At 51.1% G+C, this 87,730-nt stretch carries 87 protein-coding genes and 2 tRNA genes; 40 read left to right on the top strand and 49 right to left on the bottom strand.

From position 1 onward, the window contains the following. Positions 1-93: 93 nt before the first annotated feature. From E6Q52_RS01825 to E6Q52_RS01790, 8 genes are all read left to right on the top strand, one after another. Positions 94-810, top strand: a complete 717-nt coding sequence (locus E6Q52_RS01825) for a sulfite exporter TauE/SafE family protein (RefSeq protein ID WP_292817777.1) — start codon at positions 94-96, stop codon at positions 808-810. Positions 811-898: 88 nt separating this feature from the next. Next, positions 899-1,738 carry a DNA ligase gene (locus tag E6Q52_RS01820; protein WP_292817775.1) on the top strand — a complete coding sequence of 280 codons (840 nt, stop codon included), beginning with the start codon at positions 899-901 and terminating at the stop codon, positions 1,736-1,738. Positions 1,739-1,752: 14 nt separating this feature from the next. Next, entirely contained in the window at positions 1,753-2,172 is a 420-nt protein-coding gene (locus E6Q52_RS01815; RefSeq protein WP_292817773.1) for a hypothetical protein, read from the top strand. 803 nt (positions 2,173-2,975) lie between these two features. Further along, the gene (gene hrpA / locus E6Q52_RS01810; protein ID WP_292817780.1) at positions 2,976-6,986 is read left to right on the top strand and encodes an ATP-dependent RNA helicase HrpA; all 4,011 of its coding nucleotides are present in this window, start codon (positions 2,976-2,978) and stop codon (positions 6,984-6,986) included. 34 nt (positions 6,987-7,020) lie between these two features. Then, a complete protein-coding gene (locus tag E6Q52_RS01805; protein WP_292817771.1) occupies positions 7,021-7,932 on the top strand; it encodes a hypothetical protein in 912 nt (303 codons plus the stop codon). Between the two features lie 15 nt (positions 7,933-7,947). Then, a complete protein-coding gene (locus tag E6Q52_RS01800; RefSeq protein ID WP_292817770.1) occupies positions 7,948-9,459 on the top strand; it encodes a DUF4118 domain-containing protein in 1,512 nt (503 codons plus the stop codon). Next, complete coding sequence (locus tag E6Q52_RS01795; protein WP_292817768.1) at positions 9,456-10,130, top strand: response regulator transcription factor; 675 nt, start codon at positions 9,456-9,458, stop codon at positions 10,128-10,130. Before E6Q52_RS01800 ends, E6Q52_RS01795 begins: the two co-directional genes overlap by 4 nt. 77 nt (positions 10,131-10,207) lie before the next feature. Next, positions 10,208-12,088, top strand: a complete 1,881-nt coding sequence (locus E6Q52_RS01790; RefSeq protein ID WP_292817766.1) for a potassium transporter Kup — start codon at positions 10,208-10,210, stop codon at positions 12,086-12,088. Positions 12,089-12,162: 74 nt separating this feature from the next. On the opposite strand, the gene E6Q52_RS01785 is transcribed toward E6Q52_RS01790, so the two are convergent. From E6Q52_RS01785 to E6Q52_RS01755, 7 genes are all read right to left on the bottom strand, one after another. Continuing rightward, positions 12,163-12,480: a hypothetical protein gene (locus E6Q52_RS01785; RefSeq protein ID WP_292817764.1), complete on the bottom strand. Its 318-nt coding sequence runs from the start codon at positions 12,478-12,480 to the stop codon at positions 12,163-12,165. Positions 12,481-12,638: 158 nt separating this feature from the next. Continuing rightward, positions 12,639-13,166: a TIGR00645 family protein gene (locus E6Q52_RS01780; RefSeq protein ID WP_292817762.1), complete on the bottom strand. Its 528-nt coding sequence runs from the start codon at positions 13,164-13,166 to the stop codon at positions 12,639-12,641. 23 nt (positions 13,167-13,189) lie between these two features. Next, positions 13,190-14,227: a GTP-binding protein gene (locus E6Q52_RS01775; protein ID WP_292817760.1), complete on the bottom strand. Its 1,038-nt coding sequence runs from the start codon at positions 14,225-14,227 to the stop codon at positions 13,190-13,192. 474 nt (positions 14,228-14,701) lie between these two features. Then, positions 14,702-15,712 carry an FRG domain-containing protein gene (locus E6Q52_RS01770; protein WP_292817758.1) on the bottom strand — a complete coding sequence of 337 codons (1,011 nt, stop codon included), beginning with the start codon at positions 15,710-15,712 and terminating at the stop codon, positions 14,702-14,704. A 68-nt stretch (positions 15,713-15,780) separates the two neighbouring features. Continuing rightward, entirely contained in the window at positions 15,781-16,185 is a 405-nt protein-coding gene (locus tag E6Q52_RS01765) for a type II toxin-antitoxin system VapC family toxin (RefSeq protein ID WP_292817756.1), read from the bottom strand. Beyond that, positions 16,182-16,454 (bottom strand): antitoxin, encoded by a 273-nt coding sequence (locus tag E6Q52_RS01760; RefSeq protein ID WP_292817754.1) that lies wholly within the window; start codon positions 16,452-16,454, stop codon positions 16,182-16,184. Before E6Q52_RS01760 ends, E6Q52_RS01765 begins: the two co-directional genes overlap by 4 nt. Before the next feature lie 85 nt (positions 16,455-16,539). Beyond that, a complete protein-coding gene (locus E6Q52_RS01755) occupies positions 16,540-17,043 on the bottom strand; it encodes a MarR family transcriptional regulator (RefSeq protein WP_292817752.1) in 504 nt (167 codons plus the stop codon). A gap of 107 nt (positions 17,044-17,150) precedes the next feature. On the opposite strand from E6Q52_RS01755, the gene E6Q52_RS01750 reads away from it, so the two are divergent. The 5 genes from E6Q52_RS01750 (at position 17,151) to E6Q52_RS01730 (ending at position 20,295) form a co-directional block, all read left to right on the top strand. Beyond that, positions 17,151-18,326 carry an MFS transporter gene (locus tag E6Q52_RS01750; RefSeq protein ID WP_292817778.1) on the top strand — a complete coding sequence of 392 codons (1,176 nt, stop codon included), beginning with the start codon at positions 17,151-17,153 and terminating at the stop codon, positions 18,324-18,326. Positions 18,327-18,451: 125 nt separating this feature from the next. Further along, entirely contained in the window at positions 18,452-18,712 is a 261-nt protein-coding gene (locus tag E6Q52_RS01745; RefSeq protein WP_292817751.1) for a YlcI/YnfO family protein, read from the top strand. After that, a complete protein-coding gene (locus E6Q52_RS01740) occupies positions 18,712-19,008 on the top strand; it encodes a type II toxin-antitoxin system RelE/ParE family toxin (protein ID WP_292817750.1) in 297 nt (98 codons plus the stop codon). The genes E6Q52_RS01745 and E6Q52_RS01740 overlap by 1 nt, the downstream gene beginning before the upstream one ends. 127 nt (positions 19,009-19,135) lie before the next feature. Further along, positions 19,136-19,303, top strand: a complete 168-nt coding sequence (locus tag E6Q52_RS01735; RefSeq protein WP_292817748.1) for a TIGR02450 family Trp-rich protein — start codon at positions 19,136-19,138, stop codon at positions 19,301-19,303. Beyond that, positions 19,300-20,295 (top strand): FAD-dependent oxidoreductase, encoded by a 996-nt coding sequence (locus E6Q52_RS01730; protein WP_292817746.1) that lies wholly within the window; start codon positions 19,300-19,302, stop codon positions 20,293-20,295. Before E6Q52_RS01735 ends, E6Q52_RS01730 begins: the two co-directional genes overlap by 4 nt. A gap of 6 nt (positions 20,296-20,301) precedes the next feature. On the opposite strand, the gene E6Q52_RS01725 is transcribed toward E6Q52_RS01730, so the two are convergent. From E6Q52_RS01725 to E6Q52_RS01675, 11 genes are all read right to left on the bottom strand, one after another. Then, on the bottom strand, positions 20,302-22,557 hold the full coding sequence (locus E6Q52_RS01725; RefSeq protein WP_292817745.1) for an EAL domain-containing protein: 2,256 nt from the start codon (positions 22,555-22,557) through the stop codon (positions 20,302-20,304). An 82-nt stretch (positions 22,558-22,639) separates the two neighbouring features. Further along, the gene (locus E6Q52_RS01720; protein WP_292817743.1) at positions 22,640-23,845 is read right to left on the bottom strand and encodes a cation:proton antiporter; all 1,206 of its coding nucleotides are present in this window, start codon (positions 23,843-23,845) and stop codon (positions 22,640-22,642) included. A gap of 196 nt (positions 23,846-24,041) precedes the next feature. Further along, on the bottom strand, positions 24,042-25,613 hold the full coding sequence (locus E6Q52_RS01715; RefSeq protein WP_292817741.1) for a diguanylate cyclase: 1,572 nt from the start codon (positions 25,611-25,613) through the stop codon (positions 24,042-24,044). Between the two features lie 165 nt (positions 25,614-25,778). Next, positions 25,779-26,027, bottom strand: coding sequence for a hypothetical protein (locus E6Q52_RS01710; RefSeq protein ID WP_292817739.1), 249 nt, complete (start codon positions 26,025-26,027; stop codon positions 25,779-25,781). A 48-nt stretch (positions 26,028-26,075) separates the two neighbouring features. Next, positions 26,076-26,573, bottom strand: a complete 498-nt coding sequence (gene lysM / locus E6Q52_RS01705) for a peptidoglycan-binding protein LysM (RefSeq protein WP_292817738.1) — start codon at positions 26,571-26,573, stop codon at positions 26,076-26,078. Between the two features lie 93 nt (positions 26,574-26,666). Next, complete coding sequence (locus tag E6Q52_RS01700; RefSeq protein ID WP_292817736.1) at positions 26,667-27,257, bottom strand: ABC-type transport auxiliary lipoprotein family protein; 591 nt, start codon at positions 27,255-27,257, stop codon at positions 26,667-26,669. A 12-nt stretch (positions 27,258-27,269) separates the two neighbouring features. Beyond that, on the bottom strand, positions 27,270-28,943 hold the full coding sequence (gene pqiB, locus E6Q52_RS01695; RefSeq protein ID WP_292817734.1) for an intermembrane transport protein PqiB: 1,674 nt from the start codon (positions 28,941-28,943) through the stop codon (positions 27,270-27,272). Then, positions 28,936-30,222: a paraquat-inducible protein A gene (locus E6Q52_RS01690; RefSeq protein WP_292817732.1), complete on the bottom strand. Its 1,287-nt coding sequence runs from the start codon at positions 30,220-30,222 to the stop codon at positions 28,936-28,938. The genes pqiB and E6Q52_RS01690 overlap by 8 nt, the downstream gene beginning before the upstream one ends. Positions 30,223-30,367: 145 nt before the next feature. Continuing rightward, on the bottom strand, positions 30,368-30,502 hold the full coding sequence (locus E6Q52_RS01685) for a DUF2474 domain-containing protein (protein WP_292817730.1): 135 nt from the start codon (positions 30,500-30,502) through the stop codon (positions 30,368-30,370). Next, positions 30,502-31,503, bottom strand: coding sequence for a cytochrome d ubiquinol oxidase subunit II (gene cydB, locus E6Q52_RS01680; protein ID WP_292817728.1), 1,002 nt, complete (start codon positions 31,501-31,503; stop codon positions 30,502-30,504). The genes E6Q52_RS01685 and cydB overlap by 1 nt, the downstream gene beginning before the upstream one ends. Before the next feature lie 11 nt (positions 31,504-31,514). After that, positions 31,515-32,945 (bottom strand): cytochrome ubiquinol oxidase subunit I, encoded by a 1,431-nt coding sequence (locus tag E6Q52_RS01675; RefSeq protein ID WP_292817726.1) that lies wholly within the window; start codon positions 32,943-32,945, stop codon positions 31,515-31,517. Between the two features lie 294 nt (positions 32,946-33,239). Between E6Q52_RS01675 and E6Q52_RS01670 the strand changes: the two genes are divergently transcribed. Both E6Q52_RS01670 and E6Q52_RS01665 read left to right on the top strand, forming a co-directional pair. Then, entirely contained in the window at positions 33,240-33,542 is a 303-nt protein-coding gene (locus E6Q52_RS01670; protein ID WP_292817724.1) for a helix-turn-helix transcriptional regulator, read from the top strand. After that, a complete protein-coding gene (locus E6Q52_RS01665) occupies positions 33,532-34,773 on the top strand; it encodes a type II toxin-antitoxin system HipA family toxin (protein ID WP_292817723.1) in 1,242 nt (413 codons plus the stop codon). The genes E6Q52_RS01670 and E6Q52_RS01665 overlap by 11 nt, the downstream gene beginning before the upstream one ends. Before the next feature lie 120 nt (positions 34,774-34,893). Here E6Q52_RS01665 and E6Q52_RS01660 read toward each other — a convergent pair. Continuing rightward, positions 34,894-34,969 (bottom strand) — tRNA-Asn (locus E6Q52_RS01660). A gap of 221 nt (positions 34,970-35,190) precedes the next feature. Here E6Q52_RS01660 and E6Q52_RS01655 point away from each other — a divergent pair. Beyond that, positions 35,191-35,730, top strand: coding sequence for a hypothetical protein (locus E6Q52_RS01655; RefSeq protein ID WP_292817721.1), 540 nt, complete (start codon positions 35,191-35,193; stop codon positions 35,728-35,730). A gap of 63 nt (positions 35,731-35,793) precedes the next feature. Here the strand turns inward: E6Q52_RS01655 and E6Q52_RS01650 are convergent, their stop codons facing one another. Then, positions 35,794-37,005, bottom strand: coding sequence for a pyridoxal phosphate-dependent aminotransferase (locus E6Q52_RS01650; RefSeq protein ID WP_292817719.1), 1,212 nt, complete (start codon positions 37,003-37,005; stop codon positions 35,794-35,796). 140 nt (positions 37,006-37,145) lie between these two features. Next, positions 37,146-38,162: a trypsin-like peptidase domain-containing protein gene (locus E6Q52_RS01645; protein WP_292817717.1), complete on the bottom strand. Its 1,017-nt coding sequence runs from the start codon at positions 38,160-38,162 to the stop codon at positions 37,146-37,148. A 159-nt stretch (positions 38,163-38,321) separates the two neighbouring features. Here E6Q52_RS01645 and uvrB point away from each other — a divergent pair, with 159 nt between their 5' ends. From uvrB to E6Q52_RS01625, 4 genes are read left to right on the top strand one after another with little or no spacing between them, the layout of a single operon-like run. Next, complete coding sequence (uvrB, locus tag E6Q52_RS01640; RefSeq protein ID WP_292817715.1) at positions 38,322-40,355, top strand: excinuclease ABC subunit UvrB; 2,034 nt, start codon at positions 38,322-38,324, stop codon at positions 40,353-40,355. After that, positions 40,352-40,618: a SemiSWEET transporter gene (locus E6Q52_RS01635; RefSeq protein ID WP_292817713.1), complete on the top strand. Its 267-nt coding sequence runs from the start codon at positions 40,352-40,354 to the stop codon at positions 40,616-40,618. Before uvrB ends, E6Q52_RS01635 begins: the two co-directional genes overlap by 4 nt. 45 nt (positions 40,619-40,663) lie before the next feature. Continuing rightward, entirely contained in the window at positions 40,664-41,533 is an 870-nt protein-coding gene (gene galU / locus E6Q52_RS01630) for a UTP--glucose-1-phosphate uridylyltransferase GalU (protein ID WP_292817711.1), read from the top strand. Positions 41,534-41,538: 5 nt separating this feature from the next. Further along, on the top strand, positions 41,539-42,090 hold the full coding sequence (locus E6Q52_RS01625; protein WP_292817709.1) for a hypoxanthine-guanine phosphoribosyltransferase: 552 nt from the start codon (positions 41,539-41,541) through the stop codon (positions 42,088-42,090). 41 nt (positions 42,091-42,131) lie between these two features. Here the strand turns inward: E6Q52_RS01625 and E6Q52_RS01620 are convergent. The 10 genes from E6Q52_RS01620 to guaB all read right to left on the bottom strand — a co-directional run bounded on the left by E6Q52_RS01620 (position 42,132) and on the right by guaB (position 52,284). Then, positions 42,132-42,222 (bottom strand) — tRNA-Ser (locus tag E6Q52_RS01620). A 158-nt stretch (positions 42,223-42,380) separates the two neighbouring features. Beyond that, complete coding sequence (locus E6Q52_RS01615; RefSeq protein ID WP_292817707.1) at positions 42,381-43,760, bottom strand: ATP-binding protein; 1,380 nt, start codon at positions 43,758-43,760, stop codon at positions 42,381-42,383. Between the two features lie 27 nt (positions 43,761-43,787). Then, positions 43,788-44,555: a response regulator transcription factor gene (locus E6Q52_RS01610; RefSeq protein ID WP_292817705.1), complete on the bottom strand. Its 768-nt coding sequence runs from the start codon at positions 44,553-44,555 to the stop codon at positions 43,788-43,790. 99 nt (positions 44,556-44,654) lie between these two features. Further along, on the bottom strand, positions 44,655-45,113 hold the full coding sequence (locus E6Q52_RS01605) for a Spy/CpxP family protein refolding chaperone (protein WP_292817703.1): 459 nt from the start codon (positions 45,111-45,113) through the stop codon (positions 44,655-44,657). A 129-nt stretch (positions 45,114-45,242) separates the two neighbouring features. Next, positions 45,243-46,838, bottom strand: a complete 1,596-nt coding sequence (locus E6Q52_RS01600; RefSeq protein ID WP_292817701.1) for an ABC-F family ATPase — start codon at positions 46,836-46,838, stop codon at positions 45,243-45,245. 84 nt (positions 46,839-46,922) lie between these two features. Then, positions 46,923-47,525 (bottom strand): nitroreductase family protein, encoded by a 603-nt coding sequence (locus E6Q52_RS01595; protein WP_292817699.1) that lies wholly within the window; start codon positions 47,523-47,525, stop codon positions 46,923-46,925. An 8-nt stretch (positions 47,526-47,533) separates the two neighbouring features. After that, complete coding sequence (locus E6Q52_RS01590; RefSeq protein ID WP_292817697.1) at positions 47,534-48,031, bottom strand: GreA/GreB family elongation factor; 498 nt, start codon at positions 48,029-48,031, stop codon at positions 47,534-47,536. Positions 48,032-48,048: 17 nt separating this feature from the next. Then, positions 48,049-49,068 carry a tryptophan--tRNA ligase gene (gene trpS, locus E6Q52_RS01585; protein ID WP_292817695.1) on the bottom strand — a complete coding sequence of 340 codons (1,020 nt, stop codon included), beginning with the start codon at positions 49,066-49,068 and terminating at the stop codon, positions 48,049-48,051. 45 nt (positions 49,069-49,113) lie between these two features. Then, entirely contained in the window at positions 49,114-50,721 is a 1,608-nt protein-coding gene (gene guaA / locus E6Q52_RS01580; protein ID WP_292817693.1) for a glutamine-hydrolyzing GMP synthase, read from the bottom strand. 102 nt (positions 50,722-50,823) lie between these two features. Next, entirely contained in the window at positions 50,824-52,284 is a 1,461-nt protein-coding gene (guaB, locus tag E6Q52_RS01575; protein WP_292817691.1) for an IMP dehydrogenase, read from the bottom strand. A 141-nt stretch (positions 52,285-52,425) separates the two neighbouring features. On the opposite strand from guaB, the gene E6Q52_RS01570 reads away from it, so the two are divergent. Next, positions 52,426-52,899: a DUF4124 domain-containing protein gene (locus tag E6Q52_RS01570; protein ID WP_292817689.1), complete on the top strand. Its 474-nt coding sequence runs from the start codon at positions 52,426-52,428 to the stop codon at positions 52,897-52,899. A gap of 33 nt (positions 52,900-52,932) precedes the next feature. Here E6Q52_RS01570 and E6Q52_RS01565 read toward each other — a convergent pair whose 3' ends face one another. Next, positions 52,933-53,235, bottom strand: coding sequence for an RnfH family protein (locus E6Q52_RS01565; protein WP_292817687.1), 303 nt, complete (start codon positions 53,233-53,235; stop codon positions 52,933-52,935). Positions 53,236-53,240: 5 nt separating this feature from the next. Beyond that, on the bottom strand, positions 53,241-53,675 hold the full coding sequence (locus E6Q52_RS01560; protein ID WP_292817685.1) for a type II toxin-antitoxin system RatA family toxin: 435 nt from the start codon (positions 53,673-53,675) through the stop codon (positions 53,241-53,243). Between the two features lie 83 nt (positions 53,676-53,758). Between E6Q52_RS01560 and smpB the strand changes: the two genes are divergently transcribed. The 3 genes from smpB (at position 53,759) to E6Q52_RS01545 (ending at position 55,069) form a co-directional block, all read left to right on the top strand. Beyond that, positions 53,759-54,214, top strand: coding sequence for an SsrA-binding protein SmpB (gene smpB / locus E6Q52_RS01555; RefSeq protein WP_292817683.1), 456 nt, complete (start codon positions 53,759-53,761; stop codon positions 54,212-54,214). Between the two features lie 236 nt (positions 54,215-54,450). Next, a complete protein-coding gene (locus E6Q52_RS01550) occupies positions 54,451-54,669 on the top strand; it encodes a hypothetical protein (RefSeq protein WP_292817681.1) in 219 nt (72 codons plus the stop codon). Positions 54,670-54,868: 199 nt separating this feature from the next. Beyond that, entirely contained in the window at positions 54,869-55,069 is a 201-nt protein-coding gene (locus E6Q52_RS01545) for a hypothetical protein (protein WP_292817679.1), read from the top strand. A 58-nt stretch (positions 55,070-55,127) separates the two neighbouring features. Here E6Q52_RS01545 and E6Q52_RS01540 read toward each other — a convergent pair whose 3' ends face one another. Continuing rightward, the gene (locus tag E6Q52_RS01540) at positions 55,128-55,991 is read right to left on the bottom strand and encodes an NAD(P)H-hydrate dehydratase (RefSeq protein WP_292817677.1); all 864 of its coding nucleotides are present in this window, start codon (positions 55,989-55,991) and stop codon (positions 55,128-55,130) included. Between the two features lie 132 nt (positions 55,992-56,123). Between E6Q52_RS01540 and E6Q52_RS01535 the strand changes: the two genes are divergently transcribed. From E6Q52_RS01535 to ftsB, 4 genes are all read left to right on the top strand, one after another. Beyond that, complete coding sequence (locus tag E6Q52_RS01535; RefSeq protein ID WP_292817675.1) at positions 56,124-57,758, top strand: CTP synthase; 1,635 nt, start codon at positions 56,124-56,126, stop codon at positions 57,756-57,758. Positions 57,759-57,767: 9 nt separating this feature from the next. Then, positions 57,768-58,607: a 3-deoxy-8-phosphooctulonate synthase gene (kdsA, locus tag E6Q52_RS01530; protein WP_292817673.1), complete on the top strand. Its 840-nt coding sequence runs from the start codon at positions 57,768-57,770 to the stop codon at positions 58,605-58,607. Between the two features lie 129 nt (positions 58,608-58,736). Beyond that, complete coding sequence (gene eno / locus E6Q52_RS01525; protein WP_292817671.1) at positions 58,737-60,023, top strand: phosphopyruvate hydratase; 1,287 nt, start codon at positions 58,737-58,739, stop codon at positions 60,021-60,023. 32 nt (positions 60,024-60,055) lie between these two features. Next, the gene (gene ftsB, locus E6Q52_RS01520; RefSeq protein WP_292817669.1) at positions 60,056-60,466 is read left to right on the top strand and encodes a cell division protein FtsB; all 411 of its coding nucleotides are present in this window, start codon (positions 60,056-60,058) and stop codon (positions 60,464-60,466) included. Between the two features lie 52 nt (positions 60,467-60,518). On the opposite strand, the gene E6Q52_RS01515 is transcribed toward ftsB, so the two are convergent. After that, the gene (locus E6Q52_RS01515; protein ID WP_292817667.1) at positions 60,519-61,523 is read right to left on the bottom strand and encodes a folate-binding protein; all 1,005 of its coding nucleotides are present in this window, start codon (positions 61,521-61,523) and stop codon (positions 60,519-60,521) included. A gap of 56 nt (positions 61,524-61,579) precedes the next feature. Between E6Q52_RS01515 and E6Q52_RS01510 the strand changes: the two genes are divergently transcribed. Beyond that, a complete protein-coding gene (locus E6Q52_RS01510; protein ID WP_292817665.1) occupies positions 61,580-62,080 on the top strand; it encodes a hypothetical protein in 501 nt (166 codons plus the stop codon). A gap of 9 nt (positions 62,081-62,089) precedes the next feature. On the opposite strand, the gene E6Q52_RS01505 is transcribed toward E6Q52_RS01510, so the two are convergent. Genes E6Q52_RS01505 through E6Q52_RS01480 form a run of 6 tightly spaced genes read right to left on the bottom strand, consistent with a single transcriptional unit; the run spans position 62,090 to position 67,571 of the window. Continuing rightward, positions 62,090-63,121: a vWA domain-containing protein gene (locus tag E6Q52_RS01505; RefSeq protein ID WP_292817662.1), complete on the bottom strand. Its 1,032-nt coding sequence runs from the start codon at positions 63,119-63,121 to the stop codon at positions 62,090-62,092. A gap of 52 nt (positions 63,122-63,173) precedes the next feature. Then, entirely contained in the window at positions 63,174-63,713 is a 540-nt protein-coding gene (locus tag E6Q52_RS01500) for a hypothetical protein (protein WP_292817661.1), read from the bottom strand. Beyond that, positions 63,698-64,684, bottom strand: a complete 987-nt coding sequence (locus E6Q52_RS01495; protein ID WP_292817659.1) for a vWA domain-containing protein — start codon at positions 64,682-64,684, stop codon at positions 63,698-63,700. Before E6Q52_RS01495 ends, E6Q52_RS01500 begins: the two co-directional genes overlap by 16 nt. Continuing rightward, positions 64,684-65,664 carry a hypothetical protein gene (locus E6Q52_RS01490; protein ID WP_292817657.1) on the bottom strand — a complete coding sequence of 327 codons (981 nt, stop codon included), beginning with the start codon at positions 65,662-65,664 and terminating at the stop codon, positions 64,684-64,686. Before E6Q52_RS01490 ends, E6Q52_RS01495 begins: the two co-directional genes overlap by 1 nt. Positions 65,665-65,676: 12 nt before the next feature. Beyond that, the gene (locus E6Q52_RS01485; protein ID WP_292817655.1) at positions 65,677-66,534 is read right to left on the bottom strand and encodes a DUF58 domain-containing protein; all 858 of its coding nucleotides are present in this window, start codon (positions 66,532-66,534) and stop codon (positions 65,677-65,679) included. A 20-nt stretch (positions 66,535-66,554) separates the two neighbouring features. Continuing rightward, complete coding sequence (locus E6Q52_RS01480; RefSeq protein WP_292817653.1) at positions 66,555-67,571, bottom strand: MoxR family ATPase; 1,017 nt, start codon at positions 67,569-67,571, stop codon at positions 66,555-66,557. A gap of 268 nt (positions 67,572-67,839) precedes the next feature. On the opposite strand from E6Q52_RS01480, the gene fabA reads away from it, so the two are divergent. Beyond that, positions 67,840-68,355, top strand: coding sequence for a 3-hydroxyacyl-[acyl-carrier-protein] dehydratase FabA (gene fabA, locus E6Q52_RS01475; protein ID WP_024929930.1), 516 nt, complete (start codon positions 67,840-67,842; stop codon positions 68,353-68,355). Positions 68,356-68,391: 36 nt separating this feature from the next. Next, positions 68,392-69,618, top strand: coding sequence for a beta-ketoacyl-ACP synthase I (fabB, locus tag E6Q52_RS01470; protein WP_292817651.1), 1,227 nt, complete (start codon positions 68,392-68,394; stop codon positions 69,616-69,618). A gap of 79 nt (positions 69,619-69,697) precedes the next feature. Here fabB and E6Q52_RS01465 read toward each other — a convergent pair whose 3' ends face one another. Next, positions 69,698-70,192: a type II secretion system protein gene (locus tag E6Q52_RS01465; RefSeq protein ID WP_292817649.1), complete on the bottom strand. Its 495-nt coding sequence runs from the start codon at positions 70,190-70,192 to the stop codon at positions 69,698-69,700. A 79-nt stretch (positions 70,193-70,271) separates the two neighbouring features. Between E6Q52_RS01465 and E6Q52_RS01460 the strand changes: the two genes are divergently transcribed. After that, positions 70,272-70,817 carry a DUF1439 domain-containing protein gene (locus E6Q52_RS01460; protein WP_292817647.1) on the top strand — a complete coding sequence of 182 codons (546 nt, stop codon included), beginning with the start codon at positions 70,272-70,274 and terminating at the stop codon, positions 70,815-70,817. Between the two features lie 8 nt (positions 70,818-70,825). Here the strand turns inward: E6Q52_RS01460 and E6Q52_RS01455 are convergent, their stop codons facing one another. Further along, the gene (locus E6Q52_RS01455) at positions 70,826-71,218 is read right to left on the bottom strand and encodes an MTH938/NDUFAF3 family protein (RefSeq protein ID WP_292817645.1); all 393 of its coding nucleotides are present in this window, start codon (positions 71,216-71,218) and stop codon (positions 70,826-70,828) included. 173 nt (positions 71,219-71,391) lie between these two features. On the opposite strand from E6Q52_RS01455, the gene E6Q52_RS01450 reads away from it, so the two are divergent. From E6Q52_RS01450 to E6Q52_RS01430, 5 genes are all read left to right on the top strand, one after another. After that, on the top strand, positions 71,392-72,618 hold the full coding sequence (locus tag E6Q52_RS01450; protein WP_292817643.1) for a pyridoxal phosphate-dependent aminotransferase: 1,227 nt from the start codon (positions 71,392-71,394) through the stop codon (positions 72,616-72,618). A 55-nt stretch (positions 72,619-72,673) separates the two neighbouring features. Continuing rightward, positions 72,674-73,987 (top strand): homoserine dehydrogenase, encoded by a 1,314-nt coding sequence (locus E6Q52_RS01445; RefSeq protein WP_292817641.1) that lies wholly within the window; start codon positions 72,674-72,676, stop codon positions 73,985-73,987. A gap of 21 nt (positions 73,988-74,008) precedes the next feature. Next, positions 74,009-75,442, top strand: a complete 1,434-nt coding sequence (gene thrC / locus E6Q52_RS01440) for a threonine synthase (RefSeq protein ID WP_292817639.1) — start codon at positions 74,009-74,011, stop codon at positions 75,440-75,442. Positions 75,443-75,462: 20 nt separating this feature from the next. After that, complete coding sequence (locus E6Q52_RS01435; RefSeq protein ID WP_292817637.1) at positions 75,463-76,257, top strand: thymidylate synthase; 795 nt, start codon at positions 75,463-75,465, stop codon at positions 76,255-76,257. Between the two features lie 177 nt (positions 76,258-76,434). Next, on the top strand, positions 76,435-76,962 hold the full coding sequence (locus E6Q52_RS01430) for a PepSY domain-containing protein (RefSeq protein ID WP_292817635.1): 528 nt from the start codon (positions 76,435-76,437) through the stop codon (positions 76,960-76,962). Between the two features lie 370 nt (positions 76,963-77,332). On the opposite strand, the gene E6Q52_RS01425 is transcribed toward E6Q52_RS01430, so the two are convergent. Then, the gene (locus E6Q52_RS01425; protein ID WP_292817633.1) at positions 77,333-78,442 is read right to left on the bottom strand and encodes a GntR family transcriptional regulator; all 1,110 of its coding nucleotides are present in this window, start codon (positions 78,440-78,442) and stop codon (positions 77,333-77,335) included. 362 nt (positions 78,443-78,804) lie between these two features. Between E6Q52_RS01425 and E6Q52_RS01420 the strand changes: the two genes are divergently transcribed. Further along, positions 78,805-80,676, top strand: a complete 1,872-nt coding sequence (locus E6Q52_RS01420) for a PQQ-dependent dehydrogenase, methanol/ethanol family (RefSeq protein ID WP_292817631.1) — start codon at positions 78,805-78,807, stop codon at positions 80,674-80,676. Between the two features lie 110 nt (positions 80,677-80,786). Here the strand turns inward: E6Q52_RS01420 and rsgA are convergent, their stop codons facing one another. From rsgA to E6Q52_RS01405, 3 genes are read right to left on the bottom strand one after another with little or no spacing between them, the layout of a single operon-like run. After that, positions 80,787-81,662 (bottom strand): ribosome small subunit-dependent GTPase A, encoded by an 876-nt coding sequence (gene rsgA, locus E6Q52_RS01415; RefSeq protein WP_292817629.1) that lies wholly within the window; start codon positions 81,660-81,662, stop codon positions 80,787-80,789. 1 nt (position 81,663) lies between these two features. Continuing rightward, a complete protein-coding gene (locus E6Q52_RS01410; RefSeq protein ID WP_292817627.1) occupies positions 81,664-81,963 on the bottom strand; it encodes a cytochrome c in 300 nt (99 codons plus the stop codon). Continuing rightward, a complete protein-coding gene (locus E6Q52_RS01405; protein ID WP_292817625.1) occupies positions 81,960-83,207 on the bottom strand; it encodes a M48 family metallopeptidase in 1,248 nt (415 codons plus the stop codon). The genes E6Q52_RS01410 and E6Q52_RS01405 overlap by 4 nt, the downstream gene beginning before the upstream one ends. Positions 83,208-83,308: 101 nt before the next feature. Here E6Q52_RS01405 and orn point away from each other — a divergent pair, with 101 nt between their 5' ends. Next, positions 83,309-83,893 (top strand): oligoribonuclease, encoded by a 585-nt coding sequence (gene orn / locus E6Q52_RS01400; protein WP_292817623.1) that lies wholly within the window; start codon positions 83,309-83,311, stop codon positions 83,891-83,893. Positions 83,894-84,040: 147 nt separating this feature from the next. On the opposite strand, the gene glgA is transcribed toward orn, so the two are convergent. Then, the gene (gene glgA, locus E6Q52_RS01395) at positions 84,041-85,492 is read right to left on the bottom strand and encodes a glycogen synthase GlgA (protein ID WP_292817621.1); all 1,452 of its coding nucleotides are present in this window, start codon (positions 85,490-85,492) and stop codon (positions 84,041-84,043) included. Positions 85,493-85,581: 89 nt separating this feature from the next. Between glgA and crcB the strand changes: the two genes are divergently transcribed. Then, positions 85,582-85,959: a fluoride efflux transporter CrcB gene (gene crcB, locus E6Q52_RS01390; RefSeq protein WP_292817619.1), complete on the top strand. Its 378-nt coding sequence runs from the start codon at positions 85,582-85,584 to the stop codon at positions 85,957-85,959. 71 nt (positions 85,960-86,030) lie between these two features. Here crcB and E6Q52_RS01385 read toward each other — a convergent pair. Continuing rightward, the coding region (locus tag E6Q52_RS01385; RefSeq protein WP_292817617.1) for a ribonuclease E/G at positions 86,031-87,730 on the bottom strand (1,700 nt) is incomplete at its 5' end.

Raw genomic sequence — 87,730 nt, 5'->3', positions numbered from 1 at the left:
TATTTTGTGCGTGCCATCGCCATGGTGTTTGACCGCTATTTGCAGCACGATGCCAATCGTGCAAGGTTTTCCAAAATCCTTTAAACTCTCGGCATGTTAGCCAGCTTACTCCTGACCGCCTTTGTCATGGGGCTGGCAGGCGGCCCGCATTGCATAGCCATGTGTGGTGCGGCTTGCGGCGCCATGCAGTCTTCAGTCACCACCACCAGCCAGTTCCGTTCGATTCCGTTACGCGTCATCAAGACCATTCCCTGGAGCTTTTACCTGGGGCGAATGCTGGGTTACGGCATTTTGGGCGCGATTGCAGCAGAAACCTTGCGTGGCCTGGCCTGGTTATCCAACCAGAGCCATGTGTTCCAGCCTTTGTGGACGTTCTCACACACCCTGATTTTTGCCTGGGGCGTGTTATTGCTGGTCACCGGGCAACAGCCACAATGGGCCGTACAGAGGGCGCAACAAGTGTGGGTCTGGATCAAACAGCGCACCCAGCATGCCAAACTTGGCTTTCTATTCACCGGCATGATCTGGGCCTTGTTGCCATGCGGCTTACTCTACTCCGCCGTCATGTTGGCCTCACTGCAATCGCAGTGGTTACAAGGCGCATTGGTCATGATGGCATTCGCCTGTGGGTCCGCCACCGTGCTGGCGCTGGCGCCCATCCTCTGGCGTAGCAGCCAGCAAGCCATGCCGGGCTGGTTTAAAGAATCAACCGGCATGCGCCTGAGCGGCGTATTGCTGATTGCGCTCAGTGTGGTCGCCTTGTGGATGGACGTCATGCATCACGACAAATTGTGGTGCCAACTGCTCTAGCCACTGTCTCTCCGACAATAATCGTTGCTTTTATCACTAGCATTCTGTAATTTTAAATTGTTAATTTATTTTAACAATTGGAGGCGTCATGCTAGCGCGAGCAAAGTTCTACCTGTTTGTTTTCCTGTCCTTGCTGGTTGCACACAGTTACGCCCAAGCCCCAGCCATTTTGCTGGCGCAGATTTATCATGACGATATTCAGGTGCAGGATTATCTGGTCAGCGAAAAGCTGGATGGCATGCGTGCCCTCTGGGATGGACAGCAACTCACCAGCCGCCAAGGCCATCCTATTCATGCCCCGGCCTGGTTTACGCAAGCGTTTCCAGCAACACCCTTGGATGGCGAGCTATGGCTAGGTCGCGGCCAATTTGAAACACTGTTATCCACCGTCAGGCAAACACGGCCCAATGATGCTGCCTGGCGACAAGTCGCCTATTATGTGTTTGAGTTACCAGATGCCAAAGGTGATTTCTCACAGCGTGCGCAGCAGATTATCCAGATCGTCAAACAAGCGCGCAGCCCTTATCTCAAAAGCTTGCCACAATTCAGGGTCAAAGACAGGCAAGCACTTAAACGCACTCTGGCGCAAATTGTGGCCAAGCGTGGCGAAGGTCTAATGCTGCATCGCGCCGATGCACCATACCTGACGGGCCGCAGCCAGGTCTTGCTCAAACTCAAACCACAACTCGATGCAGAAGCCAAAGTGATCGCCCATGTGCCTGGCAAAGGCAAATACCAAGGTAAAATGGGCGCGTTATTAGTAGAAACGCCGACTGGCATCCAGTTTAAATTGGGCACCGGATTCAGTGACGCCGAGCGCGCGCATCCACCGCCAATCGGCTGCCAAGTCACTTATACTTATCGTGATGTCACCAACACGGGCAAACCAAAATTTGCCAGTTTTTTGCGCATCCGCCCGTCTGAATAGATAAAGGAAAACATATGAAGTGGTTCGCAGGACTCTTAAGTTGCTGGATAGCAGCCAACGCCTACGCGCTGGATTTAAGCGGTGTCTACGCCTGCACCGGCGACGATGTGAACGAAGGCAAATATACCGGCACCGTCACCATGAAACTGCGCCCAGAGCATAGCAAAGGCGCCGATGCCAGTTACGACTTCCAGCTCGAAGTGCCTGACTACGGCATCTACAAAGGTCACGCCGCGGCGCATGGCATGCATGCGGCCATGCACTTTGCCTTGCCAGCGGAGAATGGCGAATATGGCGGCAAAACGCATGATTATGGCACTGGCATTGCTGAGTTCAAGAAAAATGTCAAAGGGCAATTAAGCTTCAGGAAGTTTTATTTTGAACCAGGGTTTAAGGGCGGGAATACTGGGGTGGAGGAGTGTGTTAGAAAGTGATTCTTTCATTTTCTAGTTAGATATTGACACGCTATTTAGACGTATGCCTGGAGTCCAGGCAGAGTTGTTGTCTTGGCTAATGGTTATTTTGGATTGATCGGTTTCTTTTCGCCTTTTGGGCGAGTTACTTTTCTTTGCTTGCCCAAAGAATAAGTAACCAAAAGAAATGCACCCCAGCTTCCGCTTATTCCCTGTGCTACTCGGCTTGACGGGCGGTCATCGAAACTCGCCCTAGTGTCTTGCACAAAACGCAAGCCACCGCGGAACTCGAACAGCCGATGACCGAATACTCCCGCTAATCCTGCGTTGCTCGGCGCGGCAGATGGGGACCCCGAACACCATGCGACTGCCACCGAAAGCCAATTGAAGAAAAAGAATCTGGTTTTTAAACCATCCAAACTGTGGTTCAGCTACTTAAATGAGAAGAATCCCATTCATCACGCTGAGTAGCGGAGACGAAGTGGGGGTAGTCGGCCATCGGCTGTTTGAGCTCCGCAACAAGCCACGTTTTGTGTGGCTTGTCAGGGCGAGTTTCGATGGACGCCCACTTTGTTGAGCAACGCAAGGGAGCCTTTAGGCCGTGATGGCTGGGTGTCGTCCTCTTTGGTTACTTTCTGGGGGACAAGCACCAGAAAGTGACTCGCCGAGAGGCGAAAAACAATGCATGAAACAGAGAAAATTCAGCCACTCGTAAGCTACCATGCTGCATCCCTGTTGGTATGCCATGTTAAAATCTCCACCCTATGACCGCCGTCTCGCCAATCCAACTCATCAGCCAACTTGAAAAACAACTTTCCCAGTGTATGCTGGCTGACCGCTTTCCGCTTAAGCGTCGCTTGCAACAGCTTAAAGAGGCGTTAAAACAGAATAAACCTGCCGATAAATCTCTGCTGGAGGTTGCGCATAAAGTGCAGGCTTCGCAGCAGCGTTTGCAAGCCCGGCTGGTGGCATTACCTAAGCCTGAATATCCGCCAGAGTTGCCAGTGAGTGGCAAAAAAGATGAGATTGCGGCGGCGATTGCCAAGCATCAGGTGGTGATTGTGTGTGGTGAAACCGGCTCGGGTAAAACCACGCAATTGCCTAAAATTTGCCTGGAGCTTGGTCGCGGTGTCGGTGGCTTGATTGGCCATACCCAGCCGCGCCGGATTGCGGCGCGCTCGGTGGCTTCTCGTATTGCGCAGGAGCTTAAAAGTCCGCTGGGTGAAGCGGTGGGCTACAAGGTGCGCTTTAACGATAAGTTGTCCGAGAGTAGTTACGTCAAGCTGATGACGGACGGCATTTTGCTGGCGGAGACGCAGAGCGACAAGTTTCTCAATGGCTATGACACCATTATTATCGATGAGGCGCACGAGCGCAGCCTGAATATTGATTTCCTGTTAGGCTATCTCAAGCAGTTGCTGCCCAAGCGGCCGGATTTGAAGATCATCGTCACCTCGGCGACGATTGACGCGGATCGATTCTCTCACCATTTCAATGGCGCGCCGGTGATTGAGGTCAGTGGCCGTACATATCCTGTTGAAATCCGTTACCGGCCGCTGGGCAACAAAACCACCATGGTGGCGGTGGAGGTGCCGATTGATGATGGCTTGGACGACATCGACCGTTTGGCGCAGGACCTGATGGGCATTAAGCGCAAGCCGCCGCGCACTGAAACGCGCTGGCTGGAAGAGGATGACGAAGAAGAAGTGATGGAAGATGCCATCCTCGATACCGCAGAAGATTTGTTGCGGTTGGGCGATGGCGATATTCTGGTGTTTTTGCCGGGTGAGCGTGAAATCCGCGACACGGCTGATCATTTGCGTAAATACCAGGGCCGCTCGCCTAAGTTGAACTCGATTGAGATTTTGCCGCTGTTTGCACGGCTGAGCATAGAAGACCAGCAAAAGATTTTCCGCCCCAGCGGCCAGCGCCGTATTGTGCTGGCGACCAACGTGGCCGAGACGTCATTGACGGTGCCTGGCATTAAATATGTGATTGATGCTGGCCTGGCGCGCGTGAATCGTTACAGCCCACGCGCCAAGGTGGAACAGTTGCAGATTGAAAAAATCTCACAAGCAGCCGCCAAGCAGCGAGCAGGGCGTTGTGGCCGGGTGTCTAACGGCATTTGCGTGCGCTTGTACTCTGAAGAAGATTTTAACCAGCGTCCGGCGTTTACCGACCCTGAAATTTTGCGTAGCTCACTGGCCAGCGTGATTTTGCGCATGGCCGATTTGCGCCTGGGCGATGTGACCGAGTTCCCGTTTATTGAGGCGCCGTCGTCACGCCTGATTAGCGATGGCTATCAGTTGCTGCAAGAGTTGGGCGCAGTGACCGAGCGACGCGAGATCACCGAGCTGGGGCGGCAGATGGCACGTTTGCCGCTGGACCCACGTGTGGCGCGCATGATTATTGCGGCAAAAAAAGAAGGCTGTTTGCGTGAAATTCTCATTATTGCCAGCGTGTTGAGCATGCAGGACCCACGCGAACGGCCCATGGATAAACGCGAAGCGGCGGACAGCGCGCATGCCAAGTTTAAGGCCGATGACTCCGACTTTATGAGTTATCTCAAGCTGTGGGAGTGGTACGAGCAGACCCTTAAAACCAAAAAGTCTAACCGTGACTTGCTGAACCAATGCCATCAAAACTTTTTGTCTTTCTTGCGCCTGAAAGAGTGGCGCGAGTTGCATGCGCAGTTGCTCGATATGGTCGAGGAGATGGACTTTAAGCGCAGCGATAAAGAGGCCAGCTACGAGCAGGTGCACCGCGCGTTGTTGTCTGGCTTGCTGGGTAATATTGGTTTTAAAGACGGCGACAGCGAAACCTATGCTGGCGCGCGCGGCATTCGTTTTACCATCGCGCCGGGCTCTGCACTGAAGAAAAACCGCCCCAAGTGGGTGATGGCGGCCGAGCTGGTGGATACGACCAAGTTGTATGCCCGAGTAGTCGCAAAAATTGACCCGGACTGGATAGAGCCGATTGCCAATGAGGGTGGCAGCCGTGACCTCACGCAGAGTGACTATACCGACCCGCGTTGGGATAGAAAAACCGCGCAGGTGGTAGCTTGGGAGCGTGTGAGTTTGTATGGCCTGACCATTGTGCCTAAGCGCCGGGTGCATTACGGGCCGATTAACCCGACCGAATCACGTGAGATTTTTATCCGTGAAGCACTTGCTAACATGGAGTTCGATACGCGTGCACCATTTTTTGAAGCTAATCGCCGCTTAATCGCCGACGTTGAGGCATTGGAACATAAGGCGCGCCGCCAGGACGTGCTGGTGGATGAATACCAGTTATTTGTGTTTTACGACAAAGTGGTGCCGCCCATTGCTGAGCCTGGTCAACAAACGCCTTATCGCATTTATAACGGCGCTGCCTTTGAAAAGTGGCGGCAGGATGCGGAAAAGAGTAACCCCAAGGTGTTATATCTGACGCGCGAGTCGCTGATGCGTCACGGTGCCAGTGCCATTACCGAGGTACAGTTTCCTGAGCAAATGACCATAGACGGCGAAACCGTCCCGCTCAAATACCGCTTTGAACCCGGCCATGTGCTGGATGGCGTGACGGCGACCATTCCGCTGGCATTGCTCAATCAACTGGATGCGACGGTGACGGAGTGGCTGGTGCCTGGCATGGTGCGCGACAAAGTCACCGCGCTGATTAAAGCCTTGCCTAAAACGCTGCGCCGCGTGTGTGTGCCGGTGCCGGAGTTTGTGACTGGCTTTCTCGAAGAGAAAAATGCGCAGCAGTCATTGTTGCAGGCCTTGGCTGAGTTTATTCAGCACAAAACCGGCTTGAAATTAAAGCCAGAAGAATTCGACCTGGCGGGCCTGGATCCGCATCACTTGATGAATTTTAGCGTGGTGGATGAAAAAGGCCGCGAGTTGGGCATGGGCCGCGATTGGCATCTGCTTAAAAAACAATTGGGCTCTGCGGCACAGCTCACATTTAGAACCGGCTCGCCCGGCATTGAAAAGTCTGGCCTCAAGCAATGGGATTTTGGTGACTTGCCGCAAACCCTGACCTTTAGCAAAGATCGCCGCCAGCTCACCGGTTACCCCGGGCTGGAGGACTCGATAGATAGCGTGGCAGTGAAGCTGTTTGATACGGTAGAAGAGGCAGCGGCCTCGCATCGCAAAGGCGTGTGCCGCTTAATGCGCTTTGAGCTTAAAGAGCAAATCAAGCAGTTAGAAAAAGGCTTGCCGGGCTTTAACCAGTACGCTTTGCTGTTGCGAGCCATCATGAACCCTGACCAATTGCGAGAAGATATGCTGCAAGCGATTGCCGACCGTGCCTTTATTGCCGAGGATGAGTTGCCGCGCACCAATGCCGCGTTTATGCAGCTGAAAGCGCGTGCCCGCACACGCTTGCCTGCAGTGACCGAGGCGTTGACGCGGCAGGCGCAACTGATCGCTAATGAGTATCAAATACTGCTGGCCGCGTTGCAAAAAATGACGCCGGTGACGCAAAAAATCAAACGCGAATGTGAGCAGCAGTTGCAAGGCATGCTTTACCACGGCTTTTTTAGCCAAACACCATGGGAACAATTGCCGCATCTGCCGCGCTACCTCAAGGCGATTAAAATGCGCATTGATAAATATCCAACCAGCATAGAACGTGATGGCCGCCACGCCCAGGCGCTGGCGCAACTGGAGCAACGCTGGCAGCAAAAAATGGATCAATTACGCAAAGCACACTTGCCTGTAACCAACCCGTTACAAGACTTTGCGTGGCAGTTACAAGAGTTGCGTGTATCATTATTTGCGCAGGAATTAAGAACCCCTTATCCTGTCTCAATCAAGCGTCTTGAAAAAATCTGGTTAGAAATACAATCGTGATACTGCCTCTGCTCATTTGTGAATAATTCTGTTCATGCAGCCTTCTCCTTTTGAACCCTTTAGTACGCCAAACTGGCTAAAACCTAAGCAACCTGACCGTGTGTTGCGTATTCCAGCACGCCTGGCGTGGGCGATTTTGCTGTCGCTGGTGTTTCATGCGATTCTGTTCTGGGGATTTTTACTCGACTTGCTCAAGCCACTTGAAGAACCAGCGCAAGAGCCATTAAATATTGTGCTGGACTTAGGCTTGCCTGTGCCTAAAACACCGCAAGTGTCGCCCCCCCCAGAAACGCCACCACCACCGCCGGTGCCGCAACCAAAACCCAAGCTAAAACCAAAGGCTGAGCCGACCTTACCCAAAAAAGTGATTCAGTCACAACGGCCTGATAGTCCGTTCAAAATGCCTGAGCCTAAGCCGCAAAATCGCCCCGAGCCGACGCCGCCTGTGCCGCCACCGCCAGTGGAAGATTTTTCTAATTTTATTAAGCGTAAGCAGTCAGATCGCAACTCTGATGAAATGGCGGCCAAGCAGATTAATGATGCTGCGGCTGCCGCTGAGCGTGGCCCCTCAGAAGACGAGCGCCGTACCAAAAACATCATGAACAACCTCAAGTTTGGTACCAATGGGTTGTTCCAGATTCGTCGCATGGACCCCTATAACGCGACCTTTAGCTTTAAAGGCTGGGTCAATGACTATACCTCGGCCAATACGCAGTATTACGAAGTCGAGGCGCGCAATGGCGAGGATATCCGCCTGGTGATGATGCGCCGGATGATTGCGATTATCCGTGAGCATTACAACGGTGATTTTGACTGGATCTCTAATCGTCTCGGTCGCACCATTTCACTGTCAGCGCGGCCAGCAGACAATGCCTTCCTGGAAGACTTTATGATGAAAGAGTTTTTTGGGCCCAATTATAAAAACCTGGATGTATACGGGCGTTAGTCTTAGCGATACGTGATGACAGGCAACTTTGATCACCGCGCTTTATCAACCTCGCCGTACTGGCAAGTTGGTCTGGTATTAGTGGTCGGCCTGGCGTTGGTGACCAGCCTCGGCTTATATTATTTCGCGGCACTGGGGGTCACCGTGATCACCTTGCTGTATATGCTATGTGTGTTGTGGGCCGCCTATTTCCTGCGCTTTGCTGATGCCTTGTTCACTGCTGTCATCGCTGTTCTGCTGATCAATTTCTGTTTTATTGAACCCCGTTATACCTTTGGCATTGCCAGCCTGCAGTCGTGGGTGGTGTTGATTGTATTCGCCATCCTCGCCATCACCGTCAACCAGGCGATGCAGCAACTCAAGCAGCAGCGCCAACAAGCACAACAGGCGGCCTTACAATCATCTTTTTTTCAATCTTTGGCCGAGTTGCTGTCGATACAAAACAGCATAGAGGGCTTGCTGGAGGCAGCCTGCCAGCATGTACACACGGTATTTGGTTGGCAAGTTGGCGTAGTGCAACTGCCTGATTCTGGTGGACTGACATGGCTTGCAGGGACGCCAGTGGCCTCGCTGCAAGCCTCCAGCGTGCAATGGGCGCAAGACTATCAACGTGCGATAGGCGCGGGCACCGCAGACTGGCCAGAACTAGGCGCTTGCCTGCTACCGTTTGGCGCTGGGCAAAGCGAAGTCCTGGTAGTCGTTGGTCACGCCAGCGCAGATCTGCACTTTTTACGCTTGCTCACGCATCAATGTGCGCAGGCGACGATTAAATTGCGTCAGCAAATCGCGTTGGCGCAAGCCGCGCGTGATGCCAGTGAGGCCGATTTTAAAAAGACCCTACTCACCGCGTTGTCGCACGATATGCGCACGCCGCTAACCGCGATTCTTGGCGCCGCCAATGTGCTGGCCGACGGCGACATTGCGCTGGCGCCTGCACAGGCTACGCAACTGTTACAAAGCATACAGGCCGAGGCGAGCTACTTGACCCAGGCCACAGAAAATATCCTGACTCTGGTCAAGCTGGAGGCGGGCAGCAGTAGCTTGCATCTGGATTGGGCGTCGCCGCAAGAAATTATGCAGCATGTGGCGCAACGGTATTTGCAGCGTACGCCTGCGGTACGGTTACAGATGACGTTGCCTGAACTTGGTGCGCAAGAAGTCCTGTTTAAAGCCGACGCCGTGCTGGTGGCACATGCGCTGGCCAATCTGATTGATAACGCCTTGCAGTGGCGCGAGCAAGGCAGCACGATTGAACTTGCGCTGTCGCTGGAGGCATCGTCATTAGGGTTGTCTGTGCGCAATCACGGCCCGGGCTTCCCGCCGGGGTTTGCTATCTCCGCATTTGAGTCAGGCAAGCCTGCCGCCGCGGGTGTGCGTGGCTTTGGGCTAGGGTTATCCATTGTGCAGACAGTGATGCAACTGCATGGCGGGCAAATAGAGATTGGCAGCAGCGCCGACCAGCGCACAGAAGTGCGCCTGCTGTTGCCGTTTGTTTATGCGGCAGACTTAATCAAGGCCGATACATGAGCCAGCAGGTGACCCTATTATTGGTAGAAGACGACCCCGGCGTATATCAGTTTTTATTACCCGCGTTGTCGGCGCACGGCTACCGCGTGCAACATGCGCGTGATCTGGCGCAGGCGCGCGAGGCCAATGGTTTTGCCATGGTGATTCTCGATTTAGGCTTGCCAGACGGGCAGGGTGAGCAGTTTATTCCGCATTTACGTGGATTTTCTGATGTGCCTATTTTAGTGCTTTCTGCGCGTCAGGACGAGCTGGATAAAGTGCATTGCCTGAACCTCGGCGCTGACGATTACTTAATGAAACCGTTTGGCTTGCAAGAGCTGTTGGCCAGGATACAAGTCGCTTTGCGCCGCACCGCCATCATGCAGATGCGTGACCACGTTTATCAACATCAGTCACTGGTGATTAACCGCGCTACGGGCATGGTCAGCAAGCAGGGCGCAATCTTGCATCTGAGCCCGATTGAGCATGCCTTGCTAATGTTGCTGGCCAGCAAGCCCGGCACCATTTTTACCCATAGCCAGTTGTTGGCGCAGGTGTGGGGGCCAGACTATATCGACGATACACATTACTTGCGCATCCATATTGGCCGCTTGCGCGCCAAGCTCGAAGATCAGCCATCCAGCCCGCAAACCTTACTCACCGAACTCGGTATCGGTTATCGTCTCGCCTAGCCTTTAAATCGTTGTTTATGCGATTGATATACCCTTAGTCGCACACTGCCGCCATCAATCAACCACAAGGGGATGTGATGGACAATCTTTCCATACGAAAAAGCAGTTTGGCGGCATTAGCACTCGGGGCGATCGGCGTCGTCTACGGTGATATCGGCACCAGCCCGCTGTATACCATACAAGTGATTTTTAGCGAGAGCACTGGCGTACCGCTCAATCAGGCCAATATCCTTGGCGCGATCTCGTCTATTTTCTGGCTGCTGATGTTTGTGGTCACGTTTAAATATGTGCTGTTGGTGCTACGTGCGCATAATAAAGGCGAGGGCGGTGTCATGGCTCTGCTGGCGCTCGCGGTCTCTAGTTTGCGCCCACAAGACAAGCGTACCAGTTGGTTGCTACTCTTAGGCGTGCTCGGCGCCGCCTTGTTTTATGGCGATAGCGTGCTCACGCCCGCGATTTCGGTGCTGTCTGCGGTAGAGGGCTTGCAAGTCGCTTCGCCCGCGCTGGCGGCGCAAGTCTTGCCGATTACTATCGCTATCCTCATTGGCCTGTTCTGGTTTCAGCGCCATGGTACGCATGCCGTCGGCCGTTTTTTTGGCCCGATTGTGATTATCTGGTTTTTGGCACTGGCCACCATCGGCGTGCATCAAATTGCACAAGCGCCAGAAGTGTTGCAAGCGCTGCATCCGCAATATGCCTGGCAGTTCTTGCAAGCGCGCGGCGCTGCAGTGTTTATCGCCATTGGCGCAATTTTACTGGCGGTGACCGGCGCCGAGGCATTGTATGCAGACATGGGCCATTTTGGCCGTCCGGCGATACAAATGGCCTGGCTGGGACTGGTGTTTCCCTGCCTGACTTTAAACTACCTGGGGCAGGGCGCCTTGTTGCTGCAACACCCTGAGGCGGTCAGCAATCCGTTTTATTTGTCTTTTCCGCAACCATTATTAATCCCGGCTGTGATTTTGGCTACACTGGCGACCATTATTGCCTCGCAAGCGGTGATTTCCGGCGCATTTTCCATGACGCGGCAGGCGATTCAATTAGGCTTTTTGCCACGCATGCGCATCATCCATACCTCCGCCAGTGAGTCCGGCCAGATTTATATCCCGGCGGTGAATTGGGCGCTGTTGCTAGCCGTGATTATCGTCTGTCTGGCGTTCCAAAGTTCGTCAGCGCTGGCCTCAGCGTATGGTATTGCCGTCACCGGCACCATGCTCATTACCACCATTTTGTTGTTTGTCGTCATGCGTCATCGCTGGCAGTTCCCGGCCTGGTTGGCCTGGCTACTCACCGGGGCATTAGGCGTGGTCGATACAATTTTGCTCAGTTCCGCCTCGATGAAATTTTTGCAGGGTGGCTGGTTTCCCATCGCCCTCAGTGTCCTGCTGATTGTGCTGATGACCACCTGGAAAAAAGGCCGTTACACGCTATTGAATAGCATTGCCGACAACGACCCCAAGCTGGAACCGTTAATCGCCACGCTAGCCAGCAGTTCATTACCACACGTGCCCAGAACGGCGGTGTATATGGTGTCTAACCTCGACACCGTGCCGCAGGCTTTGATGCATAACCTCAAGCACAACCAGGTGCTGCATCAGCGCAATCTGTTAGTGAATGTATCATTTGAAGACGTGCCGTTTATGAATACCGCCGAGCGCGTGACCGCCAAGCGTCTGGCCGATGGCTTCTGGCAAGTGCAATTGCGCTACGGCTTCTTGCAGCATGCCGATGTGCCGCAAGCCTTGCTGCAACTCAATCTGGATGGCGAAACGCTGGATCCGTTTACCAACTCCTACTTTTTAAGCCGCGATATTATTGTGCCGGATGTGGGGGGCGCCATGCCGCGCTGGCGTGATCAACTGTTTTCAGTCATGTCACGCAATGCCAGCAGCGCCGTGGAGTACTTTAATATCCCGGCCAATAGCGTGATCGAGTTAGGTAGCCGCGTACAGCTTTAATCAGTCTATTGCAGCCACCTTTGCGTGGTGGCTGCGACTAAAAAAAGCCCCAGTGATGGGGCTTTTTGGTTGTTTTAAGTTTTGTGGCTGCGGGTCGCAGGCTGTTCATGTAGCAATTTATACACCTGCTCAATTTCCTTTTGTTCTGCCGTGTCCAGCACACCGTCCTGATTAGCATCCATATGCTCAAAGGTTTTTTTCTGGTGCGTCGTGTCGCCTTGCAAATACTCCAGCAATGAAATCACACCATCCGTATTTTCATCCAGATAACTGATGCTGTAATTCGCTGGCATGTTGTGGCAATCCGGCATCGCAGCGTGTTCATCGGCATGTGATTGTTGATACAGCGAAGGCAGCAAAAAAATCATAAAAGTAAATACTGGTATTTTCATATTAAATCACCCCATTATCTCATCCCAAGTACGTAGCTGATATGATTATCGCGATAGCTAACAGGTTCCGCGCGAAGCAGGCTCTTTGCAAGATTTAATCTCTGCTGACGACAACAAAAAAACCGCACCAGGCGGGTTTTTGTCACAACTTGAATCTGCTAGTGGTCGCTGCTGCCATGCCCGGCAATTTTGTCCATCCATGCAAACAGCACGCCGGTGATGATAAACGTCAGGTGGATGCCGACCAGCCAGGCCATTTGCTCGGTGCTAAAACTGGCGGTGCCTGAGCTTTGGTGCACAAACGCTTTGAGCAGGTCAATGGCAGAAATCGCCACAATTGAACCGATCAATTTGAGTTTCAAGCCAGAGTAATCGACTTTACCCATCCACTCTGGGCGGTCTTCGCTGTCGGCAGTGTCGATGCGTGAGACAAAGTTTTCATAACCGCTAAAAATCACCATAATCAGCAAGTTACCCACCAGCGTGATATCGACCAGCGCCAGTAATGAGAGCACGGTTTCCTGCTCAGAAAAACTCGCCAGGTGTGCAGCAATATGAATAAACTCCTGGCCAAACTTCACCAGCAAAATCACCAACCCGCCGACCAGACCGAGATACATCGGCGCCATCAGCCAACGGCTTTTAAAAATTAGGCCTTCTAAAATTTTTTCCAACCAATTCGTCATTTCAACTCCAGTAAAACGTTTTCTTAAAATTGCGTCAGCATTGTGCGCACAGCTTCCTCATCAATCCCCTTGCCGATAATCACAATACGGCTAATCGGCTCTTCTTCATCCCAACCTTCAAGTAAGGTCGGCGGGTAGGGCGTAAAGTGCACTGCATGTATCGCTAGCGGCGCAGGCGCATCTTCCACATGCAAAATGCCCTTTAAACGCAGCAGCTTTTCCCCATGTGTTTGGCACAACTTGAGGATCACGCCTTTAAAGTCAGCCCACGCCATTGGTTTAGGCAAATACACCGTAAACGTATTCACATCATCATGCGCAGGCGCTTTAGGCAGCGTGCCTTTTTTAGCTGCGCTAAACCCACTCGCGGGCGCACGCAACCAGCGCTGCGGGTTGGCCTGCTTGTTCGCAAAATCAAACAAGCCTACATCAATAATCTGCATCGGGTCTATCTCGCCATGCAACACAAACTGCTGCGTCGCATTCGGGTTGATCTCACTCAGCTTCGACTGCAAAGCCTCAATCTGCTCAGGGGTTGCCGTGTCGCGCTTGGTAATCAGCAACACATCCGCCACAGCAGCTTGTTTTAAGGCTTCTTTTTGCTCGGCAATTTGCTGCAAACCATACGCTGCATCTATCGTCACCACCACCGCGTCCAGGCGATACACCGATTCAATCACCGGCTCATTCATCAGGTTAGCCAAAATCGGGCCAGGGTCCGCCATGCCCGTGGTTTCAATCACCAGGCGGTTAAATTCCGGCACCGCCTGCAAACTGCGTTTGAAGAACAAATCGCGCATGGTGTCAGCCAGCTCGTTTTTGAGCGAGCAGCACAAACACCCAGAACTCAACAACACCGTGTTATCGGCAATATGCTCACTCTCAATCGTTTGCGAAATTTGGCTATTGGCAAAAATCTGGTCCAAGCCTGCTTCACCGAGCTCATTTATGATCACGGCGGTGTCTTTCATCGCAGGGTTATGCAGAAGCTTGTTGAGCAGGGTGGTTTTACCGCTGCCTAAAAAGCCCGTGAGCAGGGTGACTGGGATGCGTTTGTCCATAATGCCTGAGTTTTAAAATGTGAGGATTATTCTAACCGTAAAGCGGAAAACTGCCTTTAGTTGTTTTCATTTATATGGTGGCTGGGGTGAAAATCACAAGAATCTTTAGGAATAAAAAAGCCTCAAAATTTTTTGAGGCTTTTGGATGATGGATTGAGCTTACCAATTTTACTTTTGAAACTTAATTTTACTCTGGCCCAACTCTGCCAACTCTTTAAAAATGTCGCAATGCAAGACCTGACCCCGTCGCTTCTCTATTTATAACTGAAAAGGTGAAAGTATTCTAACCCGAATGGCTAAAAGCGCATTTAAGTGTTTCTACTTATATGGCGGTGCGGGGTTGAATCACAAGGGTCGTAACAATAAAAATCCTCAATTGCTTGAGGCTATTCGAGTTTTGGTTTGGCCACAGCATGATAAAGCTAAGTGCTGGAGTTTTAGACTCTTTCTTGCCTAAGGAACATACAAGATGATTTAGTGGTTGGTATCGCCATCTATTGGAATTGCTATGCGGCGAATAGCACTAGCTCTGGCTTTAACGTCTTGCAACATTTTTTTGCGCCATTCAATATCTGTAAGAAGTAAAGATACCTTCTCATCCGTCAGTAGTCTTCTGTAGCTATTTAGAGTTGTGATCTTAGTCAGTTCTTTACGTATTGCTTTTAAGTGGCTTATCTTAACTCCATGAGGATCTTGGGTAAACGACTCCAATGCATTTTCAATAAGATCAGCAGGGATCTCGCGGCAAGCAAGGATTTCCGAAGCAACGTCTGCTAGTGGGTCAGGTGGAAACAACTTTTCACCTCCAGAAAACATCTCAAGGAAGTATTCACCGATATGTTTGTCGTGATGAAACTGCATCATCGTGACATCGGGCCAGCCATCAAAAGCATGACATAACGGAAGCTCAGTAACCCAAGCACACTGTTCTGTCGGTCTTGGCAAAGCCTGCGGACCTAGTGGAAAATACATACTAATATCTAAGGGGTTTACTCGATAGATGATTCCCGTTCCTGAAGTGATTGGTTGCCACCCGTTTTTAGTTTCGTAGCAAGTAGCGAAGAAAGCGCTAACATTGAAATCATCCGTAAGATCGAGATATCCAGTTGGGATGCCGTAGTGTTGTGCAAGTGCAATTCGATCAAGTTCTAGTTTTTGATTAGCTGCATGAGATGTAATTGGGTGATGATCAAGCTCTTGGGAGAACCACCAGGATTGAGCAAGTCTAAGTACAATTTTAGCTTGATCAGAAATAGCATATTTCCATAATTCGCCTGTATTCTCGGATGACATTCCTCTTGAGATAGAAGGTAACATCGGCAAGTAGCGCTTATTTTGCCCACGATACAAATTTTGTATGGCAAACGGGGTTGCTCCTCCGTGATCACCTTCAGAGTACCAATACCAGCTTTGCTCTCGTCTGGATCTATGATCAACAAAGTCTTTCGAGATTTGAAGGAGTATTGATGCAGGTACTATTTGCATGGGTTATTCCGACTTGGGATATTTGGAAATAATAATTGGGGTCAGAGTAAAATTAAAACCTTCATCAGCTATCTCTCCAGCCAGTTTTCAACCTTGAGGCCGCGAATACGGCTAAATTCTCGCAAGTTATCCGTTACCAGCGTAACTCCTAGAGTATAAGCTTGTGCAGCAATCAGTAAATCGTTCATGCCGATGGTTTGGCCTGTTGCTTCAAGTTCTGCGCGGATGCGTCCATACTCGGTATCCACTGGCGTTTCTAGTGGTAGTACCGGAATGGTGGAGAGTAGATTTTCCACCTTTTCAGAAAGTTTGGGTGATCCCTTTTTTGCGCAGCCATAACGCAGCTCGGCGGCAACGATAATGCTGGTAAAGATATCCTTGGCTTCGACTTTCTCAATATGGCGTGCCGCATTCCCAGACGGGTTGCGAATCAGGTCGCTGATGATGTTTGTGTCGAGCAAGTAGCCACTCAAAATATGTCCTCCGGTTTGGCGGGCATATCTTCAATATCCGGGAACTGATCTTCTGGTGCAAGGGGAGGCTCTTGACGCCATTGCGCGAGTAGTTCGACGAGGTTACTGGGGCGTGGCACTGGCTCAATAATCAGCTTGTTGCCTTCACGGTGAATTAATACGCGATCACCCGGTAGCTCAAACTCAACAGGAATGCGCACGGCCTGGCTGCGGTTGTTGCGAAACAGCTTTGCTTCTCTATGAGGGGCGGTTTTGGATAAACTTGACATGTCAGGTGCTCCTTTTTGCATATACATTAAGTATATGCCATATTTTGCGTGCGTCAACCTTGCAGAATAAATTGCCTATGATTAATCAATCAATCGCCTCGAGTACTGAGAGAAACGTCACCAAATCTTCGTCTAATTGCTTGCGCGCTTCGGCAGGCAGCAAGGCGAGCATAGCTTGCTCATTGGCAATATGTGCTTCTACCGCTTGATTAATCAGGTTCAACCCAGCTTCAGTCAACTGCACAGGCATACTGCGCATATCCGCATCGCTTTTAACTCGCTCTACCCAGCCCACTTTTTCCAGGCGTTGCAATCGATGTGTCATTGTGCCTGAGGTGACCATGAGTGATGAATACAGCGCAGTGGGTGCCAGGCAGTAGGGGTGGCCTGCGCGTCTTAGTGTGGCAAGCACATCGAACTCCCAACTGCTCATGCCAAACTGTTCAAAAGTTTGGTCTAGCTTGCGCCTGATCAGCATTTCGCAGCGTGCCAGTCGGCCTATCAGCCCCATCGGACTTGGGTCAAGGTCGGGCCGCTCACGGCGCCATTGGTCCATGATGTCATCGACCGCATCGTTTTTTCTTGTCATGTGTGCTCCTGATTTTGTCTTGACTTCAAGATAAACTAACCATACTCTGAAACTATCTTGAAGTTAAGATAACTCTCATATTAACCTAACTGGTGGAGATGTATGTGATGAATGTAGGACGCTTGTGGCTGACGGTGGCGATTCTGTTGGTGGCGATTAATTTGCGCCCGGCGATGGCAGCGCTTGGGCCGTTGCTGGATTTAATTGAGCATGCAACCGGACTGGATGCAACAGGTGCTGGTTTGTTGACGACGCTGCCGGTTTTCTTAATGGGTGTGTTTGCCTTATTGGCGCGGTTTTTGCGCAAGACGCTGGGTGAAGTAAATGGCGTTACCTTCGGCGTTGTGTTGATTATGCTGGCCTGTATTAGCCGCGCGTATTGGGGCTCGTCTATCGGTTTGCTGGCAAGTGCTGCGGTCGTTGGTCTCGGTATTGCGCTGGTGCAGGCGTTGTTGCCTGGGTTTATAAAAGGGCAGTTTGGCGCAACTACTGGGCGAGTGATGGGTTTTTATGCCACGGCAATTATGGGTGGCGCCGCAATCGCCGCCGCGAGTGCGGCCAGGTTAAATAAATCACTCGGCTGGCAATACACACTGGCGGTGTGGGCATTGCCAGCCTTGCTGGCTTTGATTGGCTGGAAAGCCTCGACAACGGGGCGTGAGCTTGCAGTTGCGCCTGCTAGCCAGCAAGCACCTATGCATTTTTGGCGCTATCGCAGGGCGTGGTCACTCATGGTGTTTTTTGGCCTAAGCACGGGCGTTTACACGCTGATTCTGGCCTGGTTGCCGCCGTTTTATATTGAGCTGGGACAGAGCCGCCAGTTGGCGGGCGACCTGCTGGCTGGGCTAACGCTGACAGAAGTGATTGCCGGGATGCTGGTGGTCAGTTTGGTGGGCAAATATCCTGATCGGCGGCCTTTATTGTTGGTGGCGTTGGGCTGCACACTATTGGGGTTAGCCATCATGATTATGTCACCCGTTAGTCTGGCATTGGCTGCGATAGTGCTACTCGGCCTGGGCGTGGGCGCGTTGTTTCCGTTATCTTTAATTTTGGCGATGGATCATCTGGAGCAGCCGGCATTTGCCGGTGACCTGGCGGCCTTTGTGCAAGGCGGTGGCTATATGATTGCGAGCCTGATGCCGTTTTTGGCAGGCTGGGTGAAACGTGAATTTACGAATTTGTCATTGGCTTGGGTAGGCGTATTTGTCACGGTATTTGCCATCACTTTATTGGCATTCAAATTTTCCCCTGCAAGCTATCGCAAGGCGTTCTCTGATAAATAGTGCCGATTGAGCCGCTGTGCATCAGCTGATTTGCATTAGTAGGTCAGATTTTCTAAAACAACGTTGCAATCATGCGTGGGCTTCATTAAGATTGTATTACAAATGAATTACACGCGAGGTGCTTGATGAAAACTGCGACGATTCCGGCTTTGCGGGTGGAGCCACAATTGCGCGATGCCGTTGAAGGCGTTTTGGCTGAGGGTGAAACACTTTCAAGTTTTATGGAAGAAGCGCTCAAAGCCAATATTACCCGCAGGCAGCACCAGCAGGCGTTTATTGCACGTGGTTTAGAATCTGCCGCCATTGCCAGGCAAAACCAGGAGTATTACAGTGCAGAAAGTGTCTTGGATGAGTTGCAAGCCATGCTGGATGCGGCAAATCCCTGATGTACCGTATCCGCTTTACAAAAGAGGCGCGTGAAGATTTAAAGCGCTTGTATTCCTTTTTACTAAGTAAAGATCGGCGGGCCGCCAGTCAGGCCTTAACCGCCATTCACCAGGCCATTGAAGCCATTAAATTTTTTCCTTACACCTGTCGCAAAGCCTTGGGCGATAACCCTTTTGTGCGGGAGATGGTGATTCATTTCGGCGCGTATGGTTATGTGGCTTTGTTTGAGATTGAACCGGGTGATGTGATTACAATTATTGCGGTGCGTCATCAGCGGGAAGAGGATTTCTTTTAGCCGCATGCTTTTCGTTTAGGTTGCGGATATAACTTTTAGCGTTGCTTGTCACAGCAATATGCAAACAAAACCATTAAGGCTGAACCCTAAAAAGCTGTTACATTCCAAGTGGACAGCATTAAAGCCCGTGAATAAAGAAAAGCATTTTATGGTGACCAAGATCATCATTCGAGATGAGGAAACGCAAGTGATAGAAAACGTGGAAATTGAAGCAGTGATGACAGGGCGCAAGCAGGTGATCCCTTGGCTTGCGTTGCAAAATAGTGGTGTATGGAAGCAAGGGTGGCAGGCGTGAAAAATATTGCAGTGATCGGTGCGGGGATGGCGGGTTTGGCGTGTAGCCAGGCTTTGCAACAGGCCGGTTTTTTAGTGACGGTATTTGAAAAGAGCCGTGGGCCATCTGGGCGCGTGTCTACACGTGTGGGGGAGGGCTGGCAGTGTGACCATGGCGCGCAGTATTTCACCGTGACTGAGCCTGCCTTTGAGGCGCAGGTGCAAAAATGGCGCAAGGCAGGCGTGGTGGCCGAGTGGGAGGCACATTTGTATGAAACCGATGGTGCCGCTTTACAAGCCAAGCAGTCAGCCAAAACCCGTTATGTGGGCGTGCCTAAAAATACCAGCCCGGCACGGCACATGGCGGAGGCGTTAACGGTGGAGTTAGAACAGACTGTTGACGCGATCACGTTTGCCGATGGCCAGTGGCGGGTGCGTAGCAAAGAGCATGGCGTGTATCCGCAAGTGTTTGACAAAGTGGTGCTGGCGATTCCTGCGCCACAGGCCAAGGCCTTGCTGACGGCTCATCCTGCGTTTGAGGCGCTGGCTGGCGGTGTGACCATGCGTGGCTGTTGGGCCTTGATGGCGCGTTATGCGCAGCCGCTGGCGTTGCCATTTGATGGTTTGTTTGTGAATGAAGGCCCGCTCTCATGGCTGGCGCGAGATAGCAGCAAGCCTGGCCGACTCAGTGCCAATAGCGCGGTGCAAGAGGTGTGGTCTATACATGCCAACCCAATCTGGTCTGAGGCGAACCTCGAACGTGCGCCGGAAGCGGTGGCGCAAGACATGCTAGCCGCATTTGTCACGCTGGGTGGGCAACAACCTGATGCTTACAGTATCCACCGCTGGCGTTATGCAGATTGTGCCCATTATTTGCAGCAAGCCTATGCCTGGGATGCGGCGCAGCAATTGGGGTTGTGTGGCGACTGGCTCAATGGCGGCAAGGTTCAAGGGGCGTGGATGAGTGGGCACGCGCTGGCATTGGCCATGATAGGCGCGTGTGCTGCGCCGTAAAGCAAGTTAGTGATTGGTGCGCTGCATAAAGGCGGCGAAATCGTTGGCTGACAGTGGTTTAGAGAAAAAATAGCCTTGCACTTCATCACAGCCTGATTCACGCACATGCTTGAGCATGGCTTCGTTTTCCACGCCTTCGGCAATCACATCCAGATTAAGCGTATGCGCCATTTGCACAATGGCACGCACAATCGCGGCGTCGTTGGGGTCGGTGTTGATGTCGCGCACAAATGATTGGTCGATTTTGAGGCGGTCGATATTGAATTTTTTGAGATAGGCCAAGCTGGAGTAGCCCGTGCCAAAGTCGTCAATGGCGAGTTTGACGCCAAGTCGTTTGAGCACGTCAAGTTGCGCCAGCAGGTGGTCGATGTCTTCTACCAGAATAGACTCAGTGAGTTCGAGTTCTAACAATCGTGGTTCGAGGCCGGTTTTTTCAAGGGCTTTGATAATCACTTTGTCGAGGTTGCCACGTCTGAACTGCACGGCAGAAACGTTGACGGCCATGCTCAGCGCAGGCAGGCCATTTTTCTGCCATTCCATGGCCTGACGACAAGCTTCTTCAATCACCCATTCACCTATTTCGACAATCAGGCCGGTTTGTTCGGCGATGCTGATAAATTGCGCCGGGGGTTGCAAGCCATTTTGCGGATGCTGCCAGCGAATTAAGGCTTCGGCACCGATGACTTGTGCGCTGTTGAGGCTGATTTGTGGCTGGTAATGCAGCTCAAACTGGTGTTGCGCCAGGGCTTCACGCAAGCCGTAGGCGATATTGAGGTAATGCAGGCTGTCGTTATTGAGTTTTTCGGTAAAGAAGCGGGCGGTGTTGCGGCCTTCTTCTTTCGCTTGCGACATGGCTTTGCGCGCGCGGCCAAACAGTTTTTCAAAGTCGTTGCCGTCTGTGGGGTAGACGGCAACGCCCACCGAGCACGAGGTAGAGATATTGCTGCCAGCAAAAGCAAAGGGCGATGAAATTTCATTGAGCAGGGTGTCGACAATGTAGCTGATCGAGTCGTCATCTTGCATGTTGTTGAGCAGAATAATGAATTCGTCACCGCCGTGGCGACAGATGCTGTCTGTGTCGCGCAGACAGGCTTTGAGCCGCTCGGCAAATAATCGCAACAGCTTATCGCCGGAGGCATAGCCGAGCGAGTCATTTAAAAACTTGAAGTTATCCAGATTGAGTGCCAGCAGGCCAATTTTACTGTTGGCGGCAGAGGCGATAGAAATTGCGTTTTCCAGGCGGTCTCTAAACAAGGCGATATCAGGCAGGCCGGTCAGCGCATCGTGTGACGATAAATACTGGATTTCTTTTTGCGCAGACTTGAGGTCGCTGATGTCGCTAAACGTCCCCACATAGTGACTGACTTCGCCTGCTGCATTTTTCACTTCTGAGATCGAAATCCACTCAGGGAACACCTCACCGTTTTTACGCCGGTTCCAGATTTCGCCGCGCCAGTGGCCAAAGTGCGCAATGCTTTGCCACAAGTTGCGGTAAAAACTGGCGTCGTGCAGCCCAGAAGACAGCACTTTGGGTGTTTTACCTTTGACGTCATCCAGCGTAAAGCCCAGCATTTTGGTAAATGCCGGATTGACCGACAAAATGACGTGGCGCGCATCTGTGACCATGATGCCTTGCTCGCTGCCTTCAAACACTTTTTCAAACTGACGCAGGCTTTCCTGATACTGGTTGCGGTTGAGCACAATGGCGATGATAGACGAGCCGATCTCCAGCAGCATGCGGTGAAACTGGCCAGGCTCGCGGTGCTCAAAGCTGGAGAGGGCAAAGGTGCCGATGACCTTGTTTGCCGCAGAAAAGATGGGGATAGACCAGCAGGCTTTCACGTCAAACTCATAGGCCAGATGGCGGATATCTTCCCAGCGTTCGTCGGTTAAGGTATTGCTGACATATTGCACTTTTTGCTGATAAATGACGTTGCCACAGGAGCCGCCGCCAGGGCTGGGGCGCAAGCCGTCGATTTTCTGGATTTGTTCTTTGGTCAGGCTGGGGGCCGCATAGACATTGAGTAGTTGCGTATGATCATCCATCAGCATAACCGAACTAAAGGCATTGCTGACCAGGCCTTCTGCTAACCGGCAAATCTGGTTAATGACTTCCATGTGGTCTGCGCCGCGCGCGACAGATTCGAGAATCACGCGTTGCAGCCTCAGCAGCTGGTTTTGTTCGTCAATAGAAAGGCGACCACTGTCTGTGGCGATAGGATTAAGAACCTGTGACGCTGAAGCAGTGGGATGTGCGCTCAAAGCTGTATCCAGTCTTTTATAAGAGTGCTGCGTTTACTCCTCAGTGTTGTCCTTTTGTCAATTGATGTCAATAGGGTTGATATTAATGAGTTGACTGAGTGAGCTGTGGCATGATCCATTTACGGAACATTAACGGCGTGATCATGGTGGTGACAACGCCCATCAGTACCAGCACCGAGAACAAGTCCTGGCCAATAAAGCCGCGGTCATAGGCAATACTGGCAATCACCAGCTCCATCACGCCGCGGCCGTTCAGAATAAAGCCTATGCCCAAGGCGTCACTTTTGGATAAGCCGATCAGACGGCCGCCGATCCAGCCTGCCAGAATTTTGGTGACAATTGACACCACCAGCACCACAGCCACAAACCAGAATGAGTCTATGACTTGTACCTTAAACTCGAGGCCGAGATAGGCAAAAAACACCGGTGCTAGAAAGCCGCCAGTGATAGAGCTCAATGTCAGCTCTAGCTCTTTGTAGCGCGAGGGTAAAAAGAACGTGCGGTCCATGAGCAGGGCGCCGAAAAAGGCACCAATTACAAAGTGAAAGCCAAGCGCCGCACTGACCGAGCCAAAAATCAGTACCAGCAACAATAACAGGCCAAACAGGGCTTCATTACCGATCAGGTCGACCAGCTTTTCTGACCATTTATCTATGCTGATGCCTTTTTCAATGACTTTTTTAATGAGCAAGCTGATGCTGACGATTAATACAATCAGCAGAATCAGTTTCGAGCTGGCTTGAAAAGTCGCGGTCGCCACGGCCTGGTAAGATTTTTGTTCTGGCAGGTTGAGAATCACGCCCAATACCAGCAAGGCGGCAATGTCATTAAAAATAGCAGTAGCCACCGAGTAGCGTGCAATATTTGAGCCGAGTAATTTAAAGCTCTGCAGAATGCTCACGGTGACTGGCAAAGCGGTAATCGATACGCACAAGCCCAAAAAGATCGTACGGCTGACATCGAGTCCAAAGCCGACGCCGACCAGAATGCCGCCGGTGAGCGGCAAAATAAAGCCTAATAGCGCGATGACGATGCCTCTGCCGCGCATGGAATCAATGACCTCTTTAAAGTTCATTTCAAGCCCGGCAGACAGCACAATTAAAAATACCGCAAATTCTGAAATGCCCGATAAGGCTGGCGTGGGCGAGATCAGGTTGAGCAGGCTGGGGCCCAGAACCACACCGGCCAGCATTTCGCCAATAATCGCAGGTTGATTAAAGCGGCTAAACACTTGCCCTAGCAGGCGGGCAGAGACGATGAGAATAAGCAGGGTAGTCAGTAAAGGCATGATTTTCTCTTTGTGTTACTACATGACAGCCGCCAGTGTGTGAAGGTTCTGCAGCTGGCAGCGCACAATAATCATACATTCATGAGTGTATGATTATTGGAAGTGTAAAGCATTTATGCCGGCAGCGGCAGCTATGAGTGACAAAAAACAAAGTGAATCTTGGTGGGAATCGCCGCCAGCCGCGGTGCGTGAGCGATTAGTTGGCGAACACTTGTATCATTTCTTTGCGATTTTTACGCGTACGTTTGTCTGCATACATGCGCTTGTCGGCAATACGCATCAACTCTTCCGTTTCGCTGGCTTCGTGGCTAAAGACCACGCCTACGCTGGCCCCCGAGCCGACAAAGCCTTCTTTCTCCATTTGCCTGTGCGTGTATTCCAACTGGTGCTGGCACCACTCAACATCATCTTCATGACAGATAATGGCAAATTCGTCCCCTCCCAGCCGATACAGTTGGCCATGGGTATCCAGTTTTTTGGATAAAATCTGGCAGAAACTCTTGAGCAAGTTGTCGCCTGCTTCGTGGCCAAAGTGATCGTTAACCTGCTTTAAATTGTCCATGTCTATAAACATCAGGCAGCCATGTTCTGAAAACCGCAGCATTTGATTTTCCAGTGCATGCCGGTTAGGCACCCCGGTGAGCCGGTCTGTCATGGCTAATGAGCGCGTGCTTTGCAGCTCGGCCAGCATGTGTTCTTTTTCTTGATGCATACGGTTAATTTGATAGGCGACCAGCAGTGAAAGCAAGATGGCTTCAACCGCCACGGCAATCAGCCCGAGTTGCTCTATGGTCCAGGCATTGGAGCTGAGACGCTCGGCGGTAATAGATAGCCCACCTAATACGCCAAACACGGTGATGGCAAACAGGTAAAGTTGCGCCACTCGGTGTTTTTTCAGGCTGAGCAGGATGCCGCTGGTGAGCCCAAACAGAAGAAAGATCGCCACGCCTACTCTATCCATCTCCAGCATCCAGTTGGGGAAGATCATGGCAAACACGAGTAAGGCCAGCAAGATCGCACGCGCGACCATAGAGAAATAGTAAAGTTTGGCATGATGGTGCTGGTTAATGCCCAGCAAATGGCAGACAAAACTGACATAAGCCATGTTGGAGAGCAAAATTGGCAAGCTGGTAAAGTAAAACCAGTGCCATTCAAATAATTGTTTAAATAGCCCTAACGCAGCACTTTGAAAAATCAGGTTACCCAGAATAAACAGCGCGTACATGCGCTCGGTCTTATGCCCGGTCGAGACACCAATCGCGCAGTAGTAAGTAAAAATGCCTAACAGCACGCCCAATAACAACAGGCTGATTGCCGTTGTGTAGTTGGTTTGCTGCTGGTAGCTGGCGAGGTCGGCGACAAAAATCTCTGGTTGGGCCAGGTAGTAGGGTGATTGTAACCAGGTAATCAGGCGATAGGTGCCGGGCACCAGGTGAATAAGATGGCCATGTCTGAGTAGAAAAGGATCTTTCTCTTGGCTGCTGAGGCCACCTTTGATCAGGCTGGTTTGATTGCGATCATCTGTGATTTCGTGTTGAAAGTGCGCAATCGTTGAGGTGTTTTTAAAGTCGATGACATACTGGTCGGCATGGGTGATTTTAAGCACACTTTGGCAGACAAATTTGCCCCCTTGCAGCGGAATGCTGGCAATCACGGCACCTTTGGTGTTCATGCAGGTGGTGCCTAGTAGCTGCGGGCTTGCTGCTGAGGCCTGTGGCATCAGGGTGACCCATAACGCAATCAGCATGCAGAAGAAGAAACGTCGCAAACCAAGAATCCAGTCAAGTGTCAAATCTCGACGCAGTGTACATGAAAGATTCTGCCGGGCGGGCGTTGAAAAGCATTAAATAAGGCAAAGAATTACTAACTAACGTGTGGCAAATCGGCAATAAAAAACCCGCATTAATGCGGGTTTTTGCCGGGCTAAAAACGCTTATTTTTCTTCAACAGCGGCTTTGGCAGCATCGGCGGTTTCTGCCGCTTGTTGTTCAGCGGCGGCGGCTGCTTCTTTGGCGGCTTTTACTGCATCTGCTGCGGCATCTTTGGCTTCACTGGCGGCGGCTTCCGCATGCTCTTGGGCGGATTCCACCGCTTGTTCGATTTGAGGTTCTTTGTCGCTGCAGGCAACCAGCAGGGTGCTGCTCAAGGCGGCGATGAGTAATAAACGAATCAATGATGACATAGTCGTGTCCTTTGTAAGATAAGTGTTGGTTATTGTTGTGAGTAATGCTTATTCTGGAATGCGCAATACCTGGCCTGGATAGATTTTGTCCGGGTGGTTAAGCATCGGGCGGTTTGCCTCGAAAATCTTCATATAGCTATTGGCATTGCCGTACATTTCTTTGGCAACCTTAGACAAGGTATCGCCTTTGACTACCGTATAAAACCTGGCTTCAGGCTCAGGGCTAGGCACATGCAGCTGGTCTTGCACAGCCTCAACGCCCGCCACATTGCCGCAGCAGAGCAGGATTTTTTCTTTGTTTTCTTGCGTATCGATATTGCCTTGCACGATGACCGTGCCGCTGGCGCCGTCAAATTTCACGTCGTAGCCAGTGGTGGGTAAATTGTTTTTGGCAATATAGTTTTGAATCGCCTGCGCGGCTGCGGCGTTGGCCGCATCGACGTTGACGGGTGTCGGTGCCTTGCTGGCGGCTTCTTGTGCTGCTTTGGCTTCACCGGTACCAAACAGTTTTTCACCAGCTTCTTTGATAAAAGAAAATAATCCCATCGCCTACTCCTGACTTGTTATTTTGTGAAAAGAAATTTCATCATAACAAATTGGCGGCGAGCCCACTACCTATTCAGCTTGAAAATGTGGGCACTATGGCAACGTTTGTAATTGGCTGGCAATTTGCTCGCTGAGCAGGTCGAGGTCTTGGCCCAAGGCACGCACCAGGGCTGGATAACCATTTTCTGCCAACGGCGTGCTGAACTTGAATGACTGGCCAGGGCCTGCAGTTTGCTGGGCGGTGATGAGTTGCCATTGGCCACTGAGCACTGCATAACCGCGCATTTGCCCATGAAACTGCTCTATGGTGAGGTGCAGGCTGTTGGCTGCAGGCAAGCCAGGTTGCGCATCAACGACGCGCGTATTGCCCAAGCGGCTGGCGAGGCGGGCACGCAGACCGCGCCTTAGCTCTTGCGACAGGTTATCCACCCACACATGATCACGCGCTGGCTGCATGGTAATGTCATCGGTCTGGATAACGATGCGGTCGGTATCCAGGTAATCGGCCACCTGCAATCGGCTCAATACCAGCGTACGTGTTGGCGTTGCAGTTGCTGGCGTCAGAGGGACTTCTGGCAGGCTGTAGCGTTCTGTCTTCACTGGCGGGTTGGATTTGAAACAGGCGCTCAGGCTGAGCCCGAGTAATATGGCCAGCCCAAATCGAAAAGGTGTTTTTTTGGTCATCCTTTAGGTTCCTTACGGCGCTGCCGGTGCCATGGGCAGCGGGTCGTTACCGGGTTTGCGGTCGAATAAAATGGCATTCGGCTGCTCGTTTAAAGTGCGCGCCAGTGGCTGGATATCACGCAAGGCTTTGTCCAGACGCTGCAAGGTTGTGGTCAACTCTTGATAAGCGGGCGCGTCTGGTGACAGACCTTTTAAGGTGGTACGCAGCGCTTGCATGGTCTGGTTAATATTGGCCGGCATCTGCTGCAATTCGGGCTGGCTGAGCAACTGATTCACCTGCTGGCTCAGGCCGCGGATTTCCTGCATGGTTTTCTCGGACTGCTGCAAGTTTTTATCCAGGCCAGATAACACCGGCTCCAATTTCAAGCCATTGAGTTTGTCCAATAGGTCAGACAGTTTTTGTTCAATCTGTGCCAGATTGGTAGCGCTGGTCGGCATCACTGGCAAGCCTTCAAACCGCTCGCGGTGGTAGGTTTGATGGGCACGCCCGTCCATATTGAGGTCAACAAATACCGAGCCTGTAATCAGGTTGCCCGATTTCAGGGTGGCATGCAGGCCCCCTTGCAGCATCTGGGCGACCCTGGTTTTCCATTCTTGCAGATCAGCGATGCCATTCTCTGCCAGGCGGCCGGGCTCAAGGTGAATCAACACCGGGATGGCATAACGGAAATCTTTTTTGCGTTCTGGCGAGTTAAATTTCCATGGTACGTTCATCACGGTGCCCACGCGCAAGCCGCGGAACTCGACCGGCGCGCCTTTGGATAAACCACGCACGGTATCATTCACCAGCAGCACGTATTCCAGGTATTGGTCGTAGGTTTGCTGACGCGCAGCTTCTTCATTGGCAAACAACTCAAACGTGGCTTCAGAGCGGACCGGATTGCCCATTGGCCTATCATCGGCATGACCAAAACTCACGCCCCCAGCAATCAGCGACTCGACGGTGGGAACGCTGGCTTTAAAGCCCTCGGCATCGAGTTTGACATCAATGCCGACCGAGGTCCAAAACCGCGTATTGTCGGTGACCAGTACATCGTAAGGGTGCTCAATAAATAACTCATGCTGCATTTGGCGTTGCTTGGGATCAAAGCTGGCGCTGACCACGCGGCCCACGCGCAGCCCCTGGTAAGTGACAGGATCGCCTACACGCAAGGAATTGCCGACTTTACCGATCAGGTTGACATGCACCCCTTTGGCACCATTGAGCGAAATTGGCGGCTGGTCGAGCACGGTAAACTGGTCAGTTTCTTCCAGGCTTTTGCCGGGTTGCAGCTGGATATAAGCCCCAGAAATCACCGTATTCAAGCCGCTGATGCCTTCCAGCCCAATCCGAGGTTTCACCACCCACAGTTGGGTGTCTTTCACCAGCATGGGTTGCGCCTTAGGGGTAATACGCGCCAGGACTTCAATATGGGTGAGGTCTTCGGACAAAGTGACTTGTTCGACCAGGCCAATATCGACACTATGTACTTTAATTTTTGTTTTACCGGCTTCTATGCCCTCCGCATTGGTGAGCGACAGCGTGATTTGCTTGCCAGCCTTGGTGTAGTTGTCGTAGATCAGCCATAGGCCAATCAGTAGGGCGACAACAGGGACGATCCAGATCGGCGACAGCCGGGCTTGTTTGCTGACTTTGGCCAGCAACTGGGTGTTTTCTTGCGTAGTGTCTTGATTATTCTCAGTCATGCGTATTTCCTTGCGTGTCCCAGAGTAGGCGCGGGTCAAACGCCATGGCAGCCAGCATGGTGGTGATCACCACGGCGCAGAATGCCAGTGCCGCCGGGCCCGGTAACACTGACATCAGATTGCCAGATTGTATCAGGGCCACCATGATGGCGACGACAAACACATCCACCATAGACCAGCGGCCAATGAGTTCGGTCAGGCGGTAAAGCCTGGTTTTTTGCTGCGCCGATAACGGGCCAGGATGCTGCGCCATGCAGGTGAGTAACACCAGTATCAGCATTTTAATAATCGGCACCAGCACGCTGGCGACAAAAATAACCACCGCAATGGGCTCAGAGCCATGTTGCCATAACTCCAGCATGCCGCCAATAATGGTAGAGGCATGGGTTTGCCCCAATGAGGTGGTAATCATCATCGGGTAAGCATTGGCCGGAATATAGAGCACTGCCGAAGTGATTAACAGCGCCCAGGTAAACTCCAGACTGTTGGGTTTACGCAGATGCAAACGGCTCCCGCAGCGGCTGCATGCATAGTGGGGCGGCGGGCTGCTGGTGCTGGCCGCTGCAGGAAGGGTGTTGATCAGGCCGCAGGTGGTGCAACCGGTGGCATGTTGCGCGGCGGCATTGATGCCACAATGAATGCTGGTGTCAGGCGACGGCTCACCGGCCAGTCGATACCATAACCAATCAATATCGACCGAGCGTGTGGTCATCAGTAGCAAGAGCGCAAACACACAATAGGCCCAAAACGAAGCCCCTAGCTGCACTTCACCAATTTCGGTGAGTTTGACCAGGCTGACCAGCGCCGCCACCATAAACACATCTGCCATCATCCATGGGTGCAAGCGCGAAAACAGGCGCGCAATCACGTCGCTGTATGTGCGCGGCACGCTGCGCAAGATATTCGCCTGCATCAAAATCACGCCAATCAGATATAAAGCCGGCAACAAAAAAGCCGTGCCACTGACAATCAATGCCACCAGTGGTTGATGCACATCGACCAGAGTGACGGCCGTTTGTGTCAGTGCAATCTGCGCGTCCAGGCCATTGGTATCCATGCTGATAAACGGGAAAGCAATAGCGATCAGCAGGGTAATGAGTGCGCTGCTGGCCAAGGCGATGCTGCGCTGCACCGGATGCAAATGGCGTCTGGCCAGGACATGCCCGCAGCGCGGACAACGGGCATGCTCCCCTGGCCGCAGCACTGGGATCGCGCTCACCATGTCGCAGGCACTGCAGGCACGTAATCGTCGCCATTTTGTGGGTTGCTGGGTTGTCATGCCGGTGGTCAAATGTAGATCGATGATCGCTGTCTGGATTGTCGGGGAGAGTCACGTGATGGTAAACGGATTGGATTTAAATCCGCAAGAAAATTCTGGCTGGCACTCTCGATACTCAGTGCGATGATGTTAAGCAAGGCGTGAATCAGGCATGCAGCCCCGCCATCTGCATAAGTGCCTTCAGGCATAGGCTGAGTGCCGCCAGGGCGACGATGCTGGCCAGCCAGATGCCGAAAAACCAGCCCAGGCGTTTAAGTGTATTTTTCTGCGCGGGTGACATCAATGATAAGCCTCACCTTTATGCACTTTGCCGCGAAACACATAATAGCCCCAGGCGGTGTAGGCCAGGATAATCGGGATAATGATCACGGCGCCAATCAGCGCAAATTGCTGGCTTTGCGGCGGCGCAGCGGCGACGTATATGCTCATTTGTGGCGGAATAATATTGGGCCAGATACTAATGCCCAAGCCTGCATAACCGAGTAATACCAAGCCCAGTGTATACAAAAACGGGCTGGTTTCTGCTTTGTTTTTAAGGGCGCGTTGCAGGTTGTAGAAACAAATAATCACCAGTAGCGGCACCGGTGACAGCCACAACAGATTGGGCATCGTAAACCAGCGCTCAGCAATTCGGCTATCCATCCATGGCGTCCACAAGCTGATCACGGTAATAATCAATAGCAATGCCACAGAAATGCGCTGTGACAAACGCATGCACACTGCTTGCAGCTCGCCTGTGGTTTTAAAAATCAGCCAGGTGCTGCCGAGCAGAGCATACGTGACCAACAAACCTAGCCCGGTAAAAATAGAGAACGGTGAGATCCAGTCCAGCGGCCCGCCTGCATAGGCTTGGTTCACCACGTGAATGCCTTGCAGATAGGCGCCCAGCGTCATGCCCTGAAAGAAAGTCGCCGCGATAGAGCCGCACAAAAAGGCTTTGTCCCAAAAGTGACGTTCCGCATCATGCGCCTTGAACCTGAACTCAAAGGCGACACCGCGAAAAATCAAGGCCATCAACATAAACAACAAGGGCAAGGAGAGGGCACTTAAAATCACCGAGTAAGCCAGCGGGAATGCTGCCAGCAAGCCTGCGCCGCCGAGCACCAGCCAGGTTTCATTGCCATCCCAGACTGGGGCAACGGTGTTCATCATCAAGTCGCGGTCATCTTTGTCTTTAAAAAACGGGTACAAAATGCCGATGCCGAGGTCAAAGCCATCCATGATGATGTACATCATGATGCCAAACAGGATGATGACGGCCCACACCAGTGATAAGTCCATTGCTTTATCCTTTATTGATCTTTAGTCGTTGGTGCCGATTTCGCGTCAGGATGAAACTCCGGCGCCAATGCAAAAGCATTGACCGCATCACGGTTGCCCGCAATGGCGTCGCCATGTAAGTTTTCCTCTGTGTGTGGCCCACTATGCACCAGCCGTAAGACATACAGCGTGCCGACGCCAAATACCGCCAGGTAAATAACCACAAATAAAGCCAGCGTTAAGCCGACTTCCGTGGCAGTGTGCGGCGTCACGGCATCTGCGGTGCGCAATACGCCATAAACTACCCAAGGTTGGCGGCCAATTTCAGTAGTAAACCAGCCCGCCAGAATGGCCACGATGCCGGCCGGACCCATGGCCGTGGCAAATGTGAGGAAAGGCTTGTGTTGGAATAGCTGTTTTTTATAACGCAACCAGACGGAGGTCACGGCCAACAAGATCATCAGCATGCCTAGCCCGACCATGATTCTAAAGGTCCAGAAAATAATCGTGGCATTGGGGCGGTCTTGTGGCGCAAACTCCTTCAATGCTGGAATCTGCTCGGTGAGCGAGTGGCGTAAAATCAAACTCCCTAATACCGGGATTTCTAGCGCAAAATGATTTTTTTCCTGCGCCATGTCCGGCCAGGCCATCAGTACCAAAGGCGTCGCTTCGTCACCTTTGTTCTCCCAGTGCGCCTCAATCGCGGCGATTTTGGCTGGCTGGTGTTTTAAGGTATTTAAACCATGCATATCGCCCACTATTACTTGTAATGGTGCCAGCAAAAATATCAGCCATAGCCCCATGGAAAGCATCTTGCGCACGCAGGCATTGTCTTTGCCACGTAGTAATTGCCAGGCACCTGAGGCGACCACAAATAACGCCGTTGCCAGGTAAGCGCCAATCACCATATGCACCAGTCGGTACGGAAACGACGGATTAAAGATGATTTTGAACCAATCGACCGGAATCACTTTGCCATTTATCAGCTCAAATCCCTGCGGGGTTTGCATCCAGCTGTTTGAGGCCAATATCCAAGTGGCCGAGACCAGCGTGCCGATAGCGACCATCAAGGTCGCCGTAAAGTGCAGGGTCGGCCCGACCTTGTTCCAGCCAAACAGCATCACGCCTAAAAAGCCAGCCTCGAGAAAAAATGCTGTGAGCACCTCATACGCCAGCAAGGGCCCGGTCACACTGCCCGCCACGCTAGAGAACCCAGACCAGTTGGTGCCGAATTGATAAGCCATGACCAGGCCAGAGACCACGCCCATGCCAAAACAGAGCGAAAATAGCTTGAGCCAAAAGTGATATAAGTCGAGATAAACCGTATTTTTGGTTTTTAACCAGCTCGCCTCCAGCACTGCGAGGTAACTGGCCAGGCCGATCGTGATCGCCGGAAACACAATATGAAAAGAAATCGTGAACCCAAACTGGATTCTTGCTAAGGTTAATGCCAACTCAGACATACATATCCTTTTACATCACTGGCAATATTCGCACGGGCGGGAATTCGCGTGCCTGCGCTCATTAAGTGGAAATCACTCGGCGAGAAATATTATCAGTATTGACTCATATTGCTGGCAATAAGTTTTACGGGCGAGCAAGCGATTCATTTGAATGATTCAAAGTACTGCCCAATCACGCTGCTTAAAAATGCATTGATTTCGTATAAAAACGCAATATAATGAACTTTAAGTTTATTAAGTATTAATTTATTGATGTCTAAAAAAACAAATTCACTAGCGAGTGCGAACCTAGATGTGCTAATTGCATTAGAAACGCTAGGTCTGCGCCTGCGTGCCAATCGCGTGGCTTTGGGCTGGACAGTGAAAGAGATGGCAAGCCGCTTGCTCTGTTCGCAGAACACTTACCGGGCGATTGAGGCTGGCAAACCTAGCGCGAGTGTGGGCATTATTGCCAATGCATTGTGGCTGTTTGGCCAATTAGACAGTCTGGAGGCTGTTGCGCCTGTCCCCGTGAATGCGAGTGCACATATTCGCGCCAGAAAAAAATCTGGCGTAACCGATGCCACAGTCATCTCAGAGGACGAGCGTGATTTCTAATCGCACCATTTATATCGGTCTGGCTGCCAGTTTCGATAGCGATGTCAGACCCGCGGCAATATTGAAACTTGCGCGCAGAGGCGTGATTGAGTCCAGCCAATTGGCTTATGGCACCCGATTTTTGGCCGCGTCTGATGCTTTTGCATTAAATCCGTTACATCTGCCGCTTAAAAATGAGGTCGTCAGCGTGGCCGAGCGTCGCGTGCGTGACGGCGGTGCGTTACCGCTGACGCTGGGTGATGCTTTGCCGGATGCCTGGGGCCGCAAAGTGCTCGAGTCGCAGCAGGGGCGCTCACTCGATGATATTGATGTGCTGCTGCTGACAAATGCTGACCGCGTTGGCGCCATGACTTTTGCCGAGACCTTACCGATCACACTACAAGCGGCGGACAATGAGCTCTTTTCGCTCGATGACATGGCGGAGGCAGTCAAGCGACTCGAAGTCGCTATGGAGATTCCCTTGCCCCTGCGTCGGCTGCTTAATAAAGGGGGCAGTCTGGGTGGGGCCAGGCCCAAAGCAGATTTCGTCCATGACCATAAAAGATGGATAGCAAAATTTCCGGCAAGCAGCGATGACCACGATGTGGAGTTGCTTGAGGCCGCGGTGCTGGCACTGGCCGCACGCTGTGGCATAGACGTGCCGCCACATAAGCTGGAGCGGATACATCGCGGGCATGCTTTGTTAGTGCAACGTTTTGACCGCACTGGCAACGTGGATGCTGAAACTCGCATCCATTACCTCTCAGCCTCTGCATTGCTGGATGTGCCATATCGCTCGAATGACGGTAGCTATATTGAATTCGCGCAAGTGATCAGGCAGATTTCGGCCAACCCCGAGCACGATTTAAATCAGCTCTACCGCAGAATGGTTTTCAACCTCATCATCGACAATACGGATGATCACGTCAAAAATCATGGCATGCTGCATGTCAAAGGCAATCAATATCAACTGTCCCCCGCGTTTGATATGGTGATGCAACTGAGCAATGTCCATTACCAGGCCCTGGCTATTTTTCCTGGCAACAATCTTGCCAAGCTTAGTTTAGCCATGCGTGCGGCACCACACTTCGGTATTAATGAGCCGGCTGCCAAAGCCATCATAGACGACATTGAAGAGAAAGCACGTCTACAGTTATTGCCGATAGTAGAAAAGTTGGGCGGTGGTGATGTGTTGATGAAAAGAGTGCAGCAGTGCCTGGATAGACAGCTGGCATTTATTCGAGAAGCGTAAGTAGGGTGCGCGTGCACAAACCGTCAGTCATACAGGTGGCACAGATATGATGTTCTTGCGAGACATCATGAGCGACCAATAAAGCAAAAAGCCTCGCATTTCTGCAAGGCCTTTTTTATTTGGCTCCTCAACCTGGGCTCGAACCAGGGACCTACGGATTAACAGTCCGGCGCTCTACCGACTGAGCTATTGAGGAATCGGTACGTCGTTTGAAGGCGCTATATTACTGAGACCACGCCCCTTGGTCAACCACTTTTTGCGAAATATTTTATATTTTTTGTGGTTGACAAATCGGTATGCAGAAATGGCTTGCCAGCGCCTCGCTTTAAGCAAATTTTTGTAATATTGGCGACTTAAAGCCTTGACAGCCGAGGCTTTGTCAGGGTGTTGACTTATAATGTTGGTCAGGAGAATATGATGCGAACCATGGTTGGGAAAATTGCAAGTGTAGATGGCGTGGCTGAGGTGATTGATGCCCGCGGCCAGCATCATCAGCTGGCAGCCGGAGACTGGTTGCGTGAGGGTGACCGCTTGGTGACCAGTCACGGTGCAGCGGTGACCGTTGAAACCACTGTGGGTGGCATGGTGCAGGTGAGTGAGTCGCAGACGATTACGTTAAGCGCGCAGCTGGGTGCCGACTTTGTGGCTAATAGCAGTGATGACGCGGTGAATCCTTGGTTGTTGCAGCAAGTGCTGTCTGCGATTCAGTCTAAAGATGATGTGCTGGATTTGTCTACGTTACTAGAGACGATGCCAGAAAGTGCCAGCTTTAGCGCCTTTGCGGCAGAGGCCCCGGTTGCGCTGCACATTGAGGATTTGATTCAGGATCATGCGTCTGCAACTGTGCAATCTGCCAGCCTGCCGGTGAGCGAGGTGGTTGATCTGATGGCAAGCACGGGTCTGCCTAGCGACGTGGCCTTGCAGCAAAACTTGCTGAAAGATTTTATTAAAGATTAATGCTTTGAATATTCAAATAAAAAAGCGCCCTTGGGCGCTTTTTTTATGACTTACCGTTACTGCTTAGCTCAACGCTTTTTCAATGCGATCGAGTGCTTCGCGCAGGTTTTCCATGCTGGTGGCAAACGAGATGCGGAAGTAGCCTTCTGCGCCAAAGGCTGAGCCTGGGACGACGGCGACATTGTGTTGTTCCAGCAGGTATTCAGCCAGGGCCATGTCTGTGGCAGCGTTGATTTTGCCTGCCTGGTGCAGGCTGGCAATTGCCTGACGCGCATCTGGGAAGGCGTAGAACGCCCCGCCTGCCATTAAACAGCTGAGGCCTGGTATTGCGTTAAAGCGGTCAACCACATATTTGTGACGTTCGCGGAACGCAGCGACCATTGGCTTGATACAGTCTTGTGAGCCGCTCAGCGCTGCTTCGGCCGCATATTGCGAAATCGAGGCCGGGTTGCTGGTGGACTGGCTTTGCAGGATTTCCATCGCTTTGATGATGTAAGCTGGGCCTGCCGCATAACCAATCCGCCAGCCAGTCATGGAATACGCTTTTGAAACACCATTCAACACAATGCAGCGGTCTTTCAGGTCTGGTGCTGCATTGAGGATGTTATGGAATTTGTCGCCCGTCAGGTTGACGTGCTCATACATATCATCGGTGGCAATTAATACGTGTGGATGTTTGAGCAACACTTCACCCAAGGCTTTTAACTCGTCCAGCGTATACACAGCGCCGGTTGGGTTAGAAGGCGAGTTGAACATCACCAGTTTGGTGTTGGCGTTAATCGCGGCTTCGAGTTGCGCGGGCAGCAATTTAAAGCCTTGCTCAATGCCGCACTCAATAATCACCGGTTTGGCTTCGGCTACCATGGCAATGTCGGCATAGCTGACCCAGTAAGGCGCAGGCACAATCACTTCATCGCCGGGGTTTAACACGGCCAGGCACAGGTTGAAAATGGTTTGCTTGCCACCGACGCCGACAATCACTTCGTTTAAGGCGTAGTCAAAGCCGTTTTCGTTTTTAAACTTGTTAACAATGGCTTTTTTCAGCGAGGGAATACCGCTGACTGGTGTGTATTTAGTATAACCAGCGTCAATCGCGGCTTTGGCAGCATCTTTAATATGCTGTGGCGTATCAAAGTCTGGTTCACCTGCAGCCAAGCCAATAATCGGGCGACCTTCGGATTTATACTTGGCAGCTTTGGCAGTAATAGCCAAAGTTGGGGATTCTTTAATGGATAACACACGTGCAGACAGCACGATGGCGGCAGCTTGGCTCAAGATTGCTTCCTTGTAGGTCGACGATGCGTAAACAGACCGCGCATGGCGGACTGCAAAAAATTGAAAAACGCAATATTTTACGCAAAAAACCAAGGCTGTGGAAGCGGCAGCGCCTGGTTTTTTCTAAAATAATCAACCCGTTATTTTTGGCAGTGTTTGTCGCAAGTGAGGTAAGCCTGATAAGCAGAGGCGAGCAAAGGATCAATTTTTTGTAATTGCGTCTCAATTTTTTGCACGGTTTGCTGATCGCCGAGTTGTTGAGCAGCTTCGCCACGCCGGAACCAGGCTTCTATAAATTCCGGGTCCAGGCTCACCGCTTGATCCAGTGCGCTGGCAGCAGCATCAAATTGTTTTAATGAGAGCTGTGCCAGGCCCAGACTAAACCAGGCATCGGCGCTGGTCGGCTCTTGTTGTGTCCACAGACTGCTCACTTTTTGCAGGGCGGGCCAGTCTTGGCGTGACTCGGGCACCGCGGCACGCATATAAAAAGGCTTTTTGTCTTCATCCTCTTCCCAGAGTGCTTTGCCGTGCACTGGAAACTCAGTGCTGGCTGGCATTTTGGCCAGTGTTTCCAGCCACTCTACAGGTAGCGCAAAGTGGATACTGCCGCCGTTGCCTGCGGTTTTAAAGGTATTGATGCCAACCAATCGGCCGTCCATATCAAACAGGCCGCTGCCGCTGGCACCCATGAGAAACTTGGCGCTGCTGCGTATCATATTGCCTGGTTGTGTTGGGTAAAGCCCCTGAATTTCGCCCACTGAGGTAATGGGTGCTGGCACACCATTAGAGTGGCCGATAGCAGTGATTTCCTGACCGCGCGCGAGGCTGAGACTGCTGCCGCGCAGCACCGGTTTAAACGGCATATTGTGGGTGGTGATCAAACAGAGGTCGTGCCAGGCATCGGCACGCACTTCGGTGATTGGGTAACTATCCTCGCCGCGCGACACCCAGGGTTGCTTGGTGGCGCGTAACACATGGCAGTTGGTGACGACGCTGTTATCTGCGACGACCACGCCAGAGCCGTACGCCATGCCCCCGTCCATATTGTAGCCACGGATCATGACGACACCAAAATAGGCCTCCATCAGTGCCTGCTGGTTATAAGCGTTGGCAACGGATGTGCTGAGTAGCATGCATGCTAAAAACAAGTGTTTCACGTGATCTCCCGAGAGGCTATTTTGGCGTTTGTAAAATGACTGATTCTTGCGATAAAAGTTCAGACGGCAAACATCCGCGAAAATTGTAAATCCTGCGCTTGTGACTACAAAAAACAGTTAAAATATTATTTATACCATTCTTGTTTCCAGATTGTTCTTGTGATCGTCACTTTTCCGGGCAGCAAATACGAATTACACCAGCCGTTTCCACCTGCTGGCGATCAGCCTCAGGCGATTGAAAAACTGACGCAAGGCATTGAGGATGGCTTGAAATTTCAAACCTTGCTCGGTGTGACCGGCTCGGGCAAAACCTACACCATGGCCAATGTGATTGCCCGTACCGGCAAACCGGCCATCGTGATGGCGCCTAACAAAACGCTGGCCGCGCAGCTGTATAGCGAATTCAGGGAGTTTTTTCCTAACAACGCGGTCGAGTATTTTGTCAGTTATTACGACTATTACCAGCCCGAAGCCTACGTGCCTTCGCGTGATTTGTTTATTGAAAAAGATTCCAGTATTAATGAACACATCGAACAGATGCGCTTGTCGGCCACGAAAGCGATTCTGGAGCGTGAAGATACGGTGATTGTGGCGACGGTGTCCGCCATTTACGGTATTGGTGATCCCGGTGAATACCATGGCATGGTACTGCATATTCATCAGGGTAAAAAAGTCGCGCAAAAAGACATTGTGACGCAGTTGATTAACATGCAGTACGACCGCAACGATTTTGATTTCAGCCGCGGTTGCTTCAGGGTGCGTGGCGATATTATCGATGTGTTTCCGTCAGAAAACAGCGAAACCGCCGTGCGTATCAGTCTGTTTGATGACGAAATCGATAGCATCCAGTTGTTTGATCCGCTCACTGGGCAGGTCTTTAATAAAATCCATAACTTCCGTATTTTTCCTTCCAGTCATTATGTGACGGCGCGTGAGGCGACCGTGCAGGCGATGGAAACTATTAAAGAAGAGTTGCGTCAGCGCGTGAGTTTTTTCTTGAGCGAAAACAAACTGGTTGAGGCGCAACGTATAGAGCAACGCACGCGGTTTGACCTCGAAATGCTCAACGAGATTGGTTTTTGTAAAGGCATTGAAAACTACAGCCGCCATTTAACCCGGCGCAATCCGGGTGACCCGCCGCCAACCCTGATTGATTATTTGCCTGAGCAGGCGTTGATGATTATTGATGAAAGCCACGTCACCGTGCCGCAAGTCGGCGGCATGTATCTGGGTGACCGCTCGCGTAAATCCAACCTGGTGGATTATGGCTGGCGTTTGCCTTCGGCTATGGATAACCGGCCGCTTAAGTTTGAAGAGTTTGAGCGCATTATGCGCCAGTGCGTGTTCGTGTCGGCGACCCCTTCTGAGTACGAAAAAAATCACCAACAGCAAGTGGTCGAAATGATCGCGCGCCCAACTGGCTTGGTGGACCCTGAAATCACGGTCAAACCGGCGGATACGCAAGTGGATGATTTGCTCGGCGAGATTAAATTGCGCGTGGCTGTGGGTGAGCGCGTGTTGGCTACCACGCTGACCAAACGCATGGCCGAGGATTTGACCGATTATTTAAGCGAGCATGGCGTCAAAGTGCGCTATCTGCACAGTGATATTGATACAGTCGAGCGCGTGGAGATTATCCGCGACTTGCGCCTGGGTGAGTTTGATGTGCTGGTGGGGATTAACCTGTTGCGCGAGGGCCTGGATATTCCTGAGGTATCGCTGGTCGCCGTACTCGATGCTGACAAAGAAGGTTTTTTACGCTCTGAGCGCTCATTGATTCAAACTGCGGGCCGCGCGGCGCGTAACCTCAACGGCAAAGTGATTTTTTACGGCAACAAGATTACACGCAGCATGAAGCTGGCGATGGATGAAGCCGACCGCAGACGCACCATCCAATTGGCCTTTAATGCCGAGCATGGCATTACGCCTAAGGGCGTGACCAAACGCATCAAGGATATTATTGATGGCGTGTATGACAAAGACGAAGCCCAGCGTGAACGTAAAGCCGCACAAGAGCAAGCCAGCTATGAAAGCATGAGCGAAAAAACCTTGACTAAAGAGCTCAAGCGGATCGAAAAAGCCATGCACGACGCGGCCAAAAACCTGGAATTTGAAAAAGCAGCGCAGTACCGTGACCAGTTGAAAAAGCTCAAGTTGCAGACGTTTGGTGCCGAAGTAGAAGATTTAAAATGATGACGCTAACCACCTGTATTGGCTCAATAGCGGCGGTGTGTACTACGCTAGCATTTGTCCCTCAAGTGCTAAAATCATGGCGCACCCGAGACTTAAGCGGTATTTCATTGCCCATGTATACCATTTTTACAGTGGGCGTGTTGCTGTGGCTGGTTTATGGCATCCTGATTCAGGATTGGCCGGTGATTGTTGCGAATGCGATCACGGCACTGCTGGCGAGTGCCGTGCTGTTATTAAAATTAAAATCCATACTCAATATTTAGATCATTTTTGATTATTTTTATTATTATTTTTACTAGGATACGACCATGAAAAAAATTACAAAAGCAGTGTTTCCAGTGGCAGGGCTAGGCACCCGTTTCTTGCCAGCGACTAAAGCCAGCCCCAAAGAGATGCTGCCTGTGGTGGATAAACCGCTGATTCAATATGCGGCAGAAGAGGCGATTGCCGCCGGTGCCACTGAGCTGATTTTTATCACCGGCCGTAACAAACGCTCGATTGCCGACCATTTTGACAAAGCTTATGAGCTAGAAGCTGAGCTCGAAGCCGCGGGCAAACAAAAACTGCTCGACATCGTGCACAGCATTTTGCCAAAAGGCGTCAGTTGCGTATTTATCCGCCAGTCACAGGCATTAGGTCTGGGCCATGCGGTGTTATGTGCTAAGCCCGTCGTCGGTAACGAGCCATTTGCCGTGTTGCTGGCGGACGATTTGCTGGTAGGCGATGTGTCTATTACTAAACAAATGGTCGATATGTATGCCGAACAACAATGCTCGATTTTAGGCATTGAAACCGTGGCGCCGGAAGAAACCAGCAGCTATGGGGTGGTAGATGCTGTTGCCCTCACAGAAGACTTGTTGGAAGTAAAAGGCATGGTAGAAAAACCAAAACCAGAAGAAGCGCCTTCTAATCTGGCTGTGGTTGGCCGCTATGTATTAAGCCCACGCATTTTTGATTGTCTGGAGCATGTAAAACCAGGCAAGGGTGGCGAGATTCAGCTGACGGACGGCATTTCTGCGTTGATGGCCCACGAGAAAGTCATGGCTTATCGCTACAAAGGCAAACGCTACGACTGCGGTAGCAAACTCGGCTTTATGCAGGCTAACGTTGAGCTGGGCTTAAAACATCCAGAAATTGCCGACAGCTTTAGAAGCTACTTGAAGACCTTAGACATCTAAGTCGTATGTCTGCAGCCGCGACACAGCCGCCAGATTTATGGATTGCTCACTCGGAGGTGGTATTTACCGCCGCCGAGGTCAGCCTTGCGATTGATCGCATGGCTGATCAATTACATTACCACTTATCCGACAAGCAGTCAGTGGTGCTGTTATGTGTGATGCGCGGCGGTTTATACTTGTCCGGGCAGTTAATGAGTCGCCTGGCGATACCAGCCCGACTGGATTACCTGCAAGCCAACCGTTATCACGGCACGGCCGGCCAAGAGATTGTCTGGAGCAAACAGCCAGAGCTGGATCTGGCCGGGCAAACGGTGGTGGTGCTAGACGATATTCTGGATGAAGGGATCACACTGGCCGCGGTGGTTGAATATTGCCAGCAGGCCGGGGCAAGCCGTGTCATCACCGCCGTGCTCACTGAAAAAGACAATGGTCTGCAAAAACCGCTACAGGCGGATGTGGTGGGGTTAACCGTGCCTAACCGCTATGTGTTTGGCTGCGGCATGGATGTGTACGGCTGGTGGCGTAATCTGCCAGAGATTCGCGCCTTGCAATCCTGAGCTATTAAAAGCTACACCCTCAAGTCATATTGCCAAAATACTGGCGGAGAAGGAGGGATTCGAACCCTCGATACGCTTGCGCGTATGCCTGATTTCGAGTCAGGTACATTCAACCAGCTCTGCCACTTCTCCGTTTTTTAAATCCATCGCTGACAAAATAGGCACATAAGGCGTGCGGATTATTTTGCCCAGCCTAGATAGCTTAAACCACAAGCAGGACATTAGTTTACACCGCGGCGCTTGGGCTGTTCAACAAAAACCATGGCCGGGCGCGGCTGTGACAAACCCGATTATTGCAGTGGCAACGTGATATTAATGACGAGGCCAGAGGCCGGTCGCGGTTTGTTGTTAATCGACAGTTTTCCGCCATGTTTTTCGACGATCATGCGGGCGATAGCTAAGCCCAGCCCGGTGCCGCCTGTTTGCCGAGAGCGCGAGTCTTCCAGCCTGCGGAAAGGCTCAAGCACGTTATTTAACTCCTGTGGTGGAATACCCGGGCCATCGTCGGAGATGATAAAAATGACCTGCTTGCCTTCGGTATGGAGTGACAAAGCAGGCGTTTGCGCGTAAGCCACCGCGTTATTGAGCAGATTGGTCAGGCATCGTGTGAGTAGGTGTGCTGAACCCAGGATTGTGATCGACTCTGGGGGCAAGCTGGTATTCATCGCGTGACCAGCATCTTCAAAATCATCGCAGACGGCGGTGGCCAGTGCGGTGAGGTCTACTTTGCTTTTGTGGATGTTTTCACCGCACAGGCGGGCAAAGTCCAGCCCTTCGCGTACCATTTCCTGTGTGGCGGTGAGATCTTTGATCAAGCCTTGTTTTAGGTCTTGGTCTTTGACTTTTTCCAGGCGTAAACGCAAGCGCGTGAGCGGTGTTTGCAGGTCGTGTGCAATGGCGCCCAGAATAAAACCGCGCTCCTGAATATGCTTGAGGATACTGCGCTGCATTTCGTTGAAGGCTTTGGCCGCATGGCGCACTTCGGTAGAGCCTTCGTTTTCTGGCAAAGGAGCATGTTCAATGTTATGTGCCAGCTGCAAAGCGGCATTTGCCAGCTTGCGCAAGGGTTGGGTAGCCACAGAGGCGACCGCCCAAATGATGCTGATTAATCCTAGTAGAGCCAACACGATGGCGAGCGGATTACGCTCGTGTGGTGGCCCGGCCGGTGGGCGGCGGCCTCCGTAGTGCAGTTCAATTAAAATCGGTGTGTTGTCTTCTAAATGTGTATAGACCGCCAGGCATTGGCCATGCGGATGTGGTGGCGGTGCGCCAAACCCGGGCGGCGGTAATGGCGGGCGACGCGGTGCGCAATGGCTAGCTTTGGATAAGCTGATCAAGTCTGCGATCTCTGGCACCAGCAAGTTATTGAGATTGGCGAGCTCTGCCGGTATTAGCGGCGCATTTTGTGGCGGCTCTACACCCACGGTGACGTGGCTGCCCATGCGTTTAAACACATCCTGAATCTCAGAGCGTTTTTCAGGGACGGTGGCTTCGAGAATACGGATCATGCTCTCGATGCGGTCGAATGCAAACTGATCGCGCAGGCGCGTTTCATTCTCGCGTGAGTCGCGTTGACCCAACATGCTTACCACGGTTGCGGTGAGCAAAATGCCAATGACGGTAATCAGGAAAATACGGACCGACATGGTGCCCAACAATTTCTTTATCATCGCTGTGGTGTCTTTATCGTGGCGGGTTTATTTAAGATAACGGACATCTGCTGTCAGCAGGTAGCCTTCATTACGCAGCGTTTTAATCATCGACGGACTCTTAGTATCCACTTCAAGTTTCTGTCTTAATCTACTGATTTGTAAATCTATTGACCTGTCAAATGGGCCTGCTTCGCGGCCATGCATTTCTTCCATTAATTGGTCACGACTCAAGGTGCGGTTGGCGTTTAGCAACATAAAACGCAAAAACTTGAACTCGGCATTAGAGAGTGGAATACTAGTATTGCTTTGGTCAATCAAGGTGCGGTTATGGATATCCAGCTTCCATTCATTAAACTCAATGAAACGCAAAATGCCACTATCGGCAGACTCTTCATGAGGGGATTTGCCAGGATTTTCTACATGCATGCGTGCGCGACGGATCACACTACGGATACGCGATAACAGCTCCAGTGGTTCAAATGGTTTCGCCACATAATCATCGGCGCCGGTTTCCAGCCCCATAATGGTGTCCAGCGAGCTGGTACGCGCGGTGAGCATGATAATTGGCAGCAATCGATATTTGGGCGACTCACGCAACTCACGGCACAGCTCAATGCCGCTCCGTTGCGGCATGTTGATATCGAGAATAATCACATCTGGCACCTGTTGCTGTAATGCTTGCCACATTTGCGCGTGATTGGCTGCCTGATGTGTGATCAGTTGATTATCTTGCAGAAAATCACACAGCAGATCACGAATCGCATCATCGTCATCTACTACCAGTACATGTGTCTCGGGATGGCCGTCATTCATAAACAAGGTCTCAGGCTTTACAATGTGAATATTGGAGCACAAAAACCGGCCATTGTGGCCGGTTTGCTGCACTAAACCAGGATGGTTTTACGCACGGTACTATTTTTCATGGCGGGGGCCACCATGATGTGGACCCTCATGCTGCGGAAACGCATTCTCATCAAAAGCTTTCTTTTGCGCATCGTTGAGTTGCGCATAAAAACTACGTACGGCCTTGGCACGTTCAGCCTGGCGTGTATCACGTTCTTTGTCCCAGGCTTCCATTTTATCCAGGCGTTGCAGTGTGTTGAGTTTACTTAACTCAGCCATATCCGGATGCTCAGCTTTGTCTTGAGGCTTGATTTGTGCCTGATAGTTTTTCCAGGCGTTTTCCTGGGTGCTGCTCAGTTGCAAAATAGTGTGCAATCTTTCTTGATGCTTTTCAAAGTGCTCAAGACGATGTTCTTGCCAGTTGGCTTTATCAAATTTAGCTTTGTCGCAACCATGGCCGGGTTCTGCAAAGGCGGTGCCGCACACCACAACTAGAAGACTTGCGAATGCCAGTTTGTTCAGTTTCATGATGGTTCCTTTAATCATCATTGCGAAATTGCAATGTTGACATTAAAACACCCGAATGTATCGGGTGTTTGTCTGATCATGCGAGCTGTGTAACGGAATGTATCACTTGAAAACGGTGATAGCAGGGCATTAGGCAATGCCTTGGCTGGCCAGGTAATCCTCATAGTTACCAGTAAAGTCGACAATACCATCGGCTTTAATTTCAATAATACGCGTGGCAATCGAGCTGACGAATTCACGGTCATGGCTGACAAAAAATAAGGTCCCTTTGTATTTATCCAGCGCAGTGTTCAGCGCTTCAATCGATTCCATATCCATGTGGTTGGTCGGCTCATCCATCAATAACACATTGGTTTTTGCCAGCATCAGCTTGCCATACAGCATGCGGCCTTTTTCACCCCCGGAGAGTACTTTGACGGATTTTCTGGTCGCTTCGGTTGGGAACAGCAAACGGCCGAGCATGCTACGCACAGTATTGTCGTCATCACCTTGCTGACGCTGCGCAGTCATCCATTCAAACAGGTCTTCGCCTTTTTCGAATTCGTATTCATGGTCTTGCGCGAAATATCCCAGTTTGGCTTTTTCTGCCCATTTAACTTCACCATGTTTAGGCGTCAAATCACCGGCCAGACAACGCAAGAACGTGGTTTTACCAATGCCGTTTTCACCAATAATGGCAACTTTTTCACCGGCTTCAAACATCAGTTCTACGTCATTAAACAAGGTTTTGTCAAAGCCGTGGCTGAGTTTTTTCAGTTCTACTGCGTTGCGGTGCAGTTTTTCTCTGTCGTCAAACTCAAAGCGGATAAATGGATATTGGCGGCTGGAAGGCTTGAATTCTTCGACCTTGATTTTATCAATCTGCTTGGCACGGCTGGTGGCCTGCTTGGCTTTAGACGCGTTAGCCGAGAAGCGGCGCACAAAGTCCTGTAAATCTGCAATTTGCTGCTTGGCCTTGGCGTTGTCTTTGGCTTGTTGATTACGCGCTGCAATGCTGGCTTCCATGTAATCATCATAGTTGCCCGGGTAGGAGGTAATCTTGCCGTAATCCATATCGCAGGTATGCGTACACACCTGGTTCAAAAAGTGGCGGTCATGCGAAATGATCACCATGGTGCAATCACGATTGTTGACCACATCTTCCAGCCAACGAATGGTGTTGATGTCCAGGTTGTTGGTTGGTTCATCGAGCAGTAGCACATCAGGGTTGGCAAACAAGGCTTGTACCAATAACACGCGCAGTTTCCAGCCTGGTGCCACGGCACTCATCGGGCCAGTATGTTGCTCCAGCGGAATACCCACACCTAACAGCAACTCACCGGCACGTGCCTCAGCGGTATAACCGTCATATTCGGCAAACACGCCTTCCAGCTCAGCGGCACGCATGTAGTCGTCTTCGGTCGCCTCGAGGTTGGCGTAAATCGCATCACGCTCCTGCATGGCTTTCCACATTTGTTCGTGGCCCATCATGACCACGTCCAGCACGCGCTGGTCTTCGTAAGCAAACTGGTCCTGTTTCAAAAACGCCATGCGTTCGTTCGGGTCCAGGCTTACGTTGCCGCTGGTAGGTTCCAGCACGCCAGCCAGAATTTTCATAAAGGTAGATTTACCACACCCATTTGCGCCAATCAGGCCATAACGGTTACCGTCGCCAAATTTGACCGAGACATTTTCAAACAGTGGCTTGGAGCCAAACTGCATGGTGATATTGTTTGCTATTAACATGTAAAACCTTCAAAAGTTTAGCCGCTGATCAAGGCGGATGCACGCAGATAAAATTATTTTTGCAGGCAACTGGCCTGCATTTTTTTAAAAAGTGTTGTAGATGACGACTTCATCCATCGTCAACTGGCCGCCACGTGGTTTGGCTTCTTCCAGTGCTTTACCTACCACTACAAACATCACCGGCACATGATCGGCAGGCAGGTTGATCAACTTGGCCACGGCGTCAAAATCGAAACCGTCCATGGGGCAGGTGTCGTAGCCCATTTCTTTGGCCGCCAGCATCAGCGTCATGGCTGCCATGCCGCCTGAGCGCATGCCTTCATCGCGCTGCGCTTGTGCGTGGTCGGTGTAATAGTCGTGAATCGCTTTCACCAGGTAGTCACTGACTGGCTGTGGTGCATTGGCCCAGTAGCGCGCCGGGTCTTTTTCCCAAGCTTTCAAATCTGCGGTGAGTACAATCAGTAACGAGGCGTCGGTCACCTGGGCCTGGTTCCAGCTCACCGCGCGGATTTGATGGCGTAACACTGGATCTGTCACCGCCACAAAGCGCCAGTGCTGAATATTGAAAGCTGTCGGCGACAGCATGGCCAGCGAAAACAGTTGCTGGATTTCAGCCTCTGTCATGCGATGGGTGGGATCATAGGCTTTGATCGAGCGGCGTTCCTGTATGGCTTGTGATACGTTCATGATGGGTATTAATACTCAATAGTTAAAATATCCAGCTGCAAAGGGCCAGCCGGGCGCTGCCAGACGGTACTATCACCAGCCTTGCGGCCGAGCAGGGCTTTCGCCACCGGTGACACATAACTGACTTTTTGTTGCGCAATATCTGCTTCATCTTCGCCAACAATCTGAAACACGGATTGTTGGCCAGTTTCGTCCTCTACCTGCACTTTGGCGCCAAACAGCACGGTGTGTCGCGGTTGCTGCGCCGGGTCTACCAATTGCGCAGATTCTAGCTTGGCGACAAAATAACGCAGGTCACGGTCAATTTCGGCCAGTTTTTGCTGCGCACTTGGGTCTTCTTTACGCACAATGTACTGGCTGCGTGCGCTTTCGAGTGTTTTGACGGTTTGCTGTAGTTGTTGCAAACCATCTGGTGTCACGTAGTTCGCATGCTGACTCAGCGGGCGTTCCGGTAAGTCAGTCCCGGCCAGCTCCAGATCATCTTCTTTTACAAAACCACGACTCATGCTCAGTGTTTAAACGCTTAAAAGTAGGTCAAGCCCAACGCCGCGCGCACTTCACTCATGGTGTTGGCAGCGACTTCACGCGCTTGTTCAGTGCCTTCACGCAGCAATTGCAAAATATAACCTTTGTCATTGGCCAGTTCAGCACGCCGCGTGCGAATCGGCTCCAGCATTTCCTGCAATACGGCTTCCAGGCGTTTCTTAACGATGCTGTCCGCCAGGCCGCCGCGCATGTAATGCGCTTTCAGTTCGGCCACTGCGGCTTTGTCGGTGTCAAACGCATCCAGGTAGGTAAAAGCAATATTGCCTTCTACATGGCCCGGGTCTTCAATTTTCAAGTGCAGCGGGTCGGTATATACACGTTTCACTGCCTTGGTGACTTCGTCTGCCGTCGCGCCGAGGTTGATCACGTTGCCTAATGATTTACTCATTTTGGCTTTACCATCAATGCCGGGTAAACGGCCCAGTTCTGGCACCAGCGCTTTGGTTTCAACCAGGATTTCCTGCTTGGTGCTGGCATGTTTATAGGTACGGTTAAAGCGGCGCACGATCTCGTTGGTTTGCTCAATCATCGGGATCTGGTCTTCGCCCACCGGCACCAGTGTCGCTTTAAACGCGGTAATATCCGCCGCCTGGCTGACAGGGTAGGTGAGGAAACCCGCCGGGATATCGCGCTCAAAATCACGCAGGCGAATCTCTTCTTTCACTGTCGGGTTACGCTCCAGGCGCGCCACGGTCACCAGGTTCAGGTAATAAAACGCCAGCTCAGTCAACTCAGGCACTTGTGACTGGATAAAAATGGTCGACAGTTTAGGGTCTATGCCCACGGCCAGGTAGTCCAGTGCCACTTCCACCACATTGCGATGCACTTTATCAATATCATCCATATTGTCGGTCAGCGCTTGTGCGTCGGCCAGCATCACATATTGCTTGTATTCATGCTGGTATTTGACGCGGTTACGCAAACTGCCGACAAAATGCCCCAGATGTAACGGGCCGGTTGGGCGATCGCCAGTGAGGATAATGGATTGAGTACTCATCGTTTTTCTCTAATTAGGGTGAGGTCAGGGCTAAAAAAATGAAAGTTATTCCCACTCGATAGTGGCAGGCGGTTTACCGGAAATGTCATACACCACGCGGTTGATGCCGCGCACTTCGTTAATAATCCGATTGGACACTTTGCCAAGCAGGCTGTAGGGCAATTCTGCCCAATGTGCAGTCATAAAGTCGCTGGTCACTACCGCACGCAAGGCGACCACGTAGTCATAAGTACGGCCGTCCCCCATCACGCCCACCGACTTCACCGGCAAGAATACGGTAAACGCCTGGCTGGTGAGGTCGTACCAGGTTTTGCCGGTGGCAGCATCGACGGTGTTGCGCAATTCTTCGATAAAGATTGCATCGGCACGTTGCAGCAATAAGGCAAACTCACTTTTGACTTCACCCAAAATGCGCACGCCCAGACCAGGGCCCGGGAACGGGTGACGATAGACCATGTCGCGCGGCAAACCTAGCGCGACACCTAGCTCGCGCACTTCGTCTTTAAACAGGTCACGTAATGGCTCCAGCAGTTTGAGGCCTAATTGCTCAGGCAAGCCGCCGACGTTATGGTGGCTCTTGATGGTCACTGCTTTTTTAGACTTGGCACCGCCGGATTCAATCACATCCGGATAAATCGTGCCTTGCGCCAGGAAGGTGGCCCCTTTGTGGCCTGCGCCGCTGGCTTTGAGTTTGGCCGCTTCGGCTTTAAACACTTCAACAAACTCGGCACCAATGATTTTACGTTTAGCTTCCGGGTCACTGACGCCCGCCAGTTTACCCATGAATTGTTCTGTGGCATCGACGCGGATGACTTTCGCATGCAGGCGACCGGCGAACATCTCCATCACCATGTCGCCTTCGTTCAGGCGTAACAAGCCGTGGTCTACAAATACACAGGTCAGCTGATCGCCAATCGCACGGTGAATCAGTGCTGCGGCGACAGACGAGTCTACACCACCGGATAAGCCTAAAATGACTTCTTCATCGCCGACCTGGGCTTTGATTTTTGCCACGGCCTCAGTGATATAGTCGCCCATGATCCAGTCTGGTTTGGCCGCACAAATGTCGAGTACAAAGCGCTCCAGCATGGCCTGGCCTTGTTTGGTATGCGTGACTTCAGGGTGAAACTGTACCGCGTAGAAACGGCGGTCTTCATCGGCCATGGCGGCAATCGGCGTGGTGTCGTTGCTGGCAATGACTTTAAAGCCTACTGGCAGCTCGGTGACTTTGTCACCGTGGCTCATCCAGACATCAATCAGGCCGTGGCCTTCAGCATTGGTCGCGTCCTGAATGTCGCGGAACAACGCAGAGTGGCCGCGTGCGCGCACTTGTGCATAGCCAAACTCACGCTTGCTGCCTGCCTCAACCTTGCCGCCCAGTTGTTGCGCCATGGTTTGCATGCCGTAGCAAATACCCATGACTGGTACGCCCAGTTCAAACACGGCTTGCGGCGCCTTGTCGGTTTCCTCTTCATAGACGCTGGCATGGCTGCCGCTAAGAATAATGCCGTCGGCGCCAAAGTTTTTGACAAACTCTTCAGAGACATCACAAGGATGAATTTCGCAATACACATGCGCTTCGCGCACGCGACGGGCAATGAGTTGGGTCACTTGTGAACCGAAATCTAGAATAAGGATTTTTGAATGAGACATTTTTTTAGCCACAGAGTGCACAGAGGACACAGCGTCTAAGAGAAACTACTCTCCGTGACATCTGTGTCCTCTATGGCTTGGTTTAATAATAGTCAGTGAGACTTAATCTACGCGGTAGTTAGGCGCTTCTTTCGTAATCTGTACATCATGTACGTGCGATTCACGCATACCGGCACTGGTGATTTGTACAAACTCGGCTTTGTTGCGCATGTCTTCAACCGTTGCACAACCGACATAACCCATGGAGGCACGCAGGCCGCCCATTAACTGATGCACCACGGCAAACACGCTGCCTTTGTAAGGCACGCGGCCTTCAATGCCTTCTGGCACCAATTTGTCAGCGTTAGCGGTGTTGTCTTGGAAGTAACGGTCAGACGAACCTTTTTGCATGGCGCCGATAGAACCCATGCCGCGGTAAGATTTGTATGAACGGCCCTGGAACAACTCAACTTCGCCTGGCGCTTCTTCAGTACCGGCAAACATGCCACCTAGCATCACGCTGTAGGCACCGGCGGCAATCGCTTTAGAAATGTCGCCCGAGAAACGGATACCGCCGTCTGCAATAAACGGCACGCCGGATTTTTCCAGTGCTTTAGCCACATTGCTGATGGCCGTAATTTGCGGCACACCCACGCCAGCCACGATACGAGTGGTACAGATAGAGCCTGGGCCAATGCCGACTTTCACGCAGTCAGCGCCGTGGTCTACCAAGGCCAGCGCAGCTTCAGCGGTGGCAATGTTGCCGCCAATCACTTGCAGCTTTGGATATTTGGTTTTAGCCCATTGCACGCGATCCAGCACGCCTTGCGAATGGCCATGGGCGGTGTCAACTACGATGGCGTCAACGCCCGCTTCAACCAGCGCGTCGATACGCTCATCAGTGCCTTCGCCCACGCCCACCGCTGCGGCGACGCGCAAACGGCCTTTTTCATCTTTACAGGCCAAGGGGTGGTCGTGCGATTTTTGAATATCTTTAACGGTGATCAAGCCTTTGAGCTCGTAGTTTTGGCCCACGACCAGCAGGCGCTCCAGGCGGTGCTTGTGCAGCAGGCCCATGATTTCTTCACGGCTGGCGCCTTCTGGCACTGTCACTAAACGGTCTTGCGGCGTCATGACATTGCTGACCGCCTGATCAAGGTTAGTTTCAAAGCGCAGGTCACGATTGGTGACAATGCCAACCACTTTGCCATCTTGCAATACTGGCAGGCCGGAGATTTTTTGTTGTTTGGTGATGTCCATCACTTCGCGCACACTCATGGCGGGGTGGATGGTAACCGGGTCAATGACAACGCCTGATTCAAACCGTTTGACGCGGGAGACGCGCGACGCCTGCATCTCAATCGTCATGTTCTTGTGAATGATGCCCATGCCGCCCAATTGCGCCAACGCAATCGCCATGCGCGCTTCAGTGACGGTATCCATCGCGGCAGATAACAGGGGGATATTTAAAGTGATGCTTTTGGTCAGCTTGGTACTGAGGTTGACCTCGCGAGGCATGACATTCGAATGGGCTGGAACGAGTAAAACGTCATCAAAGGTCAGGGCTTGTTGCAACAAACGCATGTGAATTCCTTATCTCCAAAATATAATTATACCGATTTCGTTTTGCCTTGACAAAGCGTTTTGCATTTTTTACTAGGATGATGACAGTGTTTGGCATGGTTTGTGCATGGATGTTTTTGAATTAACAGCAGGGCGTGCGTGATGAAGATGATGTGGAAACTGATTTTGGCGGGATGCTTGCTATGCAGCTTGCAAGCAGAGGCTGAAATCTATAAGTGGCGCGATGAAAAAGGCGTGATGAATTATTCTGATGTGCCGCCACAATCAGGCCCTGCTGGCACGCAAAAAATCAAGGCAGCCACCGTGCCTAATGATGTGCCACTGACGCGCTCAGACGCCTACCACCAAGAGGAGTCAGCGTCGGCGAATAAAAAACCGCCAGAAAGTCGAGAGTCTGCGCCGTCGGCAGAGGCCGAAGCTTTAAAGGCGATGCAAGAGCGTTTAAAGGGGCAAAACTGTGCTGCCGCTCGGTCTAATTATCGCAACTATGCCGTTGGCGGACGCATGCAGAGTGTCAATGAAAACGGCCAGAAAGAGTACTTGAGCGACGATCAGATTAAAGAAGGCTTGGCCAGGGCGCAGCAAGAGATTGACGAAAATTGTCCAGTTGAGTAACCAAAATCGTTTGCTGCTCCCAAAAGTTGGTTTTTACTTCCCATTTTTGGCAGCTGCGCGCTGTCTGCGCGCTTCTTTAGGATTGGCGAGCAATGGCCGGTAAATTTCTACGCGGTCCATGGCTTTTAATAGCGTTGTTGGAGCTATTTTTTTGCCGAAAATGCCCAGCACCAGCGGCTGCTGCAAAATCTCCGGGTGTTGCTGGGTTATGCCAGATTGGCTGACAGCCTCCATCGCCGTGGTACCAGCGCTGACAGTCAATGCAATAACGCTTTGCTTTTTTGGTAGGGCGTAGGCAACTTCTACCGTCATCATCTCGGCTGGTGTATTCGGCATCCGTGCTATTTCAACAGCAGCTTGTCCGCCTGTTTGACAAAGCTATCCACAAACGTATTGGCAATATGGCTAAACACCGGCGAAATCATGCGCTCGACCAGGCTGTTGGCAAACACATACTCCAGTTTAAATTCAATTTTGCAGGCGTCTTCACGCAGGGCAATAAAATGCCAGTGGCCGCTCAACTGCTTAAACGGCCCATCAATCAGCGTGATATCCATACGGTTGGGCGCTTGCTTATGATTGCGTGTGGTGAAATGCTGCTGGATGCCATGGTAGCGAATATGAATGGTCGCCTGCGTGATGTCTGGTGTGCGCTCAATCAGCTCGCTGCCACCGCACCAAGGCAAAAAGGTGGGATAGTCTTCCACCCGGTCTACCAGATCAAACATGGCAGCACACGAGTGCATGACTAAAACGTTTTTTTCTACTTGTGCCATTAGGTTAAACCATCATGCCGGAACAGAATTGGGTTTTGAGTTAAAATGCTATTTTAAGTGATTTAAGTCTGCACACCAGCGTTATGAGCATCGCGCAAAACAAAAAAGCGTTTTTTGACTACTTTATCGAAGAAAAATATGAAGCTGGCCTAGTGTTAGAGGGCTGGGAAGTCAAAGCAGTTCGCGATAACCGCACCAACCTCAAAGAGGCTTATGTGGTGGTGATGCGCGGTGAACTGTACCTGATTGGTTGTCATATCACGCCGCTGGGCGCTGCTTCCACGCATATCCGCCCGGATGCTATCCGTACACGTAAACTGCTGCTGCATCGCGAAGAAATCGACAAGCTCATCGGCAAAGTCGAGCGCGCAGGCTATACCATCGTGCCACTGGATATGCATTTTACGCGTGGCCGTATCAAAATCCAGATTGGTCTTGCCAAAGGTAAAAAACAACACGACAAGCGCGACACCGAAAAAGAGCGCGACTGGAAACGTGAGCAAAATCAATTGCTCAAAAACAAGCAGCGTAGTCGCTAAGCGCAAGCGCTCAGTCAAGCGTACGCTTTTTCTTACGCCCCATGATCATGGGGCGTTATTCTTTATGATGATATGACTTCATTCGCAGCATCAAAAACATCTCGTTTACATAAATTGTTAATTTGTATTGTTTATGTTAATATTAGTTTATTGGTGAGTGGGGTCTGGGAAGGGAAAATTTGCTTGGGTTGACCACTTATCAACGTTTTTTGATTTCAAAAAAAAGGAACTTTGACATGCGCGAATTAACACTTTCTGAACTGGACGCTATTTCTGGCGGCTATTCCATTATTCCTGAATTTCCAACCTCTTTAGGCTTGCTTGGTGGCGTTGCGACCATTTTGACGGCTGCTGGTTACATCATCGGTGTGGCAGGTGTGAATCTCGCCCTGGGTTTGAACGAGGCCTTGGGGATCGGCACGCCACGTGCCACTTATCCAATTCTGGATATCTGAGATCTAGCGATCTGCATTTAATCACCAAGCGGTATTAAGTGCTTTTTTTTAACCATAAATGTTAATTTTTATTAATATAAGTGGTTTTAATGTAATTAAATTGTGTTAATCTAATTTGGTTGGTGTTGATTTGAGTGGAGGAGATTCACTGGTTAACAACCCAACTATTTTGATTAACAATTTAAAAAAAGGAAAAGTTATGCGTGAATTAACAATGACTGAAGTTGAAGTGGTTTCTGGTGGTTATTCCATTATTCCTGAGTTCCCAACATCATTGGGTCTGGTTGGCGGTATGGCTACACTTTTGACTGGTGCTGGTTACATCATTGCTGTGGCTGGGACTAACCTGGCACTTGGCTTGAACGAAGCGTTGGGTATTGCAACACCACGTCCGTTCTAACATAGGCTTTAAAAAGCAGGGCGCCATTGCACACGATGCGATGGCGCTTTTTTTATGGCTATTTGTCTGGCGGTTTCGCACAAATGTGCTGGCACTGGCGGATAGCCGCAGGGAGTAAGCCTGGTAAGTCTTCTGCGATTAAACCAGGCCCAAACAGTGTTGCGGCCTCGGCATGCAACCAGGCTGCGGCTGCACTGGCTTCAAAAGCTGGCATGCCTTGCGCCAATAGGCCGGTGATCATGCCTGCCAGTACATCACCACTGCCAGCGGTGGCTAGGGTGGGTGGGGCGTTATTGTTGACAGCTTGTCGGCCATCGGGCGAAGCGATCACGGTTTGCGCGCCTTTAAGCAGTACCACGGCCCCGGTTTGGCTGGCGGCCGTTTGTGTTTGCGTGATACGCAGGCTGAGTTCATGGGCAGGCGTGACGCCAAACAGCCGCGAAAATTCACCATCGTGTGGTGTGAGTACACATGGCGCGGCGATGGATGGTGTCAGTCTGTCTGCACGGCCCGCAAAGCTGGTCAGTGCATCTGCATCTATGACCACTGGCTTGCCGAAGCCTAACATTTGCAAGGTTGTTTCAGCTGTCTCTTCAGTGACGCCTGCGCCCGGCCCGATCAGATAAGCACTCACTTTGTTGTCGTTTATCAGCGCTGCGTGCTGCGCTGGGGTGGTGTAAGGCTTGGCCATAATACTTAATAGCTGGCTGGCATAAATGGGGAAAGCAATCTCTGGCACGGCGATCGCTGTCAGGCCTGCGCCTATGCGTGCCGCGGCCAGTGCAGCCAATCTGGCCGCACCGGTGATCGGGTAGCCACCTTGAATCAGCGCGTATCCGCGGCGGTATTTGTGGCTAGTGGCATCCGGCTGTGGCAGCAAGTGTTGCCATAAGCCAGGGTGGTTGATTATTTCGCTTTGCATGCGTTGGATTGTAAGCCTGTATAAAGAAAATGACGAGCCAGCGGTCGATTTTATCGTTTGCGTTCATTGTCGGCGAAGGGGCTTTACGGTAAAATGTTCTCCCGTCTGTAACAATCTCTAAGTACCTTATCCATGACCAAATATGTATTCGTAACCGGCGGTGTTGTTTCTTCTCTTGGAAAAGGTATCGCAGCCGCCAGTCTTGGCGCGATTCTCGAGTCCCGTGGCATTAAAGTCACCATGTTGAAACTCGACCCTTATATCAACGTCGACCCTGGCACCATGTCGCCTTTTCAGCACGGCGAAGTGTTTGTGACTGACGATGGCGCCGAAACCGACTTGGACCTTGGCCATTACGAGCGCTTTATTAGCAGCAAAATGTCCAAGCGCAACAACTTCACCACTGGCCAGATTTACGAAACCGTGATCAAAAAAGAGCGTCGTGGTGAATACCTGGGTAAAACCGTGCAGGTGATTCCGCACATTACCGATGAAATCAAGGCGCACGTCAAACGCGGCGCCGAAGGTGCAGATGTCGCGATTGTCGAAGTCGGTGGCACCGTCGGCGATATTGAATCGTTGCCATTTTTGGAAGCCATCCGCCAGATGGGCTTTGAAGAAGGCCGCAACAATGCCTGTTATGTGCATTTGACCTTGTTGCCCTGGATACCGACCGCAGGTGAGTTGAAAACCAAGCCGACGCAGCACTCGGTAAAAGAGTTGCGCGAGATTGGTATTCAGCCAGACATCTTGTTGTGTCGAGCCGAGCGTGAAATCCCTGAAGACGAAAAACGCAAAATTGCCTTGTTCACCAATGTGCCTTTTGAGGCCGTGATTAGCGCAATTGATAGCGATTCTATTTACAAAATCCCTGGCTTGTTGCATGAGCAAATGATGGACGAAATCGTCTGTCATAAATTGAATATTCTTGCCAAAGCGGCTGATTTGTCCGCCTGGCAAAAAATTACGCACGCGCAGGCCAATCCAAAAGAAATCGTCGATATTGCCTTTGTCGGTAAATATGTAGACCTGACCGAGTCTTACAAGTCGCTGACTGAAGCCCTGATTCATGCCGGTATCCATACTGAATCCAAAGTTAAAATCCACTATATCGACAGTGAAGATATTGAAAAAAACGGCACCAATGACCTCAACGGCATGGATGCGATTTTGATTCCAGGTGGTTTTGGCGTGCGCGGGACTGAGGGCAAGATTGCGGCCATTCGCTATGCACGCGAAAGCAGAGTGCCTTATTTGGGTATCTGCCTGGGCATGCAACTGGCGGTGATTGAATATGCACGCAATGTGGCTGGGCTAAAAGATGCGAACAGTACTGAGTTCAATCCGAAAACGGAGCACAAACTGATCGGCCTGATTGACGAGTGGCAAGATGCCTCTGGCAAGATCGAGAAGCGTGACGAGCATTCTGACCTCGGCGGCACCATGCGTTTAGGCGCACAGAGCTGTCCTATCGTGCCCAACACGCTGGCCGCCAGCATTTATGGCGCAGAGGTCAATGAGCGTCACCGTCACCGTTATGAGGTTAACAACCATTACGTAGACCAGCTGAAAGCGGCTGGATTGGTGATTTCTGCGCGAACACCACGCGAAGAGTTGTGCGAAATGATTGAACTGCCGCAAACAGAACACCCATGGTTTGTGGCCTGCCAGTTCCACCCAGAATTTACCTCTAACCCTCGTAGCGGTCACCCATTGTTTAAGGCCTACGTGCAAGCGGCCTTGGCGCAAAAAGCGTCTAAAAAGTAAGGAACACTGATGAAATTATGTGGTTTTGACGTTGGCCTCGAGCATCCGCTGTTTTTGATCGCGGGTCCTTGCGTGATCGAATCCAAACAGATGGCGATTGATACTGCTGGCCAGTTAAAAGAAATGGCCGCGCGTATTGGCGTGCCGTTTATTTATAAATCGTCTTACGATAAAGCCAACCGTAGCTCGACCAAAACCTTTAGAGGGTTTGGCTTGGACGAAGGCTTGAGAATTCTGGATGAAGTACGTGCCCAGATTGGCGTGCCAATTTTGACCGACGTGCATACTGAAGAACAGGTACCACATGTGGCAGCGGTGGTCGATGTATTGCAAACGCCAGCCTTCCTGTGTCGCCAGACCGACTTTATCGTCGCCTGTGCTCAGTCCGGCAAACCGGTCAATATCAAAAAAGGCCAGTTTTTGGCCCCGGGCGATATGAAACAAGTGGTGAATAAGGCTAAAGAGGCTAACGGCGGTATCGACAACATTATGGTGTGCGAGCGCGGCGCTTCTTTCGGCTATAACACTCTGGTGTCTGATATGCGTGGCCTGGCTATCATGCGTGAAACCCATTGCCCGGTGGTATTTGATGCGACCCATTCGGTACAACAACCAGGCGGGCAGGGCGACAAGAGCGGTGGTCAGCGTGAGTTTGTGCCTGTGCTGGCGCGCGCAGCGGTGGCCAGCGGCATTGCTGGTGTGTTTATGGAAACGCATCCAGACCCAAGCAAAGCCTTGTCAGATGGCCCCAACGCCTGGCCATTAGGCAAAATGGAAGATTTGCTGCATCTGCTGGTTGATCTCGATAAACTGGTGAAAAAGGCTGGTTTCGCAGAGCAAACGTTGTAAAAACTAAATACTTTCCACCGCCGATACACGCAGATGAACGCTGATCATACAAAAAACATAGTTATCTGTGTTTATCCGCGTTAATCGGTGGCTAAAAACGTTTTTGAATTTGATTTTAAAGGAAAATAAATGAGCGCTATTGTAGATATTATCGCCCGCGAAATTATGGATTCACGTGGCAATCCGACGGTTGAAGTCGATGTCTTGCTGGAAAGTGGTGTCATTGGCCGTGCTGCCGTGCCGTCAGGTGCATCTACCGGCGCTAAAGAGGCTGTAGAACTGCGTGATGGCGACAAAAGCCGTTACCTGGGTAAAGGCGTGTTGAACGCGATTGAAAACGTCAACACAGAAATTACCGAAGCCATTATCGGCCTAGATGCGGAAGAGCAAAGCTTTATCGACAAAACCCTGATCGAGCTGGATGGCACTGATAACAAAGACCGTCTGGGTGCGAATGCCATTTTGGGCGTCTCTATGGCCTGTGCGCGTGCGGCGGCTGAAGAAAGCGGTTTGCCTTTGTATCGCTACCTGGGTGGTTCTGCTTTCATGCAATTGCCAACGCCGATGATGAATATCATCAATGGTGGTGCGCACGCTGATAACTCCGTGGATATTCAAGAGTTTATGATTGTGCCAGCTGGTTTGCCTACTTTCCGGGAGGCCTTGCGCGCGGGTGCTGAGGTATTCCATGCCTTGAAGAAAACCTTGCATGCCAAAGGCTTGGCAACGACAGTGGGTGATGAAGGTGGTTTCGCACCCAATTTGCCATCTAACGAATCTGCCTTGCAATTGATCATGGAGTCTATTGAAGCGGCAGGTTACGAGCCAGGCAAAGACATTTACCTGGGCCTGGATTGCGCCAGTACCGAATTCTTTAAAGATGGTAAATATCACCTCGAGTCAGAAGGCGCAGCACTGACTTCTGCCGAATTCTGTGATTACTTGGCTACCTTGGCTGGCAAATATCCTATCATCACCATTGAAGACGGCATGGACGAATTTGACTGGGCTGGTTGGGATCTGCTGACACAGCGCTTGGGTAAAAATACGCAGTTGGTCGGTGATGATTTGTTCGTGACCAACCCGAAAATCTTGCGTGAAGGCATCCAGAAGGGCGTCGCCAACTCTGTGCTGATCAAAGTGAACCAGATTGGTACTTTGACCGAGACGTTCCAGACTATTGAGATGGCTAAACGCGCCAACTACACGGCCGTGGTGTCACACCGCTCTGGCGAAACTGAAGATACGACGATTGCCGATATTTCTGTTGCGACTAACGCCCTGCAGATCAAAACCGGTTCTTTGTGCCGTTCAGAGCGCGTAGCCAAGTACAACCAGTTGCTGCGTATTGAAGAAGAGTTGGGCGACGCGACCAGCTATGCTGGCTTGTCCGCGTTCTACCAGTTGTTCAAATAAACTGGTTTCAATCAGGTCACTGATAGGTCAACGTGCGTAAACTGACGGTCGTATTGGTGGTCCTGATTGCCTTGCTGCAATATCCATTGTGGCTGGGCAAAGGCAGTTGGTTACGTGTGTGGCAATATTCTCAGCAGATTGAAACGCATGAAAAGCGTAACGAGTATTATCGCCAGCGCAATGATACTTTGCGTGCCGAAGTACGTGACCTCAAACAAGGTCAGTCTGCGATTGAAGAGCGGGCACGAAGTGAGCTCGGGTTGGTCAAGCAGGATGAGGTGTTTTTTCAGGTGATTCAGAATAAACAGCCTGCCAGCAACAAGCCGACGTCACCGTTGGATGCCAAGCCGGTAGACTCAAAACTATCGAGTACGGATGCGGCGACGACGCAGGCTAAACCTTCGAGCCCCGTGGATGCTGTCAGTCCACCTGCAGCACCATAAACAGTTTGAATAAAAAAGGCGCTTAAAGCGCCTTTTTTATTGCTCAAACGTCTTAGGGCAGAGAATAAGGTAATTCTTTAAAATCTAGTGCCTGGCCCTGCCAGCTGATTGCACCTGCTTCTTTAGCCTCTAAGCGGCATTCCGCCAGGACCCACCAGCCATTGTCGGCAGCAGGTGCGACGCGCACCAATTGCCCGGCCTCTTGCTGCTGGCCGTCATGCAAGCTGTCGCCCGCTTGTGGCATCTGTGTGCCTGCACTTAAATGGGCGAGCATGGTTCTGCGTTTGACCTTGCCCAGATAATGCGTGCGTGCCACGATCTCTTGGCCGGTATAACAGCCTTTTTTGAAGTTGATGCCATTGAGTGCATCCAGGTTCACCATTTGCGGTACAAACTGCTCTTTGGTGGCGGCATACACTTGCGGAATCCCTGCCTGAATCTCTAATGCCTCCCACTGCGCGCTGCTGGTGGGGGTGAAGGTGGCTGACAACGATTGCCAGCTCGTGGTGGCTTGTTCGCGAGAGACGATGCATAAGGCACGTTGTTGTGCGCCTGCGTCTGCCAGGCGTATCAGCGTGCCATTTTCCGTTTGTGCTTGTTGATAGGGCGCGGCGGGGAATGCTGTGATCGTGGCTGCCAGTGTGTCACTGGCCAGGCCTAGCGCTACCATCTGCTCACTGGCGTCTTCTACCAGCACTTTGCTGCGCAGCACATACATACGCAAGCGTTTGACCAGGTCAGGGATCAAGTCACGCGGGCATTGCAGGTAAATGACATCATCGATCATGACGGTGAAAAATAAGGCTAGCATGCGCCCTTTAGGCGTGCAGTAACCATTAAATTGCGCGCCTTGGGCAAGCAGTTTAATATCGTTAGTGACTTGCCCTTGCAAAAAGGTCTGGCTGTCAGCACCGCTGATGGCAATCAGTCCGCTACTGGAGAGGTCAAATAATTGGGCATTGGCTGTGGCGGCGGGGAATGAAGCTTCGCCTGCCGCATTGAATTGCGCGCCTTGCGAGGTTAAATAAGCTTGCCAGGAGTTTGCTGGGCTGGACATAAATGGAGTTCCTTCTTGGGCAGGGCATGCTTGCATGGGCCGCCCGCACAATTGCGATGAAAAAAGCTATTCTATCAAGTGAAATTGGTCTGCGCCTCCGACCCTCACTCTTTTTATGGGGTTGGTGGTGTTTATTTTCAATGCTGGTGGTGTTTAGCCTACTGTATTGTTTGCCACCAACCTGGGCGGCACTGGGGTTATTAATCTATTTATTGGCTTGCCTTTGGCAGTGGATGCAGTTGCCCGCCACACGTTGGCCATGGAGTGTGCAGTCTCTGAGGGTGGATGTGTTCGGGCAGATGACCCTGACCAACACGTGTGGAGAGCTTTGGTCTTTTAAACTGCAGCCAGATAGCGTGGTGCATCCTGCTTGCCTGGTATTGCATGTCACGGAGGTGGTTCAGCTACAAGAGGCGGGTGCTTTGCATGTGCAAGACAGTCTGCATTTTTTAACACACTGGCTGCAGCCCAAGCGGCTGCTGATTTTGCCTGATCAAGCAGACGCGCAAGTGTTAAAGTCATTGCGCGTCTGGCTAAAGTGGGGTCTGCGGGAGTAACCGTGTTTGCTATTGAAAATGGTTGTCATGCGCCACGGATTCCGCGCGTACCGAGAATCTGGCGCGAATCTCATTGCGGTAAATCTTGAGGTTTTGTCTGATCTGGCGCCAGGGGTGACGGCTGGCATAAGTGCCCAACACACACAATCCTGCCAATGTGGCAAATAACCAATGCAGCGGCAGCGGGGCAATATCGCGGCGGGCAGGTTTTTGTTCTTTCATGGCTTGCAGCACGTTGTAAGTGCTATCGCCTTTAATGTAGGTTGCGCCTATCTCTTTGGTCAGACTTTGTAAGTATTCTGTTGAAAGTTTGGAGATAAAGCGGTCATTGTCACCATAGGCAATGTTGTCATCGCGCACGCCCAAAGTGCTTTCCGAAATCTGTGCAATGCCTGGTTGCATGGCAAAACTCTCGTTAGACCAGTAACCAATCACCTGATTTTCCGGGCTGAGCTTGGGAATCGCCACACCTTCTTCTGAGCCTATGCCGACAAACAGCCATTCATCGCCGCCTTGAAATTCTTCGAGGTTTTTGGTGTTAAACGCGTGCAGTTTTGGTGCTTCTTCACCATCGGTAAAATACAGCACTTGTGCCGGTTCTGGCATGGCACGTACCACTTTGGCAGTGACAAACAGGCTTTCTCGCACGCGGCTATTACCAGACCAGGCCATACGCCAGTCCAGATGCGCGATGGTGTCTTGGATCGCGGCAAAGTTGCTGCAGACTTCAATCGGTGCATACATGGCGGCTACCGAGTTACCGGCAAACATGCCGATACTGACCTTGGTGCCGCAGGGCAGTGAGGCGACCACCTCATGCATCATGTTTTGCATGTAAGCCATGCGCGAGACTTTTTTACCGTTGAGTATCATGTCTTCGGCATTCATACTTTGCGAAATATCAGCCACCAAAAAATAGGCGTAGATATTGTGCTTGAACGGGATGCTTGGCCGCAAAATAGCCCCCAGCAAGAACAACAGCGCCAGCGCTAGCAGGGCCGTATCACGGTGCTTTATAAAGTGTCTTAGCCAGATCTTCATGGGATGCCAGTCAATAATATTCAGTCAAATGGTTTGCGTGTAATGCGTTGTTTTACGGCAAACCGTTAGGGATGTTGCCCATGATTAACCCTGGGTTGTCTGACTCACCCACGCCCGGCGTCGGTTTTTCTGGCAGCAGGCCCAGCACACGGTCAAAATTACGGCGTGTGCCCCAGTTGCTGTTATCTGCTTTGAGCGCGGTTTTGTAAGAAGTCGCCGCTTGTGACAGCAGATATTCCAGCTCGTCACGGGTGCTGTTGTCGTTGCCACCGGTTAGTTGGATCGCACGCAGGAAAAACATATTACCGACGTTGTGCAAAATCGCTGCACGTTGGCTGGCTGATGCCTGGTCGATCAATTTGGTAAACAGCAGGGTGGATTCTTTGTAACGCTCATTTTTGCCTAGCCAATAGGCTACGGCATATTTCGCTTCAAAGCTTTGCTGGTCAGTTTGCGGACTTTTGGCGGCGGCAATCGCGGCATTAAACGCCTCTACTTGCTGGATGCGTTGCCAGCTATAAGCCATCGTGGCGACAGAGGCGATTGCTACGACTATCAGGCCGGTCACCAGTTTATTTACGCTGAGCGCCATGTGTGTATCTCCAAATATTTAACAGCCAGCAAGAAGGCAATCATGACGAATGCAATCCAGTAACACACGTTGGTGTAATCGTGGCCAGGAATCTTTTCCAGATATTGAATTGGTTTTTTTTCGCGGCTATTAATGTCCGCGATCGCTGCTTCAAGTGATTTGGGGTCAGCGGCTTCATAAGCGCTAAATGGCGTGCGCAAGGTTTGAAAAAACTGATAGAGCAACACCTCGCTGGGCATCGGGCCGGTATAGCTGCTTTCAGCATATTTCGGGTCAAAAATCGTGACCCCGCCTGGCTGGCGCAACACAATCCAATACAGGCCGATATTGTAACGTTGTAGCCAATCGCGCAGTTTTTGCTGCACCATGTCACTGACACGTCCGGCGCCATCCGAAATCAGGATAATTACGCGTGAGCCTGAGTCTGGCATATCTTTAAACAACTCAACGGCACTGGTCAGGCCGCCGCCAATATTGGTTTGAAACAAAGAGTTACCCGCGGTGGCCTGGATGGCGGACAGCATGGCTTCTTTGTTTTCGGTCAATGGCAGGACATACATGGCAGAGTTACTAAACGTAATCAGGCCCATCATGTCGTTGCTACGATGCTCGACAAAGCTGGTCATGATGCGCGCTGCTGCTACTGATTTGGTTTCGCCAACATGACCATCTTTATCGCCTGCAAACGGGTCATCCATACTGGCACTGCGATCTAACACCAGACCGATTTGCGCGCCGACGCCGGTACGCTCGATTTGCTGCTCCAGGCTATGTGGGCCGGCCAGACCAAGAATAATAAACACGATACTGACCACCGCCAGCACCTTGAGCAGAAAGCCAATGGTGCTCGACAGCGGGTCAGGCGGCAACAAGCCTATCCACGAATAATGCCTGCTGTGGGCGCGCTCAAGTAATAGCGGTAATAGCGCCAACGGCAGCGCCCATAGCAGCCAGGGGTGTGTGAATGCCATTATGCGTGTACCTCTGGGCGTAAGCCGCGTTCGCAATCACGCATCTGGCGGCAGAATTTTTTCAGCCATTGTTTAGGCGGCATGCCGAGGTCCAGCGGCGTGTGGCTATCAAAAAATATCTGGCGCGATAGTGCAAAAAAACGTTCGATCTCAGGTTTGGCGACCGAAAAAGCGGGTTTTGTCTGCAAGAAATGCTCAACACCATTACCAAAAACGCTCTGGCCGGCGACCTGATGCAAGGCCGCATGCACGGTCGAAATGGCCTGTTGCAAGCCTTGTTCGTCTTCCGGCAACTTGTTGATCTTACGATAGGCCTTGGCAAAGGCACCGCCCATATAAGGCAGCCAGGTACGCGCACCTAAAATATATAACAACGCCAATAAGCTGGCGGCTAACACGCCTGCTGCGATTTTTAGCGCCAGCCATTCTTTGTCCGCATGTAATTTAAGTGGTGCGACAAACGGGCTCAATTCGTTTTTGAGGTTGACTTCACCATAGACTGAAAGCGGCGAGGTGCGGAAGTTAAACGATGGCATGCGGAATTGTTTGACGTCTTTGCTGCCCTGCTGGCGCAGTTTAACAATTTCGCCTCTTAATATCGCCGGTTTAGCCACGCGTCCAATTTTAAACACCTGGTATTCCAGACGGATGGTATACACGGACTGCTTGCTTTCACGCTGTTCTTCGATGTCAATCCCAGTTAACTCAATGCCGGAGACCTGGCCGCGGTATCTGTGCTCATACCCGACAATCGGCAAAGACTCTTTAATCAGGATATAAGGCTGCTTGACGGTAAGTATCATGGTGCGTTGCAGTTTGTCGCCCACCACATAGCCCGCATCACGGCTAGGGTTGATTTCTTTGACGCTGACAAATCGACTGTCTACCGAGGGTAAAACGACATCGGCCGAACTGCTGATGGCCGTAACGAGTAATGTCGCTGCGAAGAGTAACGATAATAAATGGTTGCGCGCTTTCATCGGTCGCTTTCCTTAAGCAGGCACGTATTGGTGGAAGTAATCGGTGAGCAAGTCTGCATCAAAAGTGTCTTCCACAAAAAAAGGCTGCATATCAAATCTCATAAAAATATCTTCAATCGCCTGGCGTCTGGCGGCAAAGGCTTCCAGAATGCGTTGACGATAAGACGCGCGCAAAAATAAAGTGCGGCGCTCGCCGGTTTCGGGGTCGTTGATACTGGTAATACCGAATTCCGGCAACTGTTTGTATTCGGTGCTATTCCACAACACCACCGGCACAATATGGTGGCGCAGCATCAGTAGCAAGGCTTCTTCCAGTTGTGGCAACGGCATGTGAAAGTCCGAGACCAGAAAAATCAGGCTACGCTCGCGAGGCAAAAGTCGCACACTTTCCAGCAAGGCATTAGCCCCTACCTCATTCGGCAAGTGGTTCTCCAGCCGATCTGCCAGGTCAAACATGGTGTGCGGACGCAAAGACAAAGTGCTCAGCCAATCGTCACGCACGTCGTCATCAAAGCCGATGAAGCCGACCGGGTCCGTATTGCGGCTGGCCGACTGCGCGACTGAACGTGTGATCTGCGCGGCAGTGACCAATTTGGTATGCGGCGTGCCGTATTGCATGGAGCCTGACATATCACACATCACAAACACTGGCGTTGCGCTTTTTTGGTTAAAAATGCGCACATACACTTGTTCCATCGGGTCGCGGATGGTTTGGCGAATATCAATCCGGCGCGGGTCGGGGTAGGACAGCAGTGTGGTGTGGCCACGAAACTCCATGCCCATGCCGCGCTGGTTGCTTTTATGCCGCCCAGGCCGACGCGAACGCGAGCGCCAGCCAATGTGGTAGCTGAATTCCTTAATGAGTTCCATAGCGTCTCAGCCGTCAGCTATTAAGGCGCAGCAACGGCATTCACAATGCCCGTCAGCAATTCACGTGCGATCTCGGTCCGGCGCATCTCGTACACAGGGCTAAATACCAGGCGGTGTGCAATCGTTTCGTGGAACACGGCGTGAATATCTTCTGGCACCACAGCCTGACGATTGTTGAGCCAGGCGTTGACGCGCGCCGCACGCAACAGCATGCCCATGCCGCGTGGGCTAGCGCCACTGAGCACCAGGCGCTTCATGTCGACATTGGATACTTTGACACCATAAGCCACCGGGTCTTTGGTCGCCAGCCATAAGTCCAGCGCATATTTACGCAGGGCAGGGCTGGCCTGGATGTTTTCCTGAATGACCTTGGCAAAGCTGTTCAATTGGTCAAACTTGAGGATGTCGGCAGGCACATTTGAAATCAGCTGATCCACATCGTGGAAGCGCGTATCAAAAATCAATGACTCCATAATGTCGTGCGCAGGCGGCACCACAATCGGGATTTCCATCATGAAACGGTCGCGTGCCGCAGACGGGATATCAAAAGTTTCTTCACGCTCGACCTGGTTACGGTCAGCAAAAACCAGCATGTGCGGGAAGTAATGTTCTTTATTAAATGCGGTCAGCGTACGCTCAGCCATGACACGCAACATCAGCGAGTGCACTTGCGGGCGGGCGCGGTTGATTTCGTTAAAAAAGAAAATCGATAAATCCTGGCCTGACATCAGCAGTGGGCCTGGGCTGACGTGCGGTTTGCCATCTTCACCCAGATAGGTGTGATACACAAGGTCGTTAGGCATCAAGTCAATGGTGCCTTCAATCCGTTGGTAACCGCCGCCAATCCCACGCGTAAAAGCACGCAGCAAGGTGGTTTTACCCACGCCCACGTCACCTTCAAGCAGCACATGGCCGCGCGCAAACACGGCAGTGGTGATCAGGCGTACGGGGTTTTCCTGACCGACGACGACTTTGTTAACTTCAGACTCTAATGTGAGCGCATGGGTACGCCAATCGTTGAGTTGTTGATCTTGCATGCCTGATTTCCTGATGAGGTTAAATGTTGGATTGCGTTTAATTGTAACTAATTTGTAATTACAAACCTTGATAATAGTCTTGGATTATCCTTTAAAGCTTGTTGGGCTGGGCATTATCAAGTTGTAAAATTCAGTAACAATTTAGTGAATACTACCTACATTTTCACAAAAAGTATACAGGTCGGTATAGTTGTTGGATGACAAAAAGCTTTCACTAAACGCAATTTCCGGCGAAAATATTGTTTTATACTAAAAATCTAAAAAATACATGACTAGAAAAAGCAGTTTCAGCAAAGAAGATTTGTTGGCTTGTGGCCGGGGTGAGATGTTCGGCGAAGGTAACGCACAGTTGCCATTGCCGCCGATGTTAATGTTTGACCGTATCGTCAAGATTTCTGATGAGGGTGGAAAATACGGCCAAGGCGAAATTATTGCAGAACTCGATATTCGCCCAGATTTGTGGTTTTTTGAATGTCACTTTACGGGTGATCCAGTGATGCCAGGCTGTTTGGGTCTTGATGCCATGTGGCAGTTGGTGGGTTTCTTCCTGGGTTGGAAAGGCGGCCCTGGCCGTGGGCGTGCGCTGGGCTCTGGTGAGGTAAAGTTTACTGGTCAAGTCCTGCCGTCAGCTAAGCTGGTGCGCTATCACATTGATTTAAAACGTGTGATTATGCGCAAGCTGGTGATGGGGATTGCCGATGCACGTATGGAAGTGGATGGCCGCGAGATTTATAATGCCAGTGATTTGCGTGTCGGGTTGTTTACCAGCACGGACAATTTCTAGTCGTCTTTACAGTTTTTGAAGTGAATGGGAGGCGCAATGCGTCGCGTAGTGATTACAGGATTTGGTATCGTATCAAGTCTTGGTAATAACAAACAGGAAGTACTGGACAGCTTGCAAGCAGGCCGCTCTGGTATTACTTATCAACCTGAATATGCAGAGCGCGGTTTGCGTTCGCATGTCGCAGGGTCGATCAAAAATCTGGATGTTGAAGCCTTGATTGATCGCAAGCTGTTGCGTTTTATGGCGAAAGGCCATGCTTACGCCTGGCTGGCGATGCAGGAAGCGATTGCTGATGCCAACCTGCCGGAAGAGTTGGTCTCCAATGTGCGCACCGGCCTGATTGTCGGTGCCGGTGGCACGTCCACTGAAAGCATGCTGGAAGGCACCAATACGCTGGCAGAAAAAGGGATTCGTCGTGTTGGGCCGTATATGGTGACCAAAACCATGAGCAGCGGCATTGCCGCTTGCCTGGCCACTGGTGCCAAAATCAAGGGGGTGAACTACGGTATTAGTTCTGCCTGTTCAACCAGCGCGCACTGTATTGGCGCCGGGGTTGAGCAGATTCAACTCGGTAAGCAGGATATTGTGTTTGCTGGCGGTGGTGAAGAAGAGCACTGGACCATGAGCTACCTGTTTGATGCCATGGGCGCCTTATCGAGCAAATATAACGAAACGCCTGAAAAAGCCTCACGGACCTATGATGCCGACCGCGATGGTTTTGTGATTTCTGGTGGCGGCGGCATTGTGGTGCTCGAAGAGTACGAGCACGCCAAAGCACGTGGCGCACAGATTTATGCCGAGGTGATAGGCTACGGTGCGACCTCAGACGGTTACGACATGGTGGCACCGAGTGGTGAAGGCGCCGTGCGCTGTATGCAGCAGGCGTTGCAGGGGATTAATCCTGAAGACATCGACTACATTAATACCCATGGCACCAGCACGCCGGTGGGCGATACTAAAGAGCTGGAAGCCATTCGTGCCGTGTTTGGCGACAATAGCAAGACAGCGATTGCCTCGACCAAGTCATTGTCAGGCCATGCCTTGGGTGCTGCGGGCGTAAATGAAGCCATTTATACCTTATTGATGATGCAGCACGGCTTTATTGCCGCCTCTGCTAACATCGAAACGCTGGATCCGGCGGCTGAAGGCTTGAATATTGTGCGCAGCCCGATTGCTAATGCACGCATTCAAACCGCGTTGTCGAACAGCTTTGGTTTCGGTGGTACCAATGCCACACTGACTTTATCGACCAAAAATCTTTAAAGCATCAGCGAGCAATAAACAGGCAGTGTGTTGTGAAAACACACTGCCTTTCTTTTTTATGACGATGGTTATTAGGTGATTAGCAGCCAGCGCTGTCGATGGTGACGCTCAGCCCTGCATTGGCTGCGCCCGTGGTGATCGTATATTCCAGCTTGCAGTGGTTACTATCTCTCGCGCCTTGCAGGGTGTAGGTGGCGCGATTGGTGTCAGACAGCGCCGGTTGAACTGAAAATTTGCCAGTATCTAGCAGTTGATACAAGCTACCGGCACCATCTTCATTGCCCAGCCAACCCACCGGGTAGCCGTGGCTGAAATAAATGGTGTTGCCGTTGATGTTGGCTGATGGCGTATTCTGGTTGCTGTCGCAAAGTGGGTCTGTCATGCACATGCCTTTGGCCATGGTGGCGGTGGACAGCACATTGGCTTTGAATGATTGTAGCGATGCCAGTCTGGCCTGTGTATCTATCTGCGCGATGCGTGCATAGGCAGTCACTGCCAGCGCTGATAGAATCAATATAACGACGACCATTTCAACAAGCGTAAAAGCAGATTGGGTATGTGAAATTTTTTTCATTGCACACGATCTTATCGTATGCAGTCTGGGTGATTGTCAATTTTTGTCGAATGTTGCAAGTGTTAAATAAGGCTTACAAATGCGTGTTTTAAAAAGCGTTTCTACGGTGGTTTTGCTAGGGTTGTTGCTGACACACTGTGTGAGTATGGGCGATCGAACGGTGAAAATGAACACCGCGCAGTTACAGCAAAAACTTAATCACAAACTGGCAAAACCACTCACGTTGATGAAAGTGTTTCATGTGCAGTTGTCTAATGCACTGGTTTCGATGGATCCTGCGTCAGGCCGGATTCACACCTTGATGGATGCTCATGTGCAAAGCGATTTGTTCTCCAATGCCGCCACGGGTAAATTAGGGTTGTCTGGCTTGGTCAAATTTGACCCGGCACGCAATGCGGTGGTGCTAGATCAGCCTGCGCTAGATTCTTTTCAACTGGATGGCGCGAATGGTGAGTGGAATAGCTTGGTCCAACAGTTAGCCAAAGATTTAGGGAGTAAATGGCTGAACCAGTTGGTGTTATATGAGGTGAAACCTGAAGAGTTAAGCTATGCGGGCCGCCATTATCAGCCCACCGATTTGCAAGTGACGGCTGACGGCTTGCAGGTGACACTTAAGCCGCAATAGTCACGCATTTATGCGGATTCAGCCAGGTGGGATTCCAGTAGCAGGGCGGCGGCGACTTTGCGGCCTTCAGCGGTCAGAATGTTAAAAGTACGGCAGGCCGCAGCTGTGGTCATGCATTCCACGGCAATGTTGGCTGCCAGGAAAGCCTGCGTATGCCTTGGGTGAATAAAGCGCTGCTTATCGCCAGTGCCTAGTAAAACCACTTCCGGGCTGAAGTCCAGTATGGCTGCTAATCGCTGTGCATCCAGCGTGGCCCATGGCCCTTGAAACCAGTCTGTGCTTAAGGCCTGTTCACTCACAATCACGGGCTGCGCATAACGCTGGCGATTAATGATCACCGCATTGCTATCGACGCCATTAATTTGATATTGCTGTTCGCTGGTATGTAGGTGTAGTTTCATAGCTTGTAATCGTGGCTCATCTGCAAGTTGGCCAGGATGAAAATTCCGTTTAAATCTACAGTTTCAGAGCCCGGCAAAGGTCTCAGGTTCATTGATGTAGCAAGGGTTTGCAGGTAGAATGAAAGTTTTACTTTAAGAGCTTAACACACGCCAGATGTGTTTGTTAACCAGCGATGAAGCCAGTCAATAAATCCAGCAAACTCAGTAACGTCTGTTACGACATCCGCGGCCCGGTATTGCAACGTGCACGCCAGATGGAAGAAGACGGCCAGCGCATTATCAAGCTGAACATCGGCAATCCGATGCCGTTCGGTTTTAATGCACCAGAAGAAATCGTTCAGGACGTGATCCACAATATGGATCAAGCCTCTGGTTACACGGATTCGAAAGGCTTGTTCGCGGCGCGTAAAGCCATCATGCATTACACCCAGCAAAAGAATATTACCGGGGTGACCATCGATGACATCATCATCGGCAACGGTGTCTCTGAGTTGATTGTGATGGCCATGCAGGGCCTGCTCAATAATGGCGACCAGATTCTGGTGCCTATGCCTGACTACCCATTATGGACCGCTGCGGTGAACCTAGCGGGCGGCACGGCGCGCCATTATGTCTGTGACGAGCAGTCAGGCTGGTTGCCTGATCTTGAAGATATTGAAAACAAAATCACGGCCAATACCAAAGGCATTGTGATTATCAACCCGAATAACCCGACCGGTGCCTTGTATCCTAAGGAAACGCTAGAAGGCATTATCGAGATTGCCCGTCACCATGGTCTGGTGATTTTCGCCGACGAAATTTATGACAAGGTGCTGTACGACGGCAACACACATACTTCTATTGCCTCGCTGGCGGATGATGTGCTGTTTGTGACCTTTAACGGCTTGTCCAAAAACTACCGCGCCTGTGGCTACCGCTCTGGCTGGATGATCATCTCTGGCGATAAAAAAGATGCCAAAGATTATATCGAAGGCCTGAATATGCTGGCCTCCATGCGCTTGTGTGCCAATGTGCCCGGGCAATTGGCGATCCAAACCGCACTGGGTGGCTATCAGAGTATCAATGACCTGGTCGCGCCTAGTGGTCGCCTGTGCAAACAGCGTGATCTGGCGTATGACATGCTTACTGCCATGCCTGGCGTCACCTGCGTGAAACCAGCCGCAGCCATGTATCTGTTTCCCAAGCTGGATCCGGTGATGTATCCGATTGCCGATGACCAGCAATTTATTCTCGATTTGCTGCTGGAAGAAAAAGTACTGCTGGTGCAGGGCACTGGTTTTAACTGGAAATCCCCTGATCATTTCAGGGTGGTTTTCTTGCCCAATGTCGATGATTTGACCGAAGCGATGACGCGTATCGGCCGTTACCTCGATAGCTATCGCAAGAAGCATGCAAAATAAACAACATTCAAAATAAGGTGAGCGTGCGCGCAAGCCATCAATGGTGAGTATAAGTATGAAAGAATTAAAAGTAGGGTTGTTGGGCATCGGTACCGTCGGCGGTGGGACATATACGGTGTTGACCCGTAACCAGTCTGAAATCACGCGCCGTCTGGGTGGCCATATCCGCATTGTGCAAGTGGCTGACCGCAATCTTGAGCTGGCAAAACAGGTGACTGGCGGCCAGGTGGCGGTGACAGATGATGCTTTTGCCGTCGTCAATAATCCTGAGATTGATGTTGTTGTCGAGCTGATTGGTGGCTACACCGTGGCTAAAGAGCTGGTGTTAACCGCGATTGCTAATGGCAAACATGTGGTAACGGCCAACAAAGCCTTGCTGGCTGTGCACGGTAATGAGATTTTTAGAGCTGCGTCTGACAAAGGCGTGATTGTCGCTTTTGAAGCGGCAGTGGCGGGTGGTATTCCTATCATCAAGGCCTTACGTGAAGGCCTGAGTGCCAACAAAGTAGAGTGGGTCGCGGGTATTATCAATGGCACGACTAACTTTATCCTGACCGAGATGCGCGACAAAGGCCTGGCCTTTGCCGACGTGCTGAAAGAAGCGCAACGTTTGGGCTATGCTGAAGCAGACCCGACGTTCGACGTGGAAGGCATTGATGCCGCGCACAAACTGACGATTATGGCCAGCATTGCGTTCGGCATGCCGGTGCAGTTTGAGCACACTTACACCGAGGGCATTACCAAGCTTAACCTGAAAGATATTCAATACGCGCAGGAGTTAGGGTATCGCGTGAAATTGCTCGGTATCAGCAAAAATACACAAGCAGGAGTTGAGTTGCGCGTGCATCCAACGCTGATTCCTGAAAAGCGCCTGATTGCGAACGTAGATGGCGCCATGAACGCCGTAGTAGTGAAGGGTGATGCCGTCGGCCCCACTTTGTATTACGGTGCGGGTGCCGGTGCTGAGCCAACGGCCAGTGCCGTGGTCGCTGACCTGGTCGATATTGCGCGCCTGCAAGGCACCAAGGCCGAGCAACGTGTCGCTTATCTGGGCTATCAGTTAGACCAGCAACAAGTGCTGCCAATTTTGCCGATTAGCGAGGTGCATTCTGCTTACTACCTGCGCTTGCGTGCGTCTGACAAACCAGGCGTGATGGCCGATATCACCAAAGTGTTGGCTGACCTGCAAATCTCGATTGATGCCATGTTGCAAAAAGAGCCAGCCGAGGGCGAGTCAGAAGCCGATATCGTGATTCTGACCCACACCACGCAAGAAAAAATCATGGATGCAGCGATTGCCAATATTGAAGCGCTGCCAGCCATCGCCGCCGGTGTGACCAAAATCCGCATGGAAGCACTGTCACGCTAATTTGAGCATAGGTTAAATGCAATGAAATATATCAGTACCCGCGGGCAGTCGCCTGCTTTAACATTTAGTGAAATTTTGCTGGGTGGCTTGGCACCAGATGGTGGTTTGTACTTGCCTGAGCAGTATCCGCAGTTTAGCGATGCTGACTTGAACGCCATGCGCGGCATGAATTATCGTGACCTGGCGTTTGCCATCCTGTCACGCTTGGTGGATAACAGCGATATTCCGCACGCTGACCTGAAAGCGATCATCGATAAAACTTACCGTGCTGAGGTGTATCAATACGTACGTGCAGGCCAAAATGCAGAAGATATTACGCCTACGCTCAAGCTGGAAGATAATCTCTATCTGCTGAGCTTATCCAACGGTCCGACGCTGGCGTTTAAAGATATGGCCATGCAGTTGCTGGGTAATCTGTTTGAGTATGTGCTGGCGAAGACTGGCCAAACCACCAATATTCTCGGCGCAACGTCTGGCGATACCGGCTCTGCGGCCGAATACGCCATGCGTGGCAAACAAGGCGTGCGTGTTTTCATGCTGTCGCCTTACCAGAAAATGAGCCGTTTCCAGACTGCGCAAATGTTCAGCTTGAAAGACGACAATATTTTCAATATCGCCGTGAAAGGCGTGTTTGATGATGCGCAAGATATGGTGAAGGCCGTGTCTAACGACCATGCGTTTAAAGCACAATACAAAATCGGTGCCGTGAACTCCATTAACTGGGGTCGCATTGCGGCACAAATTGTCTATTACTTTAAAGGCTACCTGGCGGTGACGAGCAACAATAGCCAGAAAGTCAGCTTTACCGTGCCTAGCGGTAACTTTGGCAATGTCTGCGCCGGGCATATTGCGCGCATGATGGGCTTGCCGATTGACCAATTAGTGGTGGCCACCAACGAAAACGATGTGCTGGACGAATTCTTTAATACCGGCGTTTACGCACCACGTGGTTCGGCCAATACTTACCATACCTCCAGTCCTTCTATGGACATTAGCAAAGCCTCCAACTTTGAGCGCTTTATTTATGATCTGGTCGGCCGGGATGGCGACAAAGTGCGCGAATTATGGTCTGCGGTGGATGCCGGTGGCCAGTTTGATTTGAAGGCACAAGGCTATTTTGCCAAAGTGGCCGGGTTTGGCTTTGTGTCTGGTCATAGCAACCATGCACACCGCATGCAAACCATCCGCGCCACCAAGGCAACCTATGGTGTCACCATTGATACCCACACCGCAGATGGCCTCAAGGTGGCGCTGGAACAGCGCAAAGCCGATGTCCCGATGCTGGTGCTCGAAACCGCCTTGCCAGCCAAGTTTGAAGATGCGATTGTCGAAGCTCTAGGAGAAGTGCCTGAGCGTCCAGCCAGTCTGGCCGGTTTAGAGGATCTGCCACAAACATCCACCGTGATGGATGTCAGTGTCGATGCCATTAAAGCGTTTATTGTCGCCAATACTTAACTCGCCGCGGGAGTCTGTCTATGCAGCAGTATCATGATTTATTGAACCACGTACTTGCACATGGGCATGTGAAAACCGATCGCACCGGCACCGGTACCACCTCGGTATTTGGTTACCAGATGCGATTTAATCTGTCTGAGGGCTTCCCGCTACTAACGACCAAAAAAGTCCATTTAAAATCGATTATTCATGAGTTGCTGTGGTTTTTGCAGGGCAGCACCAATATTGCCTATCTCAAAGAGCACGGTGTCAAAATCTGGGATGAATGGGCAGACGAGCAGGGAAATCTGGGCCCGGTCTATGGCTATCAGTGGCGCAACTGGCCCAAGCCAGACGGCAGCCACATTGACCAGATCACGCAAGTGGTTAACCAGATCAAACAGACGCCAGATTCGCGACGTTTGATTGTCTCGGCCTGGAACGTGGCAGATGTAGAGCGCATGAAATTACCGCCTTGCCATGCTTTTTTTCAGTTTTATGTGGCGGATGGCAAGTTGAGTTGCCAGCTGTATCAGCGTAGTGCAGATATTTTCCTCGGCGTGCCATTCAATATCGCCTCTTATGCCTTATTAACCATGATGGTGGCACAAGTGTGCGATTTGCAACTGGGTGACTTTGTGCACACGCTAGGCGATGCCCATATTTACAGCAACCATATGGAGCAGGTCAAAGAGCAATTGTCGCGTACGCCACGCGCCTTGCCAACCATGCGCATTAACCCCGCTGTCAAAGACTTGTTGGCCTTTAAGTTTGAGGATTTCACCTTAGAAAACTACGATCCGTATCCTGCGATCAAGGCGCCAGTGGCGGTATAGTCCAGCAGGCTGGCCGTTTGTGAAATGGTTGACTGTAGCCATTTTGTTAATAAGGTGTAATATTTTCAAAAGCTTACCGCGTTTTTGTTATCCTTTTCGCGTTGTGAATTCACGAAGCATGCGTCCCTAGCGGGTGTTTCGTGTTTTTCATTCATGACTTTAAACAAGGAGATCATTATGCAAATGAAAGCGTCATTATTAGCTGCCGCGTTATGCGGTGTGTTGTCCGGTCAAGCATTCGCTGACCACGAAACCATCAAGCCAAAAGCGTACGATAGCCTGGGCAAGTGCGTAAAAGCCGCATTGTCCAAGCACGACGGTAAAATCGTTAAACTGGAAGCCAAGTCTGAGCGCAAGCAATTGGTGTATGAGTTTGATGTGCAGTCTAACGACGGTAAAGCCTGGGATATTGAGTGCAGCGCTAAAACTGGCAAAGTCACTGAAGTGGAGGAAGAAGTCGCTGCCACTGATGAGCGTTTTAAAGCCTTGGCCAAGGTGTCTGAAGAAGAGGCAAAAGCCACTGCATTGGCCGCACATCCAGGCAAAGTGGTTGAAGTTGAGTATGAGTTAGAGCCAGATGGCAAAGCGTCTTACGAGTTTGACATTCTGGAAGCTGACAACGAAGAAGTGAAAGTCGAAGTTGATGCCGCGACTGGTAAAATTGTAGAAACCAGCTACGAAGTGTACCAAATCGGCCAAGAGTAATTTCTGGCTCGCTCATTTAAGTAGCGACCAAGCAAAAGGCACCGCATCTGCGGTGCCTTTTTTGCATGAGATCAATACGCAAGTGAGGGAGTGTCTACCCCGATACCGGCGGATATGCAGTCTGCTGGTATCGGTCCTAGTGATAGCTCACTCCCAATCTATGTTTAGCATTTTGCATGCCATCACTGCCGCTCAATTTAAGCTGATGATTAAAAAGCGTATTTTGGCTGTAAATAGGAGTTTTTCCTGTCTTTTTGGTGGTTGATTGCAGCCAAACTGGTTGTGGACTGGGTGTTGTGAGCCCCATGACGATAGATGATAGTGGTGGTGGATGGTTATGGATACTCACTAAGCATTTAGCTTTGTGGGTTTAGCTTTGCTGCAGGAAGCGGTGTATGGTAGTCAGCAGTTTTTTATATTCACCGCGTTTAATCAGCTCACTTTGCGCCAGCATGTTGAGCAAGGATGATTGCTGTTGCTGAACATTCAGTTCATTAATAAACTCGGCCGAAAAGCCGAGATTGCTGGCCAGGTAGCACAGGTTAAACATATCGCAGCACTCGCCATACAGGCTGCCGAGCAAGATGCTTTTGGCATATCTGCTTGATAGCGGCTGGTTGGGTTGAATAAATGGCAGGTGCGCGCGCTGATCATCAATCAGTAGCAAGTGGTAGTCGGCCAGCTTTTGCGCTACCAGCGTCTGTGCCGCTTCTGTTGTTTGTGTGTTAAACAAGGCTGACGTATCACACCATAAGGAAGACACGGGATAGTTAATGCAAAACTTTTCAATTTGCTCAATAAACTCGTGCGCCTGGCCATCGCCGATGGCCGGTAGGCGTAATACCTGTATGCCTTGCCGTTGCAGCGCTACTTCCAGTGCTACGCTGGCCTGATGCCCTAATAGCAGGCAGCCGTCTATGCTGCTGAGGTGATGCATCAGCGCGGTTTGCAACACCGGCCAGGTGCCGCAGGTGATATGGTCAGGCGACACCAGGTAGCGTCTCTCATGCGCGAGCAGATTTGCCAGCATATGTTTGAGATTAAACAGGCCAGTCACGTCGTAATCGTGTGGCCGTAATTTGTGCATATGCAAGGCAACGCGGCGAATATGGTGCGCCGTGGTTTTCTGGATGAGCTGATAAATGCTGCTGGCTGCACTATCCGGCTCGGGCCGTAATGGCGTCAGGCTGCGGGGGCGAGGTGGGCCAGGGCGATCGGAACGTGGTGACTGCGAAACAAAGGTGCCGCGTTTGGGCTCGGTGTAAATCAGGCCTTGCGCAGACAGTTCTTCATAGACCCGTGACACCGTTTTGCGATTGATACCCAGGCGCTGGGCAATATCACGTGAGCTGGGCAGAGCGCTGCCGCCTAGCCACGCGCCGCCTTCTATCATGGCGCGAAAGTGTTCTATGAGTTGCTGGTGGATGGAGTGTGGTGAAGCTTTGTCCAATACCAGTGAGTAATGCCAGGGTCTCAGCACAGTCAGTGTCTACCTTTATAATCAAGTAAAAAGGTGCCGCCATCATTGATTGGATGGCACCATTACCTGAAGGGCACACTAGGACATGGCCTTCGAAGACAAAATGATACAAAAAAAAAGCAATTCTATAAAGTTTTAAGAAAAATTCCTTATCTGGCCCATGAATAAAACCCAAAACTGGCTGGCTGTTTCGGGGGGCTATTTATATTACAGTTACAAACGCTTAATCAGTGACATCTATCCTTTGCGGGATAAGTAACAGCTCTGGAAATCCTAGTGCCAGTGGCAATTTAAGCACAGCGCAATTTTTAATTGCAATTTGTGATGGATCCTTTTGGGATTTTTCTTCCGGAGATATAACTATGATCAAAATTAAAACTGCTTTTGGTATTGCAGCCAGCGTTGCGCTCGCCTTACCAGCCATGGCGTATGCCGCGGCTGACCAGGAAGCTGCCATGAAAGATGCCAATAACTGGGCACATCCTCGTGGTCAACACAATAACCAGGGTTACAGCGCCCTGGCACAAATCAACAAAGGCAATATCAAAAACCTGAAAATGGCCTGGACATTCGCAACCGGTGTTAACCGTGGTCACGAAGGTTCTCCGATTGTGGTTGGCAACATGATGTACATCGTGACGGCTTTCCCAAACAACATTTATGCTCTGGACCTGAACGATAACCAAAAAATCGTATGGTCTTATTTCCCAAAACAAGACCCTAGCGTGCAAGCAGTGTTGTGCTGTGACAACGTGACACGCGGCTTGGGTTTCGGCGATGGCAAAATCTACCTGCAACAAAACGATGGTTTGCTGGTAGCGCTGGATGCTAAAGATGGCAAAAAAATATGGGAAGTGAAAAACACTGACCCAAAAGTAGGTGCAACGAACACGAACGCGCCACACGTAATCAAAGACAAAGTATTGACCGGTTGCTCAGGGGCTGAGTTCGGCGTACGTTGCTTTATCGCTGCATACAATGCAAAAGATGGTTCTTTGGCATGGAAAGCCTATTCAACTGGCCCAGACAGCGAAACATTGCATGACGCAAACACGAACAAAGATAACCCACTGTACAACGCGCTGTCTGTTTACCAAGACGTAAACGGTGGTAACAAAGAAGGTGGTTCTTTCAAACGCCTGTCTGCTGACCAAATCAAGGGTGGCGAAAAAGAGCTGGGGACACGTACCTGGTTGAAACCTCAAGCAATCAAAGACGGCTGGCAACATGGTGGCGGTTCCGTATGGGGCTGGTGGCCATATGATGCACGTACCAACCTGGTTTACTACGGTGCAGGTAACCCATCTGTCTGGAACCCGGATGTTCGTCCTGGCGACAACAAATGGTCTATGACTGTGACTGCGCGTGATCTGGACACTGGCGTGGCTAAATGGGCGATGCAAATGACACCACACGATGAGTGGGACTACGATGGCGTGAACGAAGTCATCCTGTTCGACAAAGGTGGCAAAACATACGCATGGCACCATGACCGTAACGGGTTTGCTTACACCTGGAATGCCAACACAGGTAGCTTGATTGCTGCTGAAAAAGTACACCCGTTTGTTAACTGGGCAACGGATGTTGACCTGAAAACAGGCGTACCAAGCAAACTGGCTGCTGCTTCAACACACCAAGACTACAACGCTAAAGGCATTTGCCCAGCTGCGTTGGGCACTAAAGACCAACAGCCTGCTGCTTACTCACCAAAAACAGGCTTGATGTATTCCCCACTCAACCACGTATGTATGACATACGAGCCAGTAGAGTCTAAATATGTGGCTGGTCAACCATGGGTGGGTGCGACATTGACTATGTTTGCGGGTCCAGACGGCGTGATGGGTGGCTTTGCTGCTTATGACCCAATGACCAACAAAAAAGTCTGGTACAACAAAGAGAAATTCTCTGCCTGGAGTGGTGCACTGACAACCGCTTCTGACATCGTGTTCTACGGTACTTTAGACCGCTGGTTTAAAGCAGTAGATGCGAAGTCTGGTAAAGAGTTGTGGAAGTTCCAAGTGGGCTCTGGCGCCATTGGTAACGCGTTCACCTATGGCAACAAAGGCAAACAATACGTGGGTATCTTGTCTGGTATCGGCGGTTGGGCGGGTGTTGCGATGAACTTGGGTATGACGACTGACACCGACGCACTGGGTGCTGCTGGTGGTTACAAAGAGTTGACCAAGTACAACGCTGCGCCTGGCGGCGGTGCATTGAATATTTTTGCACTGTAATTAAGCCACGAACAAACACGTAGCGATACGTGTTGTTGATGAACACCCTGCTTAGGCAGGGTGTTTTTTTATGTGCGACAGGCTGGCCGCTGAGCGGGGTGAGGGAGAGTCTAGCCGTAGATTTGTACGGTGTTTTCAGCGCGGATTTGCTGGAAAATCTGCAGGCGCTCAGGAGCAATGTTACCAGCAGCCAGTGCTTGTAAAATCACGCATTCCGGCTCATGGGTATGCGTACAATTATTAAATTTGCAGTGGCCGATCAAGGGCCTGAACTCAACAAACGCATATTCGAGATCGGCTTCTTCAATATGATACAAGCCAAACTCTTGTAACCCGGGCGAGTCGATAATCGCGCTGTCGTCATCCAGGTGATAAAGGTGGGTTGCCGTGGTGGTATGTTTACCGCTATCGAGCGTGGCGCTGATCTCTTGCGTTTTGCTGCGGGCTTCAGGCAACAGGCTGTTGATGATGGTGGACTTGCCCATGCCAGACTGGCCGACCAGCACGCTGGTGTGGCCCGCTAGCAAAGGCCGGAGGCTATCTACAGACGCTTTGGCATTGAGTTGCACTGTCTGATAACCAAGTGCGGCATATTGCGCCAGCTTTTGCATGGCTTGCGGGTTAGGCAAGTCACATTTGTTCAGGATAATTACGGCGCGTATGCCTGCGGCTTCTGCCGCAACCAGGCAGCGATTAAGCAAGTCTTCGTAAAAGCTGGGTTGGGTCGCTAATACAATCAGTATTTGCGTGACGTTAGCCGCCAGAATTTTGCTTTTGAACGCATTGCTACGATAGAGCAGGGTGTTGCGCTCAGCCGTTTTTTCGATCACCCCTTCGTTGTCAGCTGTGAGGGTCACGGTGACGCGGTCACCAGCGGCGTTATCGACTTTTTTACCACGGGTGACGCAGCTAAGAATACGGCCATCTGCTAGTTCTACGTTATAGCGCTTGCCGTAAGCAGCGACAATGAGACCTTCTTGAGACATGCTAGAAATGATAGTAGGTGTGATTTAAGTACTGTACCACTTGCTGCTCTTCATCATCAAACCATTTCAGGTTGAGCATGGTATTGCAATTAGTGACTTGGGCTTTGAGACCGTTGAATGAGCGCACTTTGCGGTATTCGCGCGTGTAAATGCCACTGCCATCACCACCATAACTGCTGGCGTGGCAACTGATGCAATGCGTGTCGACCAGTTTTTTGCCTGCTGAAAGCGCGTTATCCGCGGCGCTGGCGCTCAAACTTACAAGCGCGGGTAACAATCCAATCAGCAGGAGGTGTTTCATGCGTAGGTTTGCAGTTTGGCAATACGCAGGCTGGCCGGCGGATGCGAGTCATAAAACGCTGAGTGCAACGGGTCAGGGGTCAGCGTAGAAGCGTTGTCACGGTACAGTTTGACCAGGGCATCAATCAAAAACTGTGGTCTGGATTGTTGTGCCGCGTAGTGGTCGGCCTCAAACTCGTTGGTACGTGAGTAAGCCGCCATCAGTGGGCGCAAAATAAACATAAACACGGGTGAAACCAGCACAAACAATAGCAAAGCCATATGGTTGCTGGCGTCTGCCACGCCCAGGCCAGTAAAAAACCATTCTTGCTTGATTAAGTAACCGAGCAGTGCCAGGCCCAGCAGGCTGAGGCCAAACATCATGACGATACGTTTGATCACATGCTGATGCTTGAAGTGGCCCAGTTCATGTGCCAAGACGGCTTCGATTTCGTCCGCGCTGAGTTTCTCCAGCAGGGTATCAAAAAACACCACACGTTTGTTTTTGCCAAAGCCGGTGAAATAGGCATTGCCATGGCCAGAACGGGTCGAGCCATCCATGACAAACAAGCCTTGGCTGGCAAAACCGCATTTTTGCAACAGGGCCTCAATGCGTGCTTTGAGTGTTTGGTCTTGCATGGGTGTGAACTTGTTAAACAGCGGTGCAATCCAGATCGGGTAAACCGCCAGCATAAACAGGTTAAAGGCGCTCCAGATCAGCCACAGGTAGAGCCACCACCAGTCGCCTGCACCTTGCATCAACCACAGGGCGATAAACAGAATTGGGCCGCCAAGCAACAGGCCAACAATTGTATGCTTTACCAGGTCACCAAAAAACATGCCACGAGACATTTTATTAAAGCCAAATTTTTCGTCGACATTAAAGGTCTGGATGTAATCAAACGGCAGGGTAGCGGCGCCTGAAATTAACATGGCGGAGCAAATCACCAGTGCGCCGCGAATGATGTCGTGTGCGGGCAACCATTGTTGCCAGGCCTGATCTAGCAGTTGCAAGACACCACCCAGCGTCAAGGCCAGTAAGATGATCGATTCCATCACCGTTTCATTGAGGCGCAGCTTGACCTTGGCCGTGGTGTAATCGGCGGCGCGCTGATGCGCCTCTAGGCTAATGGTTTGATTGAACGCTGCGGGGACCTGCTGGCGATGTTGCTGAATGTGACGAATATGGCGTAAGCCCAGCCAGACGCGAATAGCGAGGCTAACGACAATCACAGCGACAAAAATTTGAGTAAACAGTGCAGACATAACCATGAGTGATGTGTAAATGATAACAGTTAGCTATTTTGATGGATTTAACTCCACCTTGTTCACTGAACTGCATATAATGTTTCATTTTAATGGAAATCATGACGAGAGGCACACAATTGGCAAGTAATCAGGACAATTTAATCTGGCTGGATATGGAAATGAGTGGTTTGCTGCCTGACACAGACCGTATTCTGGAGCTGGCTGCCGTCGTCACCGATGCGCAATTGAATGTGATTGCAGAGTCGCCGGTACTGGTGGTGCATCAGTCTGATGCGGTATTGGATGGCATGGATGCCTGGAATAAAGGCACTCATGGCCGCAGTGGGTTGATCGATAAAGTCAAAGCTTCAACGCTGGGCGAAGAAGCGGCGACCGACGCCATGCTGGCATTTTTAAAAGAACATGTGCCTGCAGGTAAATCGCCGATGTGTGGTAACTCTATCTGTCAGGACCGACGTTTTATGGCGCGCTATATGCCGCGCCTGGAAGCGTTTTTTCACTACCGTAATCTGGACGTGAGTGTGTTTAAAGAATTGTCACGCCGCTGGCGCCCGGATATCTATGCGGGCTTTAAAAAGGCTAGCCGTCATGAAGCCTTGGCGGATATTTATGAGTCGATTGATGAACTCAAGTATTACCGCGAACACTTTTTGAATATGACGCCACCTGCCAAAACAGAATAAGCTTTTCAAAAAGCAAAGCGAAAAAAAAGACGCCTATTTGGCGTCTTGAGGGAGGAGAAGTTAGCTTTGGAGAAGCTTGATTAGTAATAAGCACCTTCTATGCCAACTCTCCTTCACTTTTTGGTGAAACTCTGTAAGTAATTGTTTTTAAATGCCTAGCAAGCGCTGATATACATCCAGGTAGTGTTTTGCACTGGTTTCCCAGCTGACATCCTGTTGCATGGCTTGTTTTTGTAGCTGTTTCCACTGCCCAGAATTGGCATATATCTGTATCGCTTGTTTTAATGTGACCAAAAGTGTCGCTGGATTATTTTCTGGCATTACCAATCCTGTCATCATCGCGGGTAAGCGGCCATCCGCCATCAGTGCACAGCCTTGTACCGAGTCTGCCAATCCGCCAGTATTGGCGACCAGCGGAATCGTGCCGTAACGTAAACCATACATCTGATTTAAGCCGCACGGTTCAAAGCGTGAAGGCATCACGAAAATATCTGTGCCGGCCATGATGCGATGTGACAGCGGCTCGTTGTAGCCAATGGTGACAGCCACTTGCCCCGGATATTGCTGCATCAGCGCCAGATATTGCTGTTCCAGCGCGGGCTCGCCGCTCCCAAGCACCGCCAGTTGACAGCCACTGGCCAACAGTTCGTGCGCAATCTCGACCAGCATGTCCAGGCCTTTTTGGTGCGTGAGTCGGCTGACGACGCCCAGCAGCGGACTGGACACGCGGGGCTGTAAATTAAGCTCTGCTTGCAGTGCCTGTTTGACCTGTTGTTTGCGCGCTAACGTCTTGCTGGTGTAATGGGCCGGTAAATAAGGGTCTGTGGCCGGATCCCAGACGTCGGTATCTATGCCGTTCAAAATGCCTGTTAAATCATGGGCTCTATGCTGAAGCAAGCCTTGAAAACCAAAACCAAACTGCTCGGTTTGGATTTCTTTAGCATAGGTCGGACTCACGGTAGAGAGCGCGTCTGCGTAATAAAGCCCGGCTTTCATAAACGACAGGTGGCCATAAAACTCATAGCCTGCGGGCTGAAAGTCCTGCTCGCTCAGTAGCAGGCGATGGCGCCAGTCCGCATGAAAATTGCCTTGAAATGCCAGGTTATGAATGCTGAATACTGATTTTGCCGGGCTGGCCAATTGCCGCAGGTAGTAGGGCGTGAGTCCACTTTGCCAATCATTGCAATGCACCAGCTCTGGCTGCCATGGCTGCAACATATTGGGTACCGACAACATGGCCGCCACTTTTGACAATAAGCCAAAGCGCAGGGGATTGTCTTGCCATTCGCCATGTCTCGGATGATGGTAAGGGCCACCATCACGGTCATACAATGCCGGGCAATCAATCAGTAGTAATGGGATGCTGGTGCCGGGTAATATGGTTTGATAAATATCGCAGCGTAGCTCATGAAAAGGCTGCAAACTGCCAAGTAAACGCGGTGACTCACACTGTGCCAGCATGCCTCGATAAGCTGGCAGCAGTATCTGAATATCTAATCCGGCTTTAGAGAGTGCTGCGGGTAATGCACCACTGACATCTGCCAAGCCTCCTGTTTTGATGAGTGGGAAAATTTCTGAGGTAACAAATAATAAACGCAAGGCAATCTCTTTAATTCAACAGGCGGTGGGCGCAGAATGTTTTAAAACTTATGATACATTGCCTGTTAACGTTTTAGAAGGACAATAAAATGAAATCTTGGCTGATGGTCGGATTAGGTTCGGCATTGGGTGCTTGGGCACGTTGGGGCCTGTCAAACTGGCTCAATGGCATCGGAATGATTCCTTTGGGTACCTTGATGGCAAACGCGATTGGTGGCTTTTTGATGGGCGTTGCGCTCGCACTTTTTCAAACCATGCCGCAACTCTCGCATGAGTGGCGCCTGTTTATTGCTATGGGTTTTTTAGGTGGTCTGACGACGTTTTCCACTTTTTCGGCTCAGGCGTTTGTATTATTGCAAAAGCAGGCTTATGTTTGGGTGGGGCTGCATATTTTTACGCATGTGGTCGTGTCTGTTTTGCTGACGATCATCGGTTATTGGAGTGTCATCCGCTGGCAAGGGGCATGAGCGATAGCAGGGTATAAAAAAAGAGGGCCGTGAGGCCCTCTTTTTTATGCTTCTGAGTGTGTAAATACAGATTACTTCTGCGTCTCAACCATCACCAGGCTTGGTTCTTCGCTTGCTGCGGCGTCTTTTTTCCACTTGGCAGCACTACGAGGTTTTTTCGCCTTGGTCGCAGTGTCTTCCGTAGCGGCGACTGGTTCAGATTTAGTCTCAACCAGCTGTATGCCTGTATCAGCGGTAGCTTCAGCTGTTTTGGCGGTTGCTTTTGCAGCAGGCTTGCGTTTGCGTGCAGGTTTTTTCTGTGACGCTTCTTCAGGGGCGGCTGCTTCAGCATTGGCAGCTGGCGCTGTGGCGGTTTCAACCAACTCAATCGTTGGTGCGTCAGCCGTTTCTGCATTGCGTTTGCCACGTGGTTTGCTGGTTTTGCCTGCACGAGAACGGTTGCGTGGTGCTTTCTCAGTTACTGCTTCATCGCTGTTGCTAGTTGCTGCTGCGTCTACTGTTTCTGCGATCGTCACTGCAACCTCTGCTGCGACTGGCTCAGCCACGGCTTTTTGTGCGGCCTCAGCATTGTTTGCTGGGGCTGTCACAGGAGCAGAGACGGCTTCGGTAATAACAACGGGGGCCGCATTCACTGCTGCAGTATTTTCAACTGTGGCTGCCACGTTTGCGATCACTTCACCATTGGCTTGGTTTTGTGCATCGTCACGCGGACGACGATCACGACGGCCGTGGCGGTTACGGCGGTTGCCGCGCTCACCGCGTTCCTGTTTGTTCTCGCCAGTTTGTGTCGTCAGTGCAGGTTGATTAGCCTCTGCTTTGACTTCTGGTGTTGATTGGCGATCCTGTCTTTCTTTCTGAGCAGGTTTTTCTTGTGGCTGACGCTCCTGACGCGGTTTTTGTGAGGCATTTTCCTGTTGTTCTTTAGGTTGGCGCTCACCGGTAGGGCGGTCATGACGGTCTTGTTGGCGATCGCGCTGACGATCACGCTGGCGGTTGCGATTTTTGTTGTTACGATCACGACCAGATTCTTTGGCTTCACGTACTGGTTTTTCAACCACAGTTTCAGCTTCTTTTTCTTCCAGACCCAACCAGGATTTAATCACGCCAAAGAAGGACTTTTTAGATTCAACCACTGGCACTGCTGCTGGTTTTTCTTCAACGATAGGCGCAGATGTTGCCGGGGTAATGCCTTTAACCACGGCTTCAATCTTGGCAGGCGCCGCTGGTTGCTGCAGACTGTGTTGATAATCTGATTCACTCGGCAGGTCGACCATTTTGTAACTGGCCTGCATGGTGTCTTCATTCACATCATCCAGGCGAATGCGCAAGATATTGTAATTTGGGGTTTCCAGGTGCACGTTCGGAATCAGCACTACCTCAACGCCAGTGCGCTGCTCAATTTTGTGAATATCTGCACGTTTTTCATTCAGCAAGAACGTCGCAGCTTCAACCGGCAACTGTACTTGAATAATCGCGCTGTTTTCTTTCATGGCTTCTTCTTGCGTAATGCGCAGAATATGCAATGCCGTCGATTCAATGCCGCGGATATGGCCCGTGCCGTTACAACGTGGGCAGGTCATATGGTTGGTTTCACCCAGGCTAGGGCGTAAGCGCTGGCGAGACATTTCTAGCAGGCCAAAACGCGAAATTTTACCCATTTGCACGCGGGCACGGTCATGGTGCAAGGCGTCACGCAAAGCGTTTTCAACTTCACGTTGATTACGCTGGTTTTCCATATCAATAAAGTCGATGACCACCAGACCGCCGAGGT

Origin of the sequence: Methylophilus sp. (assembly GCF_008015755.1) — a bacterium.
Lineage (GTDB): Bacteria > Pseudomonadota > Gammaproteobacteria > Burkholderiales > Methylophilaceae > Methylophilus.
Note: the sequence above shows the minus strand (reverse complement) of the source record. Positions and strands in the feature narration are given on the sequence as shown.

What these genes read in the sequence shown, in the direction of transcription:
- galU (WP_292817711.1), top strand. Translation starts at nt 40,664, where the DNA reads ATGAAAAAAATTACAAAAGCAGTGTTTCCAGTGGCAGGGCTAGGCACC.
- fabB (WP_292817651.1), top strand. Translation starts at nt 68,392, where the DNA reads ATGCGTCGCGTAGTGATTACAGGATTTGGTATCGTATCAAGTCTTGGT.
- E6Q52_RS01430 (WP_292817635.1), top strand. Translation starts at nt 76,435, where the DNA reads ATGCAAATGAAAGCGTCATTATTAGCTGCCGCGTTATGCGGTGTGTTG.
- E6Q52_RS01450 (WP_292817643.1), top strand. Translation starts at nt 71,392, where the DNA reads ATGAAGCCAGTCAATAAATCCAGCAAACTCAGTAACGTCTGTTACGAC.
- E6Q52_RS01775 (WP_292817760.1), bottom strand. Translation starts at nt 14,227, where the DNA reads ATGGACAAACGCATCCCAGTCACCCTGCTCACGGGCTTTTTAGGCAGC.
- kdsA (WP_292817673.1), top strand. Translation starts at nt 57,768, where the DNA reads ATGAAATTATGTGGTTTTGACGTTGGCCTCGAGCATCCGCTGTTTTTG.
- guaB (WP_292817691.1), bottom strand. Translation starts at nt 52,284, where the DNA reads ATGCGTTTGTTGCAACAAGCCCTGACCTTTGATGACGTTTTACTCGTT.
- trpS (WP_292817695.1), bottom strand. Translation starts at nt 49,068, where the DNA reads ATGAGTACTCAATCCATTATCCTCACTGGCGATCGCCCAACCGGCCCG.
- E6Q52_RS01435 (WP_292817637.1), top strand. Translation starts at nt 75,463, where the DNA reads ATGCAGCAGTATCATGATTTATTGAACCACGTACTTGCACATGGGCAT.
- pqiB (WP_292817734.1), bottom strand. Translation starts at nt 28,943, where the DNA reads ATGACTGAGAATAATCAAGACACTACGCAAGAAAACACCCAGTTGCTG.
- E6Q52_RS01815 (WP_292817773.1), top strand. Translation starts at nt 1,753, where the DNA reads ATGAAGTGGTTCGCAGGACTCTTAAGTTGCTGGATAGCAGCCAACGCC.
- E6Q52_RS01795 (WP_292817768.1), top strand. Translation starts at nt 9,456, where the DNA reads ATGAGCCAGCAGGTGACCCTATTATTGGTAGAAGACGACCCCGGCGTA.
- E6Q52_RS01800 (WP_292817770.1), top strand. Translation starts at nt 7,948, where the DNA reads ATGACAGGCAACTTTGATCACCGCGCTTTATCAACCTCGCCGTACTGG.
- E6Q52_RS01495 (WP_292817659.1), bottom strand. Translation starts at nt 64,684, where the DNA reads ATGGCATTCACACACCCCTGGCTGCTATGGGCGCTGCCGTTGGCGCTA.
- E6Q52_RS01410 (WP_292817627.1), bottom strand. Translation starts at nt 81,963, where the DNA reads ATGAAACACCTCCTGCTGATTGGATTGTTACCCGCGCTTGTAAGTTTG.
- E6Q52_RS01605 (WP_292817703.1), bottom strand. Translation starts at nt 45,113, where the DNA reads ATGAAACTGAACAAACTGGCATTCGCAAGTCTTCTAGTTGTGGTGTGC.
- fabA (WP_024929930.1), top strand. Translation starts at nt 67,840, where the DNA reads ATGACTAGAAAAAGCAGTTTCAGCAAAGAAGATTTGTTGGCTTGTGGC.
- E6Q52_RS01770 (WP_292817758.1), bottom strand. Translation starts at nt 15,712, where the DNA reads ATGCAAATAGTACCTGCATCAATACTCCTTCAAATCTCGAAAGACTTT.
- E6Q52_RS01740 (WP_292817750.1), top strand. Translation starts at nt 18,712, where the DNA reads ATGTACCGTATCCGCTTTACAAAAGAGGCGCGTGAAGATTTAAAGCGC.
- E6Q52_RS01750 (WP_292817778.1), top strand. Translation starts at nt 17,151, where the DNA reads ATGAATGTAGGACGCTTGTGGCTGACGGTGGCGATTCTGTTGGTGGCG.
- E6Q52_RS01820 (WP_292817775.1), top strand. Translation starts at nt 899, where the DNA reads ATGCTAGCGCGAGCAAAGTTCTACCTGTTTGTTTTCCTGTCCTTGCTG.
- E6Q52_RS01625 (WP_292817709.1), top strand. Translation starts at nt 41,539, where the DNA reads ATGTCTGCAGCCGCGACACAGCCGCCAGATTTATGGATTGCTCACTCG.
- E6Q52_RS01405 (WP_292817625.1), bottom strand. Translation starts at nt 83,207, where the DNA reads ATGTCTGCACTGTTTACTCAAATTTTTGTCGCTGTGATTGTCGTTAGC.
- E6Q52_RS01535 (WP_292817675.1), top strand. Translation starts at nt 56,124, where the DNA reads ATGACCAAATATGTATTCGTAACCGGCGGTGTTGTTTCTTCTCTTGGA.
- cydB (WP_292817728.1), bottom strand. Translation starts at nt 31,503, where the DNA reads ATGGACTTATCACTGGTGTGGGCCGTCATCATCCTGTTTGGCATCATG.
- E6Q52_RS01480 (WP_292817653.1), bottom strand. Translation starts at nt 67,571, where the DNA reads ATGCAAGATCAACAACTCAACGATTGGCGTACCCATGCGCTCACATTA.
- E6Q52_RS01465 (WP_292817649.1), bottom strand. Translation starts at nt 70,192, where the DNA reads ATGAAAAAAATTTCACATACCCAATCTGCTTTTACGCTTGTTGAAATG.
- E6Q52_RS01700 (WP_292817736.1), bottom strand. Translation starts at nt 27,257, where the DNA reads ATGACCAAAAAAACACCTTTTCGATTTGGGCTGGCCATATTACTCGGG.
- E6Q52_RS01780 (WP_292817762.1), bottom strand. Translation starts at nt 13,166, where the DNA reads ATGACGAATTGGTTGGAAAAAATTTTAGAAGGCCTAATTTTTAAAAGC.
- E6Q52_RS01590 (WP_292817697.1), bottom strand. Translation starts at nt 48,031, where the DNA reads ATGAGTCGTGGTTTTGTAAAAGAAGATGATCTGGAGCTGGCCGGGACT.
- E6Q52_RS01755 (WP_292817752.1), bottom strand. Translation starts at nt 17,043, where the DNA reads ATGACAAGAAAAAACGATGCGGTCGATGACATCATGGACCAATGGCGC.
- guaA (WP_292817693.1), bottom strand. Translation starts at nt 50,721, where the DNA reads ATGTCTCATTCAAAAATCCTTATTCTAGATTTCGGTTCACAAGTGACC.
- crcB (WP_292817619.1), top strand. Translation starts at nt 85,582, where the DNA reads ATGAAATCTTGGCTGATGGTCGGATTAGGTTCGGCATTGGGTGCTTGG.
- E6Q52_RS01505 (WP_292817662.1), bottom strand. Translation starts at nt 63,121, where the DNA reads ATGAAGATCTGGCTAAGACACTTTATAAAGCACCGTGATACGGCCCTG.
- E6Q52_RS01485 (WP_292817655.1), bottom strand. Translation starts at nt 66,534, where the DNA reads ATGGAACTCATTAAGGAATTCAGCTACCACATTGGCTGGCGCTCGCGT.
- E6Q52_RS01745 (WP_292817751.1), top strand. Translation starts at nt 18,452, where the DNA reads ATGAAAACTGCGACGATTCCGGCTTTGCGGGTGGAGCCACAATTGCGC.
- E6Q52_RS01600 (WP_292817701.1), bottom strand. Translation starts at nt 46,838, where the DNA reads ATGTTAATAGCAAACAATATCACCATGCAGTTTGGCTCCAAGCCACTG.
- E6Q52_RS01500 (WP_292817661.1), bottom strand. Translation starts at nt 63,713, where the DNA reads ATGGCGCTCAGCGTAAATAAACTGGTGACCGGCCTGATAGTCGTAGCA.
- E6Q52_RS01610 (WP_292817705.1), bottom strand. Translation starts at nt 44,555, where the DNA reads ATGAATGACGGCCATCCCGAGACACATGTACTGGTAGTAGATGACGAT.
- E6Q52_RS01635 (WP_292817713.1), top strand. Translation starts at nt 40,352, where the DNA reads ATGATGACGCTAACCACCTGTATTGGCTCAATAGCGGCGGTGTGTACT.
- hrpA (WP_292817780.1), top strand. Translation starts at nt 2,976, where the DNA reads ATGCTGGCTGACCGCTTTCCGCTTAAGCGTCGCTTGCAACAGCTTAAA.
- E6Q52_RS01595 (WP_292817699.1), bottom strand. Translation starts at nt 47,525, where the DNA reads ATGAACGTATCACAAGCCATACAGGAACGCCGCTCGATCAAAGCCTAT.
- E6Q52_RS01565 (WP_292817687.1), bottom strand. Translation starts at nt 53,235, where the DNA reads ATGCCGAATACACCAGCCGAGATGATGACGGTAGAAGTTGCCTACGCC.
- E6Q52_RS01560 (WP_292817685.1), bottom strand. Translation starts at nt 53,675, where the DNA reads ATGGCACAAGTAGAAAAAAACGTTTTAGTCATGCACTCGTGTGCTGCC.
- E6Q52_RS01655 (WP_292817721.1), top strand. Translation starts at nt 35,191, where the DNA reads ATGCGAACCATGGTTGGGAAAATTGCAAGTGTAGATGGCGTGGCTGAG.
- E6Q52_RS01825 (WP_292817777.1), top strand. Translation starts at nt 94, where the DNA reads ATGTTAGCCAGCTTACTCCTGACCGCCTTTGTCATGGGGCTGGCAGGC.
- E6Q52_RS01515 (WP_292817667.1), bottom strand. Translation starts at nt 61,523, where the DNA reads ATGTCCAGCCCAGCAAACTCCTGGCAAGCTTATTTAACCTCGCAAGGC.
- E6Q52_RS01685 (WP_292817730.1), bottom strand. Translation starts at nt 30,502, where the DNA reads ATGTCACCCGCGCAGAAAAATACACTTAAACGCCTGGGCTGGTTTTTC.
- E6Q52_RS01545 (WP_292817679.1), top strand. Translation starts at nt 54,869, where the DNA reads ATGCGTGAATTAACAATGACTGAAGTTGAAGTGGTTTCTGGTGGTTAT.
- eno (WP_292817671.1), top strand. Translation starts at nt 58,737, where the DNA reads ATGAGCGCTATTGTAGATATTATCGCCCGCGAAATTATGGATTCACGT.
- orn (WP_292817623.1), top strand. Translation starts at nt 83,309, where the DNA reads ATGACGAGAGGCACACAATTGGCAAGTAATCAGGACAATTTAATCTGG.
- E6Q52_RS01460 (WP_292817647.1), top strand. Translation starts at nt 70,272, where the DNA reads ATGCGTGTTTTAAAAAGCGTTTCTACGGTGGTTTTGCTAGGGTTGTTG.
- E6Q52_RS01790 (WP_292817766.1), top strand. Translation starts at nt 10,208, where the DNA reads ATGGACAATCTTTCCATACGAAAAAGCAGTTTGGCGGCATTAGCACTC.
- E6Q52_RS01690 (WP_292817732.1), bottom strand. Translation starts at nt 30,222, where the DNA reads ATGACAACCCAGCAACCCACAAAATGGCGACGATTACGTGCCTGCAGT.
- E6Q52_RS01420 (WP_292817631.1), top strand. Translation starts at nt 78,805, where the DNA reads ATGATCAAAATTAAAACTGCTTTTGGTATTGCAGCCAGCGTTGCGCTC.
- rsgA (WP_292817629.1), bottom strand. Translation starts at nt 81,662, where the DNA reads ATGTCTCAAGAAGGTCTCATTGTCGCTGCTTACGGCAAGCGCTATAAC.
- E6Q52_RS01455 (WP_292817645.1), bottom strand. Translation starts at nt 71,218, where the DNA reads ATGAAACTACACCTACATACCAGCGAACAGCAATATCAAATTAATGGC.
- E6Q52_RS01540 (WP_292817677.1), bottom strand. Translation starts at nt 55,991, where the DNA reads ATGCAAAGCGAAATAATCAACCACCCTGGCTTATGGCAACACTTGCTG.
- E6Q52_RS01760 (WP_292817754.1), bottom strand. Translation starts at nt 16,454, where the DNA reads ATGTCAAGTTTATCCAAAACCGCCCCTCATAGAGAAGCAAAGCTGTTT.
- E6Q52_RS01710 (WP_292817739.1), bottom strand. Translation starts at nt 26,027, where the DNA reads ATGTCATCATTGATTCGTTTATTACTCATCGCCGCCTTGAGCAGCACC.
- E6Q52_RS01805 (WP_292817771.1), top strand. Translation starts at nt 7,021, where the DNA reads ATGCAGCCTTCTCCTTTTGAACCCTTTAGTACGCCAAACTGGCTAAAA.
- E6Q52_RS01510 (WP_292817665.1), top strand. Translation starts at nt 61,580, where the DNA reads ATGAAAAAAGCTATTCTATCAAGTGAAATTGGTCTGCGCCTCCGACCC.
- E6Q52_RS01570 (WP_292817689.1), top strand. Translation starts at nt 52,426, where the DNA reads ATGAAGATGATGTGGAAACTGATTTTGGCGGGATGCTTGCTATGCAGC.
- smpB (WP_292817683.1), top strand. Translation starts at nt 53,759, where the DNA reads ATGAGCATCGCGCAAAACAAAAAAGCGTTTTTTGACTACTTTATCGAA.
- E6Q52_RS01490 (WP_292817657.1), bottom strand. Translation starts at nt 65,664, where the DNA reads ATGAAAGCGCGCAACCATTTATTATCGTTACTCTTCGCAGCGACATTA.
- E6Q52_RS01550 (WP_292817681.1), top strand. Translation starts at nt 54,451, where the DNA reads ATGCGCGAATTAACACTTTCTGAACTGGACGCTATTTCTGGCGGCTAT.
- E6Q52_RS01720 (WP_292817743.1), bottom strand. Translation starts at nt 23,845, where the DNA reads ATGCCTTTACTGACTACCCTGCTTATTCTCATCGTCTCTGCCCGCCTG.
- E6Q52_RS01785 (WP_292817764.1), bottom strand. Translation starts at nt 12,480, where the DNA reads ATGAAAATACCAGTATTTACTTTTATGATTTTTTTGCTGCCTTCGCTG.
- thrC (WP_292817639.1), top strand. Translation starts at nt 74,009, where the DNA reads ATGAAATATATCAGTACCCGCGGGCAGTCGCCTGCTTTAACATTTAGT.
- lysM (WP_292817738.1), bottom strand. Translation starts at nt 26,573, where the DNA reads ATGGGATTATTTTCTTTTATCAAAGAAGCTGGTGAAAAACTGTTTGGT.
- E6Q52_RS01445 (WP_292817641.1), top strand. Translation starts at nt 72,674, where the DNA reads ATGAAAGAATTAAAAGTAGGGTTGTTGGGCATCGGTACCGTCGGCGGT.
- E6Q52_RS01615 (WP_292817707.1), bottom strand. Translation starts at nt 43,760, where the DNA reads ATGATAAAGAAATTGTTGGGCACCATGTCGGTCCGTATTTTCCTGATT.
- E6Q52_RS01675 (WP_292817726.1), bottom strand. Translation starts at nt 32,945, where the DNA reads ATGTCTGAGTTGGCATTAACCTTAGCAAGAATCCAGTTTGGGTTCACG.